A 115,343-nucleotide genomic window follows, 5' to 3' on the forward strand; every position below is an offset into this window, starting at 1 on the left:
TGCCGGGGACAGGCCTCAGTCCACCATCCAGTCCCAACTCGCCGACCATCAGGAACTTCGTCAGATCCTTGGTCTGCAATGCGCCATAGGCATTCAGAATGCCGACGGCGATGGGCAGGTCGAAGCCCGCGCCCTCTTTCTTGATGTCCGCGGGCGCCAGATTGATGGTGATATGAGTGGGCGGAATCAGATAACCGGAGTTCTTCATCGCCGCGCGCACGCGGTCGCGACTCTCCCGCACCGCGGCATCCGGCAGGCCCACTGTATGAAACTTGTCTTCCTCGGCAACGGTTCCGCTGAGGTCTACCTCTACGTCGATGAGGTTTGCATCTATGCCGTAAACGGCTGCACTGAGTACTTTCGCAAGCATGAGTAAGTGACTGCGAGTGTAGCATCCGGGTATTGCAAGTCCATAACTTGTTGATATGGCGCCGATTGATTCACGAATATAGCTTCACTATTATCGATTTTCCCGGGAACATAGTTTCGCGTGAGTTCAATTCCGGGCCCAGGCCTAAGTCGCCATCGTCACGGCTTCAAATTGCGAGACCTGGTTTCGACCTGCCCGCTTGGCTCGGTATAGCGCCATGTCCGCTCGTCGCAGCAGCAGATCAGAGGTCTCGCCGTCATTGGGGTAAAGCGCTACGCCGATTGAAATCGAAAACTCGCTGTAGACTTCTCGGTCCAATGGCAGGCGCACATTTGCAACAGACCGGCGAATGCTCTCCGCTCGTTCCAGGGCAATGGCCGGCGTCACATCGGGTAGTATGATCGTGAACTCTTCGCCGCCATATCGGCATGCGATATCTTCGGCGCGAATATTGGCGCGAAAGATCTCTGCAACAGCTTTCAGCACCGTGTCTCCGGCAGCGTGACCAAAGGTGTCATTGAACTTCTTGAAGTGGTCGAGATCCAGCATGAAAACCGCCAGCGTCTGCTTGCGCCGGGCTGCCCGGGAAAGCTCCCGCTCCAGCGAAATCTGCATGAAGTGCCGGTTGAACAGTCCGGTCAGCGAATCCCGTATGGACTGATTCTCGAGCTTCGTTCGCAGATTCAGTGTCGCTATTGCCATGCCGGTAAGCTGAACAAGCTGGCGCAACCCGTCCGTGCGCAGATTGACCGCCTTCAGCACGGCCTCGGAGGCGCATTGCACATACAACATGCCAAGCGTGTTCCCGTGAGCCACAATCGGCTTGCAGAGATAGCGATCTGGCGCTTCGCTAGAAAAGTGTGTGCAGTGAATCTCCGAAACCCCTGGCTGCCTCCAGCGAGGCTGGCCTGAACGCAGCCCGCAGCAGGAATCCGGCGGATGGAAATCCTCGACCGCACTCTCGCCCGAACTTCCCTGCCAGCTCGACACCACCTCCACAAGCTGCCGCGAGTTGTTGATCATGCAAAGCGACCCGCTGGTTCCCAATAGCAGCCGGGAGAAGCTGTTTGCCGCCGACTCGTAGACCTGATGCACTTCCACGCACAATTGCAGTTCATCCCGCGCGGAGGTTAACAGCTCGGACTCATGGGCACGATCCTCCAGTTCATTGACGGTGCGCGCCAGGCGTTCGTTGGTCAAGGCCGTCTGCTTGCTGATCGTTTGCCGGCGCACAGCGTCGCGCAGCAGCAAGCCAAACAGCACCACCAGAGAAATCAAGGAGACGCCGACAAATGCAACCTCTGCGCTGATCGAAGTAAAGGAGCTTTGCTGAGACCCCTTGCTCCGCTCCTGCAACAGAGACTGCTCGTGGTCCGTCATCAATCCGATTGCCTGCTGGTTCTGCTGCAGTTGGATCGCCGACAGCTCCGACTTCACGGTGAAGTTGTTGAGGGCCTGCTCGAAGTACTGGGCGTTGGAGACCAGGATTTGCAGGTTGCGCGTCTGGTAGTCGCTGTCGGCAACCAGCACCTTCAGATGAACCAACGTGGTTTCCAGCTGGTTTGCGCTCGCCCGGGCACGTGTCAACTGCTCCTCATTGCCGGTCAGAGTGTACAGTCTGCTTCTGTATTCGATCCGTTCCGTCAGCAGCGAGACCCGTTGCAGCGAGGCAAGCACCTCCTGGGTATGCTGTACCCACTCACCGGACGAGATCAGGCTGCGCGTATTTCCATAGACCAGGGCCCCAGCCATTACGGTGAAGCAGACGGCTCCGATTGCCGCCGCAATCAGGAGCGCGACAGCCGAGTTTGGGCCGACCTGCCGTTCAATTCGACGGCTCAAGGTGGAGATTATGCGCAACATGCCATCCCCGGAAGGTAACCTTTAAATAGTAACTTAGGTGCTCATTCGCCCCGACGTAATTTGTCGAGAAATCCCTTTTCCGTACCTCAAAATCTCAGATTCTTCACAAAATGCGCCGAAAAGCTGCCATGACCTGCCGTCTTCGATCCGGAACGCACCCAACGTCTCCGCGAGAGGGCGGTAGTCCCTGGAGCGGCGCGCTTCCAACCTTTCGGCCACGTTCCGCAGGTTGAATCATTTGACCAATGACGTTTCACTATTTCGGCGTCTAAGAAAATTCAATCTTCTTTTTTCTCGCGAGTAAGAATTCGGGGAACGGTCGCGGAGGCTCTCTGTATAAAGGAAAATTCGTGATAGGTTACTTCTAGCGGTATCTTCAGGGATATTTTTGCGCTATTCAAATTCCGCTCATACTATTCCTGCGTCAAGATTAACCGGGCTAATGAGGTGTCAACGAACGTGACTATCTCCACGCGTTCGATCGAGCAGCTTGTCGAAGTAGTGCAAAAGCTGTCTCTCGCACAGGATATGCAGCAGATTACCACCCTTGTACGCACGTCGGCCCGCCAACTGAACCGGGCCGACGGCGCCTCGGTGGTTCTTCGCGACGGTGACGAGTGCGTATATGTCGATGAGGACGCAATCGGACCTCTCTGGAAGGGTCAGCGCTTTCCAGTTAGCTCCTGCATTAGCGGCTGGGTTATGAACAACCGCGAACCAGTTGCGATTCGAGATATCTACAAGGATCCACGCATTCCCGCCGAGAGTTACCGGCCCACGTTTGTCCGAAGCCTGGCGATGGTCCCCATCGGAGCGCAAAACCCCGTCGGAGCAATCGGCAATTACTGGGCATCGCCGCACACAACGACACCGGAGCAAATCAAGCTGCTGCAGGCGCTCGCCGAATCGGCCGCGGCGGCGATGGAAAATCTCCGCGTTCGTCAGGAGTTGCAGGAGAGTGTCCGCCAGCGGACCGCGGAGCTCGAAGCCGCAAATCTGGAGTTACACGCCGAATCCGTCCTCCGCAAACGCATGGAAGCCGAAATCCATCGGCTTTCGCTTACGGACGACCTGACCGAATTCAATAACCGCCGAGGCTTCCTATTCCACGCTGAACAGTTGCGCAGGCTTGTACATCGCTTCAATACCCATGGATGGCTCATCTACATCGACCTGGACGATTTGAAACAGGTCAATGAGACGCTCGGTCATGAGGCGGGCGACCGTCACATCCTAGACGCAGCCAAGGTCTTGCGCGAAAGCTTCCGCGACGCGGACGTCGTAGGCCGCATCGGCGGCGATGAATTTGCGGTCTTCGCGACGGGTTCAACGACTCCGGCAGCTGAGATCGAGGAACGGATCGCCGCCAATATCGATCATCACAACCGTTGCTTTCCCAGCCAGCCGCCTCTCTCGATGAGCATCGGCATCGTCCGTTGCGACGCGCAATCCGCCTATTCTCTCGAAGATATGATCCATCAGGCGGACGCAGCCATGTACATCGAAAAGCGCCGCAAGCGCCACCGCCAGCGCGAAGCCCTGGGCAAGTAAACCTGGTGAGCCGAGTCGGCCACGAATCCAGCTACGAATCCGTCCGACGCCCTTCATCCGATACAATCGACAGGGCAAGAGAAGCGAGCCAGCTCGACTATGACCAGCCTTTTCGATCTCTACAAAATCGGAGTCGGGCCTTCCAGTTCTCACACCATGGGGCCGATGACGGCGGCCTTCCGATTTGCGGACGATCTGGCTGGAGCAGGCCGTTTGGCAAGCATCCACCGCCTGCAGGTCGATCTATACGGCTCTCTAGCTCTCACCGGCATCGGCCACGCTACCGACCGCGCAATCCTTCTCGGCCTGAGCGGCAATTTCCCCGCAGGCATCAATCCCGAAGATATCGAACCAATCATCCGGCAAGTCCGCACGACTCATCGGCTCACTCTGGCTGGTAAGCACGCAGCTGATTTTCATGAAGACTCCGACTTACTGTTCCATCGCGACCAGATGTTTCCGCCCGGCGCAACCACACAGCATCCCAACGGAATGCGATTCACCGCCTTCGACCAAACTGGGACGGTGATCGAATGCCGCACCTGGTTCTCCATTGGCGGAGGCTTCATCGTCGAAGATGGCCAGGAGACGACGACCGCGGCTCTGCTCAGAAATCCGGTGCCGTATCCCTTTCGCAGTGCCGCTGAGCTGCTCGATCGTTCCCACACCCACTCGCTTTCCATCGCGGAAATCATGCTGGCGAATGAAGTGGCGATCCTCCCCGATCAGGATGGCGCTCCTATCCTGGCGCAAGAGCGCATCCGGCAGCGAATCCTTTCCATATGGCACGCCATGCAGGATTGCGTCGCTCGCGGCATCGCGACGGAAGGAATTCTTCCCGGCGGCCTCAACGTCCGCCGCCGCGCGCATCGCCTGGCGGAGCGGCTTCGCGAACGGCAACAGGAGCAACGGCCTTCAGACCCGCTTGCGCCGCTCGACTGGGTCACGGTTTACGCCATGGCGGTCAATGAAGAGAACGCCGCTGGCTGCCGCGTCGTCACCGCGCCGACCAACGGCGCGGCAGGCGTAGTACCGGCTGTCGCACACTACTACAACAACTTCATTCCCGGCGCGAATGAAGAAGGCATCCTGCGTTTCTTTCTCACTTCGGCCGCCATCGGCATCTTATATAAAGAAAATGCCTCGATCAGCGGAGCGGAGGTTGGCTGCCAGGGAGAAGTCGGCGTCGCCTGCTCGATGGCTGCCGGCGGTCTCGCAGCCGCGCTGGGCGGCACGGCTGGACAAATTGAGCATGCCGCGGAGATCGCCATGGAACACAACCTCGGCATGACCTGCGACCCCATCGGCGGACTTGTCCAGATTCCCTGCATCGAGCGCAACGCCATGGGCGCAGTCAAAGCCGTTCACGCCACCCGCATCGCGATGCAGGAGCCGGAAGAACACAAAGTCTCGCTCGATCAGGTCATCCGCACGATGTACCTCACCGGCCTCGACATGCAATCCCGCTACAAGGAAACGTCTCTCGCAGGTCTTGCGCTCAACATTATCGAGTGTTAGTGAATCAAGCGTTAGTTGTACTAGCAACCGTTGCCAATACCCCGAACATTGGATAGTCACACCGCTGCGAATTCTCGTAAGCTGTTTCCATGCCAGAATCCGAGCAAACAGACGGCCAGCTCCACGAGCCAAATCTCCAGGAAGCAGATATCCAAGAACCAGAATTGGCCGCTGCCGTCGATTCGCTTGAGCCTTCAACCCAGCCTGAAATTCAAACCGCGTTGCTGACGGAGCCGGAGCCTATTCAAGAGGCGGATAAGCCGCGCGGCATTGCTCCCATCTGGCATACCGTTGTGCTCATTCTCGCAATTCTCGCTTTCTCGATCTGGGGAGCAATCCGTCCGGACACACCGAGCATCAATCCCCTCGCGCCTGTTCAACACTCAGATCGTACCGCTCATGCAACCAACTCCGACGGCCCAGACCAGGTACGCGTTATCCGCTACGCTCTGACCGGCATACTCGAACTGATTGTTGTCGCCTGGGTTGCATTCGGACTGCGTCTGCGCAAGATTCCATTCCGCTCCCTCTTCGGCGCGTGGCCCAGCGGATTGAATGACTTCACCAAGGAAGCCGCTATCGCGGCAGCCTTCTGGGTCTGCTCCATGATTGTGCTCGGATCGGTCGCCTTCACGTGGAACTTCGTCGAAACCCGGATCGACGATCATCACGCCGCAGCCAAGGCCAGCAATCAGCAGTATTCGCAGTCACCGCCGCAGGCCAGGCCTCAGACCCAGTCTCAGTCCAGTTCGCAGGGCAACGCAAAAAGCAAGCCCGGCACAGCTCCTGCAAACCAACCGTCCATCCGAAAGGACCAGGCAGATTCGATTCGCCAGCTCATGGAACTCGCGCCGGCCAACGGATTCGAGATCGCCGCATGGGGCCTGCTATGCCTGATTGTCGGTTTCTCGGAAGAGCTGATCTTTCGCGGCTATCTTCAGTCGCAGGGCATCGCTCTGCTACACCGCGTCCCTCTGAGCCTTGTGCTGACGGCGCTCGTCTTCGGCGCAGCCCATGGATATGAGGGCGTGCGCGGCATCGTGATCATCGCCGTCTACGGCATGCTCTTCGGCGGCATCACACTGCTGCGAAGAAATCTCTTTCCCGGAATGCTCGCGCACAGTTGGCACGACTTCGCCACCGGCATAGCTCTTTCCATTCTGCGCTCCACGCACTTTCTCGATCATCTTCCGCTTTCAAAATGACGCTGCTCTTCCGAAGCGCACAAGAATTCTCCGCTTGCCAACACTGCCTCCGACTCAATACCGTGTGTTGACTTCAGATTCCTGTCTAAGACACAACACAAACCACGGAGGCCCGCATGTGGAGCTATGACAGCGCAAACGGAAATCTCAGCCAGGACGGCGCTTTCGTCGGTACCGGCTACTCCGGCTTCGGCAACGGAGTCAATAATCCTGCCGAAGAAATGGACGCCGACATCGGACCGGTCCCGCGCGGTAACTACACCATCGAACCATTCTTCGATGACCCCGGCGGCAAAGGCCCCATCGTGGCGCATCTCGAACCCGCACCGGAGAACACGATGTTTGGCCGCACAGGATTCATGATCCACGGTGACAACGCCGCGATGAACCACACCGCAAGCCACGGCTGCATCATCCTTGCTCGCGACATTCGTCAACAGATTTCCGACTCGGGCGACACCGCGCTCGAAGTCGTGTAGGTAACGTGCAAGAGGTGCACGCGGATAAATGGTCGATCAAACAATCGATCAGCGACCGATCCAATCTTGGAAATTACTTCCCCTCGAAGGTCATCGAAACGGAACTAATGGCGTCAAAAAATAAGATTGCGAATTTTTCTCTTGACACGCATCGAGCATGAATCTATATCTTCATCCATTGCAGCAGATGTTCCAGAGCTGCAATCTAAATATTCTCCAGGGAGAATAGTCAACCAACCTCAGGCAAGCATCACAAAAAAGGCAACGAAGAAGGGGACGCAAACAGCGTCCCCTTCTTCGTCTCTGCGGCATCCCGCCGTTGATAATAATCTCAGTATGACTCGACGCCGCTGGATCGCCGACACCTTTACCGACAGCACCGCAAGTCTCCTCGGTGCACAGGCTGAACATCTTGCACGCGTCCTGCGAGCACAGCCCGGAATGAATGCCGACGTTGTGGCCGGTGCACGCGTTTATCACGCGACCATCGCAAGCGTAGCCAGCGAAGAAGTAGTCTTCGCGCTTCTGGAAGAGATCCCTGCCGAATCAGCTCTGCCCATCACTCTGTTGCTCTCGATCTTCAAATTCGACCGCATGGAATGGGCCATTGAGAAAGCCACGGAGCTCGGCGTAGGCAGCATCGTTCCCGTGATCGCCCGTCGAACAGAGAAACATCTCGCACAAGCCGCCGATAAGCGCGTCGAACGCTGGCGTCGATTGGCGCAGGAAGCAGCGAAACAATCCCGACGTGCCGACATTCCCGCTATTGCAGAACCCATCGCACTCGCAGCACGCCTCGCGCAGACATCGAGCGCGCAACAAATCCTCTTAGCCGAAGATGAGCAAAACAACACACTTCGCCGGCGCATCGAAACCGCACTGGCATCTGCGGAATCAGAGCTGCCTGACTTTGAATTGGCCATTGGACCCGAAGGCGGCTGGACTCCCGAAGAACTCACGCTCTTCGCCAAACACAACTGGCAATCCGCATCTCTCGGCCCAAGAATTCTGCGCGCCGAAACCGCCGCGATCACAGCCCTCGCCATCACATCCGCTCTGCTTTAACAAAGTAGAGGCAACGAGGTTGGCGAATCATCACTGCTCTCCGATCCCTGTTCCCTGTCTCTACCCCCGCTCCACCTGGTAGTGAAACGGCGCTCCGGCTTCCGCAGCCATGGAACGCACCGTCTGCAAAAACGCGGTGGCGGCATAGGACAGCTTCATATTCCTTCTATACACCAATCGCAGCAGCCGCCGAAATTCCAGCTCATCGACCGGAACAGCAACCAGATCACCCGTCTCAAGTTCGCGGGCTACAGTCAGTCGCGGCACCAGCGCAACTCCGTTGCCCATGGCGACAAATCGCTTGATCGCCTCAATGGAAGGCAACTCGATCCGCATGTGCAATGGCGTGCGGTGACGTTCAAACGCTTCAATCACTTTCCGCCTCAACGGGGAGGGCACGTTGTGTGCCACAAAGGTCTCCTCGCCGAGATCGGTAATCGAAACCCGCTTTGCACGAGCCAGTGCATGATTTGGATTCACCACAAACGCCAGCGTATCTGCGTATACGGCCACGGATCGATACTGCTCCGTATCCGGCTTGAACGAGATGACGCCTAACTCGAAGATCCGGAGATTCAGTTCCTCCGGAATCCGGCTCGCGAGCGAGCGATGCACCGTTACATCGATCTTCGGATGCAGCTTGCGAAAGGCATCGAGCACCGGCAGCAGATACAGACACGTATATTCATTCGCAGCAAGCTGCAACCGCCCGCGCTCCAGTGACTTCAGTTCCTCCATCGCAGACGAGGCCTCGCGCCGCAGCGCCAGCAATCGCGTCGCGTACTCGCGCAGCAACTCGCCCGCAGCGGTCAGCGAACCATCCCGCGCCGCGCGGTCCAGCAGCACCTCGCCAACCGACTCCTCCAGCTTGCGAATGACCTGGCTGATGGCCGGCTGCGTCCGATGCAGCCGCACCGCCGCGCGCGAAAAGCTGCGCTCCTCCGCAACCGCCAGAAACGTCTCCAACTGATGCAATTCCAATATTTTGGCCCCCAATGGCGTGCATAAGGAATTGTAATCGAATACCAAACAAGAATAACTTTGCGTTATACAACCCTGATCGGCGAAACTGTCTCAGTCAGAAAAGTTTTGCCCACAGGATTCTCATGCCGACTGATACCAACCATGTTCTGATCTTCGATACCACCCTTCGCGACGGCGAGCAGTCCCCAGGCTGCAGCATGACCACCCAGGAAAAGCTCTCGATGGCCCACGCCCTCGAAGACCTCGGCGTCGATATCCTCGAAGCCGGCTTCGCGATGGCCTCGGAAGGCGACTTCGCCGCCATCGCCACCATCACGCAGGCCATCCGCGCGCCGCGCATCACTTCTCTGGCCCGGGCCAAGCGCGAAGACATCGAGATGGCCGCGCGCTCGTTGGAACACGCCGACCGCGCCCGCATCCATGTCTTCCTCGCTTCGAGCGACCTGCATCTCGAATTCAAGCTCAAGATGAGCCGCGAACAGGCCCTCGCGCAGGCGGCCGAGTCCGTGCGCCAGGCGCGCAGCCTCTGCGACGACGTCGAGTTCTCACCCGAAGACGCCACCCGCTCCGACCGCGACTACCTCGTCGAAATGGTGCGCGTCGCAATTGAAGCCGGCGCCACCACCATCAACATGCCCGACACCGTCGGCTACAGCACGCCAGAGGAATACGGCCAGATGTTCCGCGAGGTCCGCGAGCGCATTCCCGCTATTGACGCCCAGGGCATCATCCTTTCCTCGCATTGCCACGATGATCTCGGCCTCGCGGTCGCCAACTCACTCGCCGCAGTAGCCGCCGGAGCACGCCAGGTGGAGTGCACCATCAACGGCGTAGGAGAACGCGCTGGCAACGCAGCCCTCGAAGAGGTTGCCGCCGCTCTCTACGTGCGCGCCGATCACTACGGCATCACCACTGCAATCAAGCTCGACAAGCTCTACCCCACCAGCCAGACCCTCGGCCAGCTCATCACCTTCGGGCCCTCCCCCAACAAGGCCATCGTCGGAGCCAACGCCTTTGCGCACGAATCAGGCATCCATCAGCACGGCATGTTGGCCAACCCGCTCTGCTACGAAATCATGACGCCAGCCTCCGTCGGCGCAGCCACCACGACGCTGGTCCTCGGCAAGCACTCAGGCCGCGCCGCTTTGCGTAATCGTCTCGAACAACTCGGCTTCACCATTTCGCGCGAAGAACTGCAGCAGACCTATTACCGCTTCGTAGCCCTCGCCGACCGCAAGAAAAATATCTACGACCAGGACCTGATTGGCCTGTTGCCGCAGCAGATTCGCGACCGCCGCCCAATATCCTACGCCGAAGTCGACTAACTTAGCTCAACAGAGAAGGAACGCATGAAACTGAAATTATTGGTCGTAGCCGGAGACGGCATCGGCCCGGAAGTCGCCAACGAAGCAGTCTCCGTACTTCGCCTCGTCGCCAACGCCAGCGGTCATGAACTGAAAATCGAAGAGAAGCGCATCGGCGGCATAGCCATCGACACCGACGGCACTCCGCTCCCGGAAGACACTCTGAACGCCGCTCTTGCCTCCGACGCCGTCTTCCTCGGCGCAGTCGGGGGCAACAAGTGGAATGCCCTGCCGCCCAATACGCGCCCCGAAGCCGGCCTGTTGCAGCTTCGTGCCGCGCTCGGTGGCTTCGCGAACCTGCGGCCTGCGTTCGCCATTAAAGAACTCGCTGTCAACAGCCCCCTGCGCACCGAAGTCATCGAAGGCGCCGACATCCTCTTCGTCCGCGAATTGCTCGGTGGTCTCTACTTCGGCCAGCCCCGCGAATGGAACAAGATTTCCGGCGAGGCATGGAACACCATGCGATACACCAACGAAGAAGTTGTGCGCGTCGCCCGCATCGCTTTCCAGCTCGCCCAAAAGCGCGGCAAGAAAGTCACCTCCGTCGATAAAGCGAACGTGCTCGAAGTGTCGCAGCTCTGGCGCGCCGTCGTCACCGAGGTTGCAACAGAATTTCCGGACGTGACGCTTGAACACCAACTCGTAGACTCCATGGCCATGCTTCTAATGACCAGCCCGCGCAACTACGACGTCGTCCTCACCGAAAACCTTTTCGGCGACATCCTTTCGGATGAATCCGCCGTCATCACCGGCTCGCTCGGCATGTTGCCCTCAGCCACGATCGGCGGCGCGGTCAATCTCTACGAGCCGATTCACGGCTCCGCGCCCGATATCGCAGGCAAAGGCCTCGCCAATCCGCTCGGCGCAATCCTCACCGGAGCGCTGGTCCTTCGTCACTCCGCGGGCCTTGAAGCAGAAGCGGTAGCCATCGAGACCGCGGTGCGCAAGGTTCTCGAAGCTGGCTTCCGCACAGCGGACCTGGCTCGCGGAAATACTTCAGACTTCAAAGTTCTTTCGACCACCGAGATGGGCAAGCAAGTCCGCGAAACCGTCAGTACATTGCTCTCCGCACCAGTCAACTAAAAGCTCCACGAGTGAGTGAAGGGTACGGGCTTTAGCCCGTACATCAGCAAGCAAATCAGGAAGGGGCTTTAGCCCCTGAGGGTCATCTAAGTTATGAGCAGTCAACCAAAAACACTCTTCGAAAAAGTATGGGAGCAGCACGTAGTCGCCGAGCCAGCGGGCGAACCCACGCTGCTCTACATAGACCTGCATCTCATCCACGAGGTTACCTCGCCGCAGGCATTCGAGGGCCTGCGCCTCACCGGACGCACGGTGCGCCGTCCCGACCGCTGCGTCGCCACCGTGGACCACAACGTGCCTACGCTGCTCGCCGAGCGCTTCAACATCGTCGATCAGATCGCAGCCAAGCAGATCTCGACCCTGCGCGAAAACTGCAAAGAGTTCGGCATCGAACTCTTCGACATTGGCAGCCGCGAGCAAGGCATCGTCCACGTCATCGGCCCCGAACTCGGCATCACCAAGCCCGGCATGACCATCGTCTGCGGCGACAGCCATACCAGCACGCACGGCGCATTCGGAGCGCTCGCCTTCGGCATCGGAACCAGCGAAGTCGAGCACGTTCTCGCCACGCAGACCCTACCGCAGGGCAAGCCGAAGACCTTCCGCATCAATGTAGAAGGCAAGCTGCCCAGGGGCGTCACGGCGAAAGACATTGTCCTCGCCATCATCGGCCAGATCGGCACCGACGGCGCGACCGGCAGCGTCATCGAATACGCAGGCTCCGCCATTCGCTCGCTCTCGATGGAAGGCCGCATGACCATCTGCAACATGAGCATCGAAGCAGGCGCGCGCGCCGGCATGATCTCTCCTGACGAGACCACTTTCGCGTATCTCAAGGGCCGCCGCTACTCGCCGCAAGGCGCTGCATGGGACGCAGCCGTCGCTGAATGGCGCAAACTTCCCAGCGACCCCGGCGCAAAATTCGACCGCGAACTGATCATCGACGCAACCACCCTCGTCCCCTACGTAAGCTGGGGCACCAGCCCCGGCATGGTCGCGCCGATTACAGCCTCCGTTCCCAACCCAGCCGACGCTGAAACTGAAGGCGAGCGTCGCGCCTTCGAACGCGCCCTCGAATACATGGACCTCAAAGCCGGAACACTGCTCGAAGAGATCAACATCGACCGCGTCTTCATCGGCTCCTGCACCAACTCACGCATTGAAGATCTGCGCGCCGCCGCCGGCATCGCCAAGGGCCACAAAGTCTCCTCGCATGTTTCCGCGATGGTCGTTCCCGGCTCCATGGCCGTCAAGGAACAAGCCGAAGCCGAAGGCCTCGATCATGTATTCAAAGAGGCAGGCTTCGACTGGCGCGAGCCTGGCTGTTCGATGTGTCTGGGCATGAATCCTGACATTCTCTCGCCTGGCGAACGCTGCGCTTCCACCAGCAATCGCAACTTCGAAGGCCGCCAGGGCCGCGGCGGACGCACGCATCTCGTCTCGCCGGAAATGGCCGCAGCCGCAGCCATCGCCGGGCACTTCGTCGATGTGCGCAAGTGGTCAGAAATTCAGGAAGCAGTGGAGGCAGCAAACTAACATGGAACCCTTCAAGACCATCACATCGCTCGCCGCTCCACTCGATCGCGTCAACGTCGACACCGACCAGATTATCCCCAAGCAGTTTCTCAAGCGCATCGAGCGCTCCGGCTACGGCGAATTCCTCTTCTTCGACTGGCGCAGAATTCAGGAAGGCCCTAACGCCGGCGAACCCGACTCAGCCTTCCCGCTGAACAACTCAAAGTACAAGGGCGCAAAGATCCTCGTTGCGGGTAAAAACTTCGGCTGCGGCTCCAGCCGCGAACACGCCGCCTGGGCGCTCAGCGACTTCGGCTTCCGCGCCGTCATCGCCCCCAGCTTCGCCGACATCTTTTTCTCGAACGCAGGCAAGAACGGCATCGTCCTCATCCGGCTTAGCGAAGAACAGGTCGCATTGCTTCTGAACCGTGCAGCAACCACGCCAAACTATCAGCTAACCGTCTCACTCGAAGCCCAGACCGTCACCGACGCCGAAGGCTTCCACGCCACTTTCGAAATCGATCCCTTCCGCAAATACTGCCTGACCGAAGGCCTCGACGACATCGGCCTCACCCTGCGCCACGCCGCCGCCCTCGATGCCTTCGAAGCCCAACACGACGAAGCCAACTGGCTCAAACCTCGAGCGTAGTACCCAACCTATAAGGATTAAAGAGTACACATGACCGTTGAAGGTAAGCGCCAGAGCATCCCGTTGACCGAAGGCCCAAATCGCGCCGCCGCACGCAGCTATCTGCGCGGCGTCGGATTCAGCAAAGAGGACCTGCACAAGCCCATTATCGGCGTCGCCAACACCTGGACTGAAATCGGCACATGCAACATGCATCTGCGCGATATCGCTGAAGCCGTCAAGCAAGGCATCCGCGAAGCCGGCGGCACTCCGATGGAGTTCAACACCATCACCATCTCCGACGGCATCACCATGGGCACGCAGGGCATGAAGGCCTCGCTGGTCTCCCGCGAAGTCATCGCCGACTCCGTCGAGCTCGTCGCGCGCGGCAACCTCTTCGATGGCATCGTCGGCATCGGCGGCTGCGACAAGAACATGCCTGCCATCATCATGGCGCTCTGCCGTCTCAACATACCCGGCCTCATGCTCTATGGCGGGTCGATTGCTCCGGGCAAGCTCAACGGCAACGACATCACTATCTTGAATGTTTTCGAAGCCATCGGCTCGCACGCACGTGGAGCCATCGACGACGCTGGCCTCGAAGCCGTCGAAGCGGCCGCGTGTCCCGGAGCCGGAGCCTGCGGCGGCCAGTTCACTGCCAATACCATGGCCATGGCTGCTGAGATCCTCGGCATCTCGCCGATCTATCTCTCTGGAGTTCCCGCGACCTCGCCCGACAAGCACGAAGCCTCGCGCCAGGCCGGCCACATCCTCATGGATGCCGTCCGCGCCAACCGTCGCCCCTCCGACATCATTACCCGCGCATCGATCGAGAATGCCATCGCCTCGGTCGCAGCCTCGGGCGGATCGACCAACGGCGTCCTGCACTTACTCGCAATCGCACGTGAGATGAACATTCCTCTCACTATCGACGACTTCGACCGCATCAGCGATAAGACGCCTTTCATCTGCGACCTTTCTCCCGCAGGGAAATACGTCGCCTCGGATTACCAGGCCGCGGGCGGATCGCGTCTTCTCGCTCAGCGCATGATCAAGGCTGGTCTCGCAGATGGCTCTGTGCTTACGATCAGCGGCAAGACTCTCGCCGAAGAAGCAGCCCAGGCAGTCGAGACTCCCGGACAGCCCGTCATCAAGACCTTCGAAGCGCCGATCAAGGAACATGGCGGTCTGGTCATCCTCAAGGGCAACCTGTCGCCCGAGGGCTCTGTGATGAAGATCGCCGCAGCGGATCGCGTCGAACATCGCGGTCCGGCCCGCGTCTTTGACTCCGAAGACGATTGCTTCGCTGCCGTGCAGGCGCAGAAGATCAACCCCGGCGACGTGCTAGTCATCCGCTATGAAGGCCCCAAAGGCGGCCCCGGTATGCGCGAAATGCTCCAGGTCACCGCAGCCGTCAGCTCCAACGCGGCTCTCAGCGCCACCGTAGCTCTTATGACCGACGGCCGTTTCAGCGGCGCCACTCGTGGATTTACAGTCGGCCACGTCGCACCGGAGGCGCAGGTCGGCGGCCCCATCGCACTCATCCGCGAAGGCGACATCATCCACTTCGACATTCCCAACCGCAAGCTCACGTTGGAAGTCAGCGAAGACGAGCTCGCAAAACGCAAAACACAATGGAAGGCCCCCGATCTGCGCTTCAAGACTGGCGTCTTCGCGAAGTATGTTGACCGCGTGAAGTCCGCGTCAGAAGGCGCAATCACCATCTAGGAAGGCATGCACATGGGACTCTTCGACAAATTGCTCGGCCGGAGGCAGCAGGACAATTCGCAGGAAGCAGTCCTTATTCATTTCGATCTGGGGTCCAAGTCGAACGGTCATCATCTCGGGTTCGACGACATGGTGGACCTCGAAGAAAAATTGATTGCAGTCATTGAACGCCATCATGTGGGCGAGCTGGATGGAAACGAAATTGGAGAGACGGACGGAACCATCTTTACTTACGGACCCGACGCAAACCGTCTGTTCACAGTGGTTGAACCGGTCCTTCGAGGCCACCCTCTAAGCAGAGGAGCCCGAGTTGTCATTCGCAAAGGCGGCCCAGGTTCACCGCAGACCGAAGTTCGTTTGTAAACACAATGGATAGCAAGAACGAGTCGCAATCAAGACTAAGGAAGGGAAATCTTCCATGAGCAATCACGACGAGAAAGAGAACAACGCGCACCTCACAACCCCGACCCGCCTGACTGGCTCAGAGATCGTCTGGGCCACGCTGGTCGGCGAGGGCGTCACGGAAGTCTTCGGCTACCCTGGCGGAGCGATCCTGCCCATCTATGACGCGTTGCGCAAGTTCCCCATCCACCACATCCTCGTGCGCCACGAGCAGGGCGCGGCGCACATGGCGGACGGCTACGCGCGCGCCAGCGGCAAGGTCGGCGTGGCCATGGCCACCAGTGGCCCCGGCGCGACCAACCTGGTTACCGGCATCGCCACCGCCATGATGGATTCCATCCCCATGGTCTGCATCACTGGCCAGGTTCCGAGCAAGGTCCTCGGCACCGATGCCTTTCAGGAAATCGACATCACCGGCATCACACTGCCCATCACCAAGCATAATTTCCTCATCACGCGCACTCAGGACATCGCGCCAGCAATCCGCCAGGCCTTCCAGATCGCAAAATCCGGACGCCCCGGCCCGGTCCTGGTCGATATCACCAAAGACGCGCAGCAATCCGCCGCGATCTTCGACTTCGCCGCGGCTAAACCTGCGCCCTACGAGCCACACCCGATGCTCTCGGTGATGGGCACACACCTGCGCGAAGCCGCCGACCTCATCCGCACCGCCAAGCGCCCCGTCATCCTCGCCGGTCACGGCATCCTGCAATCGAACGCAGGCGAACAGATCCGCACTCTGGCCGAGCGCATGCAAATCCCCGTCGGAACGACCCTCCTTGGCCTTGGATCATTCCCTGCCTCGCATCCCCTCAATATGGGCATGATGGGCATGCACGGCGAGTCCTGGGTCAACCACGCCATTCAGGAAGCCGACCTGCTCATCGCCTGCGGGATGCGCTTCGACGACCGCGTCATCGGCACGCCCTCGACGTATTCCCCCAACTCAAAGAAGATTCACATCGAGATCGACCCTGCCGAGATCAACAAAAACATCAAAGCCGACGTAGCGCTCGTTGGCGATCTGCGCAACGTTCTCGAACAACTGCTCCCGCTGCTCCCAGGCCGGGACGGCTCGGCGTGGCTCAACACCATCGCCGCAAGCAAAGGCACCGCCGCCGTCCGCGACATCAAGAACCTGCCGGACAGCGGGCACCTATACGCAGCCCACGTCATGCACGACCTCTGGCGCATCACCGAAGGCCGCGCCATCGTCTCGACCGACGTAGGCCAGCACCAGATGTGGGAAGCGCAGTACTATCGCCATGACTACCCGCGCACCCTCATCACCTCCGGCGGCCTGGGAACCATGGGCTTCGCGCTCCCATCCGGAATCGGCGCCAAAGTCGCGTGCCCGGACAAGGAAGTCTGGGTGATCGCGGGCGACGGCGGCTTCCAGATGACAGCAGCCGAGCTTGCCACCATCGTCCAGGAAAAGCTCAATGTCAACATCGCCATCATCAACAACGGCTACCTCGGCATGGTCCGCCAGTGGCAGGAGTTCTTCTACGAGAAGAACTACGAGTCCACCCCGCTCGTCAGCCCCGACTTCGTCAAGCTCGCCGACGCGCACGGCATACCAGGCCTGGCCGTTCGCACTCGGGCCGAACTCGAATCCGCAGTACAGACCGCGCGCAGCCACAACGGAGCGTTCCTGCTGAACTTCCTCGTCGAACAGGAAGACTCCGTCTACCCGATGATTCCCGCGGGTTCAGCCCTGCACGAAATGATCCGGCGACCAGACAATCCGCTGGTCGAGAAACCGCAGGACTAATAGCGAGTGTGAAGTGTGCAGTGTGGAGTGTGAGAAGCAAAAACACACTTCGTACTTCACACTTCACACTTGCCTTTCCCCGAAAGGCCATTATGCTGCACACATTCGTAGCCTATGTCGAAGACAAACCCGGCGTACTCACTCGGGTCGCCTCGCTCTTCCGCCGGCTTAACATCAACATCATCTCGCTCGCGGTCGGTCACAGCGAACGCCCCGGCATCTCGCGTATGACCATCGTTTGCGATGCGCCCGATCAGGCCGCAGACCGCATTCGCGCCAGTCTCTATAAGCTGGATGACGTCGTCGACGTCGATGACATCGCCAAGGCGCCTAACGTCACCCGCGAACTTGCGCTCATCAAGGTGGCCGCAAACGCACACAACCGGTCCCACATCTTTGAGCTTGCTGAAGTCTTCCGCGCCCGCATCGTCGATCTGGCTCCGGAATCGCTGATGATCGAGATCACCGGCGTCGAAAGCAAGATCGAAGGCCTCATCCAGGTGCTTAACGAAACCGAAGACCGTGTCCTCGAAGTCTGCCGCAGCGGTAAAATGACCATGCGCCGCGGCAAGCACTCCACCGGAGTCCTCCGCGCCATGGGCGCTGGCGAACCCGACATCCCCAAACCCGGCAATCTGCCGCTCGAAAACGGCCCGGACAACTTCGCCGACAACATCTAAACCAGTGCGGGTGCCCCACATCTCGCTTTTGAGATGTGGGATCGGAACAAGCCTGCTAACTTGCTAACTCGCCAATGCCGCAAAGCGGCGCTAACCCGCTAAAAGGAAAACTAAGAACATCATGGCCAAGACCTACTACGATCACGACGCAGACCTCACCCTGATCCAGGCAAAGAAAGTCGCAATCATCGGCTACGGCTCCCAGGGACACGCTCACGCCCTCAACCTCAAGGACTCGGGCGTTGATGTCCGCGTTGGCCTCTCGGAATCGAGCAAATCCCGCATCAAAGCCCAGAAGGCCGGCCTCGAAGTCGGCACCCCGACCGAAGTCACCAAATGGGCAGACATCGTCATGATGCTTGTCCCGGACCAGACGCAGGCCAAGCTCTACGCGGACGAAATCGGGCCAAACCTCACCGCCGGCAAGCTCCTTCTCTTCGCCCATGGCTTCAACATTCGCTACGACTGCATCGTTCCCGCCGCCGGAATCGACGTCGCGATGGCCGCGCCCAAAGCCCCCGGCCACCGTGTGCGCGAAGTCTTCACCGAAGGCGGCGGCGTCCCCGGCCTCATCGCTGTCCACCAGGATGCCACCGGCACCGCCCACGCGCTCACCCTCAGCTACCTCAAGGGCATCGGCTGCACCCGCGCCGGGGTACTCGAAACCACCTTCACCGAAGAGACCGAAACCGACCTCTTCGGCGAACAGGCCGTGCTCTGCGGCGGCGTCAGCCATCTCATCAAAGCTGGCTACGAAACCCTCGTCGAAGCCGGCTACCAGCCCGAGAGCGCCTACTTCGAAGTCCTGCACGAGCTCAAGCTCATCGTCGACCTCATCTATCGCGGCGGCCTGGCCTACATGCGCTACAGCATCTCAGACACCGCCGAGTGGGGCGACTATGTCTCCGGCCCGCGCGTCATCAACGACGAGAGCAAGAAGGCCATGAAGGCCATCCTGACCGACATTCAGGATGGGACTTTCGCCAAGCGTTTCCTCGCAGACCAGAGCTCCGGCCGCAAAGAATTCCAGGCCTTCCGCGACGCCGAAGCCCAGCACCCAATCGAGAAGATCGGCAAGACCCTCCGCGCCAGCATGCCCTTCCTAGACCCAGTCACCGTCGAAGAAGTCGCCAAGACCCGATAGTCAACACGTCGCCCATCCGGACCCCATCCTCACCGGCTACTCTGTTTTCCGGTAAGGATGGGTTTGCCGACATCCTTCCTTCAAAGGACAAACGAACGAATCCTATGGCAATCAGCGATGCATTGACGAACCAACCGATATTAGCTAACATAAGCTAGCAGGTTTCCGCCATGCACTCAGCCACCATCTTCGAAGCCAAAACGAATCTATCTGAGCTGATTCAGCGCGCCCAACAAGGTGAAGAGATTGTCATCACCTCCGGCCGCGAACACAAGCCAGTTGCGCGGTTGGTTGCTGTCGATCCCAAACCGGCGAAGCAGCGAATTGGTTTTCTAAAAGGACAAGGTGGAATCGGCCCGGAGTTCTTCGAACCCCTGCCGGAGGATGAGCTCCGGCTTTGGAACGGCGAAGGCGAATGAGATTCCTGCTTGACACTCATACCTTGATTTGGGCCGTCTACAATCAGGACTCGCTCTCAACGCATGTGCGTCAAACCTTGGAGCTTTCAGACCACGAAATGATCGTATCTGCAGCCTCCGCCTGGGAGATCGCAACAAAGCATCGGCTTGGCAAATTACCCACGGCCAGAATCCTGGCAGAAGATTTCGTGTCTGTCGTCACGCAGTCCGGTTATACCCTCCTTGCAATTTCGCCGGAACATGCGCTTCGTGCTGGACGCCTCCCGGGTAACCATAAAGACCCATTCGATCGTATGTTGGCCGCTCAAGCAATCCACGAAGACCTCACTCTGCTGAGCAACGATGCTGATCTCGACACATTCGGCGTCCGGCGCGAGTGGTGATCAGGCCCTCAACTTAGGTCTAAATCAAATCCTTGGCGAAAGCCGCTCCCATCTCGGGAACCCCAGCATCCAATTCTTCGTAATCCACACATCGCACCACCTGCCGAAACCCGCCATTCAATTCATCCGATAAACTGAGGATTGTGCAGAAAGGGCCGACGCAATGCAGACCGTGATTCCCCCGTCCATGATTCCGGAAACGCCCACACCTCTGGGCGAAGTCATGGCGGCCATCGATCGCATTCCCCCGCTGCAAGGCCTGCCCGCCGATCAACGCGAGTGGCTGGCGCGACGCGGGCAAGAGGTCCGGGCCAAGGCCGGCGATGTCCTCTTTGAAGAGGGTGATCCCGCTGAGCAGATGATGCTGATCCTCAAAGGCGAACTCCATGTCCGCCGCACGCGCAACGGAGCGATGGCGCTCTTTATCGGCCGCAGTGGCCAGATGACCGGAGTCCTGCCTTTCTCCCGCATGACCAGCTATGGCGGCCAGGGCTTTGCGGCCTCGGACGTGTGGGCGATCATCTACCACAAATCCATGTTTCCGGAGATACTCGAGGTCATTCCCTCGTTCGGCCAGCGGGTTGTTTCGACCCTCCTCGACCGCGTCCGGGAAGTCACCCGCATCGAACAGCAAAGCGAGAAGCTTACCGCGCTGGGCAAACTGGCTGGCAATCTCGCCCACGAGCTGAACAATCCATCCTCCGCTGCGCAGCGGGCCGCCGGCGGCATCCTCACTGAACTGCACTCCATCGGCGACGGGCGCTATCGGCTCGTCGCTCTATGCCTCACCCCTGAGCAGGTTCTGGCCGTGCAGAATTGGGAACGCGACGTGCGCGCACGCTCGCAGGCCGCGCTCCTTGCCGATCAGGTCGAGGTAGCCGCGCTCGAAGATGAAATCAGAGGGTGGATCGACCGTCACAGCAGCCGCGAGGCCTGGCCGGTGGCTCCCGACCTCGCCGAACTCGGCGTCGCAGCGGCCGACCTTGACCCGCTTCTCGGCTTTCTCGATCCAAACGCAATTCAGGTCGTCCTAGAGCAGTTCGCCTCCACCCTGCGCGCCGAGCACTACGCCCAGGCCATGCTGAGTTCGACCAGCCGCATCTTCGACCTCATCAGCGCCATCAAGACGTATTCCTACATGGATCGCGCCCCGATTCTCGAGGTGGACGTACCTGCCGGGCTCGACGCTACGCTGCAAATGCTCCAGTCGCGCATGGGGAAGATCAATGTCATACGCGAGTACGAGCCGGAGCTGCCCACCATCAGCGCCTACGGCAGCGAACTGAACCAGGTGTGGACGATCCTGATCGAGAACGCCATCGACGCCCTCGCAAAAATCGACCGCAGCAAGAACCCCGAGAAAAAGGGTTGCCTTCGCGTCGTCTGCAAGCTTGAGGGTGACATGATTCTGGTGGAAGTCTGGAACGACGGTCCCGACATTCCCAAGGAGTTGCAGGACCGTATCTTCGAGCCATTCTTCACCACCAAGCCGCCCGGTCAGGGCCTGGGACTGGGGCTCGACAACGCGACACGCATCGTGCGCAAGCATCGCGGGCATCTGGGCGTGCGTTCCGAAGACGGCGCAACCTGCTTCCGGGTGCGCCTTCCGCTCAATCAGCTGCAAGCCTATTAAACTCCCAACGTTTGCAAGCAAAAGAAATCGAGACAGGTCGCTCAATCCCCTGTCCCGATTCCATGTTTCACCGCTGCTTTTTTGGGATTACTGCTTAACCAGATCCCCGCTTTCGTCCCGGATCTCAATCGGTCCCAGGTTGAGCTTTTCCAGATCCGGCTGGATCTTGGCCCGGTCGCCCACCGCAACCACAATCAGGTTCTGCGGATGGATGTAATCCTGAGCAGCCTTCGCTACCGCCTCCGGAGTCACCGCCTCAAAGGCAGACGGCAGCTTCTGAAAGTAATCGTTGGGCAGTCCATAGACAAATAGCTGCGACATCAGCGCCGATTCATTGCCGACAGTCTCAAACTCGCCCGGCAGCGAGCGCAGTGCATTGTCTTTCGCAAGCTTGAGTTCATCCGGAGTTGCAGGATCGGTATGAATCCGATTCAGCTCCGAGAAAAGCTCCCGCGCAGCTGGACCGGTAACGTCCGTTCGTACCTGAGCGCCTGAGAAGGACGGTCCTCCGCCCCGATAGAACATGAATCCCGAGAAGGCTCCGTACGTAAAGCCATTCTTCTCACGGAGATTCATATTGATGCGGCTAGAGAACAGGCCTCCGAGAATGCTGTTCATTTCAGTCACGGCCGGGTAGTCCGGTGAGTTGCGCGGCACGCCGAGGCCAAAGGCAATCAACGTAGTCTGCGGCGATCCCGGCTTGTCCACCAGTACGATCTTGCGCTCCGGTGCGCTCGGCGCAGGGGGAAGATGGGTCTCCGATGCGTTTCCGGTCGCGGCCCAGCCGCCGAAGTATTTGTCCGCCATACGCTTCGCTTCCGACTCCGTGAAATCGCCGGCCAGGATCAGCGCGGCGTCTTTAGGGGTGTAATGCGCGGCCCAGAACGAGGAAAGATCCGTCTGCGTCGTCGCCTTCACCGAGGCGGTTGTCCCAACTGCCCGGAAACCGTAGGGCTGTTCGCCGTAAACCGCCTTCTGTCCTACGCGAAGGGCAGAAAGCACCGGATGATCCCCTTCCTGAAGAATAGCCACCAGCCGCTGCTTGCGAATGCGCTCTACCTCCTCAGCCTTGAAGGCCGGATGCAGCGCCGCATCGGCAAGCAGTTCCATCGCGCCGCTGGTATTGTTGCTCAGCGCTCCTACGGACATCGTCGCAGAATCCATCGTCGCGTTCGACCCGAGGTTCGCACCGATCTGTGCGACATCGTTGGCCAGTTGCGTGGACGACCGCGTCGTCGTTCCCTCTGTCAACATGCGAGCCGCAAAGGCCGCGAGGCCCGGCTTATCGGTGGGATTATTCTCACCCCCGGCAAGCGTCACCAGCGAAGCGCTCATCACCGGCAGCGCGTGCTCCTCAATCAAATAGACCTTCATCCCGTTGGCAGCGGTAAACGTCTTTGGAGTCGGCAAGTGCAGCGTCGGCTCCGGCCCCGGCTTGGGAGCATCCTTGCGCCAGTTCTGCGCCGTCTCAAACTCCGGCGTATACGGCGGAACAACCTTGACGTTGGCGTCCGTATCCTCGGGGCTGCGCGGAACATCGTCCGTAACCTTCTTGCCGGAGACGCAATAGACCACTACGCGTTGATTTTTGCCAAATACTGTTTGTCCAACCTGCTTCACGCTGGCCGTGGTTACCGCTTCATACCGCGCCACATCCTTGGGAAGATAGCCCGGATCATGCAGGTACTGGTTGTAGCGATCCATCATGTCGGCCACGCCGCCAAAGCCGCCCAGCCGCTGCAATCCCTGGATCAACCCGGAGAGCAGCTTGTTCCGCGCCCGGTTCAGTTCGGCCTGCGTCGGCCCCTCGGTACGCAGCGCCTCCACTTCCTTGTCGAATGCGGCCTCCAGATCTTCGAGCTTCACTCCGGGGCGCGCCAGAATGTCGCATTGCGCAATCGACGTCACCATCTTGGACTGGTTGTTACAGGTCACACTCTGTGCCACCTGGGTCTCGTATACCAGCTTCTGATAGAGCCGGCTGACCTTGCCACCGCCGAGAATACTGAGAAACATATCCGCATCGGCATCGCCGGGTTTATACGCTTCCGGCGTAAGCCATGCGACCGTCAACCGCGGAAGTTGCACCGTATCGGTCACTGTCACGCGGCGCTCGGTGGTGATCGGCGGAGTCTCGACCTTGATCTTTTCCACCGCTGGACCGGTCGGAATTGGCGCGAAGAACTTAGCGACCTTGTCCTTGATCGTGGCTGCGTCAAAGTCGCCCACAATCGCAATGCTCGCATTGTTCGGCGTGTAGAAGCGATGGAAGAAATCCCGCACGTCGAGCAGCCGCGCTGCCTCAACATCGGCATGCGAGCCGATAATATTGCCGTAGTAGGGATGGCCCTTGGGAAACAGCAGATGCCCCATCGCCTCGTCGGCCACGTCGTAAGGCTGGCCTTCATCCTGCCGCAACTCATTGCGGACTACGTCGCGCTGGTTGGTCAGCTTGGCGCGATCCAGCGTCTCAAGCAGAAAGCCCATGCGATCGCTCTCGAGCCAGAGAGCCAGATCGAGCTGGTTGCTCGGAACCGTCTCGAAATAGTTGGTCCGGTCGTAGTCCGTCGTTCCGTTGATGTCCGTCGCGCCTACGCCTTCCAGGTACTTGATGTGCGCCTTTTCGCCCACATGCTCCGAACCCTCGAACATCATGTGCTCAAAGAGGTGCGCAAATCCTGTGCGACCAACCTTTTCATTGACCGGGCCCACGTGATACCAGAGATCCACGGCCACCAGCGGAAGTCGATGATCTTCCCGGAGAATCACCTCAAGGCCATTCGGCAGTGTGTACTTCTCGTACTTGAGATCGGGAACCTTCAGCGGAGCGGCAGCAGGCTCAGCAGCGGCCAGAGCCTGCATGCTGAAAAACGCTGTCATGGCCAGCGCCGCAATCTGCAGCATTCCGCTGCGCCAGTGGTCAAAAGCCTTGTTCTTCATGGAATCTCCGCAACACGTTAATAGACAAAGTTCTCATTTACCGCATACGCAAGTTCGGCTCCCGCCGGTTCCGCCAATCTTCACCGGACACACACGCTCCGGAGCGAGTTCTGCCTGAAAAAATACGAATCCAGAGTTTTTGGATAAGGATGAGACGCCGTAGCGGAGAATCGGAAATCGAATCGAATCGCGAAAACACACTTCCGGCGACGAAACCTGCGGATTCGGCACGTTGCCTAGACGACGCAAACTCCGCGGGAGATCTCTGATGATCCTGCGGCAGCTACTTCTCGACTTCCACTCCCCGCCAGAAAGCGACGTGATTCTTGATCTTGCGCGCCGCCGGCTTTGGGTCCGGATAGTACCACGCGGCGTCAGGATTCTCCTGACCGTCGCTGAAGAGAGAGTAGTAGCGCGCCTGTCCCTTCCAGGGGCAAGTCGAGGTGGTAGAACTGGGACGGAAAAACTCCCGCTTCAAAGACGACTCCGGGAAGTACACATTTCCTTCAACCGTTTCGTAGCTTTCACTTTCGGCAATGACGATGCCGTTCCATACTGCCTTGGCCATGTTCTTAATAACGTCCAATCCTGTTTTTTGGTTCCCGAAAACCGGAGCCAGAGAGGTAGAAATCACATTGTTGGATGCGCCTTTGAGCCGGATCGCAAAACTTCCGATCCGGCTCAAAGGCTGAATACTCGATTGGCCTTAGTCGGCGAGAACCGAAACGCCGGTTACATGCACGCTCTTGGTTGCCGCATCGGAGGTTACGGAGAGGGCGACATGCTTGCCGTAGGCGTCCTTGACCGCATCTGGATTGTCGATCGCCCAGACCTGCTTCTTGGCTTCATCCACGAAGACCGGCTTGCTGCCGCCTTCGATGCACTTCTTGGCGCAAGCCGCACCGGTTCCAGCATGCTTGGCGCCGCACATTGAATCCGAAATCCAGCCGTTGACTTTGGTTGAGTCGGCGGCAAACGCTGTAACTGAAACAAAGGACAGGAGCGAAAGCGAAATTGCTGCGATACGTTTCATGTATTTTCTCCGCTGCAAAAACCTGTGTTGGGATTTACGTGCGATACAGATCAATCAAGAGAATGCGCCAAACCCGGCCGGTTTGGCAAGCTATTGATACATCGGGTAGTGGGTCGGTTTGAACTCAGCCAGTTTGCAATTTGCCGCTGGACATGCGATCAATGTGACCCCGTAGGCCATTCAGGCGCAGAGCCAGCCCCACCATGCAGATCGCTGTAAATCCGAAATAAGAGCCAAGCCAGTCGAAGGTCTGCGCCGATGGACTCGGATCGAGTTTGATCCAGCGAAGGACGAAACCAAGAAACACTAAAGCAAAACCAACAGAGACCACTCCCGCAGCGCCAAGAAGCCCTTCATCTATGAGATGCCCCCGCAATGTTCGTGCGGTTGCGAATTCATAAAGGCCGATGCTCATTGCCATTATGACGATCACGAGCGCGATTGTTCGAAAGGTGATCGGCTTCGTTGCTCCAAGAGTGACCAGAATCCCGAGTGAGATACAGGCAAGGCCGTTCAGCACCAGAAACCAGTAATTATCTTTTCTTAAACCCCAAACGCTCGCTGCAATCGTGCAACAACCTGCTGCCAGAGCGAGCAGACCCAACAGAATCGCAGCTCTGTTGTGGATCAATGCATGCAGATTCGGGGATACATCCGGCCTCCCCATAAGAACGATCAGGACGGCAAATAGTGCATCAAGAACGCCACACAATGCCAGCAGCCACCAGCTCTTGACCAAGGATTGAGTCATAGCGAGCCTCCTAATCACGGCACAGCCCTTCCTGCGAAAGAACCGTGTCGGGATCATAGCACCGGAGCCTCATTTCACGTCGGCAGCCACAACGATGCTCCAGCAGAATGCCATGTTCCGGCTAAGGTCCGTTGTGAACGCTTCAAAACGGACCCACTACCATACGTCGCGTCAAAAACCGCTTAGCTTGCCTTGCGCGCCTCCAGCCGTGCTGCAACGTTCTTTCGCGCCAATTCATAACGCGCCGCTGCCGGCTGGGAAATCTCGATCAGTTGCAGGGTCTTCGAGAAGTAAGTAGGCAATTTCTCGTGAATTGCCGGCAGAATGTGCGCCAGTTTGGCCAGAATGAAAAATGGCTCCGGATTGCAATCCACAAACAAATCCGCGGAAAGCGACCCGTGCAACACCAGAGAAGCAGCCATCTCCCAGTACGTCACTACCTGCCGCAAATAGCAGCTCTTTTGCGATCCAAAGTCATTCAGAACGACAAAAAACTCCTCAGCCGTAGTCGGCCAGAACTCGCCCGTGATCCAAGCCCGCGCCTGACGCATCACTGCTTCGGTCCGCAGTTCATAGAGTTTGAGTATCAGTTCGCCATCGGCGCTGGTTGCCAATCCCTGCTGCATGTGTTGCCTCCGCAGACCATCCTAATCGATGGCGGAGACCCGGACCGTACAACACCGTACAGCAAAGACCTGAATCCGTAACAGGTAGCAGATTCAGGCCCCATACGATTTCACGAAACCGGCTGCAACTCGCGGCTTTCGCCCTTCTTTGCCATCAAGCCACCTGCGCTCTCAGCGACAGGCCCATGCGTCTCGGCAGTCGGCGGCGGAGGCGCATCCCCAATCCGCTTTGTATACTCGCAGTCGATTGCCACCGGCGCTGCAACGGCCTTCGCAGCCGCAGCTTTGGTGGACTTTTTCGCCGCAGCGCCCTTCTTGGCCGCGACGGTTTTTTTCGGAGCTGCTTCCTCCGCCGCAGACTTCAGACTGTTCGGGCAGATGAGGTAGACCCCGGACTTGAGAGTCTTCTCCAGCAGGTATGGGCTCTTGCACTTGGGGCATTTCTTGGCGACAGGCTTGTAGTTCGAAGTAAAGTCGCACTTCGGATAGTTCGTGCAACCCCAGAACATATTTCCCCGGCGCGCCTTGCGTTCCGCCAGGTCGCCCTCGCCGCACTTAGGGCACTTCATGCCTTCGATCAGGTTCTGCTTCACGTACTTGCACTTCGGGTAGCCTGAGCAGGATACAAACTCCCCATACGCCCCATTACGCAGCACCAGTTCTTTGCCGCACAGCGGACACTCCTCGCCCGTCGGCTGCGGCGCATTCAACTTCTGCTGCTGCTTCTGGCTCAGCTTGCGAATCGTCTTGCACGGCGGATCTTCGTTAAAGCCCGGGCACGACATGAACGGCCCGAACAGCCCGCGCCGCAGCACCATCACCCGCCCGCAGTTGTCGCAGTACTCTTCGTTCTGCTCCGCCTCCTGCGCCTCCGGAGTATTCATGTCCGGCTTGCCGGCAAGATTCTCCTTGGTAAAGGTGCAGCTGTTCTTGTCCTTCTTGTTGTAAGCGCTGCACGCAAAGAAGGTGCCGAACTTGCCCCACTTCAACACCAGCGGCGAACCGCACAGTTCGCACTTCTCATCCGTGGTGATTTCCATCGCCTTGATGGACTCCATCTCCTTCTCGGCGACCTTCAACTCCTCTTCAAAGTGGCCATAGAACCCCTTCAAAAGGTCGGTCCACTTCTCCTTGCCCTCTTCAATGTCGTCCAACTCCAGTTCCAGCTTGGCCGTGTACGCCGTGTCAAAAATGTAAGGAAAATTCTTGACCAGCAGATCGCAAACCACCACGCCGATTTCGGTTGGATAGAACGGCCCGCGCGTCCCGCCCGGCTTGACCACGTATTCGCGGTCCTGAATCGTGTTGATAATCGAAGCATAGGTCGAAGGCCGCCCGACGCCGCGCTCTTCCAACACCTTCACCAGCGAGGCCTCGTTATAACGCGGAGGAGGCTGCGTAAAGCTCTGCTTGGTGTTCAGCTTCTCGTTTTCGAGCCGCGACACGCCATCCAGATTGGGCAGTCTCTGCGACGAACCCTCATCGTCGTCCTTCTTGTCCTCGGCAACTTCCGCGACTTCGTAAAGCTTCAAAAATCCATCAAACCGCAACACAGAGCCGCTGGCCCGAAAATCGTACGTCTTGGAGTTCTTCACCGAAGCCGCGGCAATTTTCGCCGTGGTCACGTCATAAACCGCCGCCGTCATCTGCGAGGCCACAAACCGCCGCCAGATCAGCGTATACAGCTTCAATTGCTCATCGCTCAGGTAGCGCGCAATCGATTCCGGCGTCCGGTTCACATCCGTCGGCCGGATCGCCTCATGCGCATCCTGCGCATCTTTCTTTCCTTTGTAGGCAATCGGTGCTGCAGGCAAATACTTCGGCCCAAGCGTGGTCTTGATCCAACCCCGCGCAGCCTCAATCGACTCCGGCGAGCAGCGCGGCGAGTCGGTACGCATGTAGGTGATCAAACCCACCGTCCCCTCAGCGCCCACTTCCACGCCTTCATACAGCCGCTGCGCCACACCCATCGTGCGCCGAACATTGAAACCCAGCTTGGTCGAAGCATCGCGCTGCAACTGGCTCGTAATGAACGGCGACAACGGCCTGCGCTGCTGCTCCTTCGACTGCACCGACGCCAGAGTCCAGCGCGCCTTGTCGAGAGCGGCAACCACCGCATTCATCGACTTTTCGTCCGGCAGCGCGCTCCCGATAAACTGCGCCTTGCCGTCCTTGTCCACGCCATTCGCAACCCGCGCCGGCTCCCCGTCCACGCCCACGAACCGAGCCGTGAACGTCTTGCCTTTCTCGCCCTGCGGATGAACTTCCGCATCCAGCGTCCAGTACTCGACCGGCTTGAACGCGCCAATCTCCCGCTCGCGCTCCACAATCAGCCGCACGGCCACCGTCTGCACCCGGCCAGCCGAGAGTCCGCGCCGTACCTTGTCCCAGAGCAGCGGAGAAACCTGGTAGCCCACCAGCCGATCCAGCACACGACGAGTCTGCTGCGCATCCACCAGGTCCTGATCGATAGCCCGGGCATGCTGGAAGGCGTCCTGCACCGCCTTTTTCGTAATTTCGTTAAAGGTGACGCGACGGATCTTCTTGCGCTGCGCGGCGTTGACGCCAAGCTGGATCGCCAGATGGTACGCAATCGCCTCCCCTTCGCGATCCGGGTCAGGCGCCAGAAAGATGTGATCAGCCTTGAGCGCAGCCTTCTTCAGCTGATCAACCAGCTTCTCCTTGCCCGGAGAGACGATCAGCGTCGGCTCGAAGGTGCGCTTTTTCAGTTCCACGCCAATATCGTTCTTAGGCAGGTCCATGATGTGACCGATGGACGCCTGCACTTCATATTCCTTGCCAAGATACTTCCCGATCGTCTTCGCCTTGGCGGGAGACTCGACGATCACCAGTGATTTGCTCATGTATTTCCCTTTACCAGGCACTAATACGGCGCCCGAACTTGCCTTGTTCAAACTCAGATCCAGCCTCAGAGTCCAATCCCTGAATTCAACCCATTGACGATTTGGACTGCTGCGCGGGTCAAACTGTTGCACCGGTTTCCCGGCAAAATAAAACCGATGTCCGGCCCCGAGGACCGAACTCAGAAAAAATGCCCTACAGAATCAGGACGCTAACACGGAATGCCCCTGTTTTGCTAATCCTGCCCTAATCGGCCTCTGGAAATGTCCGGATTGATCTCAGAAACTCCGGACATAATTCTTGCCCGGCATCGAGCGAATCCGCCCTGCCAACTCCAGCTCGAATAAGGCCGTAAAAACCTCAGAGGACGTGAGTTGCGTCTCGCACAGTTCGAGAATCTCATCGATCTGAAGCGCGGCATCCTGGCGAAGCACCTCCAGCACAATGGCTTCGTTGGCCCCGATTGCCGGGTCAGGCAGAAGAGATGCACCCGCCGCCGCTTTCGATTCAGATCCGGATTCAACCGCCCATCCTGACTCCAGCTCCAGGCGAACCTGCGACGACAATACCTCCCACACGTCCTCCCAGGTCGCCGTAAGCTGCGCGCCCTGCTTGATCAGCGTATTGGGAGTCCACGAATTCTTGCTCGTAACATTCCCCGGCACGGCAAAAACATCCCGCCCCTGATCCGCCGCGCAACGCGCCGTCACCCGCGTCCCCGAGTGCTCGCTCGCCTCCACCACCAGCACGCCAATGCTAAGCCCGGAGATGATTCGGTTGCGCCGGGGAAAATTCTGCGGCGCGGGAAATGTCCCCAGCGGCAACTCCGAGACAATGGCCCCGCCCATCGCCAGAATATCCTCGGCAAGCCGCTTGTTTTCTTTGGGATAGATCACATCCGCGCCCGTCCCCCAGACCGCTACCGTAGGCTTGCCCGCCGCCAGAGTTCCCTTGTGCGCAGCCGTGTCGATCCCCCGCGCCATGCCGCTCACAATCAGCATCCCGCGCGCAGAAAGATCCCTTGCCAGCATCTCCGCAATCCCCGTCCCATAAGGCGTCGGATGCCGCGTTCCCACAACCGCAATCGATGGCCGCGCCAGCAGACCGGCATTCCCGCGCACCCAGAGCACTGGCGGAGGATCGTAAATCTCCTTCAGCCGCTCCGGATACTGAGGGCATGCCAGAGTCACCAGCTCAACTCCCTGCTCCCGCGCACGGTTCCATTCCTGCTCGGCTCCCGCGCGGGCCTTGCCGTCAAATACATACTGCGCCGAGATAGCCGGAAATTTGAGCGCCTCAATCGCCGTCAGCGGCATCCCAAAAATCTGGCTCGGCGCCTCCAACTGCCGCATCGCATCCAAAATACGGCGAGGTCCAAGCCCTGGCGCGAGCGCAAGAGCAAGCAGGGCAAGGCGATCTTCATCAAGGGCAGCACCCGATACGGGCACATTCGGCGCAGTCGTCATGATCTGTTTTCTTCGAGCGGATCTAACTATGTCTGCAAAGGCGCTCACAGGAGCGAGCGCTTTTCAGAATTCCTAATTTCAGGGTGAACTTCGCAAACACTATCCGCCGCGCCCCGGAATGTCAATAGCTCCCGGTGGAAAACCGGGCGCAATCCCCCTAACTCTTCTTCGTCTTCGAAGGTTTCAGCTCCTTCCGGCTCGACTCCTCCATCTCCACACCGAACCGCTTCGCCGCAGCCTTGATTCGCTTCCACGCAGCATCGCGCTCTTCTTCCGAAACTCCTTCCACCTGGTTAAAACGCGCAATGGCATTCCGCACATGCGCAGCATTTTCAAGCGGCTCTTTTTTCTCCTTCGGAAAGGCATATTCCTTCGCCGGAATCTCCTTGCGCTCTTTAGTGTCTAGTTTGCTCATGACGACCCTCCGAATCCGATGTTCACGTCCCGTCGAGTTATGGAGAGTGCAAAACAAGACTCCTCCTCCAATTACAGCGTCAAAAACTCCGCACGGCAGTGCCCTGGTAATCCGAATTGATACTCTGAATAGGTGAATAAGTTTTCCGTAGAACGCTCCGGTCCGGCCGCCGAAGCATCAAAATTACGCATCGCTGCAATCCGTTTCCTCAATCCAGCCCCGCTCATGTGGGATTTCGAGCACGAGCCGCACAAAAGCGAACTCGCCGCCAGCTACCAGCTTGAACTGATGCTCCCCTCAGCCTGCGCCGAGCGCCTCGCCCTATCTATCGACCATCCCCAGGCAGCCGACATCGGCCTCGTCCCCGTCGCGGCGCTGGCCACCACGCCCGGCCTTCGGATCATCCCCGGCTGCGTGATCGCGTCAAAGCGCAAAGTCCGCTCGATTCTTCTCGTCCGCCGCGCCAGCCAGCCGCTCGCGGAAATCAGAACCATCGCCGCAGACACCTCCTCGCGAGCATCCATCGCCTACACGCAAATCCTCTTTCGCCGCTGGTGGAACCCCGAAACCGTCTTCCTTCCCCACCGCCCCGACCTCGACCCGATGCTCGAAGCCGCCGACGCCGCCCTGCTCATCGGCGACCCCGCATTATTCGCCCTGGAAGAGCGGCAAAACCGCGAAGAACGAGACGGCGAAGAACTCGTCTACCACGACATCGCCGAAGAGTGGATCAAATTGACGGGCAAACCCTGGGTAGCCGCCGTCTGGGCTATCCGCCAAGCCTCGCTCGAAGCCAGCGGTCGCACATTGGAAGAAATCTCCGCCGACTTCACCGCCTCTCGCGACCGCGGCCTCGCCAACATCGAAACCCTGGTAGAAGAGTGGAGCTCAAAGCTGCCAATCCCATCCAACACAATCCGCACCTATCTAACCAGCAATATTTACTACTATCTGGACACAGAGTGTCAGGCGGGCCTCAGTCGCTTCTACGAACTCGCAGCAGAAACAGGCGTCCTGCCACAATTCAGCTTCTAATTCTTCCCCGCGATTGCGCGTCAACGGATAGTCGGATTTATACCTGTCCAAAAATCCGGACAATTAATGTCGTATATTAATACAAGACCGATTTGGTCGGATATTAGATTTTGAGGATCTTTATGCGTCTAGAAGTGGCACCCAGGCCATTCTTTCTTAACAGATTTGCCCTGCGTGTGAGTGTTACGGCCGCTGCTCTTCTGGTTCTTATTTTGCTGATCTGGCAGGGAATCACTGCTGCCGGAAATCCTGATCCGACAAACTATCCGTCCGGTTCGCTTGCTGGGGTCCTCGACATCGCGGTTCTTGTCTTCCGTGAAGGGCTCGAATGCATTCTCATCCTTACTGCAATCACCGCCAGCATGACGAAGTCGGGTGAACCGCATGGGTATCCGGTGGCCGCAGGCGTAGCGGTGGGAATGCTTGCCACCTTGGCAACCTGGTTCATCGCGGTTGGCGTCGTCACAGATCTGACAAAAAGCATCAACGCACTCTACATCCAGGCAGGCACAGGTTTGCTTGCAATCATCGTGCTGCTCGTCGTCATGAACTGGTTCTTTCACAAGATCTACTGGACAGGCTGGATCACCCATCACAACCAGAGGAAGCGCAATCTGTTGGAGAATGTCCAGAAGGGAACCGCATCGCAGAGGCAGGTGCTTCTCGGAATGGCCGCGCTCGGCTTCACATCGTTCTATCGCGAAGGAGTTGAAGTCGTCCTGTTTCTGCAAAGCTACCGTTTGAAGCTCGGCGGCGAGACTGTGCTCTACGGCGTATCGGTCGGACTTCTCTTTACCGGAATCGTGTCGGCTCTAACCTTCCTCGCGCATCGCAAGCTACCTTATCGACGAATGCTGGTGTTGACGGGCGTCATGCTGGGCGCAGTTCTGCTGGTGATGGTGGGCGAACAAGCGCAGGAGATGCAATTAGCGCACTGGCTGCCGACCACAACCATTCCATACCTGGCAGACAAAATCCCTGCATGGACAAGTCTGTGGTTTTCAATCTTCCCCACTGTGGAGACGCTGGCCGCACAGGCTGTCGCCGCTGTGCTTGTGCTCGGCTCCTATCTCGTTGCACGCAAATAGTCGAAATCAGATCGCGATGGGCGGCGTCTCGCGAGGATCCCTGGAAAAACACGTTGACATATAACGCGTGGCGTTATATGTTAAACACATAATGATTCAGAGCTTTAGAGACGATGATACGAGGGAACTTTTTGAATCTCGCACCAATCGGCGATGGGCGACAATCAGAACGGTAGCGTGCCGAAAGCTCGATCAGCTCCATGCAGCAATCAACCTTGAGGATTTGCGCATTCCGCCGAACAACAGGCTGGAGGCTCTGAAGAAAGATCGTCTTGGACAGTTCAGCATCCGAATCAACGATCAATACCGTATATGCTTCCTCTGGAATGAAGATGGGGCGCACGAAGTCGAAATCACTGACTATCACTGAAGAGAGGGAAAGTATGACCATCACCAGGCCAGCAAGCGGATGGAACTTCAGCAAACCAACAACTCACCCAGGCGAAATGCTGAGCAAGGAGTTCCTGAAGCCTCTCGGAATTACCCAGAATGCGCTTGCGGTGAAGATCAATGTTCCTGCAACCCGTATCGGTGAAATCATTCACGGGAAACGATCTGTCACGCCGGACACAGCTCTTCGCCTGGCTCGCTTTTTTGGAAACAGCCCGGAATTCTGGCTAAGTCTTCAGCAGAGTTACGATCTCTCTAAAGCCAAGCTTGAACTGCGCAAGAAAATCGAGGCCGAGGTACAGACCTACGTAGCCTGAAACGAGTCGCGTGAGTCTCAAATCAGTAACAACTGAGGGTGCCCGACATCTCGATTTTGAGATGTCGGATCTAACTCGTGCGTAGCCCGAACCCTACCGCTAAATTTCCCAGCGCAGCAACGCCGCGCCGACGGTAAATCCAGCCCCAGCCGCAGCCAGCAGCACGAGATCACCCTTCTTCAGCTTGCCCTCTTCGACAGCCGTCCCCATCGCAAGCGGAATCGTCCCAGCAGAAGTATTGCCGTACTTCTCAATATTGATAATCACCCGCGAAGGGTCCATGCCCAGTCGGTCTGCTGTCGCCGTAATAATCCGCTTGTTCGCCTGATGGGGAATGAAACAACCCAGATCCTTGCCTTCGACGCCATTGCGCTCCAGCACGCGCGTGGTCGCATCCGCCATCTTGCGCACGGCAAATTTGTAGACCGTCTGCCCATCCTGATGAATGAAGTGCATCCCGCTGGCTACCGTCTCCGCAGATGCCGGATGAAGGCTACCGCCGCCCGCCAGATTCAGCGCCGGACCACCAGACCCATCAATCTCATGCACAAAGTCGATCAGCCCGACTTCGCCTTCTTCCGCGGGCTCGATCAGCACCGCGCCCGCGCCATCGCCAAAGAGAATGCAGGTTGTCCGGTCCTTGTAATTCACGATCGTCGAGTTCGCATCCGCGCCGATCACCATTACCTTCTTGTGCGCGCCGCTCTCCACCAGCTTCGCGCCCGCCTGCAAGGCAAACACAAACCCCGAGCAGCCGGCAGAGACATCGAATCCCCACGCACCCTTCGCGCCGATCTTGTCCTGCACGAGGCAGGCCGTCGAGGGAAACATCATGTCCGGCGTAACCGTGCCAACAATGATCGCTTCCACATCCGTCGCCGGAATCCCGCGAGCCGCGAGGCAGCGCCGCGCCGCCTCGGCCGCCATATCGCTAGTTCCCTGTCCCTTGTCCAGAATGTGGCGCTCTTTAATACCCGTGCGCTCGGTAATCCACTGGTCGTTGGTCTCGACCATCTTTTCGAGATCGGCATTGGTCAGAATTTTTGGGGGAACGTAAGTGCCGAGTGCGCTGATTTTGACTCGTGTGCAATGCGGGCCGCGGAAGACCTGACTCGAATCTGGGGTCAAACTAAACTCTCCTTCAGGCCGTCCCTCCGCCCCGATAACCGGAAGCGAGGCGAATCCGGGCGTGCCTGATTTCGGTGCACCAAAGGTACCGGTGTCAGAAAAGCGACACCAAAAAAGTACCGGGTGACCTACTGCGCCCACACTGGCCCGTTACCGTTGCTTCCTTCCGGACCTGGCGGGGTTGGCGGGGTTGTGTCGCGTAGGACCCGGCACTAACTGATGATACCATCCGGCGGCGGCCTTCGAAGACTCCGGCCTCGCCCATCGGCCCGGAACATGAACCGCGATTCCCCCTCCGAATTTCCTGAATCTCCCCGATGCAACTACCCACCGGAACCATTACAATCGCTGCGCTCGAAAATTCGCCAAGGATAATCACATGAAGCAATTTGGATGGATTCTCATACTGCTCATGGCGGCAACGTCCGCATGGTCCGCCGGCAGCAAAAAGATCAGCGTTCAGGAACTCAAAGACCTGCTCACCAGCCTGCAGGCTGCCAAAAAGAGCGACGAAGACGTGGCCCTACAGCTCAAACAGGTCGAGCTGACCGAAGAGCTGACCTTCAGCACCATGAACAGCCTCTCGGACCAGCTTCCCGGCCCACTCTCCACCGAGCAGATGTATGTGCTTGAGGCACGCAGCTCCGTCCTGCCGCCGCCAGCCTCCGATCTGCCTACCGCGCCCGCGCCCGATGCCGCCGCGCAGCAGGCAATGCTCGCCAAAGCCGCGGACTTCGCCACCAAGACCTATCCGCAACTGCCGCATCTCACAGCAACCAAGCTGACCGGCCGCTTTCAGGACGGAGTCGAGGCCATCCACACCACCTCCGGAATGCACAGCCACGTGGACGACAACTCCGACCCGCTCTGGGAGCAAACCCGCCTCTACGTCCGCCTGTTAGGCACGCATACCGACACCATCGAGAGCGAGAACGGCGTCGAAAAGATCCCCGCTGCCAAGGAAAAAGCACAATGGGGACCGAACGGCCAGGTAGCCTCGGTAGGACCGGCGCTGACGCTGAACACCGTCGTCCAGGAAGCCTCAGCCAACGGCAGTCCTAAGTTCCTTCGCTGGGAGAAGATCAACGATAAGCAGGTCGCCGTCTACTCCTTCGCCATCGACAAGAAGAAGACACACTTCGGCGTGAACTATTGCTGCTTCCCCGACACGGATACCGCAGGCGTACTGAATTTCTCCAAGAACGGCGGTCAAACCGCAGGCGGCGGATCATCCGCCAAAGGCAACCTTCAAACCGTCAGCGACTGGAAGAACTTCAAAGCCAACGTGGGCTATCACGGCGAGATATTCATCGATCCGGATTCCGGGATCGTCGTGCGCACCATCACGGAGGCAGACTTCAAACCGACAGACTTCGTCCACTCCGAAAAAATCCGCACCGATTACACGTCCATGCCAGTCGGAGACAAGAGCCTCGTCGTCCCGGTACGCACCTTCGCCATTGCAGAAGTCGTCCCCAACGGCGACTCCTTCGCAGCCCACTACTCCGTCCGCCACCAGATGGTTACTCAGGACTACAAGGACTATCAGTTAGCCGGCGCAACGACGGCGCAGAAGTAACTCGGAGATCTGACCGGTTCATAACTCTCCATGAGCCGGTCAGGCGCCGAAAAGGATAGTTTCATCCATAACTCTGAGAGAAACCAGGAACGATACGAAGATTTAGCAAAGACACAATTCAGCAACAGCTACAAATATTTTTCCCGAACCAGTACAATCGCTCATCTCTAAATTTCAGAAGGATACCCTCTTGAATCGTTTTCGGTGGATTCTAGTGTTGCTGGCGATGGCAGCGCCAGCCTGGTCTGCAAGCAATAAGAAGATCAGCGTGCAGGATCTGAACGACCTCCTCACCAGCCTTCAGGACGCCAAGAAGAGCGACGAGGACGTAGCTGCGCAGCTCAAGCAGGTCGAACTCACCGAAGAGCTGACCAGCACCACTATGAACACCTTCACCGACAGAATCCCCGGCCCGCTTTCCACCGAACAGCTCTATGTCCTCGAGGCTCGCAGCGCAGCCCTGCCTCCACCGGCCTCCGATCTGCCCGCCGCGCCTGCGCCCGATGCCGCCGCGCAACAGGCGATGCTCGCCAAAGCCGCCGAATTCGCCACTAAAACCTACCCGCAACTTCCGCATCTCACAGCGACGAAGCTGACAGGCCGCTTTCAGGACGGCGTAGAAGCCATTCACACCTACACCGGGGCCAACCACAATCTTTCCCAGAGTGACGACCCCCTTTGGGAGCAAACCCGCCTCTATGTCCGCCTGCTGGGAACGCATACCGAGACAATCGAGAGCGAAAACGGCATCGAGAAGATCCCCGCCACCAAGGAGAAACCCCAATGGGGACCGAACGGCCAGGTAGCCTCCCTCGGACCGGCCCTGACGCTGAACACCGTCGTCCAGGAAGCCATGGCCAACGGCAGTCCTAAGTTTCTTCGCTGGGAGAAGGTCAACGGCAACCAGACCGCCGTCTTTTCCTTCGCCATCGACAAGAAAAAGACCCACTTCGCCGTCAACTATTGCTGCTTCCCCAACACCGATACCGCCGGCCTAATCAACTACGGGTCTGGCGCCGGCTCCAGCCCGTCTACAGGCGGAGGCGCCACCGGCAGCAACTTCCAATCCGTAAGCGACTGGAAGCCCTTCAAAGCAAACGTGGGCTATCACGGCGAAATCTTCCTCGACCCGGATTCAGGAACCGTTGTCCGCACGATCACCATGGCGAGCTTCAAACCATCCGATTTCGTCCACTCCGAAACCATCCGCACCGACTTCGCACCAAGGCCCGTCGGCGACAAAACCCTGATCGTCCCGGTGAGGAGCTTTACGATCTCCGAAGTCGTCCCCAACGGCGACTCTTTCGCCGCCCACTACTCCGTCCGCCACCAGATGGTCACCCAGGATTACAAAGACTATCAATTAGCTGGAGCAACGGCGCAGAAGTAATTCGCGAAGAAAATACCTCATAGTGGCGGCCAAATAGTTTGGGCCGCTACCATGAGCAGTCAGGCGCGAAACTATCGTCGAAATCAATACCCCGGTACAATGAAAGAGTGAGCAAACTTTCCACTCCCACGGAGGCGAAACTCGCCCCAACCGTGGGCTTTATTTCGTTGGGCTGTCCCAAAAATCTTGTCGACTCCGAAGTGATGATGGGGCTGCTGGACCGCGCCGGCGCGCGCTTGACAAGCCATCCCGAAGACGCCGAGATTCTGGTCGTAAACACCTGTTCCTTCATCGATTCCGCCAAGCAGGAGTCCGTCAACACCATCCTCGAAATGGTGCAGCACAAGACCGCCGGAACCGCGAAGCGCCTCATTGTCGCCGGATGCCTAGTCGAGCGCTACCGCAACGAAATCCAGAAAAACATCCCGGAAGTCGACGCGGTCGTCGGCACCGGCGAATTGGAAGCGATTCTCGCCGCCGCTGGCCTGAACCCAATTCCCGCTCCAGCCAGCACATCGCCCTTCAACATCCTGAGCGCCAGCGAACTAGTCGAACGAGCCCCCAGCGCCGTCCACAAGCATTCAAGGCCCGAAGGCGACCTGCGCGAAGAACAAGGCCGCTTCAGCCGCGAACACTGGGACGGAGCCATCGCCAGCCTGCCCAACTACCTCTACTCCGACGAGACGCCGCGCATCCTCACCACCCCGCGCTCGTCGGCCTACATCAAGATCGCCGAGGGCTGCGACCACCCCTGCGGCTTCTGCATCATCCCGCAGCTCCGCGGCAAGTTCCGTTCGCGTCGCATGTCGTCGGTCATCGCAGAAGCCGAAAACCTCGTCAAGCAGGGCGTCCGGGAAATCACCCTCATCGGCCAGGACACCACCTGCTACGGCGAAGACCTTGGACTGAAAGACGGTCTCGCCACGCTTCTCGAAGCCTTAGCCCAAATCGAAGGCCTCAAGTGGTTGCGCTTCCTATACGCCTATCCCAACAAGGTCACGACGAAGCTGCTCGAAACCATCGCCCGCCACGACAACATCGCCAAATACCTCGACGTACCGCTGCAACACGCCAGCCCGGCCGTCCTCAAGCGCATGAAGCGCGGCGGCAGCGGCGAAATCTTCCTCAAAATGATCGAGAAAGCCCGCCGCATCGTTCCCGATCTCGTCCTGCGCACCACGTTCATCGTCGGCTTCCCCGGCGAAACCGACGAAGACTTCCAGCAACTCGAAGACTTCGTCCGCGAAGCCAAAATCGACTGGCTCGGCGCATTCCCGTACTCCGACGAAGAAGGCTCACCCGCCTTTGAACTCGACGCCAAAGTTCCCAAGCGCACCATCGAGTCCCGCCGCAAGCGCCTCATGAAGCTCCAGCAGAAGATCAGCGCCGAACGCCAGCAACAGTGGATCGGCCGCGAATTCGACCTGCTCGTAGAAGGAGTCAGCGACGAAACCGAACTCCTCTGGCAAGGCCGCACCATGCTCCACGCCCCGGAGATCGATGGCAAAGTCCTCATCAACGACTTCGGTCTTCACGAGACGCTGGTCCCGGGCACCTTCTACCGCTGCGAAATCACCGAATCCCACCACTACGATGTAGTAGCCCGCATCGTCGAATAGGGCATCCAGTTCCACCGCCAATGGCGTGCCACAATTGTTCCACGTAGAACGATCCCCAGCGAACGGCGCGCCTTTGGCGAGGAATGTTGGAAGAGGCTAGTTTCAATCGTTTGCAGTTGCGTAATTTATAGGGCAAATGTGCCTTGTTACAGCGAACGGGGAATGTAACGGAACATGCTGCATGGCATACCCCTTATCAAGGGTTGGATTTGCAGCGCGGGCGATTGAGAGGCTTCGAGAGCGTATCGATGGCAATGAATCATGATTCGCCAGTTACGATCCGCCGTGTAATATATTAGTTTCGCCCTCACTCGACTGAACCGGCCACTCGTGCAAGTGACACCAAGGAGTTGAATAGTTGCTGGATCGCTTGATGGACTTGTGGCCATTCCCGCCTGGTGTCTTTGTGACGATTCTTGGCACGGAAGCCCTTATTATCACACTTATACCAGCCGATCGGATGAGAGGGAGGCTTGCGAGGCTCATCGCGGTTGTATTGTGCTTCGGCCTCGCATTCGGCGAGATCTATGCGGTAAGACGCGACAGGGCCGACGCAAGCAATCAACATGCTATCGAGATGGCCACGCTCTATGCAAAGTTTCTAGAGTTAAATAAGAACGTCATTGCCCTGCAGAACAATACCGCGGCAACGAATGCGACCCGGTCGCTTCCGGCTGACAATCTCAAACGGCAAGCCGTCGATCTTTCCAACGAGATCCTGTCATTCCTAATAAGCCGTGAAGCACCTCCTGGATATGGGCAAGGTGGCTATGGCGAAGGCCCTTACGGCGGAAAACCAGCTGACACAAAGGACTACGACGCCCAGACGATGCGCTCATACTTTGACGCCTTCCAGATTCGCGTAGACCGGATGCACGATGAGTTGAAGAAGCAGGGCCTCACGGACTCCGAGTTCGACACTGAATACTCTAATACCGTAAACACCTATTCGATTCGAACGATCGCAGAGCGCATAGGGGCATTGGCAAAGAAATTGCCGAACTAGCCTACAAGGAAATTATGACGAACGACTACAGCTCCTTGAGAAACTCATCATGCCACCTCTTAGCAGTCACAATTTACTGTTCCAGGGCCGCTGCAGCCACCGGTCTGTCCTGCTGCATGGCCATCTGAACCGCCTTGGTATTCACCTGCTGCTGGTTCGACAGGAGCCCTCGTGTTACTCCTGTCGAACAGCAGCAGGCGTCGAATTAGAGACATCTCGCCACTATCAGGAGGCGGACTGTGTCGGAAACTTCTTAAACATCTTCTGCACGTCTGTATCGAGTTTCTTTGTGGTTTTTTCCGGGTTACCCATAAGATCGCTAACCGAGGTTCCCTTCCAGATCAAATTTCTGGATTGGGTGTCCAGGATGCTTACAACCAGGGTGCCAACCTTATAGCTATCGACGGAGGAAGTCGAATCTCCCATTCCGCCACCAAAGCGTCCTCCCATGCCGGCATACATCGTGTCGTACTGCTGCTCAACTTGCACCTTCTCCACAGCCACGAGCGCAACATCTCCACCGGTGGGCACCTGGACCCACCCTTTAGCCGACAATTGCTTATCGATAGCTTCCTTCACGCGTGCATCCCAAATCGAGTTGCTGGTGTGAACTTCTGCCCACGAATACGTTTTGATTCTGGTGAAGTTCGTGGAATGGTTGTAATCGACCGTCACGTGATCGGCATAGGCAGGAATGATCATTGCCGCGCACAGCGCAGGCACCGCCAACAGAGTCCGAATATTCATTTCTCAATCTCCTTCGCACTTGTTAATCTCTGTCCCATCCCCAAGGGCGGCACGAGACTTCCTTCGTTCGCGCTGACGAACAGCGTTGTATTCAGACTAGAAACAAACACGGAGAGACAAAACGCGAAACTGAGCAGGCAGCCGATAGCTCGTTCGGGTATGTCCGGCTTTTGGGGACAGGGAAGCCTGCCTGATTTTGCGGGCGCCCTTGCAATCAATTTCCCTTCACTCAGGCACAATGAAAGGAAATAGTTCAGCACCGGCACCCGGAATGCACCCAATCAGACACATTCAAGTGCACAAAAACGCCCCAAAAACGCACTTTTTCGCACTCAAAAATCCGCACAAAGCATTTTGTTTCTATAACTTGAACAAGATTTCGGCATACCCTACCCCCTGCCATGAATTTCGCCCCTTGTCGGCCCCAAAATATGGCGATCAACGCTTCATCTGGATATATCGCCGCGACACTGCGAGAATAGTCAGGAACAGTCGCAAATCCACGAAGTGACAAGCTGATGCCCAACGCGCCCAAAGCCTCGAAGCCCAAAATCAAATCGCTCCACTGCCCATCCTGCAAAAAGCTGGTGAAGGCCACCGACGAAGACTTCCCCTTCTGCAGCGACCGCTGCCGTCGCATCGACCTCGGCAAATGGGCCATGGGCGTCTACAAGATCAGCTCGCCGGTTCTCGATCCTGACGTGCTCGAAGACCTCGAAGGCCAAGAACGTGACCAGTAAAGCGCAAGCCAAACTCGACGCCAAAGCCAGCGCACTGGAAGCGGCCCGCGTGATGGCTGCGAAAGGCGGCTGGCCCGAAGGCGCGACCTGCTCCTTCCGGGCGGGGCGAAAGACGTTTTGGGCCTGGGCCGTTGCCACCTTCTTCGGCTCAGGCCTCGGCAAACCCGGCCCCGGCACCTGGGGCTCCGTAGCCGCCACGCTGATCTGGACCGCAACCGCCCTGTTTCTCCATCCCAGCCCGCAATCGCTGCTCGGCCTCACCCTGGCGGGAATTGCTCTTTCGATCACCCTCGGCGTGCCGGCCGCGACCATCGTCGCCCGCGAAAGCTGCCGCAAAGACCCCGGCTTCGTAGTCATCGACGAAGTAGCTGGCGTCTGGATCACCCTGCTCGGCGCCATCTACCACCCCGACTGGAAACACATCCTCCTGGCTCTTCTGCTCTTCCGGGTCTTTGATATCACCAAACCGTTTCCCGTCCGCCAGCTCGAAAAACTGCCCGAGGGATCGGGTATCGTCTTCGACGACGTGGCCGCCGGGTTGTATGCTTGGGCAGTGCTGTTGTTGCTAAACCGATGGATCTAGTTTCCTGGATGTGATCTCGATGCCCAGACTCGCGAAACAAACCCTGCTCCCTCCGATCATCGAGAACGTTTTCCCCGCGGCAGCCCTGCCCGGCGGCGACGTGGAGGTGCGCGGGAAAAATCTGGGTCCGCAGGCCATGACCATCCCGGCAGTGCGGATCGACGGCATCTCTGCGCACGTTCTGATGAGCAGCGAAAGCCGCCTCTGCTTCCGCGTACCGGAACAGGCATCGGCCGGCCTGATCGAAATTCGCAACCAGGACGGAGCCAGCAATACCTTCCCGGTTACCGTCGCACGCGAGCTCTCCGACGGCCTACACCCCGTGACCAGCCCGGTTGTAAGCCGCTCCGGAATGACCTTTGCGACCATCTCCGGACCGCGCGGCAAGCAGACGCCAGTTTCCATCGTTCGCGTCAGCCCCGACCGCGTCGGAACACCCTTTGTCAGCGGAATCCTCAACCCCACCGGCCTGGCCTTCGATCCCGAGGGCACGCTCTACGTCACCTCGCGCGCTGAGGGGACCGTGTACCGCATCGACGCGGGAGGCGAAGCCACTGTTTACGCCGAGGGCATGGGCGTCGCCACCGGAGCAGCCTTCGACGCGGACGGCAACTTATTTGTCGGCGACCGCAATGGGACGATTTTCAAGATTGCTCCAGGCAACTCCGATATTGGCCGCAAAATCTTCGTCTACGCCACACTGGAGCCTAGCGTCTCCGCCTACCATCTTGCAGTTGCCTCCGATGGAACACTCTTCGTCACCGCCCCATCGCTTTCGCCCAATGACTGCATCTGGGCCATCGACCGCGACGGCAGCACCTCCGCCTGGTTCCGCGGCCTCAGCCGCCCGCAGGGACTGGCGCTCGACCGCGACGGCAATATCTATGTCACCGCATCCCTGCGCGGCCAGCGCGGACTCATCCGCATCACTCCCGGCGGTCACGCCGAGCTCATCGTCGCCGGACACAACCTCGTCGGAGTCGCATTCTCTCCTCTCGGAACCGCGGTGCTCGCCACCAACGAAGCCGTATATGATGTCGAGTTGGGCGTGGAAGGCTTAAAGCTCTTCTGAAATAAACCCAATGCAGCGAATAGGATCGACGGAATCCAATCCCATACGGTTCAAGAGAATATAGCGATGAAATTAAACTCTCTCCTGCTCGCATCCGCGTTGCTCGCCCTTTCTGTGTCGAGCATCGCCAAGGCACAGCAAAACGCAGCCCGGCCCTCCATCACCGGCATATCTCACCTCACGCTCTTCGCTGACGACATAACAAAATCAAAAGAGTTCTACGCTTCCCTGCTTGGCTGGGACCCGATCCCGGCGAGCGGCACACAATCCGGCATTCGCTTCTACGCAAATCACGCGCAGTATGTGGAACTAGTCACTCCTGCCACACCTGGAGGGGCGAATCGCCTGGACAGCGTCGGTTTCTCAACCAGCAATGCCGAGGCGCTGCGCAAATACCTTGGAGCCAACGGCGTCGACGTGCCGAAGGCCGTCACAGTCGAGAAGAACGGCGACCGCAGCTTTCTCGTCCGCGATCCTGAAGGCAACAAAGTCTCGTTCGTGCAGGAAAGCAATCATCCTCCGCGTGCGCCGAAATCGGTCTCCGAGGAGGCGAGCAACCACATCATGCACGCCGGTTATATGGTCCGAGACCGCGCTGCGCTCGACCATTTCTACAAAGATCTTCTCGGATTTCACCTCTACTGGCAGGGCGGAAATCCCGACACGCAAATCAACTGGGTCATGATGCAGGTTCCGAACGGCACCGACTGGATCGAATACATGCTTCTACTGCCCGCGTCTCCTTCGCGCGCGCAGCTCGGCAGCGCCGATCATCTAGCGCCGGGCGTGACCAGCGTCGCCGAACTGCAGGCGCGCCTTGAAAAGCGCGGCTGGAAGCCTGCCGACAACAAGAACCCGCAAGTGCTTGGAGTCGATGGGAAGATGCAACTGGATCTGCACGATCCGGACGGAACCCGCGTTGAATTCATGGAATTCAAGCCGGTCAAGGAAGCCTGCTGCTCGGCTATTACCGGCGTCCATCCCAGTCCGACACCGGGTTGGTAGTCCGGACTGGTAGCCGAGGCTGGTAATTTCAAGGAGTGAGCGCTTCTTCCACGAGGAAGGAAAGCGCCAACCAAAGGTCGAGCATGAAATCCGAGATCATCGCTGTCGGTTCCGAGTTGCTCACTCCCTTCCGGCAGGACACAAACTCCCTGTACCTGACAGAAAAGCTCAACGAGATCGGCGTCGGCGTGGCCTTCAAGACCATCGTCGGCGACCGCAGGCGCGACTTGGTCAGCGCGGTTCGCACCGCGCTCGGCCGCGCCGATATTGTCGCCGTCATGGGCGGCCTCGGACCCACCGAAGACGACCTGAGCCGCGAAGCAGTGGCTGAGGCGCTGGGCGTCGGCATCCGCCGCGACGGCCAGCTTGTCGTCGCCCTGGCCGCGCGCTTTGCGAAACGCCGCATTCCGATGACCGACAACAACCTCAAGCAGGCCGACATTATTGAAGGCGCAACCGTGCTTCCCAACGCCAACGGCACCGCGCCCGGTCTGTGGCTGGACACCAGCTTCAACGGACATCGCAAGCTCGTCATGCTCGTTCCCGGCCCTCCGAAGGAGTGCAAGGCACTCTTCGCCGATCAGTGCATTCCTCGCCTGCGCGAGATTCTTCCCGTGCGCCACATCGCCAAGCGGGTGCTGAAGGCGACGATGATTCCAGAATCGACAGCGGACGCGCTGCTTGCGCCTATCTACTCGACTTACAAGGACGTCGACACTACGATCCTCGCCGGAAACGCCGAGATTCAGCTCCAGCTCTTCTGCGCCAAACCCTCGCTGGAGCTCGCCCAGCACCGCGTAGATGAACTCGCCAGCAAGCTCGAAGAGGCGCTGGAAGAGCACCTGTTTTCCTCAACCGGCGAAACTCTCGAACAGATCGTCGTCTACTATCTCGAACTCAAGCAGGAAACTCTCGCCGTCGCCGAAAGCTGCACGGGCGGCCTTCTTTCACAGCGCATCACCAGCATCAGCGGAAGCTCCCGCTCATTTCTGGGGGGAGCGGTGGTTTACTCGAATGAACTCAAGGCCGATTTCGCAAGTGTCCCACCGCAACTCATCGCAAACCACGGAGCGGTTAGCGCGGAGGTTGCCGAAGCCATGGCGCAAGGCATTCGGCGCCGCGTAGGCGCGAGCATGGGCGTAGGCATCACCGGCATCGCAGGCCCTGGCGGAGGCACGCCAGAAAAACCAGTAGGTCTGGTCTACGTCGCAGTCAGCTACGCCAACAAGACCGAGTCATTGGAATGCAACTTCAGCGGCGATCGCGACCGCATTCGGCTCTGGGCCAGCCAACAGGCGTTGGACATGATCCGCCGGCGGCTGATGTAAGTTATGACCCTTGAACAGTCGTGTTGATCCGCGTAGCCGTTTTGGCTACACTTATCTGAGAGGTGACCGATGCGTCACATTTCACTCCGAGAATTCCGCACGCGCGGTGCAAAGGCACTCCAGGATGTTCCTCCCGGAGAAACCGCGCTGCTCGTCGGTCAAAATGGCCCTGCCTTTTTCCTGGTTCCGGTACTTGGCGACGTCGTTCAAGAGGATCGAGACCTGCGCAGGGCCATGGCGAAGGCAAGTCTTCGAGAAGGCTGGCTAGCCGCCAGCTTGGCTGGTGACATAAGTGACGAGGAAATTGATCAGGAGATCAGCGAGGTCCGCGCCTCCCGACGCCTTCGCGACGCCGGATGAGACTCGTCGTATTGGATGCCAATGTGATTATCTCTGCTGGCATCAAGCCAGATGGAGCACCAGCGACGATCCTCATGGATTGGGTGCTGGAAGGACTCGTGCAGTTGGTCGTCAGCCCGCAAGTCGCAGCAGAGTACCGCGAGGTTGTCCAGCGTCCTAAGTTCCGCCGTTATGGCTTTCCTCCCCGTTGGTTGGAGTCTCTGATCGAGGAAAGCCTGCAACTTGCCGACACTGAGCCATTATTTCCAACTTGCCCGGACCGTGCAGATGCGCCATTTCTTGCGCTGGCCCACTCCTCTGGAGCGTGGCTGGTAACCGGCAACCTGAAACACTTCCCTGAGACGGCTAGAAATGGAGTCACCGTGCTCTCACCAGCCGATTATCTGGCTCATATATCGGGCGAGTTCCAGCCCTAACTTGAAATTCCTAGTTCCGGGCAACGGCCCGGTGCAAGCTAGTTACGATTTGAATTGCCAGAGTATTCTCGTTGCTATAGGGGCCCTCGCTGTAATGTTCAAGTTCGTAGCCGATTTTGATTAGCTGGAGTCTGTCGGGACGGAAGCCCGCCGTGGCCTCGATACTCTGGACTTTCCCCGATGCGTTCGCGCTCGTGTAGCCGACGCGGGTAGCAAGGTACCATCGCGGATTCAGTACCCGCTTTACCTCCGCGTAGCCGGCCTGCTCGCGGAAAGTCGGAATCGCCGTATAGGGCAGTACGAATTTCTGCAGCTCTCCCTGTACATTCCAGTGGCCGCGTGCCCATTGGATGTCCAGACCCAGGGCGTGGGCTGGAAGCGAACTCGGGTTCTCCTCTCCAGGAAAAAAATACTTGGATTTTCGATCCAGATACGGACCGCGAAACGCCGAGACGCCGACCCGCAATCCCTGCCGGATCGTGTATCCGCCGCCACCGGCCCAATTGCCATATTGGTCGCGCGCAAACAGGCTTCGGGGATTCACCGGCGACGAGTTGACGAACTGCGCTCTTCCGTCCCACTTGCCGCGCGTCGCGTCTATTTGGGCACCGGCAAGACCGAGAATGGATACCGGTGCTGAGTAATAGCCATATTCGATCGGCAAATCGATGAGGGCGTTGTCTGCATCGTCATAGCGAAGGGGAAAGGAACCGAAGGCTGTTGAAAGCTGCCCCGCGCGAATCAGGACCGATCCCTTATTCGATATCCGCGAATAGTTGAGAGTGGCCTGAAGAAGGTTGCCTTTCGCTCCATAACCGTTGGCAGAAAAGCTTCCAAAGAAATATTGGCTTGAATAGAGTTGCCACGCTCCGGTAGCAGTCCAGTGGTCGTTTATCTTCCACGTGGGATAGAAGACAGAGCGGAAACCTGCGTCTCCGGACGACCCGGATCTGGGTGTTTCTGTGGATATGCTCGAAACTGCGGCCTGCCCGCTGAGAGTGGCGCGGAGATCGAAGCCGGAATTGGCTTCCTGCGCGGCTATGAACTGAGGACACAGCACCGCGGAGAGCAGACACAAAGCGAGAGCCTTTATCATCCAGCCTCCACTGCTTCAAGTTCCCTCACCCGGCTAGGTTCTTCCGACACAACCGGTTCAGCAATGAGAACTTGGCGCGGCAGATTCACGAACAGCTCTACAATCCTGGGATCGAATTGCGTTCCCGAGTTCTCGCGAAGAATCTGGACGGCTCGCTCGTGGGTCAATCCTCGCCTATATGACCGATCGGTCGTCATTGCGTCATAAGCATCCGATATGTGAATGATGCGTGCGTCGATTGGCGTTTCTTCGCCCGATTGCCCTTTCGGGTATCCTGAGCCATCCCAGTTCTCGTGATGCAGCTCTACGGCCTCGAGGACGGGCGCGAGGCCCTGCACGCCTTCAAGAATCCGGCGGCCAATCACGGGGTGTTCCTTGACCATGGCCCACTCCTCGTCTGTGAGTCGGCCAGGCTTCTGGAGAACGCTGTCGGGGACCCCAATTTTGCCGATGTCGTGGAGGGACGCGCCGACCCGAATCCGTTCCACTTGCTCAGCATCAAGACCCAGCGCAACCGCTGTTGCACATGCGAGCTGGCTGACCCGATTGCTATGACCGGAGGTATACCGATCGCGTGCATCGAGCGCGTGCGCGAGGGAACCGACAAACTCCGCGTACGCTCCTTCCAGGCTTTCCCGTGCTTTCCGAACGGACACGGCGGCCCGGTTGTAGCTTCTGGCGAGCTCCCGGATTTCCACCGTCGACGAAAGATCGCTCTCGAACTCCGGGAGCACGCCGGTCCGCTCCGCGTTGCGGAGATGAGCTACCACGGCTGCGATGGGTTTCACGATGGAACGTGACGAAAAGACACTGCATAGGAAAGCAACCAGCACGGACCCCCCCGCCACGGTGAGGAACAGGCTGTGCAGTCTGGACGCAACGGGAGCTGTCGCCGCATCTACGTTTTCGAGACTTTCCAGTAGATAGCCGCCGCCGAAGGACTGCATCGGAAGGGCAATCCAGTTGACTCCCTTCAATCGGACGTCGCATTCGGATTGGCCCGAACATCGGCCGAGGGCCGCGTCGACCTCGCTGAGTGAGACACCGGGGATGTTGGACTTGATCACCGTCCTGTCATGGATCAGCACGGCGGGAGTCGTGAGTTCCGCGAAGTTGAAATACTCACCCACTGAAAGGGAGCCTAGATTTTCTTCCTCTTGATCAATCGGAACCGATGCAACCCTAAAGGTGCGGCCACCAATGAAAAGGAGCCCTTTTTTACCAGGTTCGAGAGTGGCTAGATCCATCGGGACGAGTTGGCTGTTCCCGCCAGGCTCTTCTGCGGACTGGCGGATGACGCCCGCGAGCGGCACGCCATTGGGCCCGGAAACAATCAGAAAATCGAAGCCCATATGTTCGCCGAGCTCTCGCAGTTGATCCTGCACAGTTCTTTCCGCCGCCTCGCTGCCGGATTCGGACCGGAGCAGTTGCATTCCGGCCTTAAGTGCGGCGTTTTCCCCTGCAACATTGAGAAAGCGGCTGTCTTGAAGATCACCTTTCGTGTGAATGCGGGCAATCGCCAACTGGTTTTCACGCAGAGTTGTGCGCAGGCCCTCGCGCACAGTCGATTGCACGAACTGTTGGATCATCCAGAAGCCGCCAGACAAGAGGACTGCGAAAGGGACAAAGCAGATAAGGAAGACTCGAGTTCGGAAGCGCATAGTCACCTGATTCCCGCGAAGTTCACGGCGAATTCCGTCACAGCTCTTTACTCCGGGTCTTTGTCGATCGGAATAAAAAAATCAGCGACGGAGTCGCGCCCTGTTTCCACCTCAATCGATTTTCGGAAGTAGCCGGCAGTCCTGTGCCACGCAACAATGGTGTATTTGCCAGGCGGCACATCCGGTATTCGATACTGCCCTGCTCGATCCGCCCGCGCATACCACCGGTTTGGAGTCACGATGATGGTGGCTTCCATATTTGGGTGCAGATGACAGTAGACGTCTACAACACCAGGCTTCGGAAAAACCACGTTGCGCGTTTCACCCTTGCTGTAACTTCCAAGATCGAAGGTTTTCGGCTTAGAAAGCGAGAAGATATTGTGAAAGATAGGATCCATGTTGGGGAACGAAACAGTTGAACCTACCGGGACAACAAGGAGATCGGGCGAGAATTGACGGTCGAGTTGCTGGATCGGAAGCGTAGCCGGATGGGAGGAATTCGCTTCTGCGGAACCCGGCCCTTCAAGATAGATCACAACGTGTGACCGTTCATATTCCAGGGGATCTTCCCCGGCGTCTTCACCGAGCTTCACGGCGGTCCCCCGCTGATAAATGGAAACAGTGGCGGTGACACGCCTGTTGGTCAGCCTCTTCTTGACCAGAATCGTACCCGTGATGTTCTGCGCTCCTGCCCCGACAGCGAGGACAACGAATGCGATAAGTACGCGCAGGCTATTCATGAGAGTTAACAGAACACCGCGAGAGTGGCGATTTGCTTTTTCAAGTTCAGTGCCCTTCCGGCGCTCCCCAAATGAAACCGAGGTACCTTGATATAGTTACCAGTGTATGGGCATAGTAGTCGCTAACTATACAACCTTTAGGGGAGATTTTGATTACCTTAGTGCGCATATTAATAGCGCCTCGGAGTGACGAGCGGGCGAATTACAAGTTCTGACTCTGTACGTAACGCAGATAGACCAATCGCGCCGCCTGACTACTTTTGCGCCGCAATCCAGTCATTTACGCGTTGCTCCAGCACATCCAGCGGCAGAGCTCCAGAGTCGAGCACCTCGTCGTGGAAGGCTCGAATATCGAACTTGTCCCCCAGCGCCTTTTTGGCCCGGTCGCGCAGCTCAAGAATCTTCAACTGACCGATTTTGTAGGCCAGCGCCTGCCCCGGCCACGCGATATAGCGATCCGTCTCGGCCTGGATATTCGTATCATCCATGCCGGAGTGGGCTTTGAAGTAATCGATCATCTGCTCGCGCGTCCAGTGCTGCGAATGCACGCCCGTATCGACTACCAGCCGGATGGCGCGCCACATATCGGCTTCCAGCCGGCCAAAGTCCGAGTACGGGTCCTGATAGAAACCAACATCCTTCCCAAGTCGCTCGGAGTAAAGCGCCCAGCCTTCGACGAAGGCCGTGTAACTGCTGTATTTCCGGAACTCCGGCATCCCCTGCAACTCTTCGCCAATCGAGATTTGCAAATGGTGCCCCGGAATACCTTCATGATAGGAAATCGCCTCGACGTCAACCAGCGACCGTTCCGTTGCGTTGTAAGTATTGACGGTAATGCGCCCTGGGCGGCTGCCATCCGGAGAGCCTTGCTGGTAGTAAGCCTGCGGCGCCGATTTCGCCGAGTAGTCAGGAATGGTTGAAACTTCCAAAACTGCCTTCGGGAGATGGCCAAAGAGCGAGGGCAGCTTGGCTTGCATCGCATTCACGTAGCCGCGATACGCGCCGATCAAGGCATCGGCCGAGGCCGGATGCAGCTTTGGATTGGCCGCGAGCGAAGCCTGAAATGACTTGATATCCGCGAAGCCCATCTTCTTTGCAATTACCAGCATTTCGGCTTCGTCGCGCTTTACTTCATCGAGACCGATCTGATGAATCTGGTCCGGAGTAAGGTTTGTTGTCGTCTCGCGCCGGATGCAAAAGGCATAATACTTTGCGCCGTCCTCAAGCGCCCAGATTCCCGGCTGCTCGCGACCCGCGGGGACGTAGGTGACTTCCAGAAACCGCTGAAAACGCAGATATGCCGGCAGCACTTCCTTGCCGATGGCGTTCAGCATTTCAGTCTTGATGCGTTCCCGCTCAGCAGCCGGAACACTGGCAGGAAAGCTCTTGAGCGGTAGCGCCAGCGGCGAATCTTCCGGCTTCTGGTGGGCCAGGTCTTTGACCTGATCGAGCACCTTTTCCATCAGGAACTTCGGCGGAACGCGATGGTCTTCGACGCCGAGGGACATGTTGCGCGACACCTGCTCGAAGGCCTTCGGAATGGCGTGAAGCCTGGCGATCCAGTCGTCGTAATCCTTCCCGGTGGTAAAGCTGAGCTGGCGCACGAGGTCCGGGTAAGTGGTGTGGATGCCGCCCATTTGATTCACCGGCATCTCCCACTCCTTGAACTCAGCTGCCTCCTGATCCTGGGTGAACTGGCGCAGAAGCAGATCGCGGCTTGTCACTTCCTGCGGCGTGAAACCCGTCGGATCGATTGCAGCGAGACGCAGCAGGAAGCCCTGTTCGCGTTCCAATCCCTCGTTGAAGGCCTGCACGGAGTAGTCGCTGATCTGATCGTTGTACCGTTTGTCGCCGATGGAAGAAGCGAACTCCGGCGAGTGGCGCAGATTGTCCTGCCAATAGTCGTCAAAGAGGCGATTGAGCGCCTTGCGCCGGTCCTCCAGCGACTGCGGAGCAGCCGCCGCATTCGGATCGACTTTGAGGGCTTGTCCGCGCAGCAAGGCGGCGTTGACAGGCGTGAAAAGCACGAAAGCGATCAGCGAAAGATGGAGTCTGTTCAAAGCGAAATCCTCGGGCGCGCGAGCGCGGCCTGTGTCGAGTTTAAGACATCCAAACGCGATGGAATGCAAAGCGCTTCGAGGGCAACCCAGCTATGCCGTAGAATCCTCTTGCCGAGCGAAAACAGGGTTGGCCACTTCGATGCAAATGACCTTTCAAGCCGTGCTGGAGAAGATTGAAACGGGATTCTCCTCGGTTATGGCGCGAATTCCCTTCGATCCCGTAGAGGTGTGGCCGGTTCGCTCCAAGTTACGCGTGAAAGGCTCTATCCGGGCTGCTAATGAGGCGAGTGAGCCAGTGGCCATCGCCACTTCTCTGCTTCGCTCGCAGGAGCGCGGGTATTTTCTGCTTGTCACAGGCAAGATGCGAAAGGCCGCGCATCTTACTGCGGGGAGTCTTGCAGAGATAGTTCTGGAGCCCGATCTGGATGACCGTGCGGCTACTCCGCCTCCAGAATTGGCAAAGCTCCTCAAGTCGGACCGCAGCGTAAAGAAATGGTACGAAACGCTGAACTACTCCACACGCAAATACATTGCGGACATGGTCGCTGAACCCAAATCCGCCGAAGTGCGCGTGCGCCGGGCCGAACAATGGATGGAGCGAATCATGCTGATCATGGACGGAGAAGAATCTCCGCCTCCAATTCTTCAGGTTGCCTTTCGCCGCCAGCCGCTTGCTCGCGTGGGCTGGGAAGCGCTAACGCCCAACCAGCGCCGCATGACGCTCTTCGGCATCTTCATGTGCCAGAGCCCGGAGGCGCAGGCCAAGCGCACTGAGCGCGCAGTGGAAGATGCCGTAAAGGCGGCAAGACGATCCACGCACATGGCAGGTTCAAGGAATGCATCCAATCCGGAAGATTAGGCCCAGAAGATAAAACGGAGTTCGTCTGGGGACTGGCCGCGGTCCATGCGCTCCTCCATGAGTTAAACTTGCCCCTGACGATCGCCAGGCGGTAACTCCAGAATCAGAAAACCAACGATCCTACCAAGGAGACATAAATGGAGACACATGCGAAGGGAAGCTTCGAGGTGAAGATGACTCCGCAAACCTGGAGTGAGTTTCCGGCCGATGAGACTCTTGGCCGGTTTCTGCTCGACAAGCAATACCACGGCGATCTAGAAGCGACCAGCCAGGGCCAGATGTTGAGCGGGGGCACGATTGCGAAAGGCTCGGCAGGTTACGTCGCCATTGAGAAAGTAACCGGTACTCTGCAAGGGCGCAGCGGGTCTTTCATCCTGCAACACAACGGCGTCATGAACCGTGGCGTTCCTGAGCTGACCATCACCATCGTGCCTGACTCGGGCTGCGGAGAGTTGACGGGAGTGGCTGGGAAGATGACGGTTCAAATTGCCGATGGCAAGCACTCCTACGAACTGGCATATACACTGGCAACGATTCAATAGAAAAAGGTGGATTGAAGATGGGTTTTAGAATTCGCGCGGCAGTGCCGGTGTTTCTGGCAGTGCTCGCATTCAGTGCGTCTGTTCCGTCCGGCGCTGAGATCAAGGGAGACGCGGTCGACCACGTAAACCCATACATTGGCACGGGCAGCGGCAAGATCGGCTACGGCGGAACAATGCCATTCGTCACGCCGCCCTTTGGCATGACCGACTGGACACCGCAGACACGCCAGAACAAGCTGAGCGTCGTCTCCTATAAATACGAAGACACCACCATCTCCGGCTTTATCGGCACCCATCAACCGGCGATCTGGATGGGAGACTACGGCTACGTCACGCTGATGCCGGAGATCGGGGAACTCAAGACCACTCCTGAAGCGCGCAAGTTAGCGTTCACTCACAGCGATGAGATTGCGCGGCCAGATTACTACTCCGTGTTGATGGATACTGGCGATTCGAAGCGAATTCGCGCTGAGATGACGGCAACCGAGCGTTGCGCATACATGCGGTTTACCTTTCCTGCCGGGGCGGATTCCAGGATTGTTGTCGAGGCGTCGCGCCCAGGGATCGATGGATTCGCCAAGGTGGATGCGGCAGCGCATGAGATCACCGGCTACAACCCGGATCGCGTGGACTCCGGGCTTGGTCCGTTCAAGCTGCCTAACTTCAAGGGGTACTTTGTCGTCCAGTTTCGCAAGAGCTTTTCTGCTGCTGGGACCTATGGCCCGAACGAGCCAACCCATGCCGATGCAACGGGCGCGTTTGCGAGTTTTGCAACTCACGATGGCGACGTAATTGAGGCGCGAGTCGGCACTTCATTCATCAGCATCGAGCAGGCGCGCGCGAACCTGAAAGCTGAGATACCGGAGTGGGATTTCGACTCAGTGCAGAAGAAGCTGCGCGCCGAGTGGAATGACAAGCTCTCGCGCGTCTCGGTCGAAGGCGCAAGCGATGATCAAGTCAAGACGGTAACGACTGCTCTGTATCATGCGTTGCTTTATCCGCGTATCTTCTCGGAGCAGGGCCGCTATTACAGCGCTTTTGACGACACGATCCACTCCGGCGAGTCGTATACCGCTTACTCGATCTGGGATACCTTTCGCGCGGAGAACAGCCTGTTGACGCTGGTCGCCCCGGAGCGCATTCCCGGCATGATTACGGCTCTGCTCAACGACTATCAGGAGGGCGGCTGGATGCCCAAGTGGCCAAACCCATCCTACACCAACATCATGATCGGGACCCACGCCGACTCACTGGTGGCGGAGGCGATCAACAAGCACTTCACTGGTTTCGATTACGACCTTGCGTGGAAGGCTGTCTACAAAGACGCGATGACGCCGCCCGATGACGATACAAAACATACGTGGTATGACCGCGAGCCGCATACTCCGTATGAAGCACGCGCTGGCCTGACTTACTTGAAGCAGTTAGGTTATATCCCGACCGACAAGACTGCGGAAGCCGCATCAAGCACGCTGGAAGAATCTTACGACGACTGGTGCGTGGCGCAGGTGGCCAAGGCTCTTGGCAAGACCAAGGATTACGAATTCTTTCTGAAGCGTTCGCTCAACTACCGGCACCTCTTCAACAAGGAAACCGGCTTCATGCAGGGCCGGAAATCCGATGGCTCGTGGGCAGACCCCAAGGATGGCTGGACGGAGGGCGACCACTGGGTCTATACGTGGGCGGTGATGCATGATCTGCCCGGGCTTGTGGCGCTGATGGGCGGGCGCGATGCCTACAACGCCAGACTGGATGAGCATTTCAGCGGCGGGCATAACGTTCACAGCAACGAGCCGAGCCATCATTACCCATATCTCTACGACTACAGCGGAGCGGCGTGGAAGACGCAGGCCAGGGTGCGCGAGGTTGCGAATGCCGAGTACGCCAATCTGCCCTCGGGCATTGACGGTGATGACGATTGCGGGCAGATGTCGGCGTGGTATCTATTCACGGCTCTTGGCTTCTATCCGGTGAATCCGGCCTCGGGCGATTACATGATCGGCAGTCCGCTTTTCAGGAAGATGACGCTGCGGCTGGCGAATGGCAAGACGCTCGCGGTGATTGCCGAGAACAACTCGGATAAGAACGTCTACATTCAATCCGCAACGCTGAATGGCAAAGCGCTGGATGAGCCGGTGATTCGCTATGACGAGATAATAGCCGGCGCAACGTTGAAGCTGGTGATGGGTCCCGCGCCGTCCAACTGGGGTGCGAACTGGCGGCCGGCTCCGATTGCAGCCAGTTCTGTGTCTGGTTCTCTGTCTGGGAAGCCATAACCCGCACCTGATAAAGTTGTAAGTTATGCCACTTACGGTTACAGTCTGGCTGCATTCGCTTTCCATCGTGGTGGCGGCTTACCTTTTGGGGTCGATTCCCACGGGATATCTGCTGATGCGAATCTTTCGCAAGCAGGATATTCGCACGCTCGGCAGCGGCAATATCGGCGCCACCAATGTGCTTCGCTCCGGCGCCAAGGGGCTGGGAGCCGCGACCTTTCTGCTCGATGTGCTGAAGGGAGCGCTGGCAGTGCTGGTCGGCGCGCGGCTGGCGACGATGGGGTTTCCGCACCTTCGCCCGCATGATGCGACGGCGCTCGCGGCGCTTTGTGCTGTGCTGGGACACATGTTCCCAATCTGGCTTGGGTTGCGCGGCGGCAAGGGAGTGGCGACGGCATTTGGCGTCTTCCTGGTGCTGGTTCCCTACGCTGCGCTGGGCTCGCTGGCCGTGTTTGTCGTTGTATTCGCGCTTGGCCGCTATGTGTCTCTCGCCTCGGTCCTGGGAGCGGCGGCGTTTCCGCTGTTTGCTTGGCTGGCCGCTCCGTGGGCACGCAATTATCTGATCATGGCGATCGTCGGCATTGTGGCTGGCCTGATTCTTGTAAAACATCAGCAGAATATTCTCCGGTTGATGGCGGGAACGGAGTACCGTTTTGGCTCGGGCGGCAAGAAGACGCCAAATGAAGCGCCCAACCCCGAGAACGGCCCTGCATGAGCCGGATTACCGTTCTGGGTTCCGGCGCATGGGGAACCGCAATCGCGCTTTCGCTGTCCCGCAAGGGCGATCACGAGGTAACGCTCTGGTCGCATCGCGCTGAAACCGCCGAGGCGTTGAACCGAAGCCGGGAGAATCTGCACTTTCTTCCGGGATTTCCCTTCCCGGACTCTTTGAAGGTCGTCTCGGACGATGCCCTGGCCGTAGCCGACGCTGGAATTCTGGTCTGCGCCGTGCCGTCCGAGTTCCTGAGACCAACATTAACCCGCATGGCCCGGCATATTCATCCTGGAGCGGTAATCGTAAGCGCAACCAAGGGAATTGAAGACCACACCTTCCTCCGCATGAGCGAAGTGATTGAGAGTTGTCTTAAAAAGGAACTCGCAGGGAACGGAGCTGATGTAGCCGTAGGCGCGTTGAGCGGACCATCCTTCGCCCAGGAGGTGGCCGCTGAGATGCCGACCGCAGTCACGGTCGCTTTTCGTGATCCGGCAGTTGCGGCGCAGATTCAGAAGGAGTTTTCGAGTCCGACGCTGCGGCTCTACACCAATGACGACGTGATTGGCGTGGAGATGGGCGGTGCGCTCAAGAATGTAATCGCCATCGCCGCAGGAGTGCTCGCTGGACTCGGGCTGGGCCAGAATTCGGCTGCCGGGCTGATTACCCGTGGCATTGCCGAGATCACTCGCCTCGCTGTCGCAGCCGGAGGCCAACGCGAGACGCTGGCGGGATTGAGCGGTGTCGGCGACCTTGTGCTGACCTGCACCGGTTCTCTTTCGCGCAATCGCACGGTAGGCTTCGAACTCGGACGCGGGCGCAAGCTTCCCGAAATCCTGGCGGGGTTGGATGGCAAGGTGGCTGAAGGCGTTCGGACGACCCGGGCGGCATTGGGTCTGGCGCGTAAGTTGGGCGTGGAGATGCCGATTACCGAGCAGATGGAACTAATTCTCGACGAGGGCAAGGACCCGAAGGCCGCGATCCGCGAACTGATGCTGCGCCCAGGCCGCGACGAGGATTAGAACCGGCCGTGACTGGCCGTCCAGGCGTACTTCGGCTGGGCGTTGCTGAGTTATCCCGCTTTCTTCCCGAGTCCACTTTCAAAATACTGATGGCTCTGGCTGGTAGACTCGAATTCGGATAGATACCCATGTTTTCAAAGCTTTTTGGCGGCAAGAAAGCCGATAATCCCGCGGAATCGGAAACCTTTGAAGCGGAAGTAAACGCAACGGTTGCAGAGCCGGAGCCTGCGCAGGACCGCGAACGGACTGGTTTCGGATCTGCCTTCTTTGACCGGATGAAGCAGGCGGTGACTCGCACGCGCGAGTCGTTTTCTTCGCGGCTTGAGGGCGTGCTGGCGCTTACGCGAACTGTAGACGAGAGCGCTCTCGAAGACCTTGAATCGGCGCTGCTTACCAGCGATCTTGGGCTGCCGACGACGACGGCCATTCTGGAGCAGTTGCGCGACCGGGCGCTCCGGAAGGATATTGCCGGCGGCGAGGAACTTCGGTCGCTGCTGAAAGAGCAAATCCGCGCGATTCTGGAGGCTCCTCGCAAGCCTATCGCGGAGCCTGCCGCGCCGCCGAAGGTGATTTTTCTGGTCGGCGTGAATGGTACCGGCAAGACGACGACAAGCGGCAAGTTGGCGGCCTGGAATCGCAACCTAAACAAAACAGTGCTGTTATGTGCGGCAGACACCTTTCGCGCGGCGGCGATTGAGCAGCTTGAGGTCTGGGCTTCGCGGTCAGGCGTGGAGATGATCAAGACCAAGCACGGTGGCGATCCGGCTGCGGTTTTGTATGACGCGGTGTCGGCAGCCAAGGCTCGCGGGATTGACGTCCTTGTGGTGGACACGGCGGGGCGGCTGCATACCAAGACCGGCTTGATGGATGAGCTGGAAAAGATGCGGCGGACGGCTAAACGGTTGATTCCAGAGGCTCCGCATGAGGTGCTGCTGGTGATGGACGCAACGACTGGGCAGAACGGATTGCAGCAGGCGCGGTTGTTTACCGAAGCCTCCGGCGTGACCGGGATTGTGCTGACCAAGCTGGATGGAACGGCCAAAGGTGGTATTGCTGTGGCCATTGCGCGGGAATTGAACCTTCCGGTGCGGTATGTCGGGGTTGGCGAAAAGATCGGGGATCTGCTGGAATTTGACCCGGAGGCCTTTGTCGATTCGCTGCTGGGAGACTGAATTCAGCGGCCTGCATAGGCGGATCGGGCAACAGTATTTGCAGGAATTGCAGCATAGACTGGCGGATAAATTACATAGATTGCCGGATAGCCGACGTTGATCGTCCGGCAAGAGAGACTGGAATGACTGACGCGATGGCCGCTGCCGAGAAAGATACAGTTTGGATGGGCAAGGCGCTGGATCTTGCCCGTCACGGCATCGGCCTCTGTTCACCGAACCCCGTAGTCGGGTGCGTGATCCTGGATCGGCAGGGTGAGGTTGCAGGCGAGGGCTGGCATGAGTACGACCGGCTGGATCACGCTGAGGTTGTCGCGATTCGCGCGGCTGGCGATAGGGCCAAAGGTGGAACTGCTTACGTCACGCTGGAGCCCTGCAACCATACTGGGCGCACTGGTCCCTGCACCCAGGCTCTGATTACAGCAGGAGTGGCGCGGGTTGTGGCGGCGACCAGGGATCCGAACCCGTTGGTTGCTGGGACTGGGTTGGAGCGGCTGCGGCAGGCTGGAATTGCGGTCGAGGTTGGAGTATGCCAGGCGGAGGCGCAGCGGCTGAATGAGGGGTTTGCGCGCTGGATTGTCAGCAAGCGGCCAACGGTCGAGATGAAGGTCGCGATTACGCTCGACGGGCGGATCGGGCCGCCGCCGGGGAAGCAGGCGGCTCGACAGCCTTACTGGATCACTGGCGAGGCTTCGCGGGCTGCGGTGCAGGTGATGCGATGGGAGGCCGATGCTGTGCTGACGGGCGTCGACACCGTGATTGCCGACGACCCGATGATGACGGATCGCAGCGGCAGGCCGAGGCGCAGGCAGTTGCAGCGGGTGATTCTGGATTCGGCGCTGCGGATGCCGCTGGACGCGAAGCTGGTAACTACTGCGCAGGACGACGTGGTGCTGTTTACGGTCAGCAAGGATGAGGCGCGGGTGCAGGAGCTGATCCGGCGCGGTGTTCGCGTCAAAGTGCTCACGGCTGATTCGGGGCGGGTGCCGCTGGGCCGGGTTTTGGACATGCTGGGCGCGGATGGGATTCAAACGCTGCTTACGGAGACTGGCACGCGGCTAAATACGGCTCTGCTTGCGGCGGGGCTAGTAGACCGGCTGAAGGTTTTCTGTTCGCCGCAGATCATGGGTTCCGATGCGGTGCCGGCCTTTCGCGGGCTGAGCATGCCGGTGATGCTCGATGCGGCTGAGGTTGAGCGCCACGGGAATGACTATTCCGTTTCGGCGCTGCTGCGCGATCCGTGGGCGTCTGCGCCGAAGCATTAGGTCTCATCAGGCGCTCTTGTCCGAAATTTCGGTTTTAACTGGCGAATCGTTCGGCGGAGCGGGCTTTTCTTCTGGCGGCTTCTTCGTCGCGGTCTTTGGGGGATGCTGAGGTTTCGAGCGACGCGAGCAGGCGCGCCGAGACTGCGGCTATTTCGTCGACGGCGGCGAGGAATGCGGCTTCGTTCGTCTTCGAAGGCTTGGTGAATCCGCTGATCTTTCGGACGAATTGCAGCGAGGCGTCTCGAATCTCCTGGTCGGTGACCGGCGGATCGAAGTTAAAGAGGGTTTTGATGTTTCTGCACATGGGCATTGGCCTCTTACCACAGCATAAACACACACTGAAATGGCCGTGGAAATTGGAATCTGACCGCGATTGGGTTTTATCATATGGGAGTTATGCCGTTTCCGATTCGCGTTTGTGCCGTTTGTTCTGAAGAGTTTGAATTGAAGCCGGACAAGCCCGGTTTTGCCAACCGCTGCCCTTCGTGCAGTGAGCCGGAAGACGATGAGCCGGCCTCGAAGCGCGCCATGGACGCCGAGGAGCGTAAGGCGGAGAGCGAAGCCAATGAGGCGCGGCGAAAAGCGATCCGCGATCTGCTGTATCGCAAGGACAGCTGAGGGTTTGGTTTTGCGCCCGGCGAAGAAGAGCCTCGCTCTGCTAAAAGCGGTAAGCTGGAAGTATGTTTACTGGGATTATTGAGCGGACCGGAACAATCGTTTCTTTAACAGACATGGGCGGGGTGCGGCGGTTGACGGTTGCTGCGCCGGAGATTGCGGGGCAGTTGCGCGAGGGCGATTCGCTGGCGGTTTCGGGTGTCTGCCTGACAGCGCTGGATGTGAATCCTGAGCTGTTTCATGCTGATCTGGCGGCGGAGACGCTGGCGAAGACTTCTCTTGGTGCCCTGGCCGCCGGTTCGCTGGTCAATCTGGAGCTGCCTACGGCTGCTGGTTCCCCGCTTGGCGGTCATATTGTGCAGGGCCATGTGGATGGGACCGGCGAACTCGTCTCACTGAAGCCCGTTGTGTCTGAATCCAGCCCTCATTTTGACAAACAGACGACTGACTGGACACTGCGGGTTCGGGTTCCGGAGCATGTGCGCCCGTGGATGGTGTTCAAGGGGTCTGTCGCGCTCGAAGGAATCAGCCTGACGATTGCGGACTTTGATGGCGAGATTGTTACCGCCGCCATTTTGCCGCTCACCTACTGGCGCACGAATCTTCATGCGCTGGCCGCTGGCGCGCCGATCAATGTGGAGGCCGATGTGCTCGTCAAACTGGCCTATGCGAAGCTGCTGGACGACGAAAAGCCCAGGTTTGAGTTGATCGAGGCATGGCTGGTGGCGGAGGGATTTTAGTCCGCGAATCGGGGTATGATTGTTTTTAAGGCACTTACACCAGAATTTACGGGAGGGCAATTCAGACCATGCAGACAATTCAGGCATCGGAAGTGGAAGCTCATTTCCCGCATATTCTCGACGGGATTGAACGAGGCGAGACGGTAGTGATCACACGGGAGGGCAAGGCGATTGCGCACATCTCTTCAGGCGCTGGGCCTAAAGCTGCTCCCGATGCCGGGCCCCAAAGAAAAATCGACCCCGAGCGTATTCAGCGCGCCAAGGCTGAGATTATGGAGATTCGAAAACGCACCAAGCCGGTTTCGCTCGAGGAAATTCTTTCTGCCCGAGATGAGGGGCGTCGATAGAGAGAGATGCCCTATGTCCTGGATGCTTCTGTGACGATTACATGGGCAATGCCCGACGAGGAGCATCCAGTGGCGACCTTAGCCTATGCCCAACTGGACTTCGAGTCTGCCATTGTGCCGCCAATATGGTGCTACGAAGTCCGAAACATTTTACTGGTTAATGAGCGAAGACAGCGCATTTCGCAAATGGACTCGACCCGCTTTCTTCGTCAGCTAGATCAATTTTCAATCGAGACAGACAACGCGCCGAACCACTCAAACCTGCTCCATCTGGCCCGCCAGCATCGGCTGACCGTTTACGACGCTGCGTATCTGGAACTGGCTCAGAGGCATGGCGTTCCGCTGGCGACGTTGGACAAGGCTCTGTGGGCTGCTGCGAAGGCTGCTGGGATTCCTCTTCTGGCGTAGATTTGGCGGCCCGGCCTCCTGACTCCCGATTTTGAGCGCGCGGGGCAGACTGTGCGTCCATCTGCCAGGGATACTGTCACAGGCGGACTACGGAAGCTGATACCCTTGCGAGAGAACCGGAGACGAGAAGCCGGAAAGCGAAGATATGGCTGAATTTGTCATCAAGCTGGCGGATGAGCGGGGACGGGTGCAGGAGCAGACGCACTCGGCTGCCTCGGCGGACGAGTTGAAGCAGCGGTTTCTCCACGCCGGATACCATGTTTTTTCGGTACGTTCGCGGGGCGGGCTCGGCGGACGCAAGAGAAAGACCAAGCTGGAGCCGTTTCTGATCTTTAACCAGCAGTTTCTGACGCTGGTGCGCGCCGGTTTGCCCATTCATGGATCGCTGGAGATGCTGGCCAAGAACCAGCGCAATCCGCACTTTGCCGGGCAGCTTTTGAATGTGACGGAACGGGTGAAGTCGGGCGAGTCGCTCTCGGCGGCCTTTGAGGCGCAGGGCGGTTTTCCGACCATGTACACGACCACGCTGCTGGCCGGAGAGCGCTCCGGCAATTTGCAGGAGGTGCTGGAGCGGTTTGTGAGCTTCCAGCGCATTTCGCTGACGTTTCGCAAAAAGCTGACGGCTTCGCTGATTTATCCGTGCGTGCTGATCGTAATCGTCATCGCTCTGTTCATCTTTCTGATCACGTTTGTCGTGCCCAGCTTTGCGACGCTGTATGACCAGATGGGCTCGCATCTGCCTGGGATTACGGTCGCGCTGCTGAATTTTGGCGTGGCCGCACAGCACCGTGGGCCGTATGCCGCGGTGGTGCTGGCGGCGATTATCTATGGACTGAACCGGTACTCGAAGACGCCCCGGGGGCGAGATCTTCTGGATGGCTTTCGCATCAGCCTGCCGGTTTTTGGCAAGATCTGGATCAAGTATCAGGTCGCACTCTTCGGTCGTACGCTATCGACGCTGCTTACCGGCGGATTGCCGCTGGTGCCGTCGCTGGAGACGGCTGCGCGATCGATCTCCTCGCAGCGGATTGCGAAGGCGGTCTTTTCTTCCGTGGTGCGCGTGCGCGAGGGCAAGAGTCTGGCGAATTCTCTGGAGGCGACGAAGGTCTTCCCTGGCGTGGCAATTGAAATGATCTCGGTAGGCGAGCAGACGGGAGCCCTGCCGCAGATGTTGAATTCGGTCTCGGAGTTTTTTGAAGAGGATGTGGAGACGGCCCTGACGGCCGCGATGGCCCTCATCGAACCCGTGATTCTGCTGGTCATGGGCGTCTTTGTGGTCATTATTCTCATCGCGCTGTATCTGCCGATCTTCTCCTTAGGGCAGGTGCAGCAGTTCTCGCATTAGCGAGTTGGCAGGTTAGCGGGTTAGCAAGTTAGCGGCAACGGTGGCGCTACGAGGGTTGGTTATGGCGGATGCGGTAATTACGGTTCCGAATGGGTTGGCGGCTGGGCTGGATGAGCGCGGGCAGGCGGAGCAGTTGGCGCGACGGTATCGAGCGGAGTTTGCGGACCTTAAGAATTTCAAGATCCAGCACGATCTGCTACGCACAGTTCCCGTGGAATTGATGTTCCGCTTCAATTTTGTGCCTCTGGAACTGCATGACAATGTGCTGGTGATTGCGGTCAGCGACCCATCCAAATTGATGGTTCTGGATGAGATTGCCGGATTGCTGGGGCATCGCATCGAGCCGCGCGTCGCTACGCTCTCGCAGATTACCGATCTGCTGAAGAAGACTGAGCAGTCGCAGCGCGTGCTGGATGAGGCGAGCGAAGGACTGACCTTTGATGTGCTCTCCGGCGATGAGAATGCGGACGAGAATATCTCCATCGAGAAGCTGGCCAGCGATGAGGATCTCAGCCCGATCATCCGCCTGGTGGATACGACGATCTTTACCGCGCTGGAGCGGCGCGCATCGGACGTGCATATCGAGACATACGACGATTCCCTGCTGGTGAAGTACCGCATCGATGGTGTGCTGCAGCCTGCGATGGCTCCTATTGCGCGCGAGCACCACCAGACGATTCTTTCGCGTATCAAGATCATGTCGGAGCTGGACATCGCCGAGCGCCGTGTGCCGCAGGACGGACGATTCCGGGTTCGGTATAAAGGGCGGCTGATCGACTTCCGCGTTTCGATCATGCCTACGGTGCATGGCGAGAACGCTGTGCTTCGTGTGCTCGATAAAGAGTCCATGTCCGAGAAGTTCCGCAACCTGACGCTGGAGGTCGTCGGCTTTGCGGATGCCGATCTGTCGCGCTTCCGGCGGTACATTCGCGAGCCGTACGGGATGGTGCTGGTGACGGGGCCGACCGGTTCGGGCAAGACGACGACGCTTTACGCCGCACTCAATGAGATCAAGAGCGACGAAGACAAGATCATCACCATTGAAGACCCGGTCGAGTACCAGATTCGCGGCATTACGCAGATTCCCGTGAATGAAAAGAAGGGGCTGACTTTTGCCCGCGGCCTTCGCTCGATTCTGCGGCACGATCCGGACAAGATTCTGGTCGGCGAGATCCGCGACGCGGAGACGGCGCAGATTGCCATCAACTCGGCGCTGACAGGACATCTGGTGTTCACGACCGTCCACGCCAATAACGTTGTCGACGTGCTGGGGCGCTTCCTGAACATGGGTGTGGAGGCGTACAACTTCGTTTCGGCGCTGAACTGCATTCTTGCGCAGCGGCTGGTGAGGACGATTTGCACCTATTGCACCACGACGGTGAAGCATTCGGAGGAGATGCTGTTGTTGAGTGGGCTCGATCCGGCGGAGTGGCGCGATTTCGAGTTTCGCGAGGGCGCAGGTTGCATTGAGTGCGGCGGGACCGGATATCGCGGGCGAACGGCGATTCACGAGCTATTGGACTTGACCGACCCGATCCGGGAGTTGATTCTGGATAAACGTCCCACTTCGGAAGTGCGCAAACTGGCCCAGAAGGAAGGCATGAGCTTCCTGCGCGAGTCGGCGCTGGACCGGGTGAGGCGCGGCTTTACCACGCTTAAGGAAATCAACAAGGTTACGTTCATCGAGGCATCCAGATAGTGGCTGGTTTTCGACTGCAGACTTCGATTGGGATTGCGCCGGGCGGGCGGCCAGCGGCGGCGTGCGAAATTTCGCCGACCGGGGTGACGGCCGCTGCGACGGCTGCTGCCGGGGAAGCGCCGGTCTTTGCTTCCGAGACGCTGGCCCCGAATGTGGTGACGCCGGGATTGCTGGAGGGAAATCTGCATGACCTGCCCGCGATTTCCGCTGCGATTCGCACCGCATTGGGCCATGTGCAGCCGCGCACGAAGTCAGTGACGGTGGTCGTGCCGGACCCGGCAGTACGGATTTTTGTGCTGGACTTTGACACGCTGCCTGCGCGCCAGGACGAGGCGCTGCCGGTGCTGCGTTTCCGCCTGCGCAAGTCGGTTCCATTCGACGTGGAGCAGGCGGGCATCAGCTACCAGGTGCTGAGCGAGGGGTCTTCTCGCACGGAGACGCAGTGGAAGGTGCTGGCGGCGATCATGCCCGGGCCGGTGCTGGCTGAGTATGAATCCGCTGTCCGTGCGGCGGGCTACGAGCCGGGCGCAGTGCTGCCGGCGACTCTCGCAGTGTTGGCCGCCATCGACAGCCAGGAAGCGGTACTGACTTTGAATCTGGGCGACCGCGCCTTGACTACGTCCATCGTGTCGGGGAATGACATCCTGCTTTATCGCACAGTGGAGTTACCGCCGGAACCGGAGGCGCACAAAGCCGAAGTTCAGCGGGCAATTGCCGTTGCTGCCGCATTCTTTGAGGATCGGTTGCAGGTCCGTCCGCACCGGATTCTATACGCGGGAGTATTGCCGGTGCATGAGTTTGCGGAACTGGTGGACGATCCGGCATTGTCGATAGGGGAAGTAGCTCCGCGAGCGGCAATTGGGATGGCCTCGGCGATAGGACAGCATTCGGTTGCGGGAGTGACCGGGGCGCTGATGGGGACAAACTAGAACGATGAAGATCACGCTCAATCTTGCGACTCGGCCTTATGCCGATCAGGGTCCGGCGATCAAGCGGCTGCGCATTGGCATGGCGGCGCTAGCGGTGGTGCTTGCCGCGCTGGGCTTTGGGTTGATGCACTTTCACCAGGCGGCGTTGCGCATGGCGGCACAGGAAGATGGTGTCAATCGATCCATTGCGAGGGTACAGCAGGAACAGGAGGGGTATCGGGCGCAGATGCAGCAGCCGGCGAATGCCCGCGTGCTGCAACAGGCCGAGTTCCTGAATGGACTCTTCGATGAAAAGTCTTTCTCGTGGACAGGGGCGATGGAAGACCTGGAGCAGGTGCTGCCAGCCGGGGTCCAGGTGACAGCGATTGAGCCGGCTCGGGGTAAAGATGGACGCCTTACGCTGCGCCTGAAGGTTTCCGGCCAGCGCGAGCGCTCGGTTGAGATGGTGCGAAACATGGAACACTCGCGGCGCTTTGTTTCGCCGCGTATCGCCGGCGAGAACTCGGAGAGCAGTTCGCAGGGAGACCTGCAGCCGGTACGCGAGACTGGCAGGGTGAGTTTCGACATTCTTGCCGAGTACAACCCAGCGACGCTTGAGGAGCGAAAGGCGGAGATTGCAGCACAAAAGCACCGCCATCCCGGCACGGCTTCGGAATCGGCCACGCCATTGCCGTTACCCGCTCGGCCTGCAACGCGGATGCCGTATGCTGGCCAGCCTCCCCAACCTTCTCAGACTCTTCCGGGCCATACAATCAGCGATCCCGCACAGCAGCCGGGCATGCGTCCCAGGCGCAGGGGGGCAGGAGTGCAGAATGCAGCCCCGCAGCCGCCGCAAGGGGGTCCGCAATGAGCACGATGACGCAGGTTCGGGAGCGGTTGCTGTCTCCCCTGGGATTGCACGCGGTGGGGTTTGGTCTGCTGGCGATTGCCACCATTGTGCTGGGCGTCCGGGTGGGATTGGATTGGCGAACAACGAGCAGCAGCAATCAGGATGCGATGGCGACCCGGCAGGCGGAGCTTCGGACGCTTCAGTTCCAGACGGCGCCGCTGCGCGGCCTCGACAAGAAGGTAGCTGAATCAAGCAAGCAGATCGACGCGTTCTATGCCAAGCGAATTCCGCCGAGCTGGTCCGCCGTGCTGGAACGGCTGGGAGACCTGAAGACCAAGGCTCCTGTGCAACTGACCAGGGTGCAGTATACGGTGGCTCCGGGGTCCGGGGATCTTACCGAAATCCGTATGGATGCGGGATTGAGCGGCGATTATCCGGCGATTATGCGCTTTGTGAATGGATTAGAGCGAAGTCCGACGTTTTTTGTGATTCGCGCCATGGCATTGACCGGGCAACAGAGCGGCACGGTGAATCTGAGGTTGGAGTTCTCGACCTGGCTGAGGCCGCAGGACGCGCCGGTCCTATCGCCGCCCGATGACTCGACGGACTCCGACGCGCCTGCCACGGAACCAGACACTTCGCAGGAACGGCACGGAGCAGCGACTCCGAGCAGCGGGAAAGGACGGTAACGATGGCGATCAAGGCCGGTACAGAAAACAAGCGCAATGTCGTGATAGCCATCGTCCTGTTTTGCATTCTGGCGTATCTGGGAATCAGCCAGCTTATGAGCGGTCCGCCTACGACGGTTCCGGTTTCTGCCCCGTCGCGGTCCGCGACGCTGCACGAGACTCCGGAGGCTCCCGCGATTCGAACAGCGACCGGGAGCGCGACGAACAGAAACACGTCCGGACCGGCGGCGCATAAGCTGGCGACCTCGGGGCTTGATCCTGCGCTGCACCTGGAGAGATTGGCTTTGAGCGAGTCGATTGAGTACGCGGGCAGCGGAAGGAATATCTTTTCCGCCAACTCGGCGCCGGTGCAGATTGAAGAGGCGCTTGCGCCTGCGCGGCCCAAGGGCCCGGTTGTGCCTGTGTACACTCCGCCGCCAATTCCGCAACCGCCTGCGATCGATCTGCATTATTTTGGATACTCGGCCAACAAGGATGGGAAGCGGGAAGCGTTTCTGCTGCACGGCGAGGATATTTTTGAAGCCGCAGCGGGTGAGATTGTGAATCACCGCTATAAGGTCGTTGCGGTGGACACTCACTCGGTGCAGGTGACCGATCTCAGCTATAACAACACCCAGACTTTGCCCCTGATGGCGAATTGAAGACCTGTATGAGTAACAGAAGCCGAATTCCGAAGAGACTGGCCCGGCGAAACCCGGGAGAACAGGGTGCAGGAGGGCAGGGGGCGGGAGAACAAGGTTACATCCTGCTTGCGGTTCTGTTTCTGGTGGCGATGGTGTTGATTGTGCTTGCCACGGCCGCGCCGAAGATGGCGGCCGACATCCAACGGGACCGGGAAGTTGAGCTGATTCACCGCGGGAAGCAGTATGTGCGGGCGATCAAGCTGTATTACAAGAAGTTCGGAGCGTATCCGCCGAATCTGGATGCGCTTGAGAAGACGAACGAGATTCGTTTTCTGCGCAAGCGGTACGTCGACCCAATGACGGGTAAAGATGAATGGCACCTGATCCACTTCGGCGAAAACAAAACGCCTTCCTACGGGTTCTTTGGCCAACCGATTGGTGGGACTGGCGGCTCAACGATAGCAGGAATCGGACCGGGCGGCGTCGGCCAGAATATTGGCAGTCCAGCTTCGCAGAGCGCCTTTGGCGGCCAGAGTACCTTTGGCAGCAGTTCGCCCGGGGGCGGAGCCTACGGGGGCAGTTCCTTTGGCAGTAATTCCAACAGCGGATCTACATCTACCATCGGTACGACCGGAACTGATCCGAATGCCGGAAACACAGCCGGAGGGACTGCCGGAGGCGCGACTGGAACGGGAAGCGGTACGAGCACGGACCCGAATGCTGCTTCAGGAGCTGCCGGAACCAGTCCGACCGGCACTACTTCCGGCGGCATCGGCGGCAGCACAAACGGTCAGACTTTTGGCGGCGGCGGAATCATCGGCGTGGAAAGCACCAGTCCAAAACTAGCCATTCTGGAGTGGAAGAAGAAGAAGCACTTCAACGAGTGGGAGTTCTGGTATGACCCGAATGCCGACCAGATCATGATGAGCAGCAGCCTGGGCGCGATCGGCCAGCCGGCGGGTGGTACGTCCGGCACACCTGGCACAAACGGCTCATCGTTTGGAAGCGGCAGTGGTTCGTCGTTTGGAAGTGGAAGTTCGTTCGGCAGCGGAAGCTCCTTTGGGTCGAGTGGAACAGGTACTCCCTCACCCGCGCCAACTCCCCCTCCTACGACGCAACCGCAGCAATAAACCCTTTCGATTCATGACAAACGCACAACGGCCCGTCTCCTGGGAGACGGGCCGTTGTGCATAGAGATCTGGATAACCGGCGTCTTAGACGCTGAAGGAGGAGCCGCAGCCGCAGGTGCTCTTGACGTTGGGGTTTTCAAACTTGAAGCCTGCGGCTTCGAAGGTTTCAACGTAGTCCACGATGCAGTTGTTGAGGTACATGAGCGAGGTGGCGTCGATGAAGACCTTCAGGCCGTCATAAGTGAAGACCTTGTCCATCATGCCGCTCTGGTTCTCGAAAGCCATGGAGTACTGGAAGCCGGAGCAGCCGCCGCCCACAACTCCCACGCGCAGACCGGCAGGAATCGGATCCTGGGTGGCCATGATTTCGCGAACTTTGGCGATGGCCGCGGGGGTCATGTTCAGCGGGGTTGCCTTGGTTTCGGTGACCGGAATATTGGCGGAATCGGGGGTAATTGCGGCGGTTGCGGTTGCCATGTGCGGTTTCTCCTGATTACTGAACTTTGACGCTGAACTCTGCTTCTAAGCCTTCTCGAACCCTGTCACTACTCTACTGCCTCAACGCATTTTGAAACAAGAGCGTTTTGGTCCGATATTGCTGATTGGATGCGACTCGTTCCTGAATGGTCGCAAACCGTGACGTTCGTCACTCCCAAATCTTTGAAAATGAGCCCAGAATGGTGCTAAAGTGTTACGCCAAGCGGCCCTCCTACCCGCGAGACCGCGATTCCGATCAGGACTCGCAGGCACGCCGGACCGAAATGGAGCATTTCAGGAATATATCTTCTCCTGAAATGCTCAGCCGAGGAGGAAGCGTATGACACCGAATGTGGTTCCCGTTATGTGGATCGTTTGGGCGATCTTTGCGCTGGTTACGGCTCTTCTGTATGCCTATCGTTCCAGTCTGACTCGCGATGAAGAAGGACAAATCTTTCTGGATGACGCCTTTGCCCATGAAAAAGCTGTACAGACCCAGATCGTTTCGAAGGTAACCAAGCTGCAGCCTGCGCTGCGGGCCAGCCTGATTCTGACCGTGCTGATGACGATAGCGGTGCTCGCGTATTACGCCTGGGACGCGGGCAAATCGCTTCTTTAGTTAAGTTGCGCCGGATGTGGCGTGATTGACTCGATCACCCAGGTCTCAACAATCGAGATCTGGGTGAGTCAAAGTGAGGCTCTAGCTATTCGACTTCCTGGTGGGCGCGGTAGCCATTGCGGTAGATCAGCTCATATTTAAGCGGTTTGTGCTTTTCGTCCTGAATCTGCAGCGGATGACCTTCGTCATCGACCAGTTGCACCTGGAGTTTTCGGAAGGTTCCGTCCTGCGCAGAGTTGAGCGGGTGATACACGAGTTCGTACTTGGAGCGGATGGCCTGGTTGATAGCGTTGAAGTCGTCCGGCATTTCAGCGACGAAGCGGGGCGCAAAGAACATGCCGCCAGTCATTCGGGCGAAGGTCTGCATCTGGTTGTCGGCCTGCAGGTAATCCATCTCCGCGCCGCCAAAGCCGCCACGGCCGCGGCCCTCGGACATGATGCGGGCCACTGCTCCGGTCGAGACCGTGAAGATCGTGACGTCGGGGGTTTTCCGGATCTTGTCCATGATCTTGTCGAGAGTGATCTTGGAGAAGGTATCGCGGCCAGAGGCGATCAGGATGATGTACTTCTGCCCTTCAATACGGCTGACCCGGTCGAGACCCTCGTAAAGCGCGTCGAAGAGATTGCGCTCAGAGAAGCCAGGAATGCGCAGGGAGTTGATGGACTCGAGGATCTGGCGCTTGTCCTGGGTGAAGTCAGTCACGATCTGGGTGCGCATGTCGAAGGTCATCATAGCGACATAGTCCTGGGGCCGGAGCTGCTGCGCGAAAGAGAAGGCAGCGTTGCGCATGTCGTAGATGAACTGGTAGTTAGTGGCTGCGAACTCGCAGATGAGAAGCGCGGTGATGGGCGCCTCGGTGCGCTTGAAACCGATGACCTTCTGCTCCTTGCCGTCCTCGAAGACGCGGAAGTTGGCGGCCTTGAGATTGGGGACGAACTGGTGGGTCTTTTCGAGGAGCACGCCCACGTCCACGGTGACTTCGGGCACATCGACGTGCAGCGAGACGGACGGCATGTTTGGGGGATTCCTGATTTTAGGAGCGACGGGGGCGGGCGGTGGGGTGTCGGCGTCTTCCGGTGTCGCCTTTTTCTTCGGCACTACGATGGGGCCGTTGTCCCCGCCTGGACCGCCTGCGTCAGGGCTGGCCGTGTCCGGTTGTTGTGTGGGCGGCGGAGTCGGAGGGGTCGATTGAGCAAGAAGCCGCGGTGCAAAACCGACGGAAACGAGCGAGACCAGAAAGGCGGCCAGACAAAATTGGGAGCAAAGACGGCGGGAAAGATGGAGGCCACTGGAATAGATATTGGAGAGACGACGAAACCGGCGATTCATCCTGAACATCACAACCTCACTGACAACAAAGGATACGGGCTCAGAACAGCATACGGCGAATGGGTGACGGCGTGTGCGACGGAATTCACGCTGGACCCGATCGCGAGCCTTGCCGAACCCGCCAGCATTTGTTTCTTTTCAAAGAAAATACTGTGCTGCGCACGCTCGGCCACAGCGTCTAATCTGGTAGACGTGTGCAATCGCTTTAAGAAAACCTCTTCCATCGAATTTTTCGCTGCTGTTTTTGGTATGGCTTCCATAATTGCCGCAGGAAGCACCTCAGGAATCGCGCAGGCGCAGAAGACTGCCGAGTTGGCTACCGCTGCTTCGGCTGCCATGCCTCCGCCCTCCAGCGTCGGCATTTTTCCGCTGAGCCAAGTGCATCGGGGATTGCAGGGGACGGCGTGGACTGTTTTTCAGGGCACAGTGCCGGAGCCGATGGATGTGGAGATTCTTGGGGTGCTGCATGGAGCGCGCGGCCCGCATCGTGATCTGATCCTGGCCAGATTGCATGGAGCCAAGCCGGAGTATACGGGCGTGGTCGCGGGCATGAGCGGCAGCCCCGTATATATTGACGGCAAACTGGCAGGAGCGCTTTCTTATCGGATCGGACAGTTCAGCAAGGAGCCGATTGCCGGGATCACGCCGATTGAGCAGATGCTGGAAGTGCGGGATCTGCCGGTACGAACTCTGACCAATGAGGCGCCGCTGCAAATCGCCGATCATGGCAACCAGCCCCAGACCAGCGGCATCGACTCCGGTGGGCTGACTTTTTCCGCCATGGAAACGCCGCTGCTGATGAGCGGGTTTCAGCCTGAGGCGATCCGCGTCTGGAAGGACCAGGTGGCCGGAACAGGTCTGGATATGATTTCGGCGGGCGGGGGAATGGTTGGCGGCGGGACATCCGATGACGGGGTTGGCGGCGACTTTGGGCCCATCGTGCCTGGTTCTGCCGTAAGTCTGCAGCTCGTGCGCGGAGATCTGGAGATTGCCGCCACTTGCACCGTAACCTATGTCGATCCCAAGCAGCTTCTGGCTTGTGGTCACCCAGTGCTGCAGGCTGGTCCTGTTTCGCTGCCAATGACCTCAACCGAGGTTGTGGCGACGTTGGCTTCACCGTTGAATGCCTTCAAGATTGTGAATACAGGCAAGGTGATCGGGGCCTTCACGGAGGATCGGGACGCGGCTATCGGCGGCGTGATGGGTGCAACGGCGCGGATGATTCCGGTTTCGATCTCGGTTGGCAACGGTAAGGACGCACTGGAGCGGAAGATCGAAGTACTGGACCTGCCCGCGCTCACGGCCCAGGCGGTGCTGGTCTCCGTCTACCAGATCCTTCTCGAATCGAATGAAAGCTCAGCCGAGACCAGCTACCACGTGACCGGCGATATCACGGTGCATGGAATGTCTCCGGTTCCGGTAAATGCCTGGGGCACGCCGGGCGAGTCGATGGCCTCCCAGCTTGCGGCGGCGTTTGGGGTTGCGGACAGCTTCAACCGCTTGTACGCGAACGCCACGCGGCAGCAGCCGATGGAGGGGGTGCGGCTGCATATCGAGGTGATTCCGCGCGATCTGCGGACGGAGTTGGAGAGCGTTCGGCTGGTTTCTTCGAGCATTGTTCATGCCGGGGATACGGTGGAGGTGGAAGCGACTTTGCGGCCCTGGGAGCAGCCGGCGCGCAATGTGCGGATTCCGATCACGCTTCCGGCGCGGCTGGAGCCAGGCAATATTCGTCTGATGGTGGGCAGTTCATCCGCCCTGGACCGGACGCTGGACGCGGCCCGTCCGGCGGGGAAAACCGGGGGCGAAGCCGCTGTGTCGGCGCGGCTCCGGAGTCAGCACGCCGCAGATCAGTTATATGTGAGCCTGCTGCTGCCGGAATCGCAGGCATCAATGGACGGGAGCACACTCGACAGCCTGCCACTGTCGATGGCCAATACCCTGGAATCGCAACGCAGCGGGGTAGAGGTGGGTCTGCACGGCGAGTCGATTGTGGTGGCGGCGACTGCGCCTGCTGGAGGGGTATTGAGCGGACAACAGCTACTTACCCTGCGCGTAGAGGCCGGAGGCGGGTTAAACTAAGGTCACGTACTCGTGGTCGATCGTTTCCTGATCCGAGGTTTCGCCTCAGGTTGAGGGAAATCACGGCTTGACGGGCTGGTCATTGTAGACAAATCTGGGCAGCTCCCTACCGCTTTCTTCGAGGCTTTCAGAACGCTTATGGCGCTTATTCAAGGACTTGCAGCTCATGCGGCAGGCGCAGAACTTCTTCCTTTTCGATATGATCCCGGCGAATTGCGCCCCCAGGAAGTGGAGATTCGCATCTCGCACTGCGGCGTCTGCCACAGCGATCTGCACCTGATCTCCAATGACTGGAGCATCAGCCAGTATCCGTTCATTCCAGGGCACGAGATTGTCGGAACGGTCGTGGCGGCCGCGCCGGATGTGACGTCGCTTGAGGTTGGGCAGCGGGTGGGTGTGGGCTGGCAGTCGAACTCCTGCGGCTTGTGCGAGTGGTGCAGCCGGGGGATGGAAAATCTGTGCCCATCCATGGAAGCTACCTGTGTGCGCCGAAATGGCGGCTACGCGCAGGCAGTTCGCGTGAACGCGCGTTTCGCCATTCCGATTCCCGACGCAATTTCGAGCGAGGGCGCGGCTCCCCTGCTGTGCGGGGGAATAACGGTGTACAACCCGCTTCGGGCGCACGGCGTCAATCCCTCGTCACGCGTGGGAGTCGTCGGCATTGGCGGACTGGGACACATTGCGCTGCAATTTGCGCGGGTCTTTGGGGCGGAGGTGACGGCATTTTCAACCTCGGCCGCCAAAGAAGAGGAGGCGCGTGCGCTGGGCGCGCATGGCTTCGTGAATACGCGCGAGTCTCGCGCGGTGCGCGATGTGGCGGGAACCTTTGACTTTATTCTGACCACCATCAATGCGGATCAGGACTGGAACTCCTACATTCAATCGCTCAGGCCGACGGGAACGCTGTGCTTCGTCGGGGTTCCTCCATCAGCGGTTTCGGTCAACGCCTTTCCGCTGGTTGCCGGGATACGCACCATCACCGGCAGCCCCATCGGCAGCCCGCACCTGCTGCGGGAGATGCTCGATGTAGCCGCGCGGCATGGGGTGAAGGCGCAAACGGAGGTCTCCCCGATGGCCAAGGTGAATGAGGCGATCGCCAAGGTGAAAAAGAATAAGGTGCGGTATCGGGCCGTCCTGGCGAACTAGAAATTTAACGATGTTGTTCGCAAAACGAGCTATGATCGTCTGACAACGCAACAGGTCAAACAAGACACCGGGTTGAACTCCCGAAAAAAGATCTTCGGCGTCAGACCTGATTTGGGCTCTGTTTTCCTGAATGGATTGCGTGTGAGTTGAATATCGCCTGCCAAATCCGAATCAAGGGACGTACACATTCAACTTCCAACTCCCTGATTCAAGGCACGGCCTTCACCTGCCGGAGAAAAATTTGCTTCTCCGCTCCTAAGTGAAACACCTTTCGAGACGCGCAACTCGGATTTCAACATTGGACTGAGAGACCCTTCTTCAGGGCGAGCATCCGGAAAATCTGGTTTGTTGTGCGACGGGCTTTTTTGAGTGCCCCGGGCCCCATTTCCCCCAATCGTCAACGCTGTAAGCAGATTGGCACTGCGCCAGGGAGTGTGAAAGATGTTGGGGATACCTGTGCGTTATTTTCTGAAGCATCCTGTCGTCACGGTTGCGGATATAGCGGCCGATCCTCTTCAACTTTGGATGACGATCCAGGACGAGTATGCGGCTGCGCGCGAGGGAGACAGGCCAAAGTATCAATACGAATCCAACGACGATTGGGAGCAGCGGCTGCATGAGTCATTGGGTGTTCCGTGGCCATGCGAGGAGGCTTCCGAGTTCTGGACTTTATGGTCAGGGATCATCCGGGAGCTGCAAGCGAAAGGAATTCGCCCTGGCCCAGAGAGTTTTCAATGGTGGAATGACGGCGATGCCGGATTGGTGAGAGCGATATGGTGCCTGATTCGCCACACGAAACCGGAAAAGGTCGTCGAGACGGGCGTCGCGCATGGCGTCACGTCTCGGTGCATTCTGGAAGCATTGGCGAGAAACGGGGACGGACACCTTTGGAGTATCGATCTTCCTCCAGTGGACAGGTTCTGGCGCAATCAGGTCGGCGCCGCCATTGGCGAACATGGGATCGACCGATGGACCTATCTCTCCGGCTCCAGCAGGCGGCGACTCCCCGAGCTGCTTTCTTATCTTGGCAAGATCGATCTCTTCATCCACGACAGCCTGCACAGCGAACGCAACGTACGCTTCGAGCTGGATCGAGCATGGGAGGCCATGGGCACCAACGGCGCATTTGTCGTGGATGATGTGGATGCAAATTGGGGCTTTCGGTCCTTCACCCAGGCATTTGCCCCCGAACTCTCGCTGATTTGCGAAGCGGAACCACTTCACCCAGATCTTCGGCGGTTTAATCAGAAGGGGTTATTCGGAATTATTCTGAAGCAGCCTGTTGCACACGGCTTGATTGCCAGTGGGCCAGTTTGAAAAAAGACCGATCCTCAGGGGCTAAAGCCCTTTTATATTGCCGGGCTTAATGTACGGGCTGAAGCCCGTGCTCTTCAAATTGACCCACCACCGCTCGATTCGGAATGGGCCGGATTGCGGACTGTTCTAGTAAACTCAGCCTCAGAATGAATTTCTTCGGTAGAAGCCGTCAATTCCTGAGGTTGCCAACCTTTTCCAGCCTTGCGCCTGTAAGGCCCTTCATCCCCGCCGCCCTGGTATTTTGCGGAATTGTGCTTTTGTCGCCAGGCGCGTCTATCCATGCGCAGGGTACGCGGCTCTGGACACAGTCCCGCTTTGAGGAGTTTGAAAAAGGGACGCCGCAGGGGGTACAGATCGGCAGCGACGGCAAGCTGCGCAACGGGCCTTCGGCGACAGCGCTGTTGACGACGCCCTCTAGTTTTGTGTGGTCGGTGACTACGGACAAATCGGGAACCGCGTTTCTCGGAACCGGCTCCCCGGCGACGGTGCTGCGGGTTGAGCCTAATGGGACAGTTTCATCCAATGCATCCGGATTTGTGAAGTTATTCGATAGCAAGGCGCTGGCGGTGCAGGTGGTGCGGGTTGGGCCGGATGGAGCGCTGTATGCGGCGACGATTCCGGATGGGAAGGTATATCGGATCAAGCCCGATGCCTCGACCGTGGTGGATGAAGCGACCGCGGAAGTCGTTTTTGATCTGAACAAGACTGAGTCCGATATTAATCCGGATAAAGAAGGACATAAGGCAGCCAACGCAGATACGACGGACACAAAAAAGACCGACGGCAAGGCGAAGTACATCTGGGATATGACTTTCGATCGGGCCGGGCGGTTGTATGTTGCTACCGGCGGGCCGGGCGCCGTCTATCGCGTGAACGTGAGTCAGTCGCGGCCGGTTGCCGAGTTGTTTTTCAAGAGCGATGAGCAGCATATTCGTTCGCTGGCGTGGGACAAGTCCGGCAATTTGATTGCCGGGACGGATGGCTCGGGGCTGGTCTATCGCATCAGCCCGAACGGTAAGGGCTATGTGCTCTTCAGCGCGCCGCGCCGGGAGGTTACAGCGGTCGCCGTCGGCGTGGACGGCACGATTTATGCGGCGGACGTGGGCGACAAGAGCCATAATCCTCTGCCTCCGCTGCCGGTGCAGAGCGGAAACGTCGGGATCACCATCAGCTTTGTGCAACCCGCATCGGTGCAGGCAGCCAATGCCAGCACAGTGCTGCCGGAAGGCTCCGAACTCTACGCGCTTTCGCCGAACCAGGCTCCGCGCAAACTGTGGGCGGGCAAGGATGAGATTGTGTATCAGCTTGCCGCGACAGCAGATGGACTGACGGCGCTGACCGGCAATCGCGGGCGCATCTTCACCATTCACGCGGATGGCAGCTACAGCGATGTGGCTCATCTGGAAGCGCAGCAGGCTGTGGCCCTCGCCACTACACCGAATGGCTGGCTGGTTGGCACAGCAAATACTGGCAGGCTGTACCGGCTGACGAACGGCAGCTCTTCAAGCTCCGAAAAGGCAGAGCATTTCTACGCCAGCGATGTGCTGGACGCCGGAGCGATGTCGCGGTGGGGACGGGTCGAGGTCGATCCCGGATCGCAGGGCTTTGAGATCTGGACGCGATCCGGCAACGTGGAGCAGCCGGCCCGCAACGAAAAAGACTGGGGATGGAGCGACTGGCAGCAGACCGCCGACGGAAAGATCGCTTCCCCGGCCGGGCGCTACCTGCAATGGAAGGCAGTGCTGAGCGGCGGCGGCGTGGTCAGCGGGATAGGCGTGAATTATCTGCCCCTGAACTCGGCTCCGGTGGTGGATGAGGTGATCGTAGTACCGGGTGCGCGCATCAATCCGCAAGCGCAGCAGGCGGGACAACAGGGGACGGTGACCATCGCGTTTCCCAGTGCAAACACCGGGACGGTTTTTGACGCCAATACAGCAAACGCCTCCACGCCGATTCAGGCGCAAAAGGACCGCACTGCAGTGACGGTACGCTGGACCGCTCATGACGATGACGGCGACGATATGATTTACGACCTGTATCTGCGCGGCGACGGCGAGCATATTTGGAGGCCGCTCAAGAAGGGGCTGACCGACAAGGTCTACAGTTTTGATGGCGCTGCCTTCCCGGACGGCGGGTATCAGATTCGGGTGGTCGCGAGCGACGCTCCTGCTCATGCGCCTGGCGAGGTGTTGACCGGAGAGATTATCAGCGAGCGATTTGAACTGGATACAACGCCGCCGATGATCTCTGCGATGAAGGCCGGGCCGGCTGCGCCGGGCGACTGCAAGCAATCGCCGTGTCCTCGGACGCTGAGCATTCCGTTGAGTTTCGAGGCCGTGGATGCGGCGTCGCCGATCAGCCATGCGGAATATTCTCTGGATGCGGGGCCATGGCAGTACATCGAGCCGGTTGGCGCACTTTCGGATTCGAAGGAAGAACACTACTATGTCGCGGTTCCCTTGCCTGCTCCTCTGGCTGGGGTCGCGGATGCGGGGCCTGAGCCGGAGCATCTGATCACCGTCCGGGCGTACGACCGGCACGACAACATGGCGACGGCAAAGATCATTGTGCCGCCCGCCACGAAAGCTCCAGCAACCTCCGAGGAGAAATAACCGCGCCTCCCGCGATCAAGATTTGATTCAAGATGCGATTTGAGCTTTACATTGCGATCCGCTACCTGCGAGCCAAGCGCCGGCAGGCTGTCGTCGGCTTGGTTACGCTGATTTCCGTCGCCGGAGTGGCGGCGGGAGTGGCGGCGCTGGTGGTGGCGCTGGCCATCACGAATGGAATGCAGCGCGATTTCCAGGATCGCCTGCTGGGCAGCACCTCGCATGTGACGTTGATGCGGGTGAAGAACGACGGCATCCACAACTGGGAGCCGCTGCTGGAACGGATGCGCCATCTGCCGCATGTCATGGCCGCAGCGCCGGGGATGTACGAGCAAGTGATGATTTCGAACGGGCCGCGAGCCGGTTTTGCGCTGCTCAAAGCGATTATCCCGGCGCAGGAGCGGACCGTGAGTGATCTGCTGGGCATGATTACGACAGGGTCGGCGGCGGATCTGGCTCCGGGAGAAAGCTCGCTGGACTCGGCGGATGCGGCGCTGCCTCCTTTGGTGATCGGCAACGAACTGGCGGAGACCCTCGGCGTTTCGGTCGGAGATTCGGTGATGGCGACGAGCCCGCAAGGGGAACTGACGCCGCTGGGGGTGATCCCGAGCTACCGGAAGTTTCGCGTGGCGGGCATCTTTCATTCAGGCTTCTACCAGTACGACTCGGCGACGGGTTTTTTGCGGCTTTCGGATGCGCAGAAGCTGTTCAGCGAGCCGGATGTGATCACCGTGATCAACTTCAAAATTGACGATCTCGACCAAGCCGAAGCCGTCGGGCGGGAGATTGAGCAGGCCGCTGGCAAGGGCTTTCAGACTTCGAACTGGATGGACGAAAACAGGGAGCTGTTCACTGCGCTCGCGCTCGAAAAAACGGTGACTTTCATCATCATCGGGCTGATAGTGTTGGTCGCGGCGCTGAACATTCTGATCGCCCTGACCATGATGGTGATGGAGAAGACGCGGGATATCGCCGTGCTGATGAGCTTTGGGGTTCTACCGGGCCAGGTGCGGCGGATCTTTCTGATGCAAGGGCTGTTGATCAGTCTGCTGGGAACGGCAGCCGGACTTGTGATGGGGTATGTTGCTTCGTGGGCGGGTGGGCATTACCACTTCATCCACCTGTCGGCAGCGGTTTATAACATAGACACGCTGCCCTTTGCGCCTTCTTGGCGGGACGGCGTGCTGGTGGCTCTTGTTTCGATTGGTGTTTCCCTGCTTGCAACCGTATATCCCTCGTCGACCGCGGCGGCTATTCTGCCCGCTGAGGCGTTGCGCTACGAGTAGAGCTGGTTTTGACTTGTGTCGCATTATTGTGCCACATTGTCAGTATGCATTCTGTGAATCTCCGACAGCTTCGTGATACCCGGCAGCTCAAGGCCTGGCTCAAAGCCGGGGAGACAGTGGAGTTGCGCGAGCGGGACAAGGTTCTGGCGCGCATTGTTCCGGAGGAGACTGCGAAACAGCCGATCGAGTGGCCGGACTTTGAGGCGCGACGGAAAGCAATCTTCGGCGACCGGATACTTCCGGCAGTCGACCAGTTGCTCGAGGATAGAGAGAACAGCCGCTATTGAATATTTATGCAGACAGCAGCTTCTTCGTCGCGCACTATCTCCAGGATCGGCATTCGCCGGAAGTAGCTCGCCGCATGGCGCTCAAGCCCGGCGTTTGGCTCACGCCATTCCAAGCAGTTGAACTCGTGCACGCGATTCAGCAATATGTGTTTCGGGGTACGATAACCTCGTATGAAGCAGACTTGGTGACCGAGGCTTTCGAACAGGATCGCGCTCACGGAATCTGGATACTCACTGAGCAGCCCAAAGAAACTTTTGTCACGTGTGAACGCCTCGCACGGAGGCACGTCGCGAGACTAGGCGTACGGACACTCGATTCGCTGCACGTAGCCGCTGCCTTGGAACTTCAAGCAGACAATTTTTGGACCTTTGATCAGAGACAAGCACGGTTAGCTGAGGCTGAGGGTCTGACCACGATATAGCCTCCCTCTCAAATTGAACTTCGGATATTTCGAGACGCCCCACTCACCGGCGCCTGGGGGTACGCTTAAATATTCCTATCGTGAGGATGATCGCTCTCTTGCCAGCCAATTGGGCCTATAATTCGGCCTGAAAAATAATCAGCTGCCAGATGCCTCTATTCGACACCTGCAACTGAGGAGGCGACATGTTCCGGTCATTGCTGCACCTTCCCTCGGGTATCTTGTCCTCGGTGATCTTCCCCTCGTTAATCTTGTTCGCGGCTGCTTCCACCGCGAATGCGGGCCATTTACCGCAGGAGCCGGCCGCACCGCCTGCGCAGGCTGCGCCCGGCCCCAAGAACCCCGTCAAACCTACCGCCGAATCACAGGCAAAAGCCAAGAAGACGTACGGATTTGATTGTGCCCTGTGTCACGGAGCCAGTGGGGATGGAAAGACCGACCTCGCCAAGGACATGCAGCTTACGATGAAAGATCTTACAGACCCGAAGTCGCTTGCGGGCATGTCGGACAGCGATCTATTCGATCTCATCCGGAAGGGCAAGGACAAGATGCCTCCGGAAGAGGCCGCCCGCGCAAAGGATGACGATGTGTGGCAACTCGTTATCTATGTGCGGAGTCTCGCGAAGGGTGGTTCGGCAAGCACGTCGGCGTCAAACTAACAGGCGCACGCAGCCTCTCTGCGCGAGAGTTTGCTTTGATGTATCGATGTACGCGGGCCGAGGTTGAGGATTTTGCCTTGGGCCGCCCAGTCTTTTCCAACAAGCTATTCGGATCGCAACGCCTTCATTGGATCAATTGAGGAAGCGCGCCGAGCGGGCAAATAGGACGCGACGAGCGCCGTAGCGAAGAGGATTGCGGCGACCGATGCAATGACCGACACATCCAGCGCGCCGACTCCGTAGAGAGTGCTTTGCATCTGGCGGCCCACGGCGATTGATCCGCCTACTCCCAGAACCAGCCCAATCGAGGCAAGCATGGCTCCCTGGCGGACGATCAGGCGCGCAACATTGGCGCGGCTTGCTCCGAAGGCCATGCGGATGCCGATCTCCTGGGTGCGTTGGGAGACGGTGAAGGCCATCAAGCCATAAATGCCAACCGCCGCAAGGACCAGCGCGACGAAAGCAAATCCGGCATAAAGATCCATGGTGAATCGGTCGTCGTTCAGGGCATCTTTCTTGACCTGGTCCATGGTGGCCACGTCTGCAAGCGCTATCTCCGAATCGACGGAGTGAACGGCGGCAGCGGCAGCCTTCGCCATGGCCGCCGGGTCGGATTGTGTGCGCAGACCGATCGTTGCATCCGCTCCTAGCGATTGGGCGAAGGGCACATCCATCGCGGGACTGTCTTCGCGAAGGTCTCCGTAGCGAACGGTGCGGGAGATGCCGACAATCTGCCATTCCACCGAAGGACCTAGCTTGGGCTGTCCGGGAATGATTTCGTCGATTGACAGGCGCTGTTTGAATGGATCCAGCCCCTTCAGATAGTGACGGACAAACTCCTCGTTAACGATGGCTACGCGCACGCCGGCGGCGTTGTCCTGATCGGTAAAGCCTCGGCCGCGGACGATCTGGATGCCGAAGGTCTTGTAGTAGTCCGGAGTGACAGACTGGAAGCCGACATCGGGACGCTTGGAGCGGTCGGCATACGTGGGTCCGCCGATGATGGTGAAGCCCATGCCGTCGCTGTGGTATTGGAGGGGCATTCCCGTCACGGCGGCCACTTCGGTAACGCCAGCTACGGAGTGCATCGCGTCGAGCATCTGCCGGTAATAGACGGCCATCTCCGCCGGATCTTTGAAGCGGCCTGCGGGATGGTTGAGGCGGAAGGTAAGGACGTGATCGGTGCGCAGGCCTAGGTCGACTCGGGACAGGTTCCAGACGCTATGGATGGCCAATCCGGCGCCAGCCAGCAAGGTGAGCGCAAGGGCGAGTTCTCCGACGATAAGCGCGCGGCGGAGTTTGTGGCTTCCTGTTCCAACGCCGCTGCGTCCGCCGTCCTTCAGTCCTTCGCAGGGATCGATGCGCATCGCGTACCAGGCCGGCGCGCAGCCAAAGAGAAGCCCGGACAGCGTCGTTGCGCCGAGAGCCACCAGCAGCACGTGCGGATCGAGTTTCAGAACTGCCTCGGTGGGCAGTGTTCCGTCGGGTATGAGGACGGTAAGGATGCGGAGCAGGATTGAACCCAGGCCAACGCCGAGGCCGCCTCCGAGGACAGCAAGGATCAGGCTCTCGGTCAGAAATTGCGTGAATACCTGTCCGCGCGATGCGCCGAGAGCGCCGCGCACTGCGATCTCCCGCTGCCGCGCCGCGCCCTTGGCTAGCAACAGGTTGGCGATGTTGACGCAGGCGATGAGCAGGACGAATCCCACTGCGCCGAGAAGCAGCCATAGATTCTGGATTCGCTCCTTTGGCAGGAAGTCGTTGTGCAGCGGCTCGATCCTGACTCCCCAGTCTGTGTTGGAATCAGGATAGGCGGCCGCGATATTACGGGCCACGCCATCCATTTCAGACTGGGCCTGCTGCAACGTCACGCCGGACTTGAGCCGGCCCATGGTGATGAGCCAGTGGTAGTCATGGTTGATCTGATCGGGGTGGAAGGCCAACGGAATCGTCAGCGGAGCGGAGACATCCGCTCCCTTGTCTCCGATACCCGGTGCCAGAACTCCGACAACCGTATACGGTTCGCCGTCGATGCGAAGGCTCTTACCAAGAATCGCGAGGTCAGCACCAAGGCGGTTCCACATCTTGTAGTTGAGGACGACTTCATGGTCTTTGCCGGGCACTTCCTCCTGCGGCAACAGATCGCGGCCCATGAGGAAGTGGTATCCGAGCATATTGTAGTAACCGGGCGAGCACTGCAGGGAGTGCTGCACCTGTTCCGGAGCGTCTTTGGTGGCCAGATTGAAGCTGGTCCATTGCATGGCGATCAGTTGCTGGAAGGACTTGCTTTCACGCCGCCAGTCAAGGAAGTCGCCGGCGGACATGACGTTGTTGTGACCGGAAATATTCGACCAGACCATCACCAACTGGTCGGGGTTGGGATACGGCATCGGTTCGAGGAGAGTGCTATAGACGACCGTGTAGATGGCCGTGGTTGCGCCGATTCCCAAAGCGAGCGTGAGGATCACGGCCAGGGTGAGGCCGCTGTTTTTGAGCACCATGCGCAGGCTGAATCGGATGTTTCGCATCAGATTGGTCATCTTCGGCCCTCGATTTCGACACATGAATAGATTGGAGTTGCAGACGGCAGCACCACCCCGGCAACCGGTACAAATCTTTAGAGAGAAGAAGCGAATTGGAGCGCACCGGAGACGATGCGGTCGATGCGGCTTGCCGCAGAGCGGGAATCAAAGATCTGCCCGGAAAGCGATTTGCCGCGATTCACGCTGCTCTTGAGCGAGCAAAGGACGCGGTGGTCAGAAACGAGCGGGTGGACATGCGGGCGGACCCGGAGAGCGACCCCCGTAAGATTCACCATGATGGCCATGACTCCGGCGGCGAGAACAAGAGATCCGTGTCGTTGCAGGAATCCTGCGAACTTCCGAGATCGACGTTGCATCATGCACCTCATTGCTGTGTCGTCCGGGCTTTCAAGCCGTGCGACGCCCTACTGCATATACACGTGGAGTTCCATTCCTCAGATTGGACTAAATCTTTGATAAGACGATGACTTGCGCGGGATGAAAATACCGGGAAACGGCGGCCGACTGACCGTTCGCGAACGGAAGTGTCCGGTTCCGGACGAGTGGCCGGAAGGCTGCATCCAGCATTCCGCGATTGGCCTTCAGAGACGCAGGGTTGACTGGCCTTAACGCGGGGTAATGATGCCGCCGACGGCGTGGCGACGCGGCAGGACGATGCCTCGACGATCCACTACTCGCGGCGGCGATCCAGCCGGATTAAGATCAGGTCGCGATCCGGCGATCAGCGCGCCGCCGCAGGCTGGGCAAGTGGTTGAATTCACTGCGGCGTCTTCGGAGTGCGCGACGGTGGCATGGCATTGCTGGCAGATCGAATCCACCCCTTAAGATTACATCGCCGAACTATATCTCTGGCCCATTTGGGCTTCGCGGCAGCGATTCCGCCTCGCATTGACAGCGTCTTCAATCGGTATTCATCGATATCCGGGTAAACTTAGATATATGGATTCTTCCCTCCCCCTTGAGTCTCGGAACGGTTTTTCCGCTCCAAATCGCCCCGTTCGCCCAATTCGTCTCGTAGCCATCGATATGGATGGAACGTTGCTGCCGGATTTTTCCACCGTGGTAAGTGCGCGCAATCAGCGGGCCTTGCGGGACGCGCAGCAGGCCGGAATCGTCGTCGCGATTGCGACGGGCCGCCGTCAGGCTTTTACGGCTCCGCTGCTCCAGGACGTCGGCTTGCGAGCGGACACGCCGCTCATCACGTCCAATGGTGCAGTGACACGCAGTTTTTCCGGCGAGCGCATCGATTTTACGCACCTGAATCCGGAGGTTGCGCGCGGGCTGTGCGGAGTGCTGCGCGGAGTCGGGCTGCTGGTCTTTACGCTGGACAAGGCCGCCAATCCGGACCTGATCGTCGAGGATATCGCCAAGGTCAGGGGTCGTCTGGGCAAATGGGTGGAGTCAAACCGGTTGTCACTCAAGGAAGTTCGGCCGATAGAAGAAGCATTGGGAGACGATGTGGATCTGATTCAAGGCATGGCCGCCGGAACGATTGCCGAGATGATCGAGGCCGAGCGGCGCCTGAGGATATGCGACTGGGCGGGGCAGTTTGAATGCATCCGGACGGCGTATCCGGGTAATGATCTGTCCATTCTGGATCTGCTTCCGAAGGGCGTTTCGAAGAGCTCGGCGCTGGCGCGGCTCGCCGAACGGCTGGGGATAGCGCAGGCGGAGACGATGGCGATTGGCGACAACTGGAACGATGAGTCCATGCTGGACTGGGCGGGAACGGGCGTGCTGATGGGCAACGCGACCGAGGAGTTGCGCACTCTTGCTCCGAAGCGCGGATGGCGGATCGGGCCGTCGAACTCGGAGGATGGCGTGGCGGTGATGCTGGAAGAGGCTATCGCCAGACTGGATTCAGGCCTTGCCACCGGTCTGGTTTCTGCTAGAGTTTGAGCGAAGACAATTGCTGAAAATTCCTTCCATATCGGCTTTCCCGACCGGAGCTCTTGCGCTTATAACGGCGCTGGGGCTGGGCTGCACCGCATCGATTCCGGCCACTGCGGCGGAGCGGATCACTCTGGCCAATGGATTTGACCTTGTTTGCAATCACCATGCGATGGTTGACGGGCGGATTCGGGTATTTCCCAACGCGGCGGACGAGACGGATTACCTGGAACTGAAGCCGGAAGATGTGACCGGATTTGAGGTCGTTCCCGATCCGCCTTTGGAGCCGAAGGCGGATGGCGGCGATGCGGCAAAGCACTCCGCAACGGCCCCCGTCAGCAATAAGCCCGACGCCCGCCTGACGGCTACCGACATGCATCAACTGCTTTCCAAGGCAGGCGCGGAGCACAACGTGGACGCGGATCTGCTGGCGAGTGTGGTGAAGGCTGAGAGCGGCGGATATGTGCGCGCAACCAGCCGGGCCGGGGCGCGCGGACTGATGCAGTTGATGCCGGGGACGGCGCAGCAGCTTGGCGTTACCGACAGCTTTGCTCCGGACGAGAACGTGCGCGGCGGCACTACGTATCTGGACTGGCTGCTGACCCGCTACCACGACAACATTGCGCTGGCTCTGGCGGCTTACAACGCAGGTCCGCTAGCTGTGGATCGGTATCATGGAATTCCGCCGTATCATGAGACACGCTTGTACGTGGCGCGGGTGATACACGAGTTCAACCGAAGGATTGCAGCTCGCGAAAAGACGCTGGCCAGCACAGGCCGCGCGAGCGGTGTTTCAATGGCTACCGGGCCTGCAGAGGACGAGAGAGTGGGACGCGATTGAAGAACGGAAAACTGATCATCAGCCTCGTGGTTCTGGCGCTGCTGGTGGGGCTCGGCGTCTGGGCCTACTACCACGTGAATTTCAGCTTCGCCAATTTTCGCTCGCAACTGGCCGGCGCGGACTGGCGCAAGATTGTGATCGGACTGGCCTGCATCTACGTCGGCTATGTCTTCCGCGCCGCGCGATGGGCACTTTTGCTGCGCCCAAACAAGCGCGTCGGGCTGTTTTCGCTGCTGGGGACACAGGTGATTGGCTTCAGTTCTGTCGCGCTGGTCGGGCGCGTTGCCGACCTTTCCCGCCCTTATCTGGTTTCGAAGAAAACCGGGCTGCCGCTCAGCACGCAAATCGCGGTTTATATCGTGGAGAGACTGTTTGACGCGGGATCGATGGCGTTGATCTTCTCTTCGGTGATTCTGCTGGCGCCTGCCGGAGCGCTGCCGCATCCTGAGATCTTCAAGAAAGTTGGACTTTGGGGACTTGCGGGGACATTTGCCGGAGCGCTGTTCCTCGTGATGGTGCGGGTCTCGGGTGGCGTGGTGGCAAGCTTTTTCGAGGGGACCATTGGCACTCTTTCCAAGAGCGTTGGACACGCCATCGGGAACAAGATTCGCAGCTTCCGGACTGGATTGAATACGCTGCGCAGCCCCGGCGATCTGGTGATAACGCTCGTTCTTTCGCTGGGTATGTGGGGGCTGATTACGCTGGCTTACATCATGACCGCGCGAGCATTTACCGCCAGCCCACAGCTTAATTCCCTGACGCTGGCGGAAGGCATGGTCCTGATGGCCATCAGCGGCGGCGCGAGCGCCTTCCAGCTTCCGGTGCTGGGATGGTTCACACAGATTGGCGTGGTCGCAACGGCTCTGTCCAGCTTCTTTGGCGTTCCGCCCGAACCGGCAACTGCCTGTGCCGCGACGCTGCTGCTGGTGACCTTTCTCGGCATCGTGCCGGTTGGGCTGATCTGGGCCCAGTTTGAGCACGTAAGCCTGCGCACAGTGGCCGCCGAGAGCGAACATGCCGGGGAGGCCGTCGAGGAATCGCTGAAGGAAGACGGACCGATTGAGGAGCCTAGCGGGGCTTAGCTCTTTTCTGACGCTCAAGCCCGTCGCTACCGAATTCGGTCTTTGCACAACCTGTAGAATCAGACCCAAGATGAAATGTCCATTTTGTGGGTTTGCGCAGGACCGTGTCGTTGACAGCCGCGAGAGCAAGGAGGCGGATTCGATTCGCCGCCGGCGCGAGTGCGAGAAGTGCGAGCGGCGCTTTACGACATACGAGCGCATTGATGAAATCCCCTACATGGTCGTCAAGAAAGATGGCCGCCGGGAGAAATTTGAGCGGCATAAGGTGCTGAGCGGCCTTCTGCGCGCCTGCGAGAAGCGGCCGGTTTCGGCGGGCAAGCTGGAGGCGATTGTCGACGCGACCGAGAGCTACCTGATGGATGCTCCGGAGCGCGAGCGAACCACCCGCGAGATCGGCGAATTGATCATGGAAAACCTCAAGACACTGGATACGGTTGCCTATATTCGTTTCGCCAGCGTTTATCGCGATTTCAAGGATGTGCGTGAGTTCAAGGAAGAGCTTGAGCAACTGCTGCAGACGCGGGAGTCGAATCGCGAGGGGCAACGGCGGACATAGCCGCATAGGCTCGCCGTCGATAGAATATCCGCTCAATATCCAGGAATTTCCATTCCTGAACGATCATGCCATTTTGCCTTTATGGGTTCGAGTTTCGGCAGTGAGACGTGTCTCAGCATCGACTCTCCTGTACACTGAAGGGTCTACTATGCAAAACAAGCATTCCATCGGCATTCTGGGCGCGACCGGCATGGTCGGGCAGCGTTTTATTCAGCTTCTTGAGAACCATCCCTGGTTCCGGATCACATGGCTCGCGGCAAGCGACCGCTCCAGCGGGAAGAAATACGAGGACGCTGCCAAATGGCGGCTCGATACTCCCTGCCCCGAGCGCATTGCGAAAATGACCATCTCGCCGGCGGCCCCGGACGGCCCGCCGAAGATTATCTTTGCCGCGCTCGACACCGACATCGCCCGCGAACTGGAGCCTAAATTCGCGGCTGCCGGTTGCGCCGTGGTTTCGAACTCCAGCGCCTTCCGTATGCATCCAAATGTGCCTCTGGTCATCCCCGAGGTGAATCCGGAACATCTGCATCTGATTGAAGACCAGAGCTGGCGACGGGAGTCCGGCGGGTATATCGTGACCAATCCCAACTGCTCGGCGATTGGCCTGGTGATGGCGCTGAAGCCGATTGAAGAGCGTTTTGGCATCGAGCAGATCTTTGTCACCACGATGCAGGCCGTGAGCGGCGCGGGCTACCCCGGCGTGCCTTCGATGGATATTCTCGGCAACGTCGTCCCCTTCATCAAGAACGAGGAAGAGAAGATGGAAGCCGAGACGCTGAAGCTGCTGGGCAGGCTCGATGGGGAGCACATTGCTCCTCTTGCCGCGCGAATGAGCGCGCATTGCAATCGCGTTGCGGTCGAGGATGGGCATACCGAGTCGGTTTCCATCAAGCTCCGGAAACCTGCGACTCGCGAGGAGATGCTGGCCGCGTGGGCTGAGTTCAAACCGCTCGCCGGGCAGAATCTGCCGACTGCTCCCGAGCAGCCGGTCGAGTGGATCGCGGCGGAAGATCGGCCGCAGCCGCGTCTGGACAAGAATCGCGGCCGAGGCATGGCAGCTTCCGTAGGCCGGTTGCGCCCCTGCGGGCTGCTGGACTGGAAGTTTACGGTGCTCTCGCACAACACCATTCGCGGTGCAGCCGGGGCGGCAATTGTGAACGCGGAATTGCTCTTGAGTCTGGGCAAACTGGAGCCGGTGGCTCTGGCGGCAGAGCGAGCGTAGGTGGAAATCCCATCCTTGTCACCAAGAGCGTGACAAGGATGGGGCACCCGCATTTGGGACGGCCCCGCATTCGAGCGCACACGTTGAGTCAGTCATGGGTACCCACATTGGTGGGATTCCCCAAGGGTCGTAAGCGTAGAAGAGTAGAGAAAAAGACAGGGACGCTGGATGAGTCTTGTAGTAATGAAGTTTGGCGGTACGTCGGTCGAAGACCCGACGGCGATTGCACGTACTGCGGAAATCGTAGCGGGCCGCGTAGCTGCGGGTAAGACACCCGTTGTCGTTGTGTCCGCTATGTCCAAGGTGACAGATCAGTTGCTGGCTTGCGCGGCCGCAGCCAGTCGGGGTGATCGAACCGGTGCGCTGGCCATCAGTTCGCGGCTCCGGAGCCGTCATCGGGACACGGCTGCCGCTCTCGTGAAAGAACAGAAGGACTGCGCAACGCTGCAAGCCGCCATCGAGCATGACTTCGATGCTCTCGATGAGGTTTTGCGAGGACTTGCGGCGATTCTGGAGCTGACGCCACGCATTTCGGATCTGATTGTGAGCTACGGCGAGCGGCTTTCGAGCGTAATCATCGCCCAGGCTTTCCGCGAGCGCGGATTGGACAGCGTCCATCTCGACTCGCGTGAGGTAATCATCACCGATTCGCAATACCAGAAGGCAATCCCGCAGGATGCGGTGATCGAGGACCGGTGCGCAACCCGGGTTCGTCCGCACCTCGAAGCTGGCCGCGTGCCGGTGATGGGCGGATTCATCGGCAGCAATGAAGCCGGGATCACAACGACGCTGGGCCGCGGCGGTTCGGACTTTACCGGCGCGCTGATCGGCGGCGCGCTGCATGCCGAGGCAATCGAGATCTGGACGGATGTGAATGGAATCATGACCACCGACCCGCGCATCTGCCCCGATGCTCTGCGGGTGCGGGTGGTCAGTTTTGAGGAAGCAGCGGAACTGGCCTACTTCGGAGCGAAAGTGCTGCATCCGGCCACGATTCTGCCCGCGGTGCGCAAGAATATTCCGGTGCTGGTGCTCAACTCGCGCAATCCAACCAATGAGGGCACTCGGATTATTTCGCTCGCTCCACATTGCAAGACTCCGTTCAAGTGCATCGCGGTGAAGAAAAAGCTCACGATCATTGACGTCGTAGCCAGCCGGATGCTGATGACGCACGGGTACTTGAAGGCGATCTTCGATATCTTCGACAAGCACCAGTGCCCGGTGGATATGGTTTCGACCAGCGAGGTGAGCGTATCGCTCACCGTGGACTCGAACGACAAGCTGCCGGCGATTGCCAACGATCTGGGTAAGATTGCCGACGTAAAATACGAGGGCCAGAAGGCCCTGATCTGCATGGTCGGCGAGGATATTCGTGGGCAGCATGGCATAGCGGCGCAGGTATTTGCCGCCGTTCGTCATGTCAATGTGCGGATGATCTCGCAGGGCGCCAGCGAGATCAACATGAGCTTTATGATTGAGGAAGAGGATGTCGAAGAAGCGGTGCGATCACTGCACGCGGCTTTCTTTCAAAATCCCGATCCAAAGATCTTTGATGTCGAGGCGCGGCAAGCTGCTACAGCAAAGGTCTAATCGCAACTGGTTATATAGGAGATAATGCCATGCTGCTGCTCGTGCTCGGAAAAGGCAAGACCGGAAGCCTTGTTGCGCAGGTGGCGCGGGAACGCGGCCACTCAGTACGAGTGCTGGATTTTCGTGAGAACGAAGGCGCCAGTTCGCTGACAGCGCCGACTGTGGCCCAGGTGGATGTGGTTATCGATTTCACAACTGCGGAAGCCGCAGTTGAGAATATGCGCGCATGCTTGGCGCTTGGCGCCCGCATCGTGGTGGGAACGACCGGCTGGAACGACCGATTGGCTGAAATGAAGGCTCTAGCTCTGCGGCGTAACGGCGCTCTGCTCTACGGCAGCAACTTCTCGTTGAGCGTTCAGGAGTTGTTCAAGTTGACGGCGAGCGTAGCCAAACTGGGCGGTTACAAGTTTCACATTGAGGAGACGCACCATACCACCAAGCTGGATGCTCCCTCGGGCACGGCACTCAGTCTCAAGGAAATTGTGCAGAAGATCCAGCCTGGCGTCCCGGTGGAGATTACCTCCAAGCGCGAGGGCGACGCCAGCGGCCTGCACGTGGTGACGGCGCGCGGCGAAAACGACATGATCGAACTGCGGCATGATTCGTTCAACCGGCGCGGCTTTGCCGAGGGCGCAGTGCGAGCGGCCGAGTGGTTGCATGGCAAGACCGGAGTGTGGGAGTTCCAGGAGATCTTTGAACAGGTCTGATCAATTGTCTCCTCGCATATCTCTGAGCCAGCGAAGGATTCCGTAATGGGACGCAAGCGGCTTTTGACCGGACTCAAGGTCAAGGATGGCTTCATGCGCCATCCCTTCGATATCCAGCACAAGGTGCAGACCAGCGGACTGGTTCGAGGGCCACATCTTGCCACCGGGCATCCGCACGACCAGCACACGACCGCGTATTATGGCATTGCCCCCTCGGTGCTCGAAAAGCTGTGCGCGTTATGGCGCGCGACGGACCTGGTGGCACCTCCCGAAGACTATTCTTTTGTGGATATCGGCGCAGGAATGGGGCGCGGGCTGTTGATCGCGTCGCGTATGCCCTTTCGCGAGGTGATTGGCGTCGAGCTGCATCCGGATCTGGCTGAGATTGCGCAAAAGAACATCGACAAGTGGCAAGCCTCGGGGCGGGCGCGCTGTCCGATGCGGATCGTCTGCCAGGATGTAACGGAGTTCGAATTCCCAGACAATCCTTGTGTGGCGTACATGTTCAATCCCTTTGGAGAGGCTGTGCTGCAGTTGTTGGCCTGGCATCTGGAAGCGCAGTTTGCCGCGCGGCCGGGGCAACTGGATCTGATCTATGCCAACGACGAATGCGCGGATCTGCTGGTCGAGAATCCCAGGTGGGCGCGGCTATGGCGCGGGCGCGTGCCTCTCTCCGCCGAGGACGAGGCTGCGGATAAGGCCATTCTGAATCACCAGCCGGAGGGCGAGTATGCGTGGAGCACGGAGGAGCCTTGCTCGATCTTTCGCTGGGTGGGCTCCAGACGCGCCTGACCCAGTGGGCTCTATTCGGGCTCCATCCCCATCGCCCTGCCGTTATACACTCACCCTTGGCACTTTTTATACAGGAAACGAAGGCTGGGAATTCCGGAATGGAAACGACGGGTTGCGGTACGGCGCTGGTGACCCCCTTTCGCGGGGACGGTTCAATCGACGATCGGGCGCTCTATGCGCTGGTGAACTGGCAGATCAATTCAGGGATTGACTTTCTGGTGGCCTGCGGCTCGACGGGTGAGGCCGCCACGCTGGAAGAAGAAGAGTGGTTGACGGCTATCCAACTGGTTGTGGAAGCTGCGGCAGGGCGGGTTCCCGTGTTTGCGGGATGCACGCATAACTGCACGCGCACGCTGGTGAAGCAAGCGGAAAAGCTGACACGGATTCGCGGCGTGGATGCGGTGCTGTCCGCCAATCCGTATTACAACAAGCCGACGCAGGAGGGACAATACCAGCATTTCATGGCGCTGGCCCGGACGGTCGATCCGCTGCCGGTTGTGCTCTACAACGTGCCCGGCAGAACCGGCGCGAATCTCGATCCCGAGACGGTGATCCGGCTGGCTGAAGATGCCCCCAACATTGCTGCGATCAAAGAAGCCAGCGGCAAGCTGACCCAGGTGGCTGCGCTGGTGCATTCGACGCCGCGCGGGTTCAAGATCTTCTCCGGAGACGACAATTTGGCGCTGGCGGCGATCGGCATCGGCGCACACGGACTCATCAGTGTCGCGTCGAACGAAGCCCCGGCCGAGCTGACGCGGATGGTGAGGGCGGCGCTGCGGAATGAATGGCCCTGGGCGCGTGAGATCGAGCGCAAGTATGCGCGGCTCTTTGAAGCGAATTTCTGGGAGTCGAATCCAGGGCCGGCGAAAACGATTTTAAGCCTGATGGGCCGATGCGATGCCGGCGTGCGACTGCCGCTCGTACAACCCGACCGGGCGATGCGCCAGAAGCTCGAGCGCTTAGCTGGGGAACTGGGACTATTGCGGGAAGCGCCGCTGCCCGAAGGCGACATGCGCATGTTCTAAAGAGCTAACTCGGTTAAATACGAAACGGTATCTCCTCTATTTTGATCCCGCGAAAATTTTTATATGACAGAGGTACAAAACCGTCCAGCCTCCGATAACTCCAGCGTCCCCGACCGCATCCTAGCATCCAGTAGCAGGAACATAGATTAGTTCTCCCAAAAAGCTGGGGTGAGAAATGGTTGTTCGAACAAGAAGTGGACGCTTGGGGATGACGGGGCTGCATATCGGTTACGGCAATGTGCAGCAGTTCTTCCCGCCTGATGTGCCGGCAATTGAACTGGAGCTGGACCACCTTCGCATCGTATGCACACTTGAGCCGGAGTTCTGGGAAAGCGATCCGGAGATCCATGATGAGCGGCTTCTTGCGTGGCTTGAGTCCAAGGAAGGTACGGGGAAGCTGGCTCCGAGGCCCGCGCCGCTGGCGATGATTCCGGCTGGCGAGCATGCCTTCCGGCTGTTGCCGATCCTAAGCCCGATGCAGGGCCCGGACGTGGACAAGGAAGTGGAAATGACTAAGTACGCGGTGGGCTTCTCAGCCTGATGGTGAGTATTTTGGTGCACCCGGTAGCGAATCTTCGGCAAAGATACGATGAAATTTGACGGAGAATAACTCCAGAGAAAAATTAGGGCGGGATTCCCGCCTTTTATTTGCTTTTTAGAGAGAGTGTGACGTACTGTATACCGTACCGGGGGCATTCTTTAGTTACCAATTCGGAATTGGCAAATTGAAGTTCCCTATCTAGTACGGATGGCGCGTACTATTCTTGCTCGAGGAATTCCAAACCTCATCTAACTGCATACACTCCATACTCAGGTTCCCCTCCGGAGGTGGAAAATGGTAGTTCAAACGCAAGAACGGCACCCCGGACATTCGGGGGCCGTAGGTCTACACATTGGCACAGCGAATGCGAAAGAATACTTCCCTCGCGATCTCGACTCGGTCGAGTTGGAATTGGATCATCTACGGATCGTGTGCCCGCTGGAAGCTTCGTTCTGGCAGGATCGTCCCGAGATTCATGACCACCGGCTGAGCAGCTGGCTTGAGTCCAAGCGCAACAGCGGAAAGCTGGCTTCGTTGGCTGCGCCGGTAGCGATGATTCCGTGTGGTGAGTTTTCTTTCCGGTTGCAGATGTTGAGCAAGGAAGAGACCGAACAGATACTGATCGGTCCGCCCGCACCTGCTTATTTCTCTCCGACTGTTTCTCCGGCCACTTTGCTGGACAGGCGCAAACATTCCCTGGGGCATGATATGGGGCGAAAGCCCGATCGTCGCAAAGTTGCTAGACTTAGAAACGATGACTTTGCAACCGTTGCAGCGAACGATTGAGCATTATTTCTCCCACCCAGAGACAGCAACCGATTTCACCTTGCAAGCAAAGGCATTAGAGGTCTTTCTTGCGTTACGCACCGCGCTGGAGCACGGCGAGTTACGCGCAACCGAGCCAGACAGTTCCAGCCCCACGGGCTGGCGGGTCAATGCCTGGGTCAAGCAGGGGATTCTCCTGGGCTTTCGGCTGGGCGTTCTGGTGGAATTTCCCTCGGAAAGCCAAACGCAAGGCGCGCTTTCCTTCGTTGACAAAAACACCTATCCATCGCGGAAATTCAGTCCAGCGGACGGCGTGCGCGTCGTTCCTGGCGGCTCAAGCGTGCGCGCCGGTGCCTACGTCGCGCGTTCGGTGGTCTGCATGCCTCCGATGTACATCAACGTCGGGGCGTATGTGGACGAGGGCACGATGGTGGATTCGCACGCGCTGGTGGGCAGTTGCGCGCAGATCGGCAAACGTGTGCATCTGAGCGCGGCGGCCCAGATCGGCGGCGTACTGGAACCGGTAAATGCCAGTCCTGTAGTGATCGAGGACGACGTGCTCGTGGGCGGTAATACAGGCGTTTACGAGGGCACGATCGTGCGCAAGGGCGCGGTCCTCGCTCCAGGGACGATCCTAACGCGCGGGACGCCGGTCTTTGATCTGGTGCATGGCGAGGTGCTGCGGGCGACGCCCGAACTGCCCCTGATCATTCCCGAGGGTGCGGTCGTGGTTCCGGGATCGAGAGCGGTGGGACGCGGCAAGGGCGCCGAATGGGGATTGAGCATCTATGCACCGGTAATCGTGAAGTATCGCGATGAAAAGACCGACCTGAGTACGACCCTCGAAGACCTGCTGCGGTAACATGTCTGGCATGAGCTTTCGCACCCTGCAGGTTATTCCGGTCCTGCGCATCTTTTCTGTCGAGAAGGCGAAGGAATTCTACCTCGACTACCTCGGATTCAAGTTGGACTTTGAGCACCGCTTCGATGAGGACGCGCCACTGTTCATGCAGATTTCGCGGGACGGTCTGGTGCTCCGGCTCTCGGAGCACCACGGCGACGGGACTCCGGGATCAGTTTTCACCGCATACGTTGAGGGCGTCCGCGAACTGCACGCTGAATTAGAGACGAAGAACTACGGCTACTATCGTCCCGGCATTGAAGAAACCTTCTACGGTGCGCTGCAGTTGACGCTGCTGGACCCTTTCGGCAACCGCCTGATGCTGGACGAACTCCGAAAACCAACCGAAACCCCTGCCGAATCCTAGCTTCCCAAATTCAAACCCTCCCCGTTCCCACATCAATCCCCTGCCTCGGCTGTGGTTCAGGAGACTGCGGTATTTTTCCATTGACTTTCTATCCATAGATCATCTATCTATGCGCAATGGCAAAGAAAAACGACCTGCTGCCGGGAACGCTAGACATGCTGATCCTGAAGACGTTGACCCGCGCGCCGCTGCATGGATACGGGATTGCGCTCTCGATCAAGCGGCTCTCGGAGGATGTCCTCACGGTTGAAGAGGGTTCGCTCTATCCGGCATTGCAGCGGCTCTTGCTGCAGGGATGGGTGAAGGCGGAGTGGAAGCAGACCGAAACCAACCGCCGGGCGCGCTACTACACGCTGACTGCAGAAGGGCGCAAGCAACTGGGACTGGAGCTTTCGGAATTCGAGCGGATGATTACGGCGATTGGGCGGGTGTTGCAGGACGCATAGGAGGCTTCCAATGGGTCAGGCTGGCGGCTTATTTCGGCGTTTATGGATGCTGGTGCGGCGCGGCCGCTTCCGCAGCGAACTGGACGAGGAGATGGCCTTTCATCGCGAAGAGCAGGAGCGCGAGTTTGCGGCTGCCGGGATGACTCCAATGCAGGCGCGGCTGGCGGCGCGGCGACGGTTCGGCAACTCGGTGAAACTTCGCGAAGAGAGCCACCGGATCGTCGCCTTTCGCTGGGAGAGCGTCTGGCAGGATGTGCGCTATGCCGCGCGCCAGTTGACGCGATCTCCAGGCTTTGCGTTCACGACTGTTTTAACGCTGACGCTTGGCATTGGCGCTACCGCAACCATTTACACGCTGGTTTACTCATCCCTGCTGCGCAGCCTCCCATATCCGGAGGCAGATCGCATCCTGCACATTGAGGATGTGCGAACGCATGGCCAGTCGACTGGCGGACTGGTTGGTGTGCCGCGATTCTTCGACCTCGATGCTCGCAATCGATCGTTTGAGAGTCTTGCCTACTTCTATTTCGATCACCCGACGCTGATTGCCGGAGCGCAATTGCCGCTGCCGGTAAAGGCAGTGGGCGCGAGCAGCCAGTTCTGGAAGCTGTTCGGCGTTCAGCCGTTGCTGGGGCGCACATTCGACGATAAGGATTGCCTGCCCAATGCGCCGGATGCAGTGGTGCTGAGTTATGGAGCGTGGCAGCAGCTCTTCGGCGGAGACCGAAGCGTGATCGGCAGGCAGGTGTTGCTTGATCGGAAGCAGGCGGCGATTGTGGGCATAATGCCGCCCGGCTTCCGCATCCCAAACGGGATCGATCTTTGGCGGCCTTCTCATTTCACGCTGGGGCAATTTGGCGACTATCGGAGTGAGGGTACGCGGTTTGTAAATGTCTATGGACGGCTGAAGCCTGGCATGACTGCACAGGCAGCCCAGGCCGATCTGCTGATGATTGCCTGCATCAATGTCGCCAATCTGCTGTTGTCGCGAGCAACTGTCCGCGAACGCGAGGTGGCGTTGCGTCGCGCGTTGGGTGCATCCAATGGCCGCATCCTGCTGCAGTTTCTGACCGAGAGCACGTTGTTGTCGTTGATGGGCGGCTCGTTTGGACTGGCAGCGGCGTACTCACTGGCAAGAACGTTTGGATCTCGACTGCCCGGCAGCCTCGGTGCTCCCGGAATGGTTGGGATGAACTGGCCGGTGGCGGGATTTGCACTCGCTCTCTCGGCAAGCACAGGGATTGCGTTTGGTCTTGCGCCGGCTTGGCAGAACCGGCGCGTGCAATTGAACACGGCTTTGAAGCGCGGAGAGACGCGTTTTGCCGGAACGTCGGGCAGCAGAGTGCGCAATGCGTTCATTTCTGTTCAGGTGGGACTTTCACTGATTCTGCTCGTAGGTGCATGCCTGCTAGCCGAGTCGCTGTGGAACCTGATGAAATCGCCTCTTGGATTTGACCCGGATCACCTGCTTACCTTTGCAACCAGTCTTCCATGGGACACGAAAGCAGCATCGATCCGCAATTTTTATACGAGCGTGCAGCAAAGAATCGAGGCTCTGCCTGGAGTGACAGCGGTAGGACAGATCGATGCACTGCCAACCACGGACTGGCACCTTCGCAGCAACTTCGATGCCGACTGGATTCCGCGCATCGCAAATCGTCCTGCAATCAACGCCGAAGACCGGCATATCGCAGGCGATTATCTACGAGCGGTCGGGACGCCGTTGCTTGCAGGCCGCACCTTCACTGACCGCGATTTCAACATCAAGAACACCCCGGTACTCGTCAATCAGCAGTTGGAGCGGGAATATCTCCCAGGCGGAGACCCGATTGGCAAGCACTTGATCGTCGGAACCGATTCCTTCGAGATCGTGGGCGTTGTGGGCGATGTCCGAGGCACTACCGGTTCGATAGCGCAGGCGGTTGGGCCGGAAGTCTATTGGCCCGCAGATGACGAACAGGGAGTGGTGCAGCGCTCCTTCGTCGTACGCTCACAACTGCCGCCGGAACAGCTAACCAAAGCTATTCGGAAACTGGTGCATCAGGTCGATCCTGAGCAGGCAATCGCCAATGTACGAACCATGGACACGCTCATCGACACTTCCGTAGCGCAGCCGCGTTTGAATATGGCGCTGCTGGTTTCCTTTGCCGGAATTGCGTTAGTGCTGGCCTGCGTCGGCATTTATGGCGTGGTCGCGTATTCTGTTGCGCAGCGAAAGCAGGAGATCGGCGTACGCATGGCGCTGGGCGCGACGCGCGGGCAGATTTCGATGCTGTTTCTCAGGCGCACACTGGCTGCCGCGCTGATTGGACTGTCCTCTGGCGGCGTGGCTACGCTGCTGCTGACGAGGCTTCTGAGTAGCCAGCTTTATGGTGTTGAACCGAATAACCCGAGAACATTTTTGATTGCAATACTTTTGCTGCTGACGCCGGTGTTCGTGGCCAGTCTGCGCCCGGCGCTTCGGGCAGCTTCAATTGATCCCGTGGAAGCTTTGCGAACTGAGTAAGTCGATCAAGAGATTGGAGGCTGACATGGGTTTTGCCAGCGGTTTCTTGCGCAGATTGTGGGTGCTGATTCGCCGCGAGCGCTTTCGCAGCGAACTTGATGAGGAAATGGCCTTTCACCGCGCGCAGGCGGAGAAGGTATTTGTCGCCAGCGGCATGACACCAAAGGCCGCGAGAATCGCGGCAAAACGCCAGTTCGGCAATCCCGAACGCCTCAAGGAGCGGAGCCAGGAAGTAGTTAGCTTCCGCTTTGAGACGGTTGCACAGGATCTTCGCTTTGCGCTGCGGCAGTTGCGCAAGAACCCTGGCTTTACTGCAACCGCGACTCTCATTCTCGCGCTCGGCATCGGCGCAAGCGTGGCCATTTTCGGTTTTGTGGATGCGGCGCTGATCAAGCCATTGCCTTATCAGGAACCGTCCCGACTGGTAGGAGTCTACGAAAGCATTTCTATCGGCCCGCAGTTCCATCTTTCCTATCTGGATTACCTCGATTGGAAGCGGCTCAACAAGGTCTTTACTTCGCTTGAGGCGTACGACAGTTCGGATCTTTTCCTGGGTACGCCCTCCGGCGCGGAACGCGCCGCCGGAGTTCGGGTGAGTGACGGATTTTTTCGGACGCTGGGTGTGAAACCGCTGCTGGGACGCGACTTCGTTGCCGGCGAAGACGCGGCGAGCGCACCTCGCACCGTACTGCTGAGTTACGCCGCCTGGCAAAAGAGATATGGAGGAGCGCAGGATGTTGCAGGGCAAACTGTAACCTTGAATGGACAAACCAACACCATTATTGGCGTGCTGCCCCCGGAGTTCCATTTCGCCCCTGTCGAACCCGCGGAATTCTGGACGACGCTTCACGATTCAACTTCAGAGGATCGCGGCGGGCACGGCCTGTCTGGTATGGCGCGGCTCAAGGATGGCGTCTCGCTTGGGAGTGCCGCGGCCGACATGGCCGACATTGCAGGGCAGCTGGCAAGGCAGTACCCTGACGCAGACGGGGGCCGTGGCGCGACGGTACTTCCGTTGGCCGAGGTGCTAGTCGGCAATCTGCGTCCAATTCTGTTGGCACTGCTCAGCGGCACTGCTCTGCTGCTGTTAATCGCGTGCATGAATGTGGCGAGCCTGCTACTGGTGCGCTCCGAGAGCCGCAGGCGGGAGATAGCCGTTCGAGGCGCGCTGGGAGCGTCGCCGGCAAGGCTGGTGAGGCAGTTTGTAACCGAGGGTCTGGTGCTCACAGCCGGGAGCACCGCTGCCGGAGTGGGTTTAGCCTGCCTCGCAATTCGGCTGCTGGCCCGGCTGATTCCACCACAGATGTTGGCCGGCATGCCCTACCTGCGCGGGTTGGGACTGAATTTCCGCGTGCTGGCATTTGCGGGCATGCTTGCGTTGATGGCGTGCCTGGTGTTTTCCGTTGCGCCCGCTGTGCGTTTGTATCTGTCAGGCCGGGTCATGGGAATGCAGGCAGCACTGGCCGAAGGAGCCAGGGGGTCGGCGGGCATATTCTGGCGGCGGCTCGGTTCGAACATGGTGCTGGTGGAGCTGGCCATGGCGATGGTGCTGTTGACTGGCGCGGGATTACTGGGCAAGAGCCTCTACCGTCTTCTGAATACCAACATCGGCATGCGGTCTGATCATCTGGCGATGCTGCGGGTTACCGCGCCTGGCGCGAGGTACGAAAAAGTGGAAAAGAAAATCGCTCTCGCGAAACAGGTCGTTGAAAGGCTCCGGAGCCTGCCCGGAGTACGGTCGGCAGGCATCTGCACTCAGCCGCCGCTCAACAGCGGCAGCAACAGCGTGACATTCATGGTTGTCGGCAGACCCAAGAATGGGCCTCCCGATGAGGTGAATATCAAGCAGATCGATTCCGGATACTTCGCCACAGTGGGAGCCCAGTTATTCCAAGGCCGTTCCTTTACCGAGAACGACGATGCGGCCAGACCTCCGGTGATGATCATCAATCAGGCGATGGCGCGAGCGTATTTCCCCTCCGAGGACCCGATCGGCAAGCGAATTATTTTTGACGAATCGACGCCTCCCAAACAAATTGTCGGCATCGTCCAGGACATCAAGGAAGGCCCGCTGGATGTGGCGACCAAGCCCGTTATGTACGACCCATATCCGCAGGAACCGGATAACTGGTTTTTTGCCGTGGTTCGAACATGGCGGGACGAGCGGGCGATGCTGCCTGTGCTGGGCGCTGCCATCCGTGAGATCGACCCGACGCTGGCCACCTTTGGCGAGACAACCATGAGCGCAAGAATCAACGACTCCTCCGCTGCATATCTGCATCGCTCTTCAGCGTGGCTGGCCTGCGGCTTCGCAGCGATTGCTCTGGTGCTAAGCGTGGTGGGGTTGTATGGCGTCATCGCCTATTCGGTGAGCCAGCGGACGCGTGAGATCGGGGTACGAATGGCGCTGGGCGCGCCGCGCGGGTCGGTCTACGGCATGATCCTAGGCGAGGCCGGGTGGCTTACCGGGATTGGAATTGTGCTTGGATTGGCATGCTCGATCGGAGCTGCAACACTAATGCGCAAACTGCTCTTTGGCACAGCGGCCTGGGACGCGGAGACATTGGCCGGCGTCACCGTGGTTTTGGCCGGAGCCGCGATGCTGGCGAGTTATCTTCCGGCGCGGCGGGCCGCGAGGGTCGATCCTGCGGAGGCGCTGCGAACCGAGTAAAGAAGCGGTGCAAACACTCACTGCAAACGAACAAGCTCAGGAGAAGATCATGGGGCAGGCAGGTGGGTTCTTTCGGAAGCTCAGGATATTGATTCGCCGTGACCAATTTCGCAGCGAACTCGATGAAGAAATGACCTTTCACCGCATGCAGGCAGAGAAAGAGTTTCTTGCCGGCGGCATGACTAGGAAAGCCGCACGGCTCACAGCGATGCGTCAGTTCGGAAATGGGGAACGACTCAAGGAGCGGAGCCGGGAAGTAGTCGGCTTCCGGATCGAGACGGTACTGCAGGATTTGCGCTTTGCGCTGCGGCAATTGCGCAAGAATCCGGGCTTTACCGCGACTGCCGTCGTCGTGCTGGCACTGGGAATTGGCGCCAGCGTGGCGATCTTCGGGTTTGTGGATGCGGCGCTGATCAAGCCTCTGCCGTATCGCGACCCTTCGCGGATCGTGGGGGTGTACGAGAGCGCCAAGCAGTGTCCGAAATGCAATCTCTCTTACGAGGACTATCTCGACTGGAAGAAGCAGAATGCAGTCTTCCAATCGCTGGAAGCGTGGGGCACGAACAGTTATCTGTTTCCAACGCCCTCCGGCGCTCAGCCGGTGCCAGGAACGCGAGTGAGCGATGGGTTCTTTCGCGCGCTGGGGGTTACCCCTTTCCTGGGCCGCGACTTTTATACGGGCGAGAGTTCGCCGGAAGCGCCCCGCACTGTCTTGCTGAGCTATGCGGCATGGCAGGAGCGGTTTGGCGGGCAAAAGAGCGCGGTGGGTCAGACGATCACTCTGAGCGGGCTTCCCTACACGATCATTGGCGTTCTTCCGCGGGAGTTCAACTTTGCGCCGCGCGGAATCTCCGAGTTCTGGTCCACGTTTCACGATCCCAATGGGTGCGAAAAGCGACGAAGCTGCCACAGTATCTACGGGTTGGCGCGGCTCAAGGATGGCGTGACGACGGAGACGGCGACGGCGGATACCAAGACCATCGCCCAGCGGCTGGAGATGCAATATCCGAACTCGAACAAGGGTCAGGGCGCCATCGTCCTGCCACTCTCTGAAGTGATCGTCGGCAACATTCGTCCTATCCTACTGGTCCTGCTGGCCGGAGCGACGCTGCTGCTGCTTATTGCGTGCGTGAATGTATCGAGCCTGGTGCTGGTGCGGGCCGAGACCCGAAAGCGCGAGTTCGCCGTGCGTAGCGCGCTGGGCGCCTCCCGGATGCGGCTCATGAGGCAGTTTGCGACCGAGGGTATTGTGCTGGTAACAGTCGGAACTGCACTGAGCCTGGGCGCAGCCGACGCCGGTATGCGTGCGTTGAGCGCGCTTCCGCCGAAACAGGCGCTGGGGTCCATGCCCTTTCTTGAAGGGCTGAAGCTTAACATGCACAGCATTGCCTTTGCGGGATTGCTGGCGGTAGTGGCGGCGATTCTCTTCTCGATTGTGCCGATGCTGCGCCTCCCGCTGGCGCTTGTGTATTCGGGACTTACAGAAGGCGGACGCAACTCGGCCGGCCGGGCATGGCGAAGCCTGGGCGCGAACCTGGTGGTTGCGGAAATGGCCACGGCCATGGTTCTGCTGGCCGGTGCGGGACTGCTGGCCAAGAGCTTTTACCGGCTGCTGCATGTGGACGTGCATTTCAATCCTGACCATCTGGCGTTGGTGAATGTGGAGGCGCCTGACGAAGTGTACGGCAAGGCGCCCCAGTCGTTGACGCTCGACCGCAAAGTGGTAGCGCGGGTGTCGCAGTTGCCGGGCGTGATCTCGGTGGGATTAAGCAGCGACCCGCCGCTGACCTGCAACTGCGACACGACGTGGTTCCGCGTAATGGGCCATGGGTACAATGGCGAGCACAACGACGCGCCGGAGCGGGATGTAACTCCTGAATATTTCAAGACCCTCCAGGCAGGAATGGTGCGAGGCCGTGCGTTTACGGAGAGCGACGACGCGGGACATCTTCCGTACCTAATCATCAACAAAACCCTGGCGCAGCAGTTTTTCCCTGGTGAGGACCCGGTGGGCAAGAAGATCGGCGACCCTCTCCTTTCGAAGGAATCGCTGCGGGAGATCATCGGGGTCGTCGACGATATCCGCGAGGGTGCCCTGGATGACGAGCTTCGCCCGGCGGTCTACTACCCCATGTATCAGGAACCGGAAGACGGATTCACAGTGGTGGTGCGCGCGGCCCAGTCGCCGGAATCGGTTCTTTCGGCCATCTCCGCGGCGATTCACCAGATCGATCCCGGCATCGGCGTCTCGAATGAGACGACCATGACCGAACAGATCGACAATTCGGCGACGGCCGCGATTCACAGAGCTGCTGCGTCGCTGGTGGGCGGGTTTGCCGCGATGGCGCTGGTGCTGGGGGTAGTCGGCCTGTACGGAGTGGTCGCGTACTCGGTGAGCCAGCGGACACGGGAGATTGGTGTGCGCATGGCGCTGGGTGCGCCGCGCCGTTCGGTGTACGGGCTGATCCTGCGCGAGGCAGGATGGCTCACAGGGATCGGGATCGTGCTGGGACTCGCGTGCTCCATCGGGGCCGCTACGGGAATGCGCAAGCTGCTGTTTGGCACCGAGGCCTGGGATGCGACAACGCTGGTCAGCGTAGCCATGGTGCTGGCCGCGGCTGCAATGTTTGCCAGTTACATCCCGGCGCATCGGGCAGCCGGGGTTGATCCCGCGGAAGCGCTGCGGGCGGAGTGAGATGCGTAGGACGAGTTTGTAGGTTTGATTGCGCGCTAGTTTTCCGGAGATACCCGCGGAGTTACTTCATGAGTTAGGCTAGAACACAGATCAACTCAACGATATCTGTGAGTCAAAGTCTTCCATGAAGGGGTATTTCTCTGTGCGTTTTTCCGTGCTGAGTGGATTTTCGGTTGCGATGCGGACAAGTCTTGGGCATATTTCATTTCTTCTGGTAAGAACCATTTGCGCCGCAGTGGCGCTGGCAGCGAGTCTTCGGGGTGCAGGCGCGCTACAGGCGCAGGCGGTGGATCGGCTTCCGGAAGCTATCGACTCGGCGAAGCTGGTTGCATTGCCTCGCCATCATCCTCAGTGGGCAAATGCGGCCAACAGTATCGGCGCGCTGTCGGCGAGTCAGCCCATCGATGGCCTTACGATCGTCTTGTCCCGGTCTCCGGAGAAGGAGCTTGCCTTTGAGAAGCTCCTGGCCGCTCAGCAGGATCCTGCCTCGCCCGAATATCATCACTGGCTTACTGCCGCCGAGGTTGGCCAGCGATTCGGACTCTCGGAGCATGATTTGGCGGCTGTCAGCGCGTGGCTCCAGTCGCAGGGACTGCATGTGTCCTTTGTAGCTCCGAGCCGCATCTTCCTCGGTTTTGGCGGCACTGTGGAGCAGCTCAACCACGCCTTCCACACGGAGTTGCAGAGCTACAACGTGCATGGAACAGAGCGCATTTCGGTTGCTTCGGACCCAATGTTACCGGCGAGCCTAGCCCCGGTCGTCAAGGCTATCCGCGGCTTGTACACCATTGATGACCGTCCGTTTCACTCGGCCAAGTCAATGCACATGGCCAGACCTGATCTCACCTTAGAGAATGGTAACCACTTCGTCACGCCCGCGGATTTCGCAACCATCTACGATCTGCCAGGGGGAGGGACAGGAGCAGGCCAGACGATTGGAATTGTGGGTGTTTCGCGCACGGATCCGGCCGATTTTGAGGAATTTCGCGGACTGACCGGCACGAGTTTCCCGAATCCGATTGAGATCGTTCCAACCGCGTTTGGGGGCATCGATCCTGGCCCCGCCTACACCGCTCCGCCGCCATCCGGCACTTCGATTGACGGTCAACTCGAAGCAACGCTGGATGTAACGCGCGCGGGAAGCATCGCCAATGGCGGGCAGTTGGAGCTGGTGGTTGCAACCGCCAGCAGCGGCGGGATTGGAGACGATGCGCAGTATCTGGTGCAAACGACGCCGCTACCCGCGCAGGTAATGAGCATCAGTTTTGGAGCCTGCGAGTCGGAAGGTGGCAGTTCCGGCGTTAAGTTCTGGGATACGCTTTTTCAACAGGCCGCGAGCGAAGGGATGTCTGTCTTTGTCTCTTCGGGGGATGCGGGGGCCTCGGGCTGCGATGCGAACTTTGGCACCCCACCGACAGATCCTTCGCCGAACAGCCCAAACTACATCTGTTCTTCAAGCTATGCCACCTGCGTAGGTGGGACGGAGTTCAATGACACCGGCGATCCCTCGGAATACTGGGGAACAACAAACTCGGGTGTTCTTGAATCCGCTCTGAGCTACATCCCCGAGGGAGCCTGGAACCAGCCGCTCAATGAGGATTCCGAACCGCAAGCCGCTTCTTCGGGTGGAGGAGTCAGCAGCTTCGTCGCAACGCCGAGCTGGCAGACCGGGACAGGCGTACCATCAGCGAGAGCCGGCCGGTATACACCCGATGTTGCGTTCTCCGCTTCTGGCCACGATGGCTACTTTGGCTGCTTTGCAGCTGCCGGAAGCAGTTGCGTTCCCAATTCCGAGGGAGAGTTCGAGTTTGAATATTTTTACGGTACCTCGGCGGCCGCTCCCGCAATGGCGGCGATTGCGGCGCTGCTGGACGAAAATGCGGGCTTCGGACAGGGCAATCTGAATCCGCAGTTGTATTCGCTTGCTTCGAGCGCGCCTTCCGTCTTCCACGACGTTACCGTCGCCACCAGCGGAGTTTCCGGTTGCACCGTGGATACACCGAGCATGTGCAACAACAGCATTCCAGGACCGACCGGGCTTACTGGCGGGCAGGCTGGGTACTTGATCGGCGATGGTTACGATGAGGTAACCGGGTTGGGATCGCTCGATATTTCAAATTTCCTGAACAGCTACCCCGTGTCGGAGACTACACCGACCGTGTCGTTAGACTTTGGTGCTTCGGGCTTTACGACCGCTCAACCCATCTATGGAAGCGTGACGTTGACCGGCAGGGCCGGAAAGACGCCAACCGGTTCAGTCATTCTCTCCGGGGGCGGTTACGAGTCGTCATCGGCCACGCTGAGCAATGGGTATGCCTATTTCACAATTCCTGCGGATACGCTTCCCATAGGCAATAACGTGATGACCGCGAGTTATACACCAGACGCGACCGACGCTGGAATTTACAATACTGCAACCGGTTCGGACTCGATCACCGTGACCAGCGTGCCGCTCATCACGCCTAGCGTTAGCGTATTCATTGGGACGCCGAACATAACCACAGCTCAATCTCTTCTGGTAGAGGTATCCATCTCCGGAGGCATCAACAACGCAGTACCTACTGGCTCAGTGACGCTGGTAAGCGGCAGCTATAAATCTGCGCCGGTGGCGGCAGGCTCCAGTGGAATAACATTCATCCAGGTTCCCGCTCAGGCTCTGGCGGCAGGCACGGACACGCTAAAAGTGACCTATACTCCGGACAAGGCAAGCGCGGGTATTTACGCAAGCGCAACAGGATCAACTACGGAGTCGGTGACCGCGGCAACAATTATTGCACCGACGGTTACAGTGTTGCCAGCTTCCTCTTCCATCACAACGGCCCAAAATCTGGCTGTGATTGTCTACGTTCAAACCAATGAGGGACCTACCTATCAGGCGCCAACGGGGACTGTCACACTCACCGGCGGCACATTCACCTCGGCGCCAGTGGCCCCCAGCCAAACAAGCGCCAACTTCACAATTCCTTCAGAGTCGTTGGCCGTCGGTAACGACACTCTAACTGCAAGCTACACGCCAGACTCCGGAAGCTCTGCCCTCTACAGCAGTTCTACAGGATCGGCTTCCGTGACTGTTGCAGCTGCACCCCCACCCAGCTTTTCCATCACGGGAAGCGCGGTGAGCGTAACACCCGGCGCGACGAGCGGCAACACCTCGACGGTGACTGTGACCCCTGCCGGAGGATTTACCGGGACTGTCGCCCTGACTGCCGCAATTACAGCGAGTCCCGCCAACACGACAAACTCGCCGACCGTCAGCTTCGGCTCAACGGGATCTGTGGCGATTAGCGGAACAGGCATTGGAACAGCCGCGCTGACGGTGACCACCGCAGCGCGAGGCGGGTGCACCCAGGCAAATGAACGAGCCAGTGGGGCCGATCCCTGGCTTGCGGCAGGCGGAGCAGCGATGGCGGGTGTCCTGCTGTTAGGCTTCCCGGCATCGAAACGGTGGCGACTTTTTGCGATGCTGCTCTTTCTCGGCGCGCTCACCAGTGTTGTCACAGCCTGCGGCGGTGGAGGCGGAGGCGCAGGTGGGTCCTCCTGCCAGGTGGTCATACCGGGAACCACAGCGGGAACCTACACTATTACCGTTACTGGCACATCCGGCAGCACTACAAACACAGGAACAGTCACTCTCACCGTGCAATAGAAGGCATATGCGGGCCGGATTTGTTCCAAAGCCAATCCGGCCTGACTGCCTAACCTCTTCTGGAGAGTGCGCGAGTGATAGCATCGAATTGACGAGTGATGCAAACAAAAAAACTGAAAATAATTCCCCTGGGCGGCCTAGGCGAGTTCGGAATGAACTGCCTCGCGCTCCGTTGGGAAGACGACATTATCGTCATCGATGCCGGATTGATGTTTCCGGAATCGGAGTTGCTTGGCGTTGACGTTGTCGTCCCTGATATTTCCTACCTGATTGAAAACAAGGCTCATGTCCGCGCCATTCTGTTGACGCACGGCCATGAGGACCATATCGGTGGCCTGCCGTGGATTCTCAGCGAGCTCAAGGTTCCCGTTTACGGAACCGAGTTCACCCTTGCCTTCGTCGAGGGCAAACTCGAAGAGCACAAGCTTCTCGATGAGACGGAACTGATCGAGATTCAGCCCAAGCTGAAGTTCACAATTGGGCCGTTTACTATCGAGCCGATTCGGGTAACTCACTCGCTGGTGGACTGCGTGGCGCTGGCGATTGAAACCCCGGTGGGCGTCGTGATCCACACCGGGGACTTCAAGATCGATCTTTCCCCGCCGGATGGCAAGCCCTTTGACCTGCATACCTTCGCCGAATACGGCAAGCGTGGCGTCCTGGCACTCCTGCAGGACTCGACTAATGTCGAGCGCTCCGGCTACACGCCCAGCGAGTGGGCCGTGAAGCCGCGGCTGGACGAGATCTTCTCGCGGACAAAGAAAAAGCTGTTTTTCAGCTGCTTTTCGTCCTCGATCTATCGCATCCGCATCGCGCTGGAGCTGGCGCGCGCCCATGGGCGCAAGGTCGCCGTCATTGGCCGCTCGATGAATGAAAGCACCGAGATTGCGCAGGATCTGGGGTATCTCGATATTCCACCGGGGCTGGTGATCCATCCGGGGCAGATGAAGGATTTCGCGCCCGAGAAGCTGCTGGTGATGATCAGCGGCACCCAGGGCGAGCCCATGAGCGCGCTCAGCCGCGCCGCGGTGGACACCCACAAGCAGGCCAAGATCGATCCGGGCGACACGGTGATTCTCAGCTCGCGCGTCATTCCCGGCAATGAAAAAGGCATCTTCCGGGTGATCGACCATCTGTACCGGCGTGACGCAAACGTGATCTACGACGACGGCTCGCAGGGGCTGATCCATGTGAGCGGCCACGGCAGTCAGGAAGAGATGCGCCTGCTCATCAACCTTGTGCGACCGGAATATTTCATCCCTGTTCACGGCGATTACCGTTACCTGAAGAAGCACGCGCAGGTGGCGACCGAGACAGGCGCCATCGGCACGGCGATCGTGATCGAAGACGGCGACGTACTGGAACTCGACAAGACAAACGCCCGCAAGAACGGCAAAGTGACAGCCGGGCGGGTCCTGATCGATTCCGGCTCGAGCATCGACGTCGTCGAAGACCTGGTGATTAAAGACCGTCGCACCTTGTCCGAGGACGGCATCGTGCTGGCCGTGCTTGCTCTCAATAAGCGCACGGGGAACATTGAGCGCGCTCCGGAGGTGGTAATGCGCGGCTTTGCCGGCGCGGATATCACCGACGGCGCCCGCGATGTGGTGCTGCGCAGTCTGGATGGATTGAGCCAGGAAGAACGCGCCGACTATGGGATGGTCAAGGAAAAAGTTCGGGTAGAACTGAAGCGGTATATTCAGAAAACGACCGGGCGCAGACCTATGATCATGCCTGTGGTGATGGAGATCTAGCATTTATCGGGCGGGCGAAGACGCGAACCACCTGCGATCCCGCCCCGCCTTTGTAAAATCGCGTTATGAAGAAGATTTCCCTGTCTTTGTTACTCGCTGGCGCTTTTCTGACGCAGCAGCTTCGTGCGCAGGCTCCGCCACCTGCTGCGTCTGTCACTTGCCTGCCCTCAGGGACGCTGGATGAGCTGATCAAAGCCATCGACGACGCCGTGAGCGGCCCCGGAGACAAGGACCGCGCCTGCCTGAAGGCGCTACTGCTGCCCGAAGCGCGGTTGAGCCCCCTGGCTAAAGCGCAAGATGGCAGCTACACGCCGCATATCCTCACCGTGGACGGATGGATCGAGGCCGTCCGCAAGCGCGGCAGCGCAGCCTTCTATGAGCGACAGGTAAAGGTTTCCTCGGACATTTACGGCCATATCGCGCATCTATGGAGCACCTACGAAGTTCGGCCGACGCCAGACGGAAAAGCCCAAGTGCGGGGGATCAACAGCATTCAGGCAATCAACGACGGCAACCGATGGCGTGTGATCGAAATCCTATGGGAAGCTGAGACGCCGGCCGAAACTATCCCTGCGAGGTATTTGCCGTGAGCACTGCCACTGAATCTCTGATTTCCCTGAAAACCATTCGCGAGGCCGCCGCGCGCATCTCCGGTATAGCCTCCTGGACGCCTCTTTTGCGGGCGCCGTTCCCCGCCTTGAGCGGGCAGACCCTCGGTACTGCTTCCGAAAAACAGGTCTGGCTCAAGGCGGAGAGCCTGCAACCCATCGGCAGCTTCAAGCTGCGGGGCGCTGCGAACAAGATTCTGCAGCTGACTTCCGAAGAAATCGCGCGCGGGGTAATTACCTACTCAAGCGGGAATCACGCGCAGGGGGTGGCTTACGCGGCCCGCGAAGTCGGCGCAAAAGCCGTAATCGTCATGCCGTCGAACGCTCCTGCTATCAAGCGAGCGGCGACCCTTGCTCTCGGCGCCGAGATCGTCGAGGTCGGCGTCGCTTCGAGCGAACGGCTGGCCAAGTCGGAAGAACTGGTCGCAAAGTACGGGTATGTGGTCATTCCGCCCTATGACGATGAGGCGATTATTGCCGGACAGGCTACCTGCGGTCTTGAAATCGTGGAGGCGCTGCCGGATGTGGATCTGGTGCTCAGCCCGGTAAGTGGCGGAGGGTTGCTGAGCGGGGTTTCAGCGGCGGTGCGGCAGTTGCGTCCCGGCGCAGTCGTCATCGGCGTCGAGCCGGAGCTGGCTGGCGACACCGCCGAGAGCTTTGCCAAGGGTGAGATCGTGACCTGGGGCGCCGAGCTGACCAGCCGGACGATCGCCGATGGGCTGCGCACGCAGAGCGTCGGCGTACGAAACTTTGCTCACATTCAGACGTTCGTGGACCGCATCATTCTGGTCACCGAAGCCGAAATTCGAGCGGCGATGCGGGCCATTGTCGCGACCACGCGCCTGGTTCCCGAGCCGAGCGGAGCGGTCACCACGGCTGCGCTGCTCTTTCATGGGCATGAACTGCCCGAATATCGTCAGGCTGTGGCGATAGTGAGCGGCGGAAATGTCGCGCCGGAAATGCTGGCGGATGTGTTGTTGGAACGAGACTGATTCCAGATGCTCCCACTCGCAGTCCGGCGTGTTAGCCATAAATATGCTAATATGCCTCTATGCGTACCACGATTGACCTCCCTGACGATCTTTACAAGAATGTCAGAACCGTTGCCATTGAGGATGACACCACTCTCAGGCAGATGGTTTTGGACGGCCTCGCTCTCGTTTTGGAGAAGAGAGCGGAGCGCGCTCCAGCAAGGCGATTGAAACTACCGCTGATCCGGTCGGCAAGGCCAGGTACGTTGGATATCGACAGCGAAAAAATCTATGAGATCATCGATTTTCCCTGATGTGAACGTGTGGCTTGCCCTGAATTACAGCCGTCATATCCACAGTCGCGCCGCAGTCGAATGGTATTCCGCGCAAGACACCTCATCGGCGCTGATATTTTGCCGTAACACTCAGTTGGGCCTCTTTCGTCTGCTCAGCACGGTGGCGGTCATGGCGGACGAGGTACTGAGCCAACCGCAGTGCTGGCAGATCTTTGATCGTTGGATCGATTCAGGTCAGGCTACTTTCGCTCAAGAACCTTCGGGGATGGAGTCGGCCCTTCGAATAAACACCCGGCTGAATTCTCCTTCTCCAAAAGCCTGGGCCGACGCCTACCTCGCGGCCTTCGCCGAATCCGCAAACTTGAAACTCGTTACATTTGACCGTGCCCTCGCCGGACAGGTGAAGGGCGCAATCCTGCTTAGCTGACTGAAATATCACTTTGAGCGGCGGGAACATAGCGTCGGAGAAGCTTGCAGACGCCCATATCGGTAATTCAACGGCTTCTAGGAAGGTCGCGAACAGAATCGCCCGTATTGACTCGGTGCTGCCATTCCCGTCGAAGCCCGGGAATGGCAGACTTTGTCTACTTTGCGCGGCGGGAACGCTGCACAACAACCGTTCCGCCGATTAGCGTAAGAGCGCCCAGCATCAGACTCGGATCGATCTCCGGAGCCGTATGCGGGTTGCCTTTTCCGTGCCCTTCACCGATTCCCTTCCCGTTGCCGGGATCGGCTGAGGCAAAACTCGAAAGACAGAGGACCAAAGCAAACACAAAAGGAACATACCGGACTGATTTCGTCATTTCTATCCTTACGTGCACGATTTTTTTAGGCCAAGACCCTGAATCGTGCCGTACTAGCCTATATGTATTAGGCTTCGCGACAAGGCATTCTTGCAACCCCTCGAAAGTTTGCTTTATCGAATTACGATAGTTTCCCCTGAAGGTTACGACCACCTCGGACGGACGTCCTTCTTATATGATCTGTTCTGTGAAAACCTCTGCCATATATGTCGCCGCTGCCATATTGTTTTCCGCCTCGATACCCAGCCTTGGCGCGGACAAGCCGCAGGTGAAGCCGATGGCAGGCCCGCGCGCCACGATCCTGCGTGAGACGCCGCTCTATGTCGAGCCGGATACTTCCTCGCAGAAAGTGGATCGCGTTCAGGAAGGGCGCGAGCTGGTGATTGCCGAATCCAGCGGGCCATGGATACGCGTCTTCGCCAATACCGACGTCGAAGAGGTCAACGAAAAAGACGCTCCCATCTATGGGCACGATACCGTCACACCGCCCGTCTCCGGATGGATCCAGGCACGCGGCGTAGTGCGCGAGACAACTCCCGATGGCGACAAAGTACTGATGGGCGAAGCGGCCACGATGGAAATCCTCGCCGAGGACGCGCGCGGACCGCGCAACGCCGGGCAGGCGGCACGGCTTCTCTACCGGCGGCTGGTCGAGTTCTTCCCCAATTCGCAACTGGCGGCCGAGGCGGCGTGGCGTGCCGCCGACATCCGCTGGCAGTTTCAAAAGGCGGATGCGGCGCGGCTGCCATCCTCCAAGGAGCGCGACGCGTATCTGCGCGAACAACTCGATGACAGCGAGTTGAAGAAAATCATCAAGCTCTATCCGCATTCCAAACAAGCCGATAACGCAGCCTTCGAGATGATCGACAATAAGCTGTGCGGCGATTGGCAGGGGCAGGCGAAGTGTCCTGAGAAAGAAGCCGATTATTACGAAAAGTACGCCTCCGAGTATCCCGATGGTCCGCGAACAGCGCAGGCGCTCTATCAGGCTACTTACCGGCAGGCAGTACTGGGCGATATGTATGCGGCAGACGGAAACGACAAGAAGAGCGACGCTGCGCGCAATCACGCCAAAGAACTGGCCGGCGAACTCGAAAAGAAGTTCCCCGCATCGGATTACACCGCGCGCGCGGCTGCTCTGGTCTTCAAATGCGAACAGGGAATCGCGGTGTACGGCTCCGATCGCGAATGATTTCCTTCGAGGCTGGATGCCGGATTCGCGTATCCTGAAGTCAGCAAAGCCTTTCCATTCAAGCTTGCCCCTACGGACTCAGCCTCCATGGCGGTCAGTAAGAGCCCTTATCCGAGCACGGAGGAATATTGAACAGTTATCTCATGTCAGTTCTGCTGGGCATCGTGGAGGGGTTGACGGAGTTTTTGCCGGTAAGCTCGACCGCGCATCTGCGCATCGCCGAAGCGCTGCTCCATATCGATCTCACCGACGCTTA

109 protein-coding genes and 1 other RNA gene (2 of these 110 cut by a window edge) are annotated in these 115,343 nt (G+C 58.8%); 84 read left to right on the forward strand and 26 right to left on the reverse strand.

Annotated features, from left to right (window positions below; all coding sequences use genetic code 11):
* Positions 1-370 carry the 5' end (the start) of a YifB family Mg chelatase-like AAA ATPase gene (locus OHL23_RS20415; RefSeq protein WP_263353809.1) on the reverse strand. It extends 1,190 nt beyond the left edge of the window, so the window shows 370 of its 1,560 coding nt (coding positions 1-370); its start codon is at positions 368-370; the stop codon falls past the left edge of the window.
* Between the two features lie 144 nt (positions 371-514).
* Positions 515-2,233, reverse strand: coding sequence for a diguanylate cyclase (locus tag OHL23_RS20420; RefSeq protein ID WP_263353810.1), 1,719 nt, complete (start codon positions 2,231-2,233; stop codon positions 515-517).
* 459 nt (positions 2,234-2,692) lie between these two features.
* Here OHL23_RS20420 and OHL23_RS20425 point away from each other — a divergent pair, with 459 nt between their 5' ends.
* From OHL23_RS20425 to OHL23_RS20445, 5 genes are all read left to right on the forward strand, one after another.
* A complete protein-coding gene (locus tag OHL23_RS20425) occupies positions 2,693-3,784 on the forward strand; it encodes a sensor domain-containing diguanylate cyclase (protein WP_263353811.1) in 1,092 nt (363 codons plus the stop codon).
* Between the two features lie 99 nt (positions 3,785-3,883).
* A complete protein-coding gene (locus OHL23_RS20430) occupies positions 3,884-5,302 on the forward strand; it encodes an L-serine ammonia-lyase (protein ID WP_263353812.1) in 1,419 nt (472 codons plus the stop codon).
* A gap of 89 nt (positions 5,303-5,391) precedes the next feature.
* Entirely contained in the window at positions 5,392-6,507 is a 1,116-nt protein-coding gene (locus OHL23_RS20435; protein ID WP_263353813.1) for a CPBP family intramembrane glutamic endopeptidase, read from the forward strand.
* 116 nt (positions 6,508-6,623) lie between these two features.
* Complete coding sequence (locus OHL23_RS20440; RefSeq protein WP_263353814.1) at positions 6,624-6,986, forward strand: DUF2778 domain-containing protein; 363 nt, start codon at positions 6,624-6,626, stop codon at positions 6,984-6,986.
* A gap of 336 nt (positions 6,987-7,322) precedes the next feature.
* On the forward strand, positions 7,323-8,051 hold the full coding sequence (locus tag OHL23_RS20445) for a 16S rRNA (uracil(1498)-N(3))-methyltransferase (protein ID WP_263353815.1): 729 nt from the start codon (positions 7,323-7,325) through the stop codon (positions 8,049-8,051).
* A 60-nt stretch (positions 8,052-8,111) separates the two neighbouring features.
* Here the strand turns inward: OHL23_RS20445 and OHL23_RS20450 are convergent, their stop codons facing one another.
* On the reverse strand, positions 8,112-9,017 hold the full coding sequence (locus OHL23_RS20450; protein ID WP_317891710.1) for a LysR family transcriptional regulator: 906 nt from the start codon (positions 9,015-9,017) through the stop codon (positions 8,112-8,114).
* Positions 9,018-9,157: 140 nt separating this feature from the next.
* On the opposite strand from OHL23_RS20450, the gene OHL23_RS20455 reads away from it, so the two are divergent.
* The 12 genes from OHL23_RS20455 (at position 9,158) to OHL23_RS20510 (ending at position 21,788) form a co-directional block, all read left to right on the forward strand.
* Positions 9,158-10,360, forward strand: a complete 1,203-nt coding sequence (locus OHL23_RS20455) for a 2-isopropylmalate synthase (protein ID WP_263353817.1) — start codon at positions 9,158-9,160, stop codon at positions 10,358-10,360.
* 24 nt (positions 10,361-10,384) lie between these two features.
* The gene (gene leuB, locus OHL23_RS20460) at positions 10,385-11,482 is read left to right on the forward strand and encodes a 3-isopropylmalate dehydrogenase (RefSeq protein WP_263353818.1); all 1,098 of its coding nucleotides are present in this window, start codon (positions 10,385-10,387) and stop codon (positions 11,480-11,482) included.
* Positions 11,483-11,575: 93 nt separating this feature from the next.
* Entirely contained in the window at positions 11,576-13,018 is a 1,443-nt protein-coding gene (gene leuC, locus OHL23_RS20465) for a 3-isopropylmalate dehydratase large subunit (protein WP_263353819.1), read from the forward strand.
* A 1-nt stretch (position 13,019) separates the two neighbouring features.
* Positions 13,020-13,646, forward strand: a complete 627-nt coding sequence (gene leuD, locus OHL23_RS20470) for a 3-isopropylmalate dehydratase small subunit (RefSeq protein ID WP_263353820.1) — start codon at positions 13,020-13,022, stop codon at positions 13,644-13,646.
* Between the two features lie 30 nt (positions 13,647-13,676).
* A complete protein-coding gene (gene ilvD / locus OHL23_RS20475) occupies positions 13,677-15,353 on the forward strand; it encodes a dihydroxy-acid dehydratase (RefSeq protein WP_263353821.1) in 1,677 nt (558 codons plus the stop codon).
* A 12-nt stretch (positions 15,354-15,365) separates the two neighbouring features.
* Entirely contained in the window at positions 15,366-15,716 is a 351-nt protein-coding gene (locus tag OHL23_RS20480) for a hypothetical protein (protein ID WP_263353822.1), read from the forward strand.
* Between the two features lie 55 nt (positions 15,717-15,771).
* Positions 15,772-17,529, forward strand: a complete 1,758-nt coding sequence (gene ilvB, locus OHL23_RS20485; RefSeq protein ID WP_263353823.1) for a biosynthetic-type acetolactate synthase large subunit — start codon at positions 15,772-15,774, stop codon at positions 17,527-17,529.
* A gap of 92 nt (positions 17,530-17,621) precedes the next feature.
* Positions 17,622-18,209, forward strand: coding sequence for an acetolactate synthase small subunit (gene ilvN / locus OHL23_RS20490; protein WP_263353824.1), 588 nt, complete (start codon positions 17,622-17,624; stop codon positions 18,207-18,209).
* Positions 18,210-18,330: 121 nt separating this feature from the next.
* A complete protein-coding gene (ilvC, locus tag OHL23_RS20495) occupies positions 18,331-19,353 on the forward strand; it encodes a ketol-acid reductoisomerase (protein WP_263353825.1) in 1,023 nt (340 codons plus the stop codon).
* Positions 19,354-19,523: 170 nt separating this feature from the next.
* Positions 19,524-19,772, forward strand: a complete 249-nt coding sequence (locus OHL23_RS20500) for a type II toxin-antitoxin system Phd/YefM family antitoxin (RefSeq protein ID WP_263353826.1) — start codon at positions 19,524-19,526, stop codon at positions 19,770-19,772.
* Positions 19,769-20,155, forward strand: a complete 387-nt coding sequence (locus OHL23_RS20505; RefSeq protein ID WP_263353827.1) for a type II toxin-antitoxin system VapC family toxin — start codon at positions 19,769-19,771, stop codon at positions 20,153-20,155. The genes OHL23_RS20500 and OHL23_RS20505 overlap by 4 nt, the downstream gene beginning before the upstream one ends.
* Positions 20,156-20,318: 163 nt before the next feature.
* On the forward strand, positions 20,319-21,788 hold the full coding sequence (locus OHL23_RS20510) for a sensor histidine kinase (protein WP_263353828.1): 1,470 nt from the start codon (positions 20,319-20,321) through the stop codon (positions 21,786-21,788).
* 87 nt (positions 21,789-21,875) lie between these two features.
* Here the strand turns inward: OHL23_RS20510 and OHL23_RS20515 are convergent, their stop codons facing one another.
* The 8 genes from OHL23_RS20515 to OHL23_RS20550 all read right to left on the reverse strand — a co-directional run bounded on the left by OHL23_RS20515 (position 21,876) and on the right by OHL23_RS20550 (position 31,881).
* On the reverse strand, positions 21,876-24,728 hold the full coding sequence (locus OHL23_RS20515; protein ID WP_263353829.1) for a M16 family metallopeptidase: 2,853 nt from the start codon (positions 24,726-24,728) through the stop codon (positions 21,876-21,878).
* A gap of 283 nt (positions 24,729-25,011) precedes the next feature.
* Positions 25,012-25,296: a DUF427 domain-containing protein gene (locus OHL23_RS20520; RefSeq protein WP_263353830.1), complete on the reverse strand. Its 285-nt coding sequence runs from the start codon at positions 25,294-25,296 to the stop codon at positions 25,012-25,014.
* A 138-nt stretch (positions 25,297-25,434) separates the two neighbouring features.
* Complete coding sequence (locus tag OHL23_RS20525) at positions 25,435-25,761, reverse strand: hypothetical protein (RefSeq protein WP_263353831.1); 327 nt, start codon at positions 25,759-25,761, stop codon at positions 25,435-25,437.
* A gap of 124 nt (positions 25,762-25,885) precedes the next feature.
* Positions 25,886-26,512: a hypothetical protein gene (locus tag OHL23_RS20530; protein ID WP_263353832.1), complete on the reverse strand. Its 627-nt coding sequence runs from the start codon at positions 26,510-26,512 to the stop codon at positions 25,886-25,888.
* Between the two features lie 182 nt (positions 26,513-26,694).
* Complete coding sequence (locus OHL23_RS20535; protein WP_263353833.1) at positions 26,695-27,138, reverse strand: DUF4760 domain-containing protein; 444 nt, start codon at positions 27,136-27,138, stop codon at positions 26,695-26,697.
* Positions 27,139-27,248: 110 nt separating this feature from the next.
* Positions 27,249-30,002 (reverse strand): type I DNA topoisomerase, encoded by a 2,754-nt coding sequence (gene topA / locus OHL23_RS20540; RefSeq protein ID WP_263353834.1) that lies wholly within the window; start codon positions 30,000-30,002, stop codon positions 27,249-27,251.
* A 276-nt stretch (positions 30,003-30,278) separates the two neighbouring features.
* On the reverse strand, positions 30,279-31,466 hold the full coding sequence (gene dprA / locus OHL23_RS20545) for a DNA-processing protein DprA (protein WP_263353835.1): 1,188 nt from the start codon (positions 31,464-31,466) through the stop codon (positions 30,279-30,281).
* A gap of 157 nt (positions 31,467-31,623) precedes the next feature.
* A complete protein-coding gene (locus OHL23_RS20550; RefSeq protein ID WP_263353836.1) occupies positions 31,624-31,881 on the reverse strand; it encodes a DUF6582 domain-containing protein in 258 nt (85 codons plus the stop codon).
* A gap of 132 nt (positions 31,882-32,013) precedes the next feature.
* On the opposite strand from OHL23_RS20550, the gene OHL23_RS20555 reads away from it, so the two are divergent.
* The 4 genes from OHL23_RS20555 to OHL23_RS20570 all read left to right on the forward strand — a co-directional run bounded on the left by OHL23_RS20555 (position 32,014) and on the right by OHL23_RS20570 (position 34,711).
* On the forward strand, positions 32,014-32,916 hold the full coding sequence (locus OHL23_RS20555; RefSeq protein WP_263353837.1) for a menaquinone biosynthetic enzyme MqnA/MqnD family protein: 903 nt from the start codon (positions 32,014-32,016) through the stop codon (positions 32,914-32,916).
* 122 nt (positions 32,917-33,038) lie between these two features.
* Positions 33,039-34,004 (forward strand): FTR1 family iron permease, encoded by a 966-nt coding sequence (locus tag OHL23_RS20560; RefSeq protein ID WP_263353838.1) that lies wholly within the window; start codon positions 33,039-33,041, stop codon positions 34,002-34,004.
* A gap of 91 nt (positions 34,005-34,095) precedes the next feature.
* Complete coding sequence (locus OHL23_RS20565) at positions 34,096-34,374, forward strand: type II toxin-antitoxin system RelE/ParE family toxin (protein ID WP_263353839.1); 279 nt, start codon at positions 34,096-34,098, stop codon at positions 34,372-34,374.
* Between the two features lie 13 nt (positions 34,375-34,387).
* The gene (locus OHL23_RS20570; protein ID WP_263353840.1) at positions 34,388-34,711 is read left to right on the forward strand and encodes a HigA family addiction module antitoxin; all 324 of its coding nucleotides are present in this window, start codon (positions 34,388-34,390) and stop codon (positions 34,709-34,711) included.
* Positions 34,712-34,810: 99 nt separating this feature from the next.
* On the opposite strand, the gene OHL23_RS20575 is transcribed toward OHL23_RS20570, so the two are convergent.
* Positions 34,811-35,839 carry a beta-ketoacyl-ACP synthase III gene (locus OHL23_RS20575; RefSeq protein WP_263353841.1) on the reverse strand — a complete coding sequence of 343 codons (1,029 nt, stop codon included), beginning with the start codon at positions 35,837-35,839 and terminating at the stop codon, positions 34,811-34,813.
* A 114-nt stretch (positions 35,840-35,953) separates the two neighbouring features.
* An RNA gene (ffs, locus tag OHL23_RS20580) (signal recognition particle sRNA small type) lies at positions 35,954-36,051 on the reverse strand.
* 167 nt (positions 36,052-36,218) lie between these two features.
* Here ffs and OHL23_RS20585 point away from each other — a divergent pair.
* The 4 genes from OHL23_RS20585 (at position 36,219) to OHL23_RS20600 (ending at position 41,433) form a co-directional block, all read left to right on the forward strand.
* Positions 36,219-37,418 carry a hypothetical protein gene (locus OHL23_RS20585; protein ID WP_263353842.1) on the forward strand — a complete coding sequence of 400 codons (1,200 nt, stop codon included), beginning with the start codon at positions 36,219-36,221 and terminating at the stop codon, positions 37,416-37,418.
* 190 nt (positions 37,419-37,608) lie between these two features.
* Positions 37,609-38,808 carry a hypothetical protein gene (locus tag OHL23_RS20590; RefSeq protein WP_263353843.1) on the forward strand — a complete coding sequence of 400 codons (1,200 nt, stop codon included), beginning with the start codon at positions 37,609-37,611 and terminating at the stop codon, positions 38,806-38,808.
* A 107-nt stretch (positions 38,809-38,915) separates the two neighbouring features.
* The gene (gene rimO / locus OHL23_RS20595; protein ID WP_263353844.1) at positions 38,916-40,427 is read left to right on the forward strand and encodes a 30S ribosomal protein S12 methylthiotransferase RimO; all 1,512 of its coding nucleotides are present in this window, start codon (positions 38,916-38,918) and stop codon (positions 40,425-40,427) included.
* Between the two features lie 358 nt (positions 40,428-40,785).
* Positions 40,786-41,433 (forward strand): hypothetical protein, encoded by a 648-nt coding sequence (locus tag OHL23_RS20600; RefSeq protein ID WP_263353845.1) that lies wholly within the window; start codon positions 40,786-40,788, stop codon positions 41,431-41,433.
* Between the two features lie 225 nt (positions 41,434-41,658).
* Here the strand turns inward: OHL23_RS20600 and OHL23_RS20605 are convergent, their stop codons facing one another.
* On the reverse strand, positions 41,659-42,180 hold the full coding sequence (locus OHL23_RS20605; RefSeq protein ID WP_263353846.1) for a DUF4136 domain-containing protein: 522 nt from the start codon (positions 42,178-42,180) through the stop codon (positions 41,659-41,661).
* Positions 42,181-42,698: 518 nt separating this feature from the next.
* Here OHL23_RS20605 and OHL23_RS20610 point away from each other — a divergent pair.
* The 7 genes from OHL23_RS20610 to OHL23_RS20640 all read left to right on the forward strand — a co-directional run bounded on the left by OHL23_RS20610 (position 42,699) and on the right by OHL23_RS20640 (position 47,684).
* Positions 42,699-42,920 (forward strand): DNA gyrase inhibitor YacG, encoded by a 222-nt coding sequence (locus tag OHL23_RS20610; RefSeq protein WP_263353847.1) that lies wholly within the window; start codon positions 42,699-42,701, stop codon positions 42,918-42,920.
* The gene (locus tag OHL23_RS20615) at positions 42,910-43,503 is read left to right on the forward strand and encodes a phosphatidylglycerophosphatase A family protein (RefSeq protein WP_317891711.1); all 594 of its coding nucleotides are present in this window, start codon (positions 42,910-42,912) and stop codon (positions 43,501-43,503) included. Before OHL23_RS20610 ends, OHL23_RS20615 begins: the two co-directional genes overlap by 11 nt.
* A gap of 19 nt (positions 43,504-43,522) precedes the next feature.
* A complete protein-coding gene (locus OHL23_RS20620; RefSeq protein ID WP_263353848.1) occupies positions 43,523-44,575 on the forward strand; it encodes a gluconolaconase in 1,053 nt (350 codons plus the stop codon).
* Positions 44,576-44,641: 66 nt separating this feature from the next.
* On the forward strand, positions 44,642-45,580 hold the full coding sequence (locus OHL23_RS20625) for a VOC family protein (RefSeq protein WP_263353849.1): 939 nt from the start codon (positions 44,642-44,644) through the stop codon (positions 45,578-45,580).
* Positions 45,581-45,663: 83 nt separating this feature from the next.
* Positions 45,664-46,908, forward strand: a complete 1,245-nt coding sequence (locus OHL23_RS20630) for a competence/damage-inducible protein A (RefSeq protein ID WP_263353850.1) — start codon at positions 45,664-45,666, stop codon at positions 46,906-46,908.
* A gap of 69 nt (positions 46,909-46,977) precedes the next feature.
* On the forward strand, positions 46,978-47,268 hold the full coding sequence (locus OHL23_RS20635) for a prevent-host-death protein (RefSeq protein ID WP_263353851.1): 291 nt from the start codon (positions 46,978-46,980) through the stop codon (positions 47,266-47,268).
* A complete protein-coding gene (locus tag OHL23_RS20640) occupies positions 47,265-47,684 on the forward strand; it encodes a putative toxin-antitoxin system toxin component, PIN family (RefSeq protein WP_263353852.1) in 420 nt (139 codons plus the stop codon). The genes OHL23_RS20635 and OHL23_RS20640 overlap by 4 nt, the downstream gene beginning before the upstream one ends.
* Before the next feature lie 10 nt (positions 47,685-47,694).
* On the opposite strand, the gene OHL23_RS20645 is transcribed toward OHL23_RS20640, so the two are convergent.
* The 4 genes from OHL23_RS20645 to OHL23_RS20660 form a co-directional block, all read right to left on the reverse strand.
* Positions 47,695-48,780: a hypothetical protein gene (locus OHL23_RS20645; RefSeq protein WP_263353853.1), complete on the reverse strand. Its 1,086-nt coding sequence runs from the start codon at positions 48,778-48,780 to the stop codon at positions 47,695-47,697.
* On the reverse strand, positions 48,777-50,369 hold the full coding sequence (locus OHL23_RS20650; RefSeq protein ID WP_263353854.1) for an HD-GYP domain-containing protein: 1,593 nt from the start codon (positions 50,367-50,369) through the stop codon (positions 48,777-48,779). Before OHL23_RS20650 ends, OHL23_RS20645 begins: the two co-directional genes overlap by 4 nt.
* A 119-nt stretch (positions 50,370-50,488) precedes the next feature.
* Positions 50,489-51,181 (reverse strand): carboxypeptidase regulatory-like domain-containing protein, encoded by a 693-nt coding sequence (locus tag OHL23_RS20655; RefSeq protein WP_263353855.1) that lies wholly within the window; start codon positions 51,179-51,181, stop codon positions 50,489-50,491.
* A gap of 254 nt (positions 51,182-51,435) precedes the next feature.
* Entirely contained in the window at positions 51,436-53,241 is a 1,806-nt protein-coding gene (locus OHL23_RS20660; RefSeq protein ID WP_263353856.1) for a DUF885 domain-containing protein, read from the reverse strand.
* A 145-nt stretch (positions 53,242-53,386) separates the two neighbouring features.
* On the opposite strand from OHL23_RS20660, the gene OHL23_RS20665 reads away from it, so the two are divergent.
* From OHL23_RS20665 to ribD, 7 genes are all read left to right on the forward strand, one after another.
* Entirely contained in the window at positions 53,387-54,100 is a 714-nt protein-coding gene (locus tag OHL23_RS20665) for a YdeI/OmpD-associated family protein (RefSeq protein WP_263353857.1), read from the forward strand.
* Between the two features lie 137 nt (positions 54,101-54,237).
* Entirely contained in the window at positions 54,238-54,642 is a 405-nt protein-coding gene (locus OHL23_RS20670; RefSeq protein ID WP_263353858.1) for a DUF3224 domain-containing protein, read from the forward strand.
* 17 nt (positions 54,643-54,659) lie between these two features.
* Positions 54,660-56,918, forward strand: a complete 2,259-nt coding sequence (locus OHL23_RS20675) for a GH92 family glycosyl hydrolase (protein WP_263353859.1) — start codon at positions 54,660-54,662, stop codon at positions 56,916-56,918.
* Between the two features lie 25 nt (positions 56,919-56,943).
* The gene (plsY, locus tag OHL23_RS20680) at positions 56,944-57,633 is read left to right on the forward strand and encodes a glycerol-3-phosphate 1-O-acyltransferase PlsY (RefSeq protein ID WP_263353860.1); all 690 of its coding nucleotides are present in this window, start codon (positions 56,944-56,946) and stop codon (positions 57,631-57,633) included.
* Positions 57,630-58,652 (forward strand): NAD(P)H-dependent glycerol-3-phosphate dehydrogenase, encoded by a 1,023-nt coding sequence (locus OHL23_RS20685; protein ID WP_263353861.1) that lies wholly within the window; start codon positions 57,630-57,632, stop codon positions 58,650-58,652. The genes plsY and OHL23_RS20685 overlap by 4 nt, the downstream gene beginning before the upstream one ends.
* Positions 58,653-58,780: 128 nt before the next feature.
* The gene (gene ftsY / locus OHL23_RS20690; RefSeq protein ID WP_396127391.1) at positions 58,781-59,824 is read left to right on the forward strand and encodes a signal recognition particle-docking protein FtsY; all 1,044 of its coding nucleotides are present in this window, start codon (positions 58,781-58,783) and stop codon (positions 59,822-59,824) included.
* Between the two features lie 122 nt (positions 59,825-59,946).
* Positions 59,947-61,086, forward strand: a complete 1,140-nt coding sequence (gene ribD, locus OHL23_RS20695; protein WP_263353862.1) for a bifunctional diaminohydroxyphosphoribosylaminopyrimidine deaminase/5-amino-6-(5-phosphoribosylamino)uracil reductase RibD — start codon at positions 59,947-59,949, stop codon at positions 61,084-61,086.
* Between the two features lie 34 nt (positions 61,087-61,120).
* Here the strand turns inward: ribD and OHL23_RS20700 are convergent, their stop codons facing one another.
* Positions 61,121-61,396 carry a DUF2277 domain-containing protein gene (locus OHL23_RS20700; RefSeq protein ID WP_263353863.1) on the reverse strand — a complete coding sequence of 92 codons (276 nt, stop codon included), beginning with the start codon at positions 61,394-61,396 and terminating at the stop codon, positions 61,121-61,123.
* Positions 61,397-61,530: 134 nt separating this feature from the next.
* Between OHL23_RS20700 and OHL23_RS20705 the strand changes: the two genes are divergently transcribed.
* From OHL23_RS20705 to OHL23_RS20755, 11 genes are all read left to right on the forward strand, one after another.
* A complete protein-coding gene (locus OHL23_RS20705) occupies positions 61,531-61,704 on the forward strand; it encodes a hypothetical protein (RefSeq protein ID WP_263353864.1) in 174 nt (57 codons plus the stop codon).
* Positions 61,705-61,766: 62 nt separating this feature from the next.
* A complete protein-coding gene (locus OHL23_RS20710) occupies positions 61,767-62,441 on the forward strand; it encodes a riboflavin synthase (RefSeq protein WP_263353865.1) in 675 nt (224 codons plus the stop codon).
* Positions 62,442-62,509: 68 nt separating this feature from the next.
* Positions 62,510-62,788 (forward strand): type II toxin-antitoxin system Phd/YefM family antitoxin, encoded by a 279-nt coding sequence (locus OHL23_RS20715; RefSeq protein WP_263353866.1) that lies wholly within the window; start codon positions 62,510-62,512, stop codon positions 62,786-62,788.
* 6 nt (positions 62,789-62,794) lie between these two features.
* Entirely contained in the window at positions 62,795-63,196 is a 402-nt protein-coding gene (locus tag OHL23_RS20720; RefSeq protein WP_263353867.1) for a type II toxin-antitoxin system VapC family toxin, read from the forward strand.
* Between the two features lie 145 nt (positions 63,197-63,341).
* Entirely contained in the window at positions 63,342-64,541 is a 1,200-nt protein-coding gene (locus OHL23_RS20725; protein ID WP_263353868.1) for a type II secretion system F family protein, read from the forward strand.
* A 61-nt stretch (positions 64,542-64,602) separates the two neighbouring features.
* On the forward strand, positions 64,603-66,240 hold the full coding sequence (locus OHL23_RS20730; RefSeq protein WP_263353869.1) for a GspE/PulE family protein: 1,638 nt from the start codon (positions 64,603-64,605) through the stop codon (positions 66,238-66,240).
* Positions 66,240-67,169 carry a type IV pilus biogenesis protein PilM gene (pilM, locus tag OHL23_RS20735; protein ID WP_263353870.1) on the forward strand — a complete coding sequence of 310 codons (930 nt, stop codon included), beginning with the start codon at positions 66,240-66,242 and terminating at the stop codon, positions 67,167-67,169. Before OHL23_RS20730 ends, pilM begins: the two co-directional genes overlap by 1 nt.
* A gap of 4 nt (positions 67,170-67,173) precedes the next feature.
* Positions 67,174-68,019, forward strand: a complete 846-nt coding sequence (locus tag OHL23_RS20740) for a fimbrial assembly protein (RefSeq protein ID WP_263353871.1) — start codon at positions 67,174-67,176, stop codon at positions 68,017-68,019.
* Positions 68,016-68,687, forward strand: coding sequence for a hypothetical protein (locus OHL23_RS20745; RefSeq protein ID WP_263353872.1), 672 nt, complete (start codon positions 68,016-68,018; stop codon positions 68,685-68,687). Before OHL23_RS20740 ends, OHL23_RS20745 begins: the two co-directional genes overlap by 4 nt.
* Positions 68,688-68,689: 2 nt before the next feature.
* Positions 68,690-69,328 carry a hypothetical protein gene (locus tag OHL23_RS20750; protein ID WP_263353873.1) on the forward strand — a complete coding sequence of 213 codons (639 nt, stop codon included), beginning with the start codon at positions 68,690-68,692 and terminating at the stop codon, positions 69,326-69,328.
* A gap of 8 nt (positions 69,329-69,336) precedes the next feature.
* Positions 69,337-70,440 (forward strand): type II secretion system protein, encoded by a 1,104-nt coding sequence (locus OHL23_RS20755; protein WP_263353874.1) that lies wholly within the window; start codon positions 69,337-69,339, stop codon positions 70,438-70,440.
* Between the two features lie 84 nt (positions 70,441-70,524).
* On the opposite strand, the gene OHL23_RS20760 is transcribed toward OHL23_RS20755, so the two are convergent.
* Positions 70,525-70,917 (reverse strand): HesB/IscA family protein, encoded by a 393-nt coding sequence (locus OHL23_RS20760; RefSeq protein ID WP_263353875.1) that lies wholly within the window; start codon positions 70,915-70,917, stop codon positions 70,525-70,527.
* Between the two features lie 340 nt (positions 70,918-71,257).
* Between OHL23_RS20760 and OHL23_RS20765 the strand changes: the two genes are divergently transcribed.
* Positions 71,258-71,536 (forward strand): hypothetical protein, encoded by a 279-nt coding sequence (locus tag OHL23_RS20765; RefSeq protein ID WP_263353876.1) that lies wholly within the window; start codon positions 71,258-71,260, stop codon positions 71,534-71,536.
* An 85-nt stretch (positions 71,537-71,621) separates the two neighbouring features.
* Here OHL23_RS20765 and OHL23_RS20770 read toward each other — a convergent pair whose 3' ends face one another.
* Both OHL23_RS20770 and OHL23_RS20775 read right to left on the reverse strand, forming a co-directional pair.
* On the reverse strand, positions 71,622-72,875 hold the full coding sequence (locus OHL23_RS20770) for a VWA domain-containing protein (protein ID WP_263353877.1): 1,254 nt from the start codon (positions 72,873-72,875) through the stop codon (positions 71,622-71,624).
* The gene (locus OHL23_RS20775; RefSeq protein WP_263353878.1) at positions 72,875-73,204 is read right to left on the reverse strand and encodes a hypothetical protein; all 330 of its coding nucleotides are present in this window, start codon (positions 73,202-73,204) and stop codon (positions 72,875-72,877) included. The genes OHL23_RS20770 and OHL23_RS20775 overlap by 1 nt, the downstream gene beginning before the upstream one ends.
* Between OHL23_RS20775 and OHL23_RS20780 the strand changes: the two genes are divergently transcribed.
* From OHL23_RS20780 to OHL23_RS20815, 8 genes are all read left to right on the forward strand, one after another.
* Positions 73,179-74,948: a SpoIVB peptidase S55 gene (locus tag OHL23_RS20780; RefSeq protein ID WP_263353879.1), complete on the forward strand. Its 1,770-nt coding sequence runs from the start codon at positions 73,179-73,181 to the stop codon at positions 74,946-74,948. The genes OHL23_RS20775 and OHL23_RS20780 overlap by 26 nt on opposite strands.
* Before the next feature lie 138 nt (positions 74,949-75,086).
* A complete protein-coding gene (locus OHL23_RS20785) occupies positions 75,087-76,094 on the forward strand; it encodes an NAD(P)-dependent alcohol dehydrogenase (protein WP_263353880.1) in 1,008 nt (335 codons plus the stop codon).
* A 441-nt stretch (positions 76,095-76,535) separates the two neighbouring features.
* Positions 76,536-77,411 carry a class I SAM-dependent methyltransferase gene (locus OHL23_RS20790; RefSeq protein WP_263353881.1) on the forward strand — a complete coding sequence of 292 codons (876 nt, stop codon included), beginning with the start codon at positions 76,536-76,538 and terminating at the stop codon, positions 77,409-77,411.
* Positions 77,412-77,668: 257 nt separating this feature from the next.
* A complete protein-coding gene (locus tag OHL23_RS20795; RefSeq protein WP_449701819.1) occupies positions 77,669-80,023 on the forward strand; it encodes a hypothetical protein in 2,355 nt (784 codons plus the stop codon).
* A 32-nt stretch (positions 80,024-80,055) separates the two neighbouring features.
* A complete protein-coding gene (locus tag OHL23_RS20800; protein WP_263353883.1) occupies positions 80,056-81,306 on the forward strand; it encodes an FtsX-like permease family protein in 1,251 nt (416 codons plus the stop codon).
* Positions 81,307-81,359: 53 nt separating this feature from the next.
* Positions 81,360-81,593, forward strand: a complete 234-nt coding sequence (locus OHL23_RS20805) for a hypothetical protein (protein WP_263353884.1) — start codon at positions 81,360-81,362, stop codon at positions 81,591-81,593.
* On the forward strand, positions 81,590-82,015 hold the full coding sequence (locus OHL23_RS20810; protein ID WP_263353885.1) for a type II toxin-antitoxin system VapC family toxin: 426 nt from the start codon (positions 81,590-81,592) through the stop codon (positions 82,013-82,015). The genes OHL23_RS20805 and OHL23_RS20810 overlap by 4 nt, the downstream gene beginning before the upstream one ends.
* 185 nt (positions 82,016-82,200) lie before the next feature.
* Complete coding sequence (locus OHL23_RS20815) at positions 82,201-82,674, forward strand: c-type cytochrome (protein WP_263353886.1); 474 nt, start codon at positions 82,201-82,203, stop codon at positions 82,672-82,674.
* 104 nt (positions 82,675-82,778) lie between these two features.
* Here the strand turns inward: OHL23_RS20815 and OHL23_RS20820 are convergent, their stop codons facing one another.
* The 3 genes from OHL23_RS20820 to OHL23_RS20830 all read right to left on the reverse strand — a co-directional run bounded on the left by OHL23_RS20820 (position 82,779) and on the right by OHL23_RS20830 (position 86,035).
* Positions 82,779-85,214 carry an ABC transporter permease gene (locus tag OHL23_RS20820; RefSeq protein WP_263353887.1) on the reverse strand — a complete coding sequence of 812 codons (2,436 nt, stop codon included), beginning with the start codon at positions 85,212-85,214 and terminating at the stop codon, positions 82,779-82,781.
* Positions 85,215-85,291: 77 nt separating this feature from the next.
* Positions 85,292-85,576: a hypothetical protein gene (locus OHL23_RS20825; protein ID WP_263353888.1), complete on the reverse strand. Its 285-nt coding sequence runs from the start codon at positions 85,574-85,576 to the stop codon at positions 85,292-85,294.
* 246 nt (positions 85,577-85,822) lie between these two features.
* Positions 85,823-86,035, reverse strand: a complete 213-nt coding sequence (locus tag OHL23_RS20830) for a hypothetical protein (RefSeq protein ID WP_263353889.1) — start codon at positions 86,033-86,035, stop codon at positions 85,823-85,825.
* Positions 86,036-86,156: 121 nt separating this feature from the next.
* Between OHL23_RS20830 and OHL23_RS20835 the strand changes: the two genes are divergently transcribed.
* From OHL23_RS20835 to OHL23_RS20945, 23 genes are all read left to right on the forward strand, one after another.
* Entirely contained in the window at positions 86,157-87,116 is a 960-nt protein-coding gene (locus tag OHL23_RS20835; protein ID WP_263353890.1) for a Cof-type HAD-IIB family hydrolase, read from the forward strand.
* A gap of 10 nt (positions 87,117-87,126) precedes the next feature.
* Positions 87,127-87,948, forward strand: coding sequence for a lytic transglycosylase domain-containing protein (locus OHL23_RS20840; protein WP_263353891.1), 822 nt, complete (start codon positions 87,127-87,129; stop codon positions 87,946-87,948).
* A complete protein-coding gene (locus OHL23_RS20845; protein WP_263353892.1) occupies positions 87,945-89,030 on the forward strand; it encodes a lysylphosphatidylglycerol synthase transmembrane domain-containing protein in 1,086 nt (361 codons plus the stop codon). Before OHL23_RS20840 ends, OHL23_RS20845 begins: the two co-directional genes overlap by 4 nt.
* A gap of 70 nt (positions 89,031-89,100) precedes the next feature.
* A complete protein-coding gene (gene nrdR, locus OHL23_RS20850) occupies positions 89,101-89,586 on the forward strand; it encodes a transcriptional regulator NrdR (protein WP_263353893.1) in 486 nt (161 codons plus the stop codon).
* Between the two features lie 148 nt (positions 89,587-89,734).
* Positions 89,735-90,811: an aspartate-semialdehyde dehydrogenase gene (asd, locus tag OHL23_RS20855; protein WP_263353894.1), complete on the forward strand. Its 1,077-nt coding sequence runs from the start codon at positions 89,735-89,737 to the stop codon at positions 90,809-90,811.
* 168 nt (positions 90,812-90,979) lie between these two features.
* Positions 90,980-92,401, forward strand: coding sequence for a lysine-sensitive aspartokinase 3 (lysC, locus tag OHL23_RS20860; RefSeq protein WP_263353895.1), 1,422 nt, complete (start codon positions 90,980-90,982; stop codon positions 92,399-92,401).
* Positions 92,402-92,430: 29 nt separating this feature from the next.
* Positions 92,431-93,108, forward strand: coding sequence for a 4-hydroxy-tetrahydrodipicolinate reductase (locus tag OHL23_RS20865; protein WP_263353896.1), 678 nt, complete (start codon positions 92,431-92,433; stop codon positions 93,106-93,108).
* Between the two features lie 45 nt (positions 93,109-93,153).
* Complete coding sequence (locus OHL23_RS20870; RefSeq protein ID WP_263353897.1) at positions 93,154-93,900, forward strand: class I SAM-dependent methyltransferase; 747 nt, start codon at positions 93,154-93,156, stop codon at positions 93,898-93,900.
* A 98-nt stretch (positions 93,901-93,998) separates the two neighbouring features.
* The gene (gene dapA / locus OHL23_RS20875) at positions 93,999-94,925 is read left to right on the forward strand and encodes a 4-hydroxy-tetrahydrodipicolinate synthase (protein ID WP_263353898.1); all 927 of its coding nucleotides are present in this window, start codon (positions 93,999-94,001) and stop codon (positions 94,923-94,925) included.
* Positions 94,926-95,100: 175 nt separating this feature from the next.
* Positions 95,101-95,466 carry a hypothetical protein gene (locus tag OHL23_RS20880; protein WP_263353899.1) on the forward strand — a complete coding sequence of 122 codons (366 nt, stop codon included), beginning with the start codon at positions 95,101-95,103 and terminating at the stop codon, positions 95,464-95,466.
* A 294-nt stretch (positions 95,467-95,760) separates the two neighbouring features.
* Positions 95,761-96,252 (forward strand): hypothetical protein, encoded by a 492-nt coding sequence (locus OHL23_RS20885; RefSeq protein ID WP_263353900.1) that lies wholly within the window; start codon positions 95,761-95,763, stop codon positions 96,250-96,252.
* Positions 96,221-97,093 (forward strand): 2,3,4,5-tetrahydropyridine-2,6-dicarboxylate N-succinyltransferase, encoded by an 873-nt coding sequence (locus OHL23_RS20890; RefSeq protein ID WP_263353901.1) that lies wholly within the window; start codon positions 96,221-96,223, stop codon positions 97,091-97,093. Before OHL23_RS20885 ends, OHL23_RS20890 begins: the two co-directional genes overlap by 32 nt.
* A gap of 10 nt (positions 97,094-97,103) precedes the next feature.
* Entirely contained in the window at positions 97,104-97,499 is a 396-nt protein-coding gene (locus OHL23_RS20895) for a VOC family protein (RefSeq protein ID WP_263353902.1), read from the forward strand.
* A 116-nt stretch (positions 97,500-97,615) separates the two neighbouring features.
* On the forward strand, positions 97,616-97,945 hold the full coding sequence (locus tag OHL23_RS20900; protein ID WP_263353903.1) for a PadR family transcriptional regulator: 330 nt from the start codon (positions 97,616-97,618) through the stop codon (positions 97,943-97,945).
* Between the two features lie 10 nt (positions 97,946-97,955).
* On the forward strand, positions 97,956-100,451 hold the full coding sequence (locus tag OHL23_RS20905; protein WP_263353904.1) for an ABC transporter permease: 2,496 nt from the start codon (positions 97,956-97,958) through the stop codon (positions 100,449-100,451).
* A gap of 25 nt (positions 100,452-100,476) precedes the next feature.
* A complete protein-coding gene (locus tag OHL23_RS20910) occupies positions 100,477-103,122 on the forward strand; it encodes an ABC transporter permease (protein ID WP_263353905.1) in 2,646 nt (881 codons plus the stop codon).
* A 49-nt stretch (positions 103,123-103,171) separates the two neighbouring features.
* Positions 103,172-105,817, forward strand: coding sequence for an ABC transporter permease (locus OHL23_RS20915; protein ID WP_263353906.1), 2,646 nt, complete (start codon positions 103,172-103,174; stop codon positions 105,815-105,817).
* Positions 105,818-105,995: 178 nt separating this feature from the next.
* A complete protein-coding gene (locus OHL23_RS20920; protein WP_263353907.1) occupies positions 105,996-109,463 on the forward strand; it encodes a protease pro-enzyme activation domain-containing protein in 3,468 nt (1,155 codons plus the stop codon).
* Between the two features lie 98 nt (positions 109,464-109,561).
* Entirely contained in the window at positions 109,562-111,217 is a 1,656-nt protein-coding gene (locus OHL23_RS20925) for a ribonuclease J (protein WP_263353908.1), read from the forward strand.
* A gap of 65 nt (positions 111,218-111,282) precedes the next feature.
* Positions 111,283-111,807, forward strand: coding sequence for a hypothetical protein (locus OHL23_RS20930; protein WP_263353909.1), 525 nt, complete (start codon positions 111,283-111,285; stop codon positions 111,805-111,807).
* Positions 111,804-112,817, forward strand: coding sequence for a threonine ammonia-lyase (locus OHL23_RS20935; RefSeq protein WP_263353910.1), 1,014 nt, complete (start codon positions 111,804-111,806; stop codon positions 112,815-112,817). Before OHL23_RS20930 ends, OHL23_RS20935 begins: the two co-directional genes overlap by 4 nt.
* Positions 112,818-112,876: 59 nt before the next feature.
* Complete coding sequence (locus OHL23_RS20940) at positions 112,877-113,110, forward strand: hypothetical protein (RefSeq protein WP_263353911.1); 234 nt, start codon at positions 112,877-112,879, stop codon at positions 113,108-113,110.
* Complete coding sequence (locus OHL23_RS20945; protein ID WP_263353912.1) at positions 113,088-113,519, forward strand: TA system VapC family ribonuclease toxin; 432 nt, start codon at positions 113,088-113,090, stop codon at positions 113,517-113,519. Before OHL23_RS20940 ends, OHL23_RS20945 begins: the two co-directional genes overlap by 23 nt.
* Positions 113,520-113,676: 157 nt before the next feature.
* On the opposite strand, the gene OHL23_RS20950 is transcribed toward OHL23_RS20945, so the two are convergent.
* Complete coding sequence (locus tag OHL23_RS20950) at positions 113,677-113,895, reverse strand: hypothetical protein (RefSeq protein WP_263353913.1); 219 nt, start codon at positions 113,893-113,895, stop codon at positions 113,677-113,679.
* Positions 113,896-114,082: 187 nt separating this feature from the next.
* Between OHL23_RS20950 and OHL23_RS20955 the strand changes: the two genes are divergently transcribed.
* Both OHL23_RS20955 and OHL23_RS20960 read left to right on the forward strand, forming a co-directional pair.
* On the forward strand, positions 114,083-115,087 hold the full coding sequence (locus OHL23_RS20955; protein WP_263353914.1) for a hypothetical protein: 1,005 nt from the start codon (positions 114,083-114,085) through the stop codon (positions 115,085-115,087).
* 128 nt (positions 115,088-115,215) lie between these two features.
* Positions 115,216-115,343, forward strand: the 5' end (the start) of a protein-coding gene (locus tag OHL23_RS20960; protein ID WP_263353915.1) for an undecaprenyl-diphosphate phosphatase. Its footprint extends 754 nt past the window's final position; only the first 128 of its 882 coding nucleotides appear in the window; it begins with the start codon at positions 115,216-115,218; the stop codon falls past the right edge of the window.

The sequence above is a fragment of the Acidicapsa acidisoli genome (assembly GCF_025685625.1).
In the GTDB taxonomy this organism is placed as follows: Bacteria; Acidobacteriota; Terriglobia; order Terriglobales; family Acidobacteriaceae; genus Acidicapsa; species Acidicapsa acidisoli.

What these genes read in the sequence shown, in the direction of transcription:
- OHL23_RS20420 (WP_263353810.1), bottom strand. Translation starts at nt 2,233, where the DNA reads ATGTTGCGCATAATCTCCACCTTGAGCCGTCGAATTGAACGGCAGGTC.
- OHL23_RS20430 (WP_263353812.1), top strand. Translation starts at nt 3,884, where the DNA reads ATGACCAGCCTTTTCGATCTCTACAAAATCGGAGTCGGGCCTTCCAGT.
- OHL23_RS20435 (WP_263353813.1), top strand. Translation starts at nt 5,392, where the DNA reads ATGCCAGAATCCGAGCAAACAGACGGCCAGCTCCACGAGCCAAATCTC.
- OHL23_RS20440 (WP_263353814.1), top strand. Translation starts at nt 6,624, where the DNA reads ATGTGGAGCTATGACAGCGCAAACGGAAATCTCAGCCAGGACGGCGCT.
- OHL23_RS20445 (WP_263353815.1), top strand. Translation starts at nt 7,323, where the DNA reads ATGACTCGACGCCGCTGGATCGCCGACACCTTTACCGACAGCACCGCA.
- OHL23_RS20455 (WP_263353817.1), top strand. Translation starts at nt 9,158, where the DNA reads ATGCCGACTGATACCAACCATGTTCTGATCTTCGATACCACCCTTCGC.
- leuB (WP_263353818.1), top strand. Translation starts at nt 10,385, where the DNA reads ATGAAACTGAAATTATTGGTCGTAGCCGGAGACGGCATCGGCCCGGAA.
- leuC (WP_263353819.1), top strand. Translation starts at nt 11,576, where the DNA reads ATGAGCAGTCAACCAAAAACACTCTTCGAAAAAGTATGGGAGCAGCAC.
- leuD (WP_263353820.1), top strand. Translation starts at nt 13,020, where the DNA reads ATGGAACCCTTCAAGACCATCACATCGCTCGCCGCTCCACTCGATCGC.
- ilvD (WP_263353821.1), top strand. Translation starts at nt 13,677, where the DNA reads ATGACCGTTGAAGGTAAGCGCCAGAGCATCCCGTTGACCGAAGGCCCA.
- OHL23_RS20480 (WP_263353822.1), top strand. Translation starts at nt 15,366, where the DNA reads ATGGGACTCTTCGACAAATTGCTCGGCCGGAGGCAGCAGGACAATTCG.
- ilvB (WP_263353823.1), top strand. Translation starts at nt 15,772, where the DNA reads ATGAGCAATCACGACGAGAAAGAGAACAACGCGCACCTCACAACCCCG.
- ilvN (WP_263353824.1), top strand. Translation starts at nt 17,622, where the DNA reads ATGCTGCACACATTCGTAGCCTATGTCGAAGACAAACCCGGCGTACTC.
- ilvC (WP_263353825.1), top strand. Translation starts at nt 18,331, where the DNA reads ATGGCCAAGACCTACTACGATCACGACGCAGACCTCACCCTGATCCAG.
- OHL23_RS20500 (WP_263353826.1), top strand. Translation starts at nt 19,524, where the DNA reads ATGCACTCAGCCACCATCTTCGAAGCCAAAACGAATCTATCTGAGCTG.
- OHL23_RS20505 (WP_263353827.1), top strand. Translation starts at nt 19,769, where the DNA reads ATGAGATTCCTGCTTGACACTCATACCTTGATTTGGGCCGTCTACAAT.
- OHL23_RS20510 (WP_263353828.1), top strand. Translation starts at nt 20,319, where the DNA reads ATGCAGACCGTGATTCCCCCGTCCATGATTCCGGAAACGCCCACACCT.
- OHL23_RS20515 (WP_263353829.1), bottom strand. Translation starts at nt 24,728, where the DNA reads ATGAAGAACAAGGCTTTTGACCACTGGCGCAGCGGAATGCTGCAGATT.
- OHL23_RS20520 (WP_263353830.1), bottom strand. Translation starts at nt 25,296, where the DNA reads ATGGCCAAGGCAGTATGGAACGGCATCGTCATTGCCGAAAGTGAAAGC.
- OHL23_RS20525 (WP_263353831.1), bottom strand. Translation starts at nt 25,761, where the DNA reads ATGAAACGTATCGCAGCAATTTCGCTTTCGCTCCTGTCCTTTGTTTCA.
- OHL23_RS20530 (WP_263353832.1), bottom strand. Translation starts at nt 26,512, where the DNA reads ATGACTCAATCCTTGGTCAAGAGCTGGTGGCTGCTGGCATTGTGTGGC.
- OHL23_RS20535 (WP_263353833.1), bottom strand. Translation starts at nt 27,138, where the DNA reads ATGCAGCAGGGATTGGCAACCAGCGCCGATGGCGAACTGATACTCAAA.
- topA (WP_263353834.1), bottom strand. Translation starts at nt 30,002, where the DNA reads ATGAGCAAATCACTGGTGATCGTCGAGTCTCCCGCCAAGGCGAAGACG.
- dprA (WP_263353835.1), bottom strand. Translation starts at nt 31,466, where the DNA reads ATGACGACTGCGCCGAATGTGCCCGTATCGGGTGCTGCCCTTGATGAA.
- OHL23_RS20550 (WP_263353836.1), bottom strand. Translation starts at nt 31,881, where the DNA reads ATGAGCAAACTAGACACTAAAGAGCGCAAGGAGATTCCGGCGAAGGAA.
- OHL23_RS20560 (WP_263353838.1), top strand. Translation starts at nt 33,039, where the DNA reads ATGCGTCTAGAAGTGGCACCCAGGCCATTCTTTCTTAACAGATTTGCC.
- OHL23_RS20565 (WP_263353839.1), top strand. Translation starts at nt 34,096, where the DNA reads ATGATTCAGAGCTTTAGAGACGATGATACGAGGGAACTTTTTGAATCT.
- OHL23_RS20570 (WP_263353840.1), top strand. Translation starts at nt 34,388, where the DNA reads ATGACCATCACCAGGCCAGCAAGCGGATGGAACTTCAGCAAACCAACA.
- OHL23_RS20585 (WP_263353842.1), top strand. Translation starts at nt 36,219, where the DNA reads ATGAAGCAATTTGGATGGATTCTCATACTGCTCATGGCGGCAACGTCC.
- OHL23_RS20605 (WP_263353846.1), bottom strand. Translation starts at nt 42,180, where the DNA reads ATGAATATTCGGACTCTGTTGGCGGTGCCTGCGCTGTGCGCGGCAATG.
- OHL23_RS20610 (WP_263353847.1), top strand. Translation starts at nt 42,699, where the DNA reads ATGCCCAACGCGCCCAAAGCCTCGAAGCCCAAAATCAAATCGCTCCAC.
- OHL23_RS20620 (WP_263353848.1), top strand. Translation starts at nt 43,523, where the DNA reads ATGCCCAGACTCGCGAAACAAACCCTGCTCCCTCCGATCATCGAGAAC.
- OHL23_RS20625 (WP_263353849.1), top strand. Translation starts at nt 44,642, where the DNA reads ATGAAATTAAACTCTCTCCTGCTCGCATCCGCGTTGCTCGCCCTTTCT.
- OHL23_RS20630 (WP_263353850.1), top strand. Translation starts at nt 45,664, where the DNA reads ATGAAATCCGAGATCATCGCTGTCGGTTCCGAGTTGCTCACTCCCTTC.
- OHL23_RS20635 (WP_263353851.1), top strand. Translation starts at nt 46,978, where the DNA reads ATGCGTCACATTTCACTCCGAGAATTCCGCACGCGCGGTGCAAAGGCA.
- OHL23_RS20640 (WP_263353852.1), top strand. Translation starts at nt 47,265, where the DNA reads ATGAGACTCGTCGTATTGGATGCCAATGTGATTATCTCTGCTGGCATC.
- OHL23_RS20645 (WP_263353853.1), bottom strand. Translation starts at nt 48,780, where the DNA reads ATGATAAAGGCTCTCGCTTTGTGTCTGCTCTCCGCGGTGCTGTGTCCT.
- OHL23_RS20650 (WP_263353854.1), bottom strand. Translation starts at nt 50,369, where the DNA reads ATGATCCAACAGTTCGTGCAATCGACTGTGCGCGAGGGCCTGCGCACA.
- OHL23_RS20655 (WP_263353855.1), bottom strand. Translation starts at nt 51,181, where the DNA reads ATGAATAGCCTGCGCGTACTTATCGCATTCGTTGTCCTCGCTGTCGGG.
- OHL23_RS20665 (WP_263353857.1), top strand. Translation starts at nt 53,387, where the DNA reads ATGACCTTTCAAGCCGTGCTGGAGAAGATTGAAACGGGATTCTCCTCG.
- OHL23_RS20670 (WP_263353858.1), top strand. Translation starts at nt 54,238, where the DNA reads ATGGAGACACATGCGAAGGGAAGCTTCGAGGTGAAGATGACTCCGCAA.
- OHL23_RS20675 (WP_263353859.1), top strand. Translation starts at nt 54,660, where the DNA reads ATGGGTTTTAGAATTCGCGCGGCAGTGCCGGTGTTTCTGGCAGTGCTC.
- plsY (WP_263353860.1), top strand. Translation starts at nt 56,944, where the DNA reads ATGCCACTTACGGTTACAGTCTGGCTGCATTCGCTTTCCATCGTGGTG.
- OHL23_RS20685 (WP_263353861.1), top strand. Translation starts at nt 57,630, where the DNA reads ATGAGCCGGATTACCGTTCTGGGTTCCGGCGCATGGGGAACCGCAATC.
- ftsY (WP_396127391.1), top strand. Translation starts at nt 58,781, where the DNA reads ATGTTTTCAAAGCTTTTTGGCGGCAAGAAAGCCGATAATCCCGCGGAA.
- ribD (WP_263353862.1), top strand. Translation starts at nt 59,947, where the DNA reads ATGACTGACGCGATGGCCGCTGCCGAGAAAGATACAGTTTGGATGGGC.
- OHL23_RS20700 (WP_263353863.1), bottom strand. Translation starts at nt 61,396, where the DNA reads ATGCCCATGTGCAGAAACATCAAAACCCTCTTTAACTTCGATCCGCCG.
- OHL23_RS20710 (WP_263353865.1), top strand. Translation starts at nt 61,767, where the DNA reads ATGTTTACTGGGATTATTGAGCGGACCGGAACAATCGTTTCTTTAACA.
- OHL23_RS20715 (WP_263353866.1), top strand. Translation starts at nt 62,510, where the DNA reads ATGCAGACAATTCAGGCATCGGAAGTGGAAGCTCATTTCCCGCATATT.
- OHL23_RS20720 (WP_263353867.1), top strand. Translation starts at nt 62,795, where the DNA reads ATGCCCTATGTCCTGGATGCTTCTGTGACGATTACATGGGCAATGCCC.
- OHL23_RS20725 (WP_263353868.1), top strand. Translation starts at nt 63,342, where the DNA reads ATGGCTGAATTTGTCATCAAGCTGGCGGATGAGCGGGGACGGGTGCAG.
- OHL23_RS20730 (WP_263353869.1), top strand. Translation starts at nt 64,603, where the DNA reads ATGGCGGATGCGGTAATTACGGTTCCGAATGGGTTGGCGGCTGGGCTG.
- OHL23_RS20740 (WP_263353871.1), top strand. Translation starts at nt 67,174, where the DNA reads ATGAAGATCACGCTCAATCTTGCGACTCGGCCTTATGCCGATCAGGGT.
- OHL23_RS20745 (WP_263353872.1), top strand. Translation starts at nt 68,016, where the DNA reads ATGAGCACGATGACGCAGGTTCGGGAGCGGTTGCTGTCTCCCCTGGGA.
- OHL23_RS20750 (WP_263353873.1), top strand. Translation starts at nt 68,690, where the DNA reads ATGGCGATCAAGGCCGGTACAGAAAACAAGCGCAATGTCGTGATAGCC.
- OHL23_RS20755 (WP_263353874.1), top strand. Translation starts at nt 69,337, where the DNA reads ATGAGTAACAGAAGCCGAATTCCGAAGAGACTGGCCCGGCGAAACCCG.
- OHL23_RS20760 (WP_263353875.1), bottom strand. Translation starts at nt 70,917, where the DNA reads ATGGCAACCGCAACCGCCGCAATTACCCCCGATTCCGCCAATATTCCG.
- OHL23_RS20765 (WP_263353876.1), top strand. Translation starts at nt 71,258, where the DNA reads ATGACACCGAATGTGGTTCCCGTTATGTGGATCGTTTGGGCGATCTTT.
- OHL23_RS20770 (WP_263353877.1), bottom strand. Translation starts at nt 72,875, where the DNA reads ATGTTCAGGATGAATCGCCGGTTTCGTCGTCTCTCCAATATCTATTCC.
- OHL23_RS20775 (WP_263353878.1), bottom strand. Translation starts at nt 73,204, where the DNA reads ATGGCAGCCGAAGCAGCGGTAGCCAACTCGGCAGTCTTCTGCGCCTGC.
- OHL23_RS20785 (WP_263353880.1), top strand. Translation starts at nt 75,087, where the DNA reads ATGGCGCTTATTCAAGGACTTGCAGCTCATGCGGCAGGCGCAGAACTT.
- OHL23_RS20790 (WP_263353881.1), top strand. Translation starts at nt 76,536, where the DNA reads ATGTTGGGGATACCTGTGCGTTATTTTCTGAAGCATCCTGTCGTCACG.
- OHL23_RS20800 (WP_263353883.1), top strand. Translation starts at nt 80,056, where the DNA reads ATGCGATTTGAGCTTTACATTGCGATCCGCTACCTGCGAGCCAAGCGC.
- OHL23_RS20815 (WP_263353886.1), top strand. Translation starts at nt 82,201, where the DNA reads ATGTTCCGGTCATTGCTGCACCTTCCCTCGGGTATCTTGTCCTCGGTG.
- OHL23_RS20820 (WP_263353887.1), bottom strand. Translation starts at nt 85,214, where the DNA reads ATGACCAATCTGATGCGAAACATCCGATTCAGCCTGCGCATGGTGCTC.
- OHL23_RS20825 (WP_263353888.1), bottom strand. Translation starts at nt 85,576, where the DNA reads ATGATGCAACGTCGATCTCGGAAGTTCGCAGGATTCCTGCAACGACAC.
- OHL23_RS20835 (WP_263353890.1), top strand. Translation starts at nt 86,157, where the DNA reads ATGGATTCTTCCCTCCCCCTTGAGTCTCGGAACGGTTTTTCCGCTCCA.
- nrdR (WP_263353893.1), top strand. Translation starts at nt 89,101, where the DNA reads ATGAAATGTCCATTTTGTGGGTTTGCGCAGGACCGTGTCGTTGACAGC.
- asd (WP_263353894.1), top strand. Translation starts at nt 89,735, where the DNA reads ATGCAAAACAAGCATTCCATCGGCATTCTGGGCGCGACCGGCATGGTC.
- lysC (WP_263353895.1), top strand. Translation starts at nt 90,980, where the DNA reads ATGAGTCTTGTAGTAATGAAGTTTGGCGGTACGTCGGTCGAAGACCCG.
- OHL23_RS20865 (WP_263353896.1), top strand. Translation starts at nt 92,431, where the DNA reads ATGCTGCTGCTCGTGCTCGGAAAAGGCAAGACCGGAAGCCTTGTTGCG.
- OHL23_RS20870 (WP_263353897.1), top strand. Translation starts at nt 93,154, where the DNA reads ATGGGACGCAAGCGGCTTTTGACCGGACTCAAGGTCAAGGATGGCTTC.
- dapA (WP_263353898.1), top strand. Translation starts at nt 93,999, where the DNA reads ATGGAAACGACGGGTTGCGGTACGGCGCTGGTGACCCCCTTTCGCGGG.
- OHL23_RS20880 (WP_263353899.1), top strand. Translation starts at nt 95,101, where the DNA reads ATGGTTGTTCGAACAAGAAGTGGACGCTTGGGGATGACGGGGCTGCAT.
- OHL23_RS20885 (WP_263353900.1), top strand. Translation starts at nt 95,761, where the DNA reads ATGGTAGTTCAAACGCAAGAACGGCACCCCGGACATTCGGGGGCCGTA.
- OHL23_RS20890 (WP_263353901.1), top strand. Translation starts at nt 96,221, where the DNA reads ATGACTTTGCAACCGTTGCAGCGAACGATTGAGCATTATTTCTCCCAC.
- OHL23_RS20895 (WP_263353902.1), top strand. Translation starts at nt 97,104, where the DNA reads ATGAGCTTTCGCACCCTGCAGGTTATTCCGGTCCTGCGCATCTTTTCT.
- OHL23_RS20900 (WP_263353903.1), top strand. Translation starts at nt 97,616, where the DNA reads ATGGCAAAGAAAAACGACCTGCTGCCGGGAACGCTAGACATGCTGATC.
- OHL23_RS20905 (WP_263353904.1), top strand. Translation starts at nt 97,956, where the DNA reads ATGGGTCAGGCTGGCGGCTTATTTCGGCGTTTATGGATGCTGGTGCGG.
- OHL23_RS20910 (WP_263353905.1), top strand. Translation starts at nt 100,477, where the DNA reads ATGGGTTTTGCCAGCGGTTTCTTGCGCAGATTGTGGGTGCTGATTCGC.
- OHL23_RS20915 (WP_263353906.1), top strand. Translation starts at nt 103,172, where the DNA reads ATGGGGCAGGCAGGTGGGTTCTTTCGGAAGCTCAGGATATTGATTCGC.
- OHL23_RS20920 (WP_263353907.1), top strand. Translation starts at nt 105,996, where the DNA reads ATGCGGACAAGTCTTGGGCATATTTCATTTCTTCTGGTAAGAACCATT.
- OHL23_RS20925 (WP_263353908.1), top strand. Translation starts at nt 109,562, where the DNA reads ATGCAAACAAAAAAACTGAAAATAATTCCCCTGGGCGGCCTAGGCGAG.
- OHL23_RS20930 (WP_263353909.1), top strand. Translation starts at nt 111,283, where the DNA reads ATGAAGAAGATTTCCCTGTCTTTGTTACTCGCTGGCGCTTTTCTGACG.
- OHL23_RS20940 (WP_263353911.1), top strand. Translation starts at nt 112,877, where the DNA reads ATGCGTACCACGATTGACCTCCCTGACGATCTTTACAAGAATGTCAGA.
- OHL23_RS20945 (WP_263353912.1), top strand. Translation starts at nt 113,088, where the DNA reads ATGAGATCATCGATTTTCCCTGATGTGAACGTGTGGCTTGCCCTGAAT.
- OHL23_RS20950 (WP_263353913.1), bottom strand. Translation starts at nt 113,895, where the DNA reads ATGACGAAATCAGTCCGGTATGTTCCTTTTGTGTTTGCTTTGGTCCTC.